The organism is Bradyrhizobium sp. IC3195 (assembly GCF_020193585.1).
GTDB lineage: Bacteria > Pseudomonadota > Alphaproteobacteria > Rhizobiales > Xanthobacteraceae > Bradyrhizobium > Bradyrhizobium yuanmingense.
On sequence record NZ_JADYVG010000021.1, the window covers coordinates 1 to 115343 of the forward strand.

The following is a 115343-nucleotide window of genomic DNA, read 5'->3' on the forward strand; positions in this document are numbered from 1 at the left end:
GATATCTCGCAACGCCGAAGCCCACAGCGTCAGCGTATCTTCAACTGACGCGCCACCAATCATCAGATCCCGAATCATGGTCGCCCATGGATTCAGAACCTTCAGGAAGATGCAACTGTAATGCTAGGTCGTCATTCCGGGGCGCGCGAAGCACGAGCTATGGTGCGCAATTGCGCACCTGAGAATCCATAACCACCATCGGGAGTATGGATTCCGGGCTCACGCTTCGCGTGCCCCGGAATGACAGGTGGAAAAGTCCCTACCGCTTCGACGGATTCACCATCGGCTTGCGCTGCGCCAGCGCGGCCACCGTCGCGGTGCCGATCGGACCCTGTTCGTCATAGAGCCAGCATTCGCCGATCGCGACGCCGTCGGTGGCTTGGTGGTTCACCACCTCGAAGCCGATCCACTCTGTCACGGGCAGGCGGTGCAGATAGATCGTGACATCGCTGTTGATGTAGCCGAGCCCCTGGTCGCCGGCGTTCGCAAACGGGCTGGCAAAATCGGCGCCGGTGGCGACGCGGACGAACGGCGTCATCGGGGTGCCCGCGACGAGCTCGCGCACCTCGCTCATCCACAATCTGCGCGGGCCGAGCGAGCCCATATGGCCGACGATCGGGCGCGTCGCCCATTTGCCGTTCATGCCGAGCCTGGGATCGGTCGGCTTGGGGATCTCGGCCGGCTTCGGCGCGTCCCAGTTCGGCGGCGACCAGACATTGCCATCGGCATTTTGCGTCTTGCGCAGCAGCTGGCACGAGGCGCGCGCCATGCTGACCCCGCCGGAAAAGAACTCCGCTTCCACCACGCGGATGCGCATGCCGTCGCGCACCAGCCGCGTCGTCACTTCGATCGGCTTGTCGATAGTCGGCAGCCGGAACATGTCGACCGTGAGCCGCGCCGGCACGAATACGGGCCCGGAATGGCGCTCCTCGATGACGAAGCCGAGCAGGCCGACGATGACGCGTCCGTGCAGCGATTTCGGATCCCATGGACCGTTGGCGACTTCCGTCGGATGGAATGTATCGCCGTCGCGGGTGAAGAATGGCATGCTTGTCATGACGCGCGAGATTGCGGGAATGGGCGGGGAAATCAAGGGTGGTGAGAGCATGTGCCAGCCACAACACGAGTGTCATCGCCCGGCTTGACCGGGCGATCCAGTACTCCGCGGCAGGTGTGATTGAATCGATAGGCCGCGGCGTACTGGATTCCCCGCCTTCGCGGGGAATGACTACGGTGAGCTAGGAAGCGGCGCGCCACTCCTTGCGCACACTCTCGTCGTGCTCGTTACTGATCGCAGCACCCTTCATCGCCTCAAACTCTTCGCGCGCCAGCAACTGGCCCAGCGCCCACACCGCCGCGCCGCGCACCAGCGGACTTGCGTCATCCAATAATCGCCGCGCCGCCTCAGCCAGCGCCACCTCGCCTGAGTTGCCGATCGCAATCAGCACATTGCGCACGAACCGGTCGCGGCCGATGCGCTTGACCGGCGATTTCGTGAACAGCGCACGGAATGCCGCGTCGTCCAGCCGTGCCAGCTCAGCGAGCGAGGGCGCGCGCAACTCGTCGCGCGCGGCGAGTTTTGCCTCACGCCCCTCTTGCGCAAACTTGTTCCAGGGGCAGGCGGCAAGGCAATCATCGCAGCCATAGATGCGGTTGCCGATGCTCTTGCGAAACTCGTGCGGGATCGGGCCCTTGTTCTCGATGGTGAGATAGGAGATGCAGCGCCGCGCATCGAGCTTGTAGGGCGCTGGAAACGCCGCGGTCGGGCAGATGTCGAGGCAGGCTCGGCACGAGCCGCAATGATCGATCTCGGGTTCGTCGCGCGGCAGCTCCAGCGTGGTGTAGATCGCGCCGAGAAACAGCCACGAGCCGAACTCGCGCGAGACGAGATTGGTGTGCTTGCCCTGCCAGCCCAGATGCGCGGCCTGCGCCAGCGGTTTCTCCATCACTGCCGCGGTGTCGACGAACACCTTCACCTCGCTCGGCGCGGTCGCGACCAGCCAGCGCGCCAGCGCCTTCAGCCGCTTCTTGATGAGGTCGTGATAGTCGTCGCCTTGCGCATAGACCGAGATCGCCGCGCGCGCGCGCTGCTTCAGGATCGCGAGCGGATCGGAGTCGGGACCGTAATTGACGCCGAGCATGATCACGCTGCGCACGTCGGCCCACAGCCCGCGCGGGTCGACGCGGCGCTCCGGCTGGTTCGCGAGCCAATCCATGTCGCCATGGCCGCCCGAGGCGATGAATTCGAGGAAGTGTTGTCCGGCTGCATCGATCGAGCCCGGCGCGGTGACGCCGATGCAGTCGAAGCCGAGCGCGTGCGCTTCGCGCGCCAGCGCCGCCTTCAGTTCAGTCGGGTCGCAGCTCAGAAATCCAGGTCCACATAGGTGCGCGACGCCGGCACGCCGGCCAGCCATTCGCTGAGGAGCGGACGGAACGACGGGCGGGATTTCACCCGCGCGTACCACGCCTTTGCTGCGTCGTCCTCGCTCCATGGCACGTCGCCCAGATAGTCGATCGCCGAAAGGTGCGCCGCGGCGGCGAGATCCGCGTAGGTGAGCCGGTCGCCGGCGAGGAAGTTGCGGGTCTGCGCCAGCCAGCCGATATAGGCCAGATGATAGCGCACATTGGCCTTCGCTGCGCGCATCACGTCGGCCGAAGGCGGCCCGCCGCCGTTCTCCTCGCTCATGAAGCGCTTGTAGATGCGCTCGGTGACGAGTGGATGCGAGACTTCCTCGAAGAACTTTTCGTTGAACCAGGCCATCAGCCGGCGCACCTCGACACGCTCGGCAAGCGTCTCCGGCATCAGGCGCTTGGGGCCCATCCCGGCCCCATAGGCCTCATCGACATATTCGGCGATGATGGCCGCGCCCGGAATCGGCGGCTGCTCGTCGTCCACCAGCACGGGCGTGGTGCCGGCCGCATTGAGCAGCAGAAACGCCTCGCGCCGCTCCCAGCTGCGCTCCTCGATCAGCTTCAGGTCGAGCCCGTATTCACCCGCGATCAGGCGAATGAAGCGCGAATGCGGACAGAACGGATGATGAAACAGCGTAAACATGAAGCCTTTGACTATTTGATGGTGCTTAAGAATCCATCAATGTTTGTGCGGCGCCACACTAGCCCTTCAAAACCACGAAGCAAGGGCGTGATGTCGCATTTTGCGATTGCGGCATGGGGTCGAATAGGCGAGAAGGGCCCCGCTTTTCCAGCCGAAATGGACCGTAAATATGTCAGATGCAATACGGGCAGTGATCCTCGGCATCATCGAGGGCGTGACCGAGTTCCTTCCCGTATCCTCGACCGGCCACCTCCTGATCGCCGAGCGCTTCTTTCATCTCGGCGAAGGCGCGTTCTGGGATTCGTTTACGGTTCTGATCCAGCTGGGCGCGATTCTCGCGATCGTGGGGCTGTACTTCCGCAAGCTGTGGGACGTCGTGATCGGCCTGTTCAAGGGCGATGCCTATGCTCGCCGCTTCGTGATCGGCGTGCTGGTCGCATTCCTGCCCGCTGTCATCGTCGGCCTCGTCGCCGGTAAGTACATCAAGCTCCTGCTGTTCAATCCGTGGGTCATCTGCTTCACACTGATCGTCGGCGGCGCCGTCCTGCTCTGGGTCGACAAGCTCGAGCTCAAGCCGCGCGAGTATGATGCCACCAGATTTCCGCTCTTGATGTATCTCTATATCGGCATCGCGCAGTGCGTGGCCATGATCCCGGGCGTGTCGCGCTCCGGCGCCAGCATCGTCGCCGCGATGTTGCTCGGAGCCGACAAGCGCGCGGCGGCGGAATTCTCGTTCTTTCTGGCGATCCCCACCATGATCGGCGCGTTCGCCTACGACTTCTACAAGAGCCGCGCCGAGATGACGATGGACCACATCAACATCGTCGCGATCGGCTTCGTGGTGTCGTTCATCACCGCGATCATCGTGGTGAAGACGTTTTTGACCTATGTCACCCGGCACGGTTTCCTGCTGTTCGCCTGGTGGCGCGTCATCGTCGGCACCCTCGGCCTGATCGCGCTGGCGCTGGGACGGTAGGCCCTGTGTCCGTAGCCCGGATGGAGCGCAGCGCATCCCGGTCCGTCATCACTTGGGGCACGATCCCGGAATACGCTGCGCTCCATCCGGGCTACGCTTTCAACGCAATATAAGCTTTTGATCGGTACTCAGTTTCGCAATGCCGGGCGGCGCGCCCGGCGCAGGAGCTGAGCCATGACCCTCGTCAGCGGCTGGGGGCGCTTCCCGGTCGTCGATACCGAGATGCTGCGTCCGCGCGCGTTCGCGTCGGTTGCCGACGCCATCGTGTCCGGCACCGTGGCGCGCGGCAATGGCCGTGCCTATGGCGATGCCGCGATCGGGACCGTCAGGACCGTGACGATGACGGGCTTCGACCGCATCAGGTGGTTCGATCCGGCGACCGGCCGAATCCGCCTCGAGGCCGGCGTGCTGCTCTCGGACCTGATCGAGACCTTCGGCCCGCGCGGCTTCCTGCCCTTCGTGCTGCCCGGCACGCGTTTCGTGTCGATCGGCGGCGCCATCGCCGCCGACGTGCACGGCAAGAATCACCATTGTGAAGGCGGCTTCGGCCGCTATGTCGACAGCATCCTGCTGCGCACGGGCGAGGGCGAATTGATCGAAGCCTCGCGCGAGCAGAACTCCGACGCATTCCTTGCGACAATCGGCGGCATGGGCCTGACCGGGGTCATCCTCGAAGCGACCTTGCGGCTGCGCAAGGTCGAAACGGGATGGATCCGCGAGCGCGTGATCTCGGCATCCGATCTCGATGCCGCGATGCGCGCGCTCGATGCAGGCGATGCCGCAACTTATTCGGTGGCCTGGATCGATTGCGCCGCCCGCGGCAAGGATCTCGGCCGCTCGCTGATCTATCTCGGCGAGCACGCCGGCAAGGACGAGCTTCCTGCCGGCGCCGCGGCGTTTCCCGCCGGCAAGCATCCCGGTCTTGGCGTGCCCATCGATTTGCCCTCGATGACGCTGAACCGCTTCAGCATCCGCGTTTTCAACGAGCTGTATTATCGCATGGGCGCGCGCCGCGCCGGCGGCAGCCATGTGGTCTCGCTCTATCCCTATTTCTTTCCGCTCGACAGCATTGCCGACTGGAATCGCATCTACGGCAAGCGCGGCTTTCTGCAGCATCAATGCGTGATCCCGGAGAACGGCGCGCGGGACGTGGTCGGCGAGATTCTGGGTCGCGTCGCGCGGCGCGGCGATGCCTCCTTCCTCGCGGTGCTGAAGAAGCTCGGCGAGGGCGAGGGCATCCTGTCGTTTCCGCTGCCCGGCTACACGCTGGCGCTGGATTTCCCTGTGCGCGGCGACATCCTGAATTTTCTCGACGAGATCGACCGTCTCGTTGTCGCGGCCGGTGGCCGGCTCTATCTTGCCAAGGATGCGCGCCAGTCGCGCGAGACGCTCGAAGCCGGCTATCCCGCCTTGCCGCGCTTCAACGCGATCCGCAAAGCGCTCGACCCCGCCGGCAACATCCGCTCCAAGCTTTCACAACGTCTGTTCGATGAGGTCTAGGCCGTGACGTCGCGCAAGTCTGTACTGGTGCTGGGCGGCTCATCCGACATCGGCCGCGCCACGGCGCGCGCCTTTGCCAAAGCGGGATACGATGTGGGGCTCGCCGGCCGCGACGTCGGCGCGCTGGAGCCTGACGCCGCCGATCTTCGCGCGCGCTACAATGTCGTGGTCGGTGTTCACACATTCGACGTGCTCGACACCGCCTCGTTCGAGGGCTTCGTCGCCGGCCTGGCCGCGCTGCCCGATGTCGTCATCTCGATCGTCGGCCTGCTTGGTGTGCAAGAGAGCGCGCAGAGCGATCTCGCCCAGGCCACCGCGATCATGCGCTCCAACTACGAAGGTCCGGCGCTGATCCTCGGCCTGTTCGCGGAGAAGTTCTTGGGCCGCGGCAGCGGCACGCTGGTCGGCGTGTCCTCGGTCGCCGGCGATCGCGGCCGCGCCTCCAACTATGTCTATGGCTCGGCCAAGGCCGGCTTCTCCGCCTTCCTGTCCGGCCTGCGCGCCCGCGCCAGCCGTGGCGGCGTGCACGTCGTCACGGTCAAGCCCGGCTTCGTCCGCACCAGGATGACCGAAGGCATGAAGCTGATCGGCCCGCTCACCGTCGAAGCCCCCGTCGTCGGCGCTGCGATCCTTCGCGCCGTCGAGAGCAAGACCGACATCGTCTATGTCAGCGGCAGATGGCGTCTCGTGATGCTGATCATCAAGACGCTGCCGGAAGCGGTGTTCAAGAAGCTGAGGTTTTGAAAGTCGTGTAACAGGCCAGTCTTCGCTCCAGCGACAGTGCGCCCCCTCGCCCCGTTCTTACGGGGAGAGGGTTGGGGTGAGGGGTCTCTCTCCGCACGAGCGGTCTTCGAGAGACCTGTACCCCCTCACCCGGATTGCTGCGCAATCCGACCTCTCCCCGCAAAGCGGGGCGAGGTAAAGAAGATCCCTCACACGCTCATGCGCTGGAACTGGCCCTGCGGGCGGAAGCGCCAGAGATATTGCGGGGCGATCGCTTCCAGCGAGTCGGCCTGGATGCCGAGGCCTTCCAGCGTCAGCCCGGCCGCCTTCGCCGCGTCCGACACGATATTGTCGCGCTCGAGCAGCGTGACCTGGTCCGGCGTCAGCTTGAACGCGCCCGGCGCGAATTGCAGGAAGTTGGCCTGGAAGCGGGCGAGGCCGAATGTCAGCGGCACCAGCATGCGCTTGCGGTCGGTGATTTCGAGGATCGCCTCGATGATCTCGCGCATGGTCAGCACTTCCGGCCCGCCGAGCTCGTAAGTGGCGCCCGCCTTGGCCTTGCCGTCGGCCGCATCCGCGATCGCGCTGGCGACGTCGCCGACATAGACCGGCTGCATCTTGGTCTCGCCGCCGATCAGGGGCAGCACCGGCGACATCCGTGCCAGCGCGGCAAAGCGGTTGGTGAACTGGTCCTCGGGGCCGAACATCACGGACGGGCGGAAGATCGTGGCGGAGGGAACCGCGGCGAGGACCGCGGCTTCGCCGGCCGCCTTGGCCCTGGCATAGCGTGAGGGCGACTGCGCATCGGCCCCGATCGCGGAGACATGCACCAGCGCGCTACCTGCGGCGGCCGCCGCCTTGGCGACGGTCTCGGCACCCTTGGCCTGGACGGCGTCAAACGTCTGCCCGCCGCTCTCGGTGAGCACGCCGACCAGATTGATCACGACATGCGAATCACGCAGCGCCGCCTCGACCGAGGCCGGATAGCGCAGATTCGCCTGCACGGTGTGAACCTGCCCGACCCGGCCGAGCGGCTGCAGGTATCCGGCGAGTTCCGGCCGCCGCACCGCAACCCGAACCCGGTAATCCCGCTTGCACAGGGCGCGGACGACGCTGCGGCCCAAAAACCCAGATCCGCCGAAAACCGTGACGAGCGTGTCCAGATTCGATGCCATGGGAGCCGTTCCTGCGGAAAAGAGTGTGTCGTGTCAGGCTTGTATCGGGCCGGTTTGCGATGCGCAATCGGCATCCCGACCCCGGCCTCACGCATGAATTGACAACGGCGTCACCGAACCGTAGTAACCGCCTCCGTGCCCCAAACGGCATGCCCAGGTGGTGGAATTGGTAGACGCGCTGGCTTCAGGTGCCAGTGGCTTAACGGCCGTGAAGGTTCGAGTCCTTTCCTGGGCACCATACGATTCTGGATATCAAACAAATCCAGATAGATAAGCCCAATCAGAGTGTTGCGCTGGCCCCGACTGTGTAACAATGGGGTGTAACATTGCTGTTCAGGGTTGTTCGGCCGATGAGCCGGAACGGGTCTCGCTCTCCTTTTTTTGTGCAGCGCATTCCAGCCGACGTTCGTGACGAGGCGGTAGGCAATACGCTCGCGATTCCTCTTGGTGATAGCTTCGTGTTTGTGACGCCCAGCGAGAGCGCACAGGCGATTAGATTCTCGCTCCGCACCACAGACCCCAGCGAAATAAAGACTCGTCAGGCGGCTGCGGCGGCCTTTCTAGAGTCGGTTTGGAAGTCGCTCCGGAGTGACGCTCCCGCGCATCTGACCCACCGGCAGGCCACGGCCTTGGCAGGCGAACTCTATCGCGTTTGGGCGGACAGCGAGAACCGCGCCCGGAGTGTCGCCATGGTCCACACGCCCGGTGTCGGCTGGGCGCCGGACACTGAGAGCCACGAGGAACAGGAAGCTCACTGGGCGGCCATCGTCGCAATGTGGGAGAAGGTCGGCAGGGATGGCGACCCCAAGCACTTGGAGAAGCCCCTTGGCCCTATCGTGGACCGCCTCTTGCTGACGAAGGGCATTCGCCGCGCGGACAGCGAATCACGCGCCATGTTGCTCGTTGCTTTTTGGATGGCGCTGCGAGATGCCTTCATGAGCCGCCAGCGCAATGCAGGAGGGGACTATGCGCCTGACCCCAAGGCCGCCCGCTTCCCAGACTGGCAGGCGCCTGAAGGTGCGTCAAAAGAGAAACTGAAGCGCGGAGCCTCAAAGCATTCCCTCACCGGCTTGGTCGAGGATTGGTGGAAGGAAGCCAAGCGGGCCGGCCGCAAGCAGAGCACCTATGAGAGTTACCGCAACTCGATGGCGCGTCTCGTGGCATTCTTGCAGCACGACACCGCGAGCCGGGTGACGCCGGAGAATATCGTTCGCTTCAAAGACTATCGCGTGCAGAGTGGCGTGAGCCCGAAGACCATAAAGGATAGCGACCTTGCGGGGATGAAGACGGTGTTCGGTTGGGCGGTGGTCAACCGTCGGCTGCCCAGCAATCCCGCCGAAGGGATCACCATCAAGGTAGGCAAGTCGCGCAAGCTCCGGTCCAAAGGGTTCTATGATTCGGAGGCCATCGCCATCCTGAAGCACGCCCGCGAGTTCGTGCCAGGGAGGGAAGCCCCGAAGCTGGCGGCGGCTAAGCGGTGGGTCCCGTGGCTGTGTGCTTTCACGGGCGCCCGCGTGGGTGAGATGATCCAAATTCGCAAAGAGGACTTGCGGCGCGAAGGCAAGCTCTGGGTGCTGCATGTGACGCCCGAGGCGGGGCCCGTGAAGTCGGACGAGGCACGTGATGTCGTGCTCCATAGGCAAGTCATCGAGGAAGGCTTCTTGGAGTTCTTTGAGAAGTCGAAGGGCGGCTATCTGTTCATTGATCCCAAGGCCGGCGAGTTAGGCGTGCGTAACGCGGTGAAGACAGCGCGTAACAAGGTCAATGAGTTCGTGCGCGAGGTGGTGAAGGATAAGAACGTTGATCCAAGCCACGGCTGGCGCCATCGCTTCAAGACTGTCGGCATTGATCAGGGCGTTGAGATGCGCGTGCTGGATGCCATTCAGGGACATGCACCGCGCAATGTCTCGGAGGGCTACGGAGACGTGACCATTAAGGCAAAGGCAAACGCTATCGCGAGGTTTCCCAGCATTGAGATCGCATAAGGCCGCCGCTGGTCCATAGAACCCCTCGGTCCCAAGCGGACTGCTACGGCTACACGTGTGGGGCCTATGGCGTCCGATAGCGGCGCTTACCGGACGAGCGGCATTTATCTTAGTCAGCCCTTTGACGGCCAGGCTGTATAGTGCACCTCGACAGAGCCTTCGGCGCCGTCATCGACATCGCTATACGTGATGGTAACGGCCTCAAGTTGATCGTCGACGAACCGAGGCTGGATGTCTTTTACCTCGATGCGAGGCTCATACTGCGCAAGCGCCTCGGCGCACTGGTCGCGGACAATCTCCGGGGTTAGGCCAGGCTCAGCAGTTCCCTTGGGGGATTGGAAAGAAACGCCAATTTGCGGTCTAAACAGCCTTTCGCCTTTACGGGTTCGAAGAAGTGCTTCGATCGATTGCTTGATTGAATCCGCCCGTCCAATCAGTTTCCCAGTATGTCGGTCAATATCCGTCATGAGTTCCTCAAAGGTTTTCATCAACCATTTAGAGATAGGCACGGCCTTCTCATCGAGCAAGGCACCGAGATAATCGCTCGTGCCCGAACCTTGGGAGATAAAGACCGAGCGTTGAGGGCTCGCTTAGGCCGCACCTTCCCCAGTCAGGTCGATGGTAGCACCCGGAATGGCACCATCATCGCTCTGGTCCGCTTTGCCCGTGCTCCTGCACGACGGCCCCGTGCACTCCCAGTCCTCCATGTGAAGACCCGGGGTAGTCTCAAGCTTTGCCCGGAGTGAGTGCTGGGTCACATTGAGCACTGAGCGCTGGCCCTTTGATCTGCATTGCCTCTTCACGAGGAGCGCTTCAGGGGGCGACCGTCGAGGAGAGCGAATGCCTGGGCTATTCGACAGCGCAGCTCCTCGGGTGTCACCTTGAAGTCAGGCTTGTCGGCATTCTGGCAGAGCAGCCGGCATGCGAGGTCCATGGCGTCATCACGGTCCAAGTGGGGCGACTTCGTTGGCTTTCCTTCCCGTGTGAGGTTGGAGCTGGATCGATGCGCCTCCCGGTCGGGTATGTCCTCCCTCCGCAGATAATAGTGGTTGTCTCCGCTTGGGGTCTGATGGCCAGCTTGGGTGTCCGCGATGAGCCGTAGCAAGGGCACCTTGTAGTCCTGCCCAGCGATGCACCAGCGGAGGTGCGGGTAATCCTTCCGCCCGGGTTGATCCATCTCCTTGCGGTTCAGACCTATAGATCCGCCAGCAAGCAGTAGCAGACGGATTATGATGACCGCCTCAGGGTCTACATACCGGGGGCTCCGAAGGGTACCTTCAGGGCCGGTGTCTTTGACCTGAATTCCCAGCTCGGGTGTAAGTGCTAAGATAGATCCCTGCGGTATCCCAACCCAAAGCAATGAAGGATCAGGCTTGTGCTTCGAGGGGTCCGCTCGATGAGCGAGCGCTTGGTCGAGATAGGTGCACAGAGCCTCATATCCCTCCTTTGATAAGGGCAGATAGGCAGGCATGCGGGTTCGGCCCGGCGGAGGCTTCGCCATTGTGGTTCTCCTTTGGCTGATGTTGGGTGGCTTGGTGGCCCGCTGAGGGGCCGTAGAGGGTGTTTTCGAGAAGTGCACGACAGAGGTGGTGCCGCACGGGACCCCAGAGGCTTCTAAATGCTCCGGGTTCTATAGCGGCCATCTCGCAGGTCTTTGCGATTGCTTAGGATTTAGCCTCGCAATTTCGCCCCAAGACTGCTTGGCGCTCCTATACACTCGGGTCAATAGGGGGAATATCGCAACGTATTCTAGGCGCTGAGGAATTTCTCCCCGAGCTTCCGGTCTTTGCCTGGGGCGCGGTGTTCAGGCCTAGAGGTTGTAAGATGCTCTGGGTCAATAGGGAGCGACCCGCAGGCCTTTGCGACTGCTTAGGAATTTACCCGCTTACTTCGGTTTTATGTACCGCCTCGGCTAAGAGTCCTCGGGTCAATAGCGCAGCCAATTTAACCGATTGAAACTGCAGCAAGAATCGCCAGGGCGCGGGACGCTTTGCTGCTCAGCGCTCTTGGTCTATGACCACGGACCCCCTGGGCCGCACCCAAAATGACAATCTCGCGCCCACGCTACCAGTGGCTCGGGGGCCTCTTCCATAGCGACTGCAATTCAAGCCGCTGAAACCAAAGTGCTTTTCCATCTCGATTGCCGGCCTTTTCGCAGCCATAAGTTGAGCTGCTTAGGAGACCACAATCAAATAGATACGCCTCCGGTTAGCTTTGCCAGCGCATCAGGGCACCCTCCGCCGCCGTTCGGTCATCTCGAATGCGGTAGATGGCTTGCCGGCTAAGGCCGGTGGCGCTGGCGATTTCTCCGATGCCCGCCGAAAGGTCCAACATATCGCAGACCGTTGAGAACTGCTCCTTGCTAAAGCTCGGCTTTCGGCCGCGGTACTTGATTTCGCCATCTGTGGACCGAGCCAGAGCAATTCCGCTGCGCTGCGCCTCTTTTAAGGCTTCAGCATTCGCCTGCGCTGTGGCCGCCATAAAGGCAATAAGGGCGTCTCTAACGGCCTGCTGCATTGGGTCCTTTGTCGCCCCATCGAAGGCAAGGCCGTTAATGACCGTGCGGATGATGACGCCTTGCCGCATGAATTGCCGGATGGTGTCGCATACGTCACCGTAGTTGCGGCCAAGTCGATCAACCCACCGCACCACCAGCGTGTCACCACTGCGGAGAATGTCGAATAGGCGCTTCCCCTCTGGCCTATCGGCAAGGCGCGTGCTGATGCCCGATACGCCATGATCGGCAACGACCCGGTCAATCTTGAAGCCCGCAGCCTCCGCATGCTGGCGCTGATGCTCGATCGTTTGGTCAGCGGATGAAACACGTGCGTAGAAGATGACGGCCATCAGGTCCTCCCCACTGTCCGATAGGATGGTGTCCGCTGAGTAACATATCCGTTAGCTCAAAACAACCCTAACGGACGGACTTCGAGGGAACATTTGAGAGACCGATAGGGTATACCCTAACGGTCAATCTTGTGCCGAACACCCTGGTAGAACCATTTTAACACCCCAAGTTAATGCAGTCTGGAGCAAGAGTTTGCAATTTTTTTGCAAATAGTGCTCTAAGAGTGATTCGAAGATACAGGATGATGACCCATGTTGCTGTTCATCGCAGTCGAAAACTACAGGTCTTTGCACGAACGGCAGGAGCTCTCCCTAGTCCCGTCTAGCTTCTACAAGGAGCTGCGAGAGACCCTCATCACATGCGAGGGGCTTCCTGACCGACAGCTACTACCATCGGCAGTGATCTATGGGCCGAATGCGTCGGGAAAGAGCAATCTAATCGCCGCCATGCGCTGGTTTCAGACGGTGGTGATGCAATCCCACTCCAAAGGTAAACCCGATGGGGGTGTGCCGCGTCACCCCTTTGCACTAAGCCCATCTGCCAAGGAAGAACCGACGAGAATCGAAATCGAGTTCGTTTTGGATGGCAGTAGGCTTCGCTATGGTTTTGAAGCGTCGGACACGGAATTCACAAGCGAATGGTTAGTTGCTTTCCCAAATGGCCGCTCGCAGGTTCTGTTTGAACGGACCTCCGCAAAGAAAATAAAGTTTGGGCGCACGTTGAAGGGGCAGAACAAAGTCATTTCGGAGCTGATGCGCCCCAACAGCCTCTTTCTTTCGGCGGCAGTGCAGAATGGGCACGAACAACTTCTTCCGGTCCACAGCTACATCGCCGCGCTAGCATTCGACTCGTCAGTCTCTAACGTCGGACCAATCGCGGTGCGGGGCGAACAACTGGACGCTCGCATTATCGAATTTCTTGAAAGCATCGGCACGGGGGTAGTCGGCTTCCGCAGACGACAGGTCACGCGATCACCTGAAACCGATAAATTTTTGAAGGAGCTGACTGCTCTCATCTCGAATCACACGAAGGCGCCCCCCGAAGATATCGCGACGCCCGGAGACTTCGTTCTGGAGCTAGAACACAGTTCTGATGGAGCGGAGCCGGTTTACTTCGGTTTGGAGGATGAAAGCGAGGGGACAAAGCGCCTTTTGCTCATCCTATCTTCGGTTTTCGATGCACTCGACAAGGGCTATCCGCTTTTCATTGATGAGCTAGATGCAAGCCTGCATACGCAGGTCGGTGATGCAATACTAAGCCTGTTTGCCAGTAGAAGCTCGAATCCGCGCGGTGCACAGCTTATTGCGACTACGCACGATACGAACCTCATGGGTTCGCCATGCCTCCGCAGGGATCAAATCTGGTTCACCGAGAAGGACGGCCGGGGTGCAACCCACCTTTTTCCGCTTTCCGATATCAGAACCCGGAACACCGACAATATCGAGAAGGGTTACCTCCAGGGGCGATATGGTGCGATCCCCTTCTCAGGAAATTTCAAAAGCCTAGTATCTGCGAAGCACTAATGGTCAAATGGCGGGATACAAATACGAAGCGTCGGCGTGCGAGCCGCGATCCGAAGCGTCGATTCTTGGTTGTGTCGGAAGACGCGAATTCCGCGCCCGCCTATCTTAGGGCTCTAGCAGGCGTCTCGAACTCGATCATTGATGTCATCGGAGGCGCAGGAACGCCGGAAGTCATTGCCCAAACCGCAATCGACCATGCGTTAGACAGGGGCGTTATCGGAAAGAAGCGCAAGGGCTTGGCTTGGTATGAGCGAACCGATCAAGTCTGGGCAGTCTTTGACCGCGACGTACATGAGCACTTCGACAAGGGTGTTCGCCTTTGCGAAGAGAACGGCATTCACGTTGCCCGATCGAACCCATGCTTTGAGGTCTGGCTGATTCTTCACATGGACGATTTCCATAAGCCCCATGACAGGCACGAAGTCCTTGATCATCTGTGCGGCATGCTCCCGGACTACAAGCACGGCAAAGGAAAGAACGTCGACTACGGAAAATTATTGACCGCGCTGGAGGATGCGGAAAAACGCGCAGAGAAACAGCTAGAGGCCCGCAAGAGGGAAGGCGCCGAATATGGCCCTCCTTCCACAACGGTCTTCAGGTTGACTCGGAGCATCTGGAAGAAGCGCCCTTAGCGGCTCCATGAGCGGCGGCCGTGGTCCTTTGCATGTGATGGTGCCCTGCGCCAGCGTCGCAGTCATACCTATGAGGGCTGTACGCCAAGAAAACGCGCTCGATTTGCTGCCTCCAGAAACCAGGGCCTACCGGGGGGAAAGCCGCTGAGTGCCGCGCAGGGGTCACCTCTCGCGTGCGCTACCCTGGGGCAAATGCCGGCCGGGCTCGATGGCTCCAACATTCTGACCTCCAGCGCTTTAGCCCGATGGGTAACCGAACTGTGTAACATCCTTGATGGCCGCGCCGAAAAATCGCATTATTACAAGGACAAGGGGCGAGGGGCAGCCGGTCCCTTCCTGGGCACCACCCCCTGCTCAAGCGATTGAAATGGCTCATCCGCAGGACACCGAGCCGCTGACCGGTCCACGACACCGAAGCAAAGCGCTCATGGCGCGCCGAATAGCCGTCGTCGCCACGGCGGAAGCTGCCGGCAAGGCTGGTGACCCCGAGCCCCTCTAGGAGGCCTCAGTGCTCGTTGACCGCAGCGCCCAGCTTGATCAGGCTCAGCGAGCGGTTCGCGGTCTCGCGCAGGCGGCAGTAGCTCGCGCCGCCCCGGTACATGCCGGGGTCGACGTTGTCGAAGACCGCGCAGAGGCGATCACGCGAGGCGGCGAAAACTTTCTGCGAGTCATTGACGGCCTTGATCGCGTCGGCGAACCCGCCGGCCTGAACCTTCTTCAGCGCCTCACTGGTTTTCTGCGTCCAGACGGCGAGTTCGCGCGCCGCGCAGGCCTTCCATCTGGCGACATCGTCATTCGCGCCCTCTGCCGCCTTGATGCAGGGGTCGGCGACGAGCCCGACGCAGGCGCTGCCGAAACCGCCGGTTTTCTCCACCTTCTTCAGGCAGGCATCGATCACGGCAAGGTCGGCTGGCGCGGTGCTCTGGGCGGTGTCTTGGGCGAAAGCCATCGATGCCAGCGGGAGGCCTGCGGCGAGAATCGCGGCGGCAAGCTTGAATTTCACGGGAGATCTCCGTTCGGCGCATCGATGCAACCTTGGTCACCGGAGGCCCGGCGTGGGTTCACCCGAATGTGGAGCAGGAGCCGTTCCTCACACCACCTTCTTCCCGGTCCGCTCCGCCACCGCCTTCTGCACGTCATATCTGGAAACCATCTGGGCGGCTCCGCAACGACGACCGTGCATTTGACACGCCGGCAGACGCCCGGAGTGTCGCCATGATCCGCTCGATGTCGGCTGGGCGCCGAATACGGAGAGCCACGACGAGCAAAGCGGGCTGGGCTGCTAGGCCGCGACGCGGCTAATCCGACGGCTTGACGCCGAGATCGCCCAGGATGCGGAGCATCACGTCGCTGTCGCGCTTGAAGATCCGATTCGTCGTTTCGAAATCGGCCGGCGATGACAGGATGAAGTTGTTCAGCATCTGCTGAACTTTCGGATCGGTTCCGGCTTGGATCAGCAGCGGCGAGAGGCGATCGACGATATCCCGCGGCGTGCCGGACGGCACCGCAAACGTGGTGAAGGGACGCAGATTGTAGAAGTCGCCGACGGCGCCTTGCTCGGTCATGGTCGGCGTGTCCGGATGGGGCGGCAGACGGGTGCCGACCACGCCGATCAGGTTGCCGGTGCCGGCCTGGATGACGGGCGCGGCTGCGGCATAGCTCCCGGCGGCGCCATCAAGCGTCTGTCCGGCGACGTCATTCCACATCGGCGCCTCGCCGCGATACTGGATGACCTGAACCTTTATGCCGTATTGCTTGGCGATCGTCTCGATCAGGACGTGCGGCGTCGAGCCCACGCCGTAGGATCCCCAGTTCACGCTGCCGACTTTCTTGCAGTATTCGATGAACTCGCGCAGGTTGGTCGCACCGGTCTTCTTCGCCGCCACGACCGGACCGCCAGCGCCGATGACCATCGTCAGATAGGTAAAATCATTTTCGGGATCGTAGGGCAGGTCTCTTACCGTGACGCGGTTCTGGATCAGCGACGACGAGATCGTGCACAGGATGGTGGTGCCGTCCGGATCGGCGCGTTTCGCTTCTGCCACGCCGATGACGCCGCCGGCGCCGCCCTTGTTCTCGACGATGACCGGCTTGCCCACCTGCCGCGCCAGGAAGTCGCCGAACGCGCGCGCGATGCCGTCGGTCTGGCCGCCCGGTGGATAGGGCACGATGATCCTGATCGATTTGGACGGCCACGCGGATTGCGCATCGGTCCTTACAGCCGGCGCGCACAACGCGACGGCCGAACCCATCACGAATGTTCGTCGTGTCAGCTTTCTCATTTCCCGCCCTTGGACTTGTTGTTTCTTGTCGAGTCGCGAGGACCGATCGGATGAAACTAGCGAAGAACGTGGCTGCGTGACGTGCGGCACTGTGTCCGCAACAAAGCAGGTGACTTCCACCACGCGGAAAACGCATTCGGACGGCGGCTCCTCTCCCCCTCACACCACCCGCTTTCCCGTCCGCTCCGCCACCGCCTTCTGCACGAAATACATCATCACCAGCGTGACGATCGTCGTGGTGACGACGACGTAGCCGATCCGGTCGAAATGGAGTAGCGCGCCGTCCGCGCCTTGCGCGATGATCGCGCTGGCGAGCACCGAGCCGAGCCCGCCGGACAGTTGCTGGAGCGAGGCGCTGACCGCGCTGAACGAGCCGCGCTGGCCGGGCTCCGGGATCGCCGACATCAGCGCCTGCGAGGGGATCATGCGCGAGAAGATGCCGACGAACATCAGCACGTTGACGATGATTGCGGTCGCGAGCGAGACGTGGCCGAGATGGGTGTAGATCAGCACCATGAGGACGGTCATGGCGCAGCCGAACACGAAGGTCGGATATTTGCCGAACGCGTCGCTGGCGCGGCCGACCAGCGGTCCCGTGACGATGCTGAACAGGCCGGAGACGAGATAGATCGTCGGCAGATGCGTGATGTCGATGCCGAGATTGTGCACGGTGTAGGCGCTGGAGAACGGCATCAGCATGTAGCCGCCGGTCGCCAGCAGCGTCGTGACGGCGAAGGCGAGCGTGTAGCGCGGCTCACCGACCGTCGCGACCAGATGGCGGAACGGGTTTCTGTCCTGCTTCAGCTTCAGATGCGCGTCGACCGGCTCCATGGCAAAGGCGATGATGGCGATCGTCACGATCGACAGCACCACGATGGCGATGAAGCAGACATGCCAGCTCCAGTGATTGGCGAGAAACAGGCCGGCGGGAATGCCGAGCACCTGGCTGGCGGCGAACGCCGTCTGGATGATTCCCATCACGCGGCCGCGCATCTGCAACGAGAACAGGTCGGTGATGATGGCGAGCACGACCGCGCCGATCACGCCGCCGAACAATCCGGTCACGATCCGGCCGATCAGCAGCACATGGTAGTTCGGCGCCACCGCGCACAGCAACGTCCCCAGCGTGAAGCCGACATAGAAGAACAGCAGGAGGCGCTTGCGATCGAAACGATCGGCAAAGCCGGCGGCGAGGATGCCCGATAGTCCCGCACTGAACGCGTAGGCCGATACGGCAACGCCGAACTGCCCCGCCGTGATGCCGAGCGCGGGCATCAGGATAGCGCCGAGCGGCGACATGATGATGAAATCGAGGATGATCGTGAACTGCGTCAGCGCCAGCAGCGCGATGAGGAGCGCCTGGTAGCGCGAAAATCCGCGCGGACGCTGGTCGTCGATCGGCGCAGCGAGCGTTGGTTCGGTCATGGCACCTGATCCAGGGTGGGACCCCCGGGGAGGGAAATTGGCAGATAGGGTGGGCCGGGACGATATCCACGGCGCGCGAAGCAAAAGTTCTGACGGTACAGGAAGCTCGCGCCGGATTGTGGGATCCGGGCAACAGCGCCTCGGGCGGAAGCCGCCCCATCTCTCCAGGTGAATTAAGCCGCCTTTAGTGAATGTTCCCATAGGGTTGGCCGTCCAATTTCCTGCTCCCCCGGCCGAATGCCGGTCATGTCACGGCAAGTCAGAGCGTTTTCGGATGGAGCAGCGTGCCTCCCAGTATGATCCTGGCCTGTCCGAGCCGTCGGCGGCCCGGACCCTCGTCATCGACCTCGAAGGCGCGCTGCTGCGTTCCGAGCTGCTGATGGAGGCGCTGTTCTCCAGCCCCGGCCGCATGCTGGCGCGCTTCGGTGCGGGCGGACGGGCGGGGATGGCGGCGCTCACGGCGATCCTGGCGCGAGCCGAGATCGACTACGCCCATCTGCCCTATGATTCCGATGTGATGAACCGGGCGCTGGCGGCACGGGCGCGCGGTGAGAAGATCTATCTCGTCGCGGATCGGCTCGCCGCTCATGCCGCGGCGATCTCAGCGCATCTCGGCTTCGATGGCGTCGTCACGCACGCCGATCTCGCGGCGGGGCGCGTGCCGTTCGATTGTGCCTCCATCACGCGCATCGAAAATCGCGAGGTCCGTAGAGCCGGCCTCGCCACCTGGGTGAAGGCGCTGCGGGTCCATCAATACGCCAAGAACACGCTGGTGTTCGTGCCTGCGCTCACGGCGCATCAGCTGAACCTTTCGACGCTCGGCTACGCGCTGCTCGCATTCCTGGCGTTCTCGGCCTGCGCCTCGGGCGCCTATCTGATGAACGATCTGCTCGATCTCGCCGCCGACCGGCAGCATCCGAGCAAGCGCCACCGCGCGCTCGCAGCCGGCGATTTGCCGATCTCGTCGGCGCTGTCGGCCATTCCTGCATTGTGGTTGTTCGCGCTTGCCGCCAGCCTCTGTATCTCGCCGCTGTTTCTCGGCGTGCTCGGCCTCTATCTCGCCACCACGATCGCCTATTCGCTCGTGCTCAAGCGCAAGATGCTGGTCGACATCGTCACGCTCGCCGGCCTCTACACGCTTCGCATCGTCGCCGGCGCGGTCGGCGTCGGCGTGGTGCTGTCGGAATGGCTGTTGATCTTCTCGCTGTTCGTGTTCACCTCGCTCGCCCTGATCAAGCGCTTCAGCGAGCTCAGCATGCGCGAGAGCGTGGGCCTCGCCGATCCCTCCAACCGCGACTATCGCGTCACCGACCTTAACGTCATCGCCGCGATGGCGGCGGCAAGCGCCATGAACGCGGTGACCGTGTTCTCGCTCTACGTCTCGTCCTCGGCGGTGACGCCGCTCTACAGCCGCCCCTGGATGCTGTGGCTGCTCACGCCGCTGCTGCTCTACTGGTTCGGCCGTGCCCTGATGATGGCGCATCGCCGCGAGATGCCGGACGATCCGATCCTGTACGCGTTCCGGGACGGCCCCAGCCGCACCGCAGTCGCGGCGATGGTCTGCATCATGCTCGCTGCGATCTGACCGGCCGTAAGGTCACGGCCGCTTGCGTGACCTGTTGCGACTGGCTACATCGCGATCCATTCGACTAAAGCGCGATGCGATTAAGATGAATCGCCATCGCGCTTTAGGTTATTGATTGAGCATGATCTTTTTGGAAAACCGCTGCACACTTTTCCGGATCATGCTCTAGCCTATGATATCGACGCACCGATTCGACCCGAGGTTTTCATGACCGTACGCCTGCACCGGGGCGACCTGCCCGACCTGTCCCGCTACACCGGAGCGGTCGCGATCGACACCGAGACTATGGGGCTGAACCCGCACCGCGACCGGCTCTGCGTGGTGCAGCTCTCGCCGGGCGACGGCAGCGCCGACGTGGTGCAGATCCCCAAGGGCCACACCGACGCGCCGAACCTGAAGGCGCTGCTCGCCGATCCTGGGGTCACGAAGATATTCCACTTCGCGCGGTTCGACGTCGCGGTGCTGTACCAAACCTTCGGCATCATGACCGGGCCGATTTATTGCACCAAGATTGCGTCCCGCCTGACCCGCACCTACACCGACCGCCACGGCCTCAAGGACCTCGTCCGCGAGGTGCTCAACATCGACCTCTCCAAGCAGCAGCAGTCCAGCGACTGGGGTTCCGACAGCCTGAGCGAGCCGCAGCTCGCCTACGCCGCCTCCGACGTGCTGCATCTGCATGCCTTGCGCGAGCGGCTGGACGCCATACTGGTGCGGGAAGGCCGCAGCCAGCTGGCGCAGGCCTGTTTCGACTTCCTGCCGACCCGCGCCCTGCTGGACCTCCAGGGCTGGGCGGAAGAGGACATTTTCGCGCACTCCTGAAGGCCCCCCGTGGCGGTTGGCCCGGGATTGCCGCCCCGTTTCGGACACTTTCGTAACGGCCTGTCGCCGGCTGCATATTTGGGCGGCGCCGGATAGAATGGGGTGCGCCCCCTCGACCGGACAAGGCGAGCGATACGTCAGGAGACAGGTAAGCAGGAACCCCGGTGAATTCGGCCCAGAACCCCACCTACGACGCCGCGCTTGCGGCGAAGTTTGCCAGCGCGGCCCGCCACAGCCGCCTGGTGCGGATTCTGCGCATCGCGGTCCCGGGTGCTGTGGTGCTGTCCATGGCTGTCATCGTCGGCGTCTCGATCTTCAATCCGTTCCGCATGCTGATGCCGAAGCTGCCGCTCGACTCCGGTAATCTGGTGGTGTCGGGCACCAAGATCACGATGGAATCGCCGCACCTCGCCGGCTACACGCCGGACCAGCGGCCCTACGAGCTCTGGGCCAAGACCGCGACGCAGGACATCACCGATCCCGATCATGTCGATCTCAATGACCTGCGTGCGAAAGTGCTGATGGAGGACAAGTCGACCCTGTTCCTCGATGCCCGCACCGGCCGCTTCGACAACAAGCAGCAGCAGCTCGATCTGCGCAAGGACATCTTGCTGCGCACCTCGACCGGCTACGAGGCGCGGCTCAATTCCGCCTTCGTCGACATGGGCAAGGGCACGGTCTCCTCGGACGAGCGCGTCGACGTCAAGCTGACCAACGGCACGCTGAGTGCGGATCGCCTGCGAATTACCGAAGGCGGCGACGTCATCCGCTTCGAGGGCAATGTGGTGATGCATCTGGACAAGCTGGATGAACCCGCCGCTGCTCAGCCTGGACCAACCGAGCCTGCGCCGACGAAGACGCGCACGCCTCAGAACAAGTCTGCCAATTCGAAGTGATTTTCATGATGAAGTTCTTCTCGCGCAACGACAACAGGCGCAGCGCGATCGTCAGCGCAGCCGCGCTTGCCTTTGGTGTCTTGATCGCATCCGGTGAAGGCCGCACGCAGAGTTCGGCGACTGCGCCCAACAACGCGCTGCAGGGCTTTACGCAAAACCGCGATCAGCCAATTCAGATCGAAGCGGCCTCGCTCGAGATGCGCGACAAGAAGAAGGAGGCGACCTTCTCCGGTAATGTGAAGGTCGTGCAGGGCGACACCACCATGACCTCGAAGACGCTGGTGGTGTTTTACGATTCGGGCGGCGGCGACAAGCCGGCCGCGCCGCAGCCTGCGGCGAAAGCGACCAAGAGCGCGCCGATGCAGTCGGCGCAGCCGGGTCCGGGCGGCAGCTCCTCGATCAAGCGGCTCGAGGCGCGCGGCAATGTCGTGGTCACCCAGAAGGACCAGGTGGTGACGGGGGAGACCGCCGTGTTCGACACCAAGACCAACCTGATCACCATGTTCGGCGGGGGCTCGGGCCAAGTCGTCATGACCCAGTGCAAGAACGTCATGCGGGGCGATCGGCTGACTGTGGATATGACGACCGGCGTGTCACGTGTGGAATCCGACAGCGGCCGGGTTCAGGTCCTGCTGCCGCAGGGCTCCAGCAACGATTGCGGTTCGGGCAAGCCCGGCGGCGCGCCGCCTTTGCAGTTACCCGGTGCAAGTAAACCAAAATGAATTCAACGGCTTGGTTCGGATGCGGCCGAAGCGAGGGTTGAAGCCTGCCCGGCGAGCCTGTATCTAGCGCGCAGGGCTTTCGAAGCGGGGTCCGCCGCTTTTCGGGCGTGTTTCACTGGGCATGAGACATTCCTTCACCCATGCTGCGTCGGCCAATCGCTCAGGCTGGCGCGACAGATCGCGCGGATTTCGCGCAAGACGACGCCAAAGGCTAGAAGGCGGGGATGGTCGATCTCTTCAGCATGTTCCGTCGGCGCCCCGCCAAGCGCGGCCGGCCAGGATTTGCGCGTCAGGACATCACTGCGCTCGGGGACAGCGTCGGCGGCCTCGTGCCCAGTCCCGTCAGGGACACGCCGATTGCCCGCGACCAGCCCCGCGGGCCCGACCAGTTCCAAGGTGACTACACGGGCGACTACGAGGCCGACTATCAGGCCGAGCCGCGTCCGCAGGCGGTTCATCCCGTCCGAACGGCCGCCAGGTCCAACGGTGCCGGCGCGCCGCAGCTGTTGAAGCGGCCCGGATTCCTGGCTGTGCATAGCGTGGAAAAGGCCTTTGGCAGCCGCCAGGTGGTGCGCGGCGTCAGCATCTATGTGCGCCGCGGCGAGGCCGTCGGCCTGCTCGGCCCGAACGGCGCCGGCAAGACCACCGTGTTCTACATGATCACCGGCCTGATCAAGGCCGATCGCGGCGCGATCGAGCTCGACGGCCACGACGTCACCAAGCTGCCGATGTATCAGCGCGCGCGGCTCGGCATCGGCTATCTGCCGCAGGAAGCCTCGATCTTCCGCGGCCTCACCGTCGAGCAGAACATCCGCGCCGTGCTCGAAGTGGTCGAGCCCTCGCGCAAGAAGCGCGAGCAGCAGCTCGACTCGCTGCTCGACGAGTTCAACATCACGCGCTTACGGAAATCACCGTCGATCGCGCTGTCCGGCGGCGAGCGTCGCCGCGTCGAAATCGCGCGCGCGCTGGCGACGCGGCCGAACTACATGCTGCTCGACGAGCCCTTCGCCGGCATCGACCCGATCGCGGTCGGCGACATCCAGGACCTCGTCCGCCATCTCACCAATCGCGGCATCGGCGTGCTGATTACCGACCACAATGTCCGCGAGACGCTCGGCCTCACCGACCGTGCCTATATCGTCTATGCCGGGGAAATCTTGACCGAGGGAACCCCGGATGAGATCGTTGCCGATCCGGACGTGCGCCGCCTTTACCTTGGCGAGGAATTCCGCCTCTAGCCCTTTTTTCCAATTCGTCAAGCCGTGTACATCGGGCTGAGACTAGGATAAGCAAAAATCGGACCAACTTTTGGGATCGGTTCTTGCTTCATGGCGCTTACGCAGAGATTAGAGTTCCGGCAATCGCAGTCGCTGGTCATGACGCCGCAGCTGATGCAGGCGATCAAGCTGCTGCAATTGTCCAATCTCGATCTCACGACCTTCGTGGAAGAGGAGCTCGAGCGAAACCCGCTGCTGGAACGGGCCAGTGACGAGGCCCCCGCGGGCGAAGCTTCGGCCGAGGCCGGCAGTTACGGCGATTCCGGGGGCGGCCAAGGTGACGGTCATGGCGATGGCCAGGGCGAGGACGGCTTCGGCGGCAGCGCGGAAGGCTTCGAGCCGGGCCAGGAAGAATGGATGAGCAAGGATCTCGGCACCCGCGCCGAGATCGAGCAAACCCTGGACACCGGCCTCGACAACGTCTTCTCCGAGGAGCCGGCCGAGGCGGCCGCGCGCAACGCGCAGGATGCCGCGCCAACCACCTATACCGAATGGGGCGGCGGCGCCTCCGGTGACGAAGACTACAATCTCGAAGCTTTTGTCGCGGCCGAGACGACGTTGTCGGGCCATCTCGCCGAGCAGCTCTCGGTTGCCTTCACCGCGCCCGCGCAACGCATGATCGGCCAGTACCTGATCGACCTCGTCGACGAGGCCGGCTATCTGCCGCCCGATCTCGGCCAAGCCGCCGAGCGTCTCGGCGCGTCGCAGGCCGAGGTCGAAAGCGTCCTCGCCGTGCTGCAAAAATTCGATCCGCCCGGGGTCTGCGCGCGTTCCTTAAGCGAATGCCTGGCGATCCAACTGCGCGAGCTCGACCGCTACGACCCCGCGATGCAGGCGCTGGTCGAGCATCTCGATCTGCTCGCCAAGCGCGACATCGCGGCTCTTCGCAAGATCTGCGGCGTCGACGACGAGGACATCGCCGACATGATCGGCGAGATCCGCCGCCTCAATCCCAAGCCCGGCATGAAGTTCGGCTCGGCGCGCCTGCAGACCATGGTGCCCGACGTCTATGTCCGCCCGGGTCCCGACGGCGGTTGGCATGTCGAGCTCAACAGCGACACCTTGCCGCGCGTGCTGGTCAACCAGACCTATTATTCCGAGCTGTCGAAGAAGATCGGCAAGGACGGCGACAAGTCCTATTTCACGGATGCGTTGCAGAACGCGACCTGGCTCGTGCGCGCGCTCGACCAGCGCGCCCGCACCATCCTGAAAGTGGCGACCGAGATCGTGCGCCAGCAGGACGGGTTCTTCACCCACGGTGTCGCCCATTTGCGCCCGCTCAATCTGAAGGCCGTCGCCGACGCCATCCAGATGCACGAATCCACGGTGTCGCGTGTCACCGCCAACAAATACATGGCGACCAACCGCGGCACGTTCGAGCTGAAATATTTCTTCACGGCCTCGATCGCCTCGGCCGACGGGGGCGAAGCGCATTCGGCGGAAGCGGTGCGTCACCACATCAAGCAGCTGATCGATTCGGAGGAGCCCTCCGCGATCCTGTCGGACGACACCATCGTGGAACGCTTGCGCGCCTCGGGCATTGATATTGCCCGCCGCACGGTCGCGAAGTACCGCGAAGCCATGCGCATACCTTCCTCGGTGCAACGCCGCCGCGACAAGCAGAGCGCTCTTGGTAACGTCCTCTCTACCGCCTTGTCCGATCGCTCCCGCAATCCCGAACCGGCCTGATTGCGCTGGCGCCAAATCGCGCTACTCTCGATGCCCCATCGAGACCGATCCAAGCTGGGCACCAACCAAGCGAGGCATCACATGACTCTCAGAATCTCGGGAAAGAGCATCAGCGTCGGCGAGGCGCTGCGCGGCCGCGTTGCCGACCGCACCGACGAGGTGCTGCGCAAATATTTCGACGGCAATTATTCCGGCCACATCACGCTGAGCAAGGACGGCTTCGGCTTTCGCACCGATTGCGCCCTGCATCTCGATTCGGGAATCACGCTGGAAGCCGATTCGAACGCACCGGATGCCTATGCCAGTGCCGACCAGGCGCTGGTGATGATCGAGAAGCGGCTGCGGCGCTACAAGAACCGGCTCAAGGACCGCTCCGCGCGCAAGGCCCATGCCGCCTCCGAGGCGATGGCTGCGCTCGACGCCACCAGCTATGTGCTGGAAGCGCCCGGAGAGGGCGAAGAGGAAGTCGCCGGCTACAGCCCCGTCATCATCGCCGAGCAAACCACGTCGCTGAAGCGGCTCTCGGTCAGCGAAGCCGTCATGGAACTCGACCTCAGCGGGGCACCCTGCCTGGTATTCCAGCATGGCTCGTCCGGCCGGGTGAACATCATTTACCGCAGGGCGGACGGCAATGTGGGTTGGATCGACCCGCCGGGAGCCAAGGTGGACGGCCAGGGCGGTGGCTAGGCCCGCCAGCCGGCGCCCGTACCATCCCGGCCCTTAACAATGACGGGGGCAAAGCCGCACGCGGGAGTTGGCACCGGGATTGCGTTGGAGTAGAAGCCCCCCACATCTGGATCGGGGCTAAGTCCGCCTCCTGCTTCATGTTATTGACGCCGGCCGAGCTTGGTCTATCAAGCTGGCCAAATCGGAACCTGACGGTTTAATTCACCTCGGAAAGCTTCCATGCCGATTACCGATCTGGTCGCACCCGAGGCGATTCTCCCGGCATTGAAAGTCAACAGCAAGAAGCAGGCCTTGCAGGAGCTGGCGGCCAAGGCCGCTGAGCTGACCGGGCAGAACGAGCGCTCGGTGTTCGAGGTGCTGCTGCAGCGGGAGAAGCTCGGCACCACCGCGGTCGGCTATGGCGTCGCCATTCCGCACGGCAAGCTGCCCAAGCTGGAGAAGATCTTCGGCCTGTTCGCGCGGCTCGATCGTCCGATCGACTTCGAGGCGATGGACGGCCAGCCGGTCGATCTCGTCTTCCTGCTGCTGGCCCCCGAAGGCGCCGGCGCCGATCACCTCAAGGCGCTCGCCCGCATCGCCCGCCTGCTGCGCGACCAGGACATCGCCAAGAAGCTCCGCGCCTCGCGCGATGCGCAGGCGATCTATTCGGTGCTCGCGCTGCCGCCGGCAACGGCGGCGTAACCTTCCGTCTTTCCCGCCCGGCAAGGACCCGATCGTCCCTCGCACCTGATTGTGAGGGCAGCGTCCCGTCATGCCACCTTGATCTCAAAGGTAGAAGGTAGGACAATCTTCCCGCTTGAGACGCACGGCACATTGGGCGGCGCCAACATCCGCTGAGAGCCGTTCGAAGCCGTGGACTGAGCGGACGTGACTGGGAATGGAATGACGCCGTTGCGCCTCGCCGCCGCGGCGGGAGAGCGGCTCTGGGAATCAGGCCTCGACCGGCCGATGCCCGCGGTAGGCGCGCGTGCGAAGGCGCTCGTAGTGCACGGTGTGGGAAGATCCGCCGCGCTTCAGGCGGTCCGCTCATGACCAGCCTGCACGATTCCGAGGAGGACGACAGCGCGATCTGGCAAGCGCCCGGCGTCGGCGTGGAAAAGCTCGCCAGAATCGTGATGCGTGGCTCGATCACCGTCAATGTGATCGCGTCGATGGGTGTCTTCAACCCCGCGCTGCTTCCCGCAGAATGGAGCTTCGTGCAACAGGCCGTTGCGCTGTTGATGTGGGTCATCCTGATCTATGCCAGTGCCTTCGTGCGTCCCTGCCTGCGCGTGCAGCCCAATCCCGATTTCATCGCGCTGGTCGCATTCTATGCTCTCGCCGCTGTTTCCGTGCTCTGGACCGGCCTCGCCACCGCGGCGATCATGAAGAGCGCGGCCCTCGTGATGACGACCTTCGGTGCGTACTGCCTGATCACGCGGATCGACATCGACGAGATCGTCGGAGCGACGGCGCTGGGACTCTTCATCTTGGTCGCCGCCTCGGCCCTGTGTGCGGTTTTCGTGCCCGAGATCGGCGTCGATCAGAGCTGGATGCACAACGGTCAGTGGCAGGGAATCTACGAATCGAAGCAGACTCTCGGCTTCATCAGCGCCTATCTGATGTTCTTTGCCTGCTATCAGAAGATGACGGGCCAGGGCTGGACAGTTTTTCTGCTGATGTTTCTCCTGGCATCGACATGCGTCATCGCCTCGGAATCCCGTGGTGCCGGTGCCGTTGCAATTGCCGCCGGTGCACTACTCATGACCTCCCTATGGTCGATCCGCTGCATGAGGATTTACGCGGTGCTGCCGGTCGTCATGTGCATCCTGGCTGCGCTCCTGATCCTGTATTTCTATGTCACGGGCTACGATTCCATCCATCTCGGCGAATCGACCATCAATTTGACCGAGCGAACCTTCATCTGGCAGTACGCCATCGGCCATTTCGACGATGCGCCGCTGCTGGGCTTCGGCATCAACGGGTTCTGGACGCGCCCTGCCATTTACGACTACTTCAACCAGAACCACGGCTGGGTGCTGGACAATTATCATAGCGGCTACATCGCGGTGGCGATGGAAACCGGATTCCTGGGATACGTGCTGTTCGTGGCGAGCGTCTATCTGTTCTCGGAAAAGGTCCTGTACCTGATCGCCACGCGGTCGATCGACCGTCGCCACTGCGCTCTCATCATCGGATTCGTCGTCCTCAGCTTTCAATCGAATTTCACGGAGACGATGTTCCTTCGCTCGACGATGTTCACCTCGGTGCTGCTCGTCGCATTCTTCTTCGCGGTGTGCAGGCCGGTGCCACAGCAAGGCCTGCAGCAATGATGGGGCAGGCAGGATGAATGCCATCTGCGTCCGCTGGGCTGTGATTTTCGGTCTCGCCTTCGCGCTCTCCGTGCTTGCTATCTGCTCCCCGGCAGAGGCCGCCGGACAGGCCGCGTCCGCTACCCCAAAATTGGGGCGCGGCATCAACATCCTCGGCTATGACGGCATTTGGGAGGGAGGCCGGAACGCGCCATTTCGTCTGGACAACCTCACCGCGATCAGGCGCGCCGGGTTCTCGCACGTCCGGATCAATTTCTTCGGCTTCAAGTTCATGGACCCGGAGAATGCGCTGGATGAGATCGTCTTGAGGCGGCTCGATGCCGTGATCGAGGAGGTGCTCGCCCGAAATCTCATCCCCATCCTGGACGAGCACGATACCCATATCTGTCAGCGCGACGTCTCCGCGTGCGCCGGGAAGCTGAAAGCGTTCTGGACGCAAATCGCCGCGCGCTATGCCGGAAAATATCCGAGGCTCGTCTTCGAGGTGCTCAATGAGCCGGGCGGGCAGATGACGTCCGCCGCCTGGAACGCCCTTCTGAACGAATGTCTCGGCATCATCCGCGCCACCAACCCCCGGCGGCCGGTGATCGCCGCGGTTCTCAACGTCGACGAGATGCCCGTCGAGGACTTGGTCCTGCCGCCGGATGACCGAAATATCATCGTCACGTTTCACTATTACGCGCCGATCCGCTTCACCCATCAGGGCGCACCGTGGTCGCCGACGTTCTCGCAAATAGGCCCGCTCGATTGGGGCACGCCGGAGGACGAGCAGAAGGCGCGCGCCGATTTCGACAAGATCCGGTCCTGGTCCGAACGGGAGAAGCGTCCGATCTATCTCGGTGAGTTCGGCGTATACGAGGCCGCGCCAGCCGAAGCACGGACGAGATATCTGTCGTTCGTGGCGCGAAGCGCGGAGCGGCTCGGCTGGGCCTGGGCCTATTGGCAATTCGATCATGATTTCGCAGCCTTCGACAGCGCGCGTCAAAGCTGGAAGCCGGAGATCATGCGGGCGCTGATGCCGGCGGGGCGGTGAGGCAGGGGCGTGACCTGAACTCGGCCGCGCCGGTGCGAAGCCATCCGACGATCGGATAGTTCAGCCTGGAGCGCCGTCATCAGGCTTAAGGCGCCGTGTTGCGGCGCGTTGTGATCAAACAGTATCGAAGTACCAAATGTATCGGAGTGTTGCTCCTCGAATACAGCGCGCGGAGGCCGGCCGATGTACCTTACCGGAGATTTCTATCGCTGATTGCTTCGGGGGTGACGAATGAAACGACTGCTGCTGGCGACGTCGGCTCTGATTGTCGCAGGCTCCGCTCAAGGTGCCGATCTGGGAGCTCGTCCCTACACGAAAGCGCCGGTTGCGGCGGCCGTGCCTTTCAGTTGGACCGGCTGCTATGTCGGGGGTCATGTCGGCGGCGGTGCGAGCCGAACGGGCTTCACGGATCCCGGCATCGGAACGGGGGCGGTCATCTCGCCTGCAATGACTATAGGCAGTGTGCCTGGTGATCGCATTGGGGTGAACGGAGACGTCGGAATTGTAGGAGGCGTTCAGGTAGGTTGCGACTACCAATTTGCCAGCAATTGGGTGCTCGGGATTGCCGGCGATTTCACGGCCACCGATCTTCACGGCACCGCCAACGATCCCTTCTTCGCCGGAAAGACCGGCGCGCCCGCCACTCTATCGAGCCGCACCGACTGGGTCGCCAGCGTCACGGGTCGGGTCGGCTACACATGGGATCGCTTGCTCGTTTATGGCAAGGGCGGCGTCGGGTTTGCGCATGACCGATACAATCTGAACAATTTCTCGTCGATTGGCGGCTTCTTTTGTCCCGGTGTGGGATTCCTCGTTTTTGAGCCCTGCAATTCAAGCGCCAGCACCGATCGTGTCGGCTGGGTGGCAGGTGCCGGTGTCGAGTGGGCCTTCGCCCCGAACTGGTCGGCCTTGGTCGAGTACACTCACTACGGCTTCGACAGCAAGCGCGTGGGATTCGCCAATCCAGCCGCCGCCACCACCGCGTTGATCGATATTCGTCAGGACATCGATATCGTGAAGGTAGGTATCAACTATCGGTTCGGCGGGTCACCCGTCGTCGCGAAGTACTGATTGATCGCTTAAGCAGACAAAGGGAGCGGCCGGGGCTCAACCTCGCGCCGCTTCCATGCGATTCACGATCCGCTGCCCGATCGGGCTCTTCAACCAGGCCTGGAAACCGGGCCGGTCCCAGATCATCCGACGCAATACCAGAAGCGATCCATCCGTATGCGATCGCACCGGTTTTTCGGGTTCGGGCTCGAGCGTCCATCCGAGCTTGGACAGATATTGAATGGTCGTCTGATTGCGCTCCAGCACGAACGCGCGGATGCGGCTCAGCTTGAGATCGTCGAACACGAACCTGAGCAGCGGAATGAAGGTGTTCACCGTCGCTCCGGCATTGCGGTGCTCCTTTTCTCCGATCACGGCGCTGACGAGCGCCTCGCTCGCCGCCGCGTTGATGTCGAGGCGGATGAAGCCGACATGGATGCGGCTGCCGCGCTCGAATATCCCGAGCAGGAGCCGTTCGCGCTGATCGAAGGATTTGATGTAGTCGGCGATCTCCGCCTTGGTCATCGCGCGCGGTGACGTGTTGAGGACATGCACGGTCCAGGGATCGGACAACCAGTCCGCCCAGCGCTGCGAGGCGTCATCGCGCTTGATGGTGCGCAGAAAATAGCGCCCGGCCGGAAACCACAATTGCTGCTTGGGCAGACGTTCAACTTTCGGCGGCATGCCGCATCTAAGCAGTTTCGAGTCGGACGATCAATTTGGATGGCGCAACGTGCAGGCCTCGAGCGGCGACGCCTTCGTGGGCGCCGCTCGTGCGCGTCAGCAGACCGTCGGCAGCAGGCGCCGGACTTCGTCGAGCAGTTCGGGGACCGCCCTCTTGTCACCCGCGAGGTGCTTGAGCAGCGCACTCTGGAACAGACCGTCGAACAGCGCGTAGAGCGCGCCTGGCGACGACGCCGGCCGCTTGCCGCCGAGCTCGGCATAGCGCGAGGCAATGCGCCAGATCATCGCTTCCAGGCTCTTGTCGATCTCGAGGACATCCTTGCGAAACGCCGCCTCGAACATCGCCTGCGAGCGCAAATCGTACCAAAGCCGGTGCATGCGGGCTTCGTTCTGCAGCGTTGCTGCGAGCTTGGCGATGAAGCCCTCCGTCAATTCGTCGCGGCTCGTCGCTGTCGCGACGACCTCGTCATAGCGCGTCACGCACTTGGCCTTGTAGTGGCGAACGCAGCAGCAGATCAGGTCGAGCTTGTCGCTGAAATAATAGTGGAACACGCCGTGCGTGAACGCCGAGTTCTGCGCGATCTCCCGCAGGCTGGTCCGGGCGAAGCCGAGCTCTCCAAGCGTTTCGAGCGCGGCCTCGGCAAGCTCGATGCGTCGCGCGTTGAACTTGTCGTCCCGCACGATCTCCGCCGCGGCCTCTCGCTTCGCCGCTCCTGTCGCTTGCCGCGCCATCGTCGCGCTGTCTCCCGTCTCTTGGTCACCACGATCACGTCGTCGGTCATCGTCTACAGACCATCCTCTTTGACAACTGTCAAATTTTTTCCTTGACAACTGTCAAGTTCCGGGAGGAGTGTGCGCGCCAAGAAATTTGGACAGTCGTCAAGACGTCAGCAAATGGAGGAAATGCACCCGCCGGCGCCGCGCCGCCGGAACGGACTCGCATGCCGTTGCGCAACCGCGCCGGCACCGTGCTGCCAATCGCAGCGCGCACCGATCATCAGCGAACAGATCAGTCCAAAAGATCAGTCCAAGCAAAGGGAGGACGTGCGATGAGTGAGAAGAGTCTTGATGGCCGCAAAGCTCTGGTCACCGGCGGAGCCCGCGGGATAGGAGCGGCTATTGCAGAAGCACTGGCGCGCTCCGGTGCGGGGGTCATGATCGGCGACATTCTCGATGACGCCGGCAAGGATAGCGCCGGCAAGATCGCCAGGCTCGGAGTGAAGACCGGCTTCGTGCATCTCGATGTCGCCGACGATGCGCAGTGGGAGAAAGCGACTGCTGCGACGGTCGCCACCCTCGGCGGCTACGACATCCTCATCAACAATGCCGGCATTGAGATCACGTCGCTGGTCAGCGAGATCAGGGCCGAGGATGCGCGGCGGATGTGCGACGTCAACATCGTCGGCACCGTGCTCGGCATGAAGCACGCCTTCCGCGCGATGCGGCCGGGTGGACCGGCGGGCAAAGGCGGCGCGGTCGTCAACATCGCGTCTGTCGCGGCGACGATCGCCTTCCCGAGCATCGCGGTCTATTCCGGCACGAAATCCGCGGTCGATCGCATGACACGGGTCGCTGCGATGGAGGCCGGCAAGCTCGGTTATGGCGTCCGCGTCAACTGCATCTATCCTGGCTTGATCCCGACCGACATGGGCCTGCAGCTGGCCAACGACATCGTCAAGATCGGTCTCGCGCCCGACGTCAACGCCGCGGTCGGCTCGGTGGTGGAGCAGACGCCTCTCGGCAAGCTCGCGGAGGTCGGCGACATCGCCAATGCTGCGGTGTTCCTGTGCTCGAACGAAGCCCGCTTCATCACCGGCATCGGACTGCCGGTCGATGGCGGCATGGGAATGTGAGCTGCAAACCCGACAACGAACATTTCGGAGGAACGACAATGAGCGCGAAGAAGCCCGTCATCGTCTATGGCGCGTCCGGCTACACCGGCCGCCTGGTCTGCGAATACTTACGCGAGTACAACATCCCCTTCATCGCCGCGGGGCGCAGCGCGGAGAAGCTCAACGCCGCAATGAAAGCGAACGTGGCCGGTATCGAGACCGCCGACTACGAGGTGGTGGAAGTGCCGCACACCGTGAGCGCACTGACGGAGTTGTTCAACGGTGCCTCGGTGGTGCTCAACACCGTGGGTCCGTTCGCCAGGTTCGGCGCCGAGGTGGTGCAGGCCTGCTGGGCGTCCCGATGCCACTACACCGACACCACCGGCGAGCAGGACTGGCTGATCACGCTCGAGCAGGAATGGGGCACGAAGTTCGCCAATGCCGGCCTGCTGCTCGCGCCGGGCATCGCGCAGATGTACACCACCGGCGAGATCGCCGCGCAGCTGTGCCTGGAGACGCCCGGCCTCGATACGCTAGATATCGCCGTGTTCTGGGGCGGCAGCCCGACCATCGCCTCGACGCAGACCATCCTGGTCAACGCCGCGATGGCAAAGGCCTACTATCTGGAGCAGAACAAGTATGTCGAGCATCAGGCGGATGCCGGCCTCTACAACCTCGCCATCCCCGGCCAGCATGAGCTCGCACTGGCGCTGCCCTGGGGCGGCACCTCGCACCCGGTGTGGTTCAAGCGCGATCCGCGCGTGGCCAACGTGAAGGTGCTGGGCGGCGTGTTCAACCGCGCGCTGATGCTGGGCGTGCCGCAGATCGTCGCCGCCGCGCTGGACGCGACCAAGAACATGAACCCCGACGACCGCTACACTGCTCTGGCGCAGACCGCCGCCGGCGTGATGAACACCATGCCGCCGCGCGAGAACCCGCGCGTCAACAAGTCGCTGGATTCGGTGCATGCCTCTGGCCCGCTCGGGCGCGCGCACTGCGTCATCAACGGCAACAGCAATTACAAGCAGACCGGCTTGTTGCAGGCCTATGCCGCGGCGCATCTGCTGCAGCAGCCGCCCAAGCGCGTGGGTTTCGCCTCCGGTTGCCAGGCGTTCGGTCATCACGAGCTGCTCGGCCAGCTGCGCAGCTTCGGGCTGGTCAGCAGACCGATCCTCACCGTGCACGACTGAGCAAGATCGCGGGTGGCGCGGTCGCGCGCCACCCGCCAGCAGTTTCGGGGATTGGCCATGCGCTTTATCGATTACCTCGACAAAGGTGCTTCGCTCGGCGCTGATGCGCCGTGCCTGACCATGGACGGTCGCGATCTCAGCTATCGCGAGGTGCAGCAGCTGAGCTATCGCGTCGCGCGCGGGCTCGCGCGATCGGGTATTGCTGCCGGCGAGAAGGTCGCAATCCTTTCCGGCAACGATCCGGTCGCGTTTGCATGCGTGTTCGGGATTTCCCGCGCGGGCTCGGTTTGGTGCCCGATCAATCCGCGCAACGAGGCGGCCGAGAACCGGCTCATCCTCGACCAATTCGACTGCAGCCTGCTGCTGTTTCACTCGAGCTTCGCGCCGATGGTCGAGGCGGTGCGTGCAGAGCTGCCGAAGCTGCGTGTCCTCGTCTGCCTCGATGCCGAGTTGCCCTTCGCGCCCTCGTTCGACGGCTGGCTCGCGGGCCTGTCCGCCGACCGATATCAACGCGAGACGGTCGACGATCTCGCGATGCTTCCCGGCACCGGCGGCACCACCGGAAAGCCGAAGGGAGTCATGCTGTCGGGTCGCAACATCGAGGCCATGACGGCACTGACGCTGATGGGCTATCCCTTCAAGGGTCGTCCGGTCTATCTCGCGCTCGCGCCGTTGACCCATGCGGCCGGTGTGCTGTGTTTCCCGATCATGGCGCTCGGCGGCCGCATCGTGATCATGCATCACCCCGACATCGCCGAATTCCTCGAATTGATCGAGCGCTACCATGTCACGCACACCTTCCTGCCGCCGACATTGATCTACATGCTGCTCGATCATCCCAAGCTCGACTCGGCGAAGCTCGGGTCTCTGCAATGCTTCTGGTACGGCGCGGCACCGATCTCGGCCGCACGGCTTGCGGAGGCGCTCCGGCGCATCGGGCCCATGGCGCAGTTGTTCGGTCAGACTGAAGCGCCGATGATGATCTCGATGATGGCACCGGATGAGCATTACAATGCCGATGGCACGATCGCGATGGAGCGCCTCGCCTCGGCGGGGCGGATCAGCCCGTTGGTGCAGGCCGGCATCATGGATGGCGACGGCAATTTGCTGCCGACCGGCTCACGCGGCGAGATCGTGGTTCGCGGCTCGCTGGTGATGGAAGGCTACTACAAAAATCCCGAAGCCACGGCGGAGGCCTCCGCGCATGGCTGGCACCACACCGGCGACATCGGCTACATCGACGACGATGGCTACCTCTACATCGTCGATCGCGCCAAGGACATGATCATCACCGGCGGGTTCAACGTCTATTCGATCGAGGTCGAGAACGCGCTGCGGGCGCATGAGGCGGTACAGGATTGCGCCGTGATCGGCCTCGCGGACGAGAAATGGGGTGAGCGTATCGTCGCCGTGGTGCAGCCCCGTGCCGGCCAGAGCGTCGATGCGACGGCGCTGGCGGCCTTCGTCAAGCAGCGGATCGGCAGCGTCAAGACACCGAAGCAGATCGAAGTCTGGGACGATCTGCCGCGCTCCAAGGTCGGCAAGGTGCTGAAGCCGGATATCCGTGGGCGGCTGGCAGGTCGCTCAGGCGGCTAGCTAAAGCATGATCCTGAAAAGTGCGAAGCGCTTTTCCGGAGAGATCATGCGTGAACAACAACCTAAAGCGCGATGATGATTCATCCCATTCTCATCGCGCTTCAGCCCGAAAGCCGCTCCAGCACGTCGCGCACCAGCCCTTGCAGGAGATCGAGCTTGTAGGCCGTCATCGGCAATGGCTTGGCACCCGAGCTCGCCGCTTTCGCCGCTTCTGCGATCGATGCCGCATTGGCAATCTTGTCACTGAGCGCGACTTCCACGGCGGTGAGGCGGAGCGGCACGGGCGCGACGCCGCCTGCAGCGAGACGCACGAGCTGGAACTTGCCGCCGGCGATGACGACGCGGGCGCAGAGTTCCACCAGCGGCCATTCCGCATAGGTCCGGCTGATCGCCCGCTTGTAGGAAGCGCGCTCGCCCTCGAGCGGAGCAGGAAGCGCAATGCTCTTGATCATCTCGCCTGCTGCGAGTGTATGATCGGCGTGCGCGACCGAGCCGTCGCCGAGCAGATCGCCAATCGTCAATCCGCTGCGCCGGTCCGTGGTGATGGTCGCATCATAGGCGAGCAGAGCCGCCGCCATGGTCGAGGGATGCGGCGCGATGCACGGTCCGAGATCGAAGGCAACGCCATAGAGATGATTGCCGGAACGGGCAGGGCAGGTGCTGCCGCCTTTCTTCAGGCAATCGATGTCGGCCCGGCGGAAATACCAGCAGCGTGAACGCTGCGCGAGATTGCCGCCGAGCGTGGCAACGTTGCGCACCTGTGGCGTGGCGAGTCCCTGCGCGCTCGCCGCAATGCCGGGATAAGCGGCGAGGATGCGAGCGTCGGTCGCGATCGTGGCGATGGTGGCGAGCGCGCCGATCCGGGCCGCTCCATCGGCTCCCCAGCTGATCGTCTTGTCGCCGCTGGTCGAGATATCGATCAGCATTCCTTGGGACACGCCGCTGCGGCGGCGTTCGCTGAAGTCGGTGCCTCCGGCGCGGAATTCAGGCGTGGGATTGGCGGTGATGACGGCGACACTCATGCTGCATCCCTCCCTTTCAGCGCGGCCACAAGACGATCGGGCCGGAACGGAATTTCGGTCAGTCTCACGCCGATCGCATCGCGAATGGCGTTGGCGATCGCGGGCGAGGTCGGCACGGTGGCGACTTCGCCGATGCCGACGCTGCCGCCCGGCACATGCTCGAAACCGGCCTCGTCGAAATGCACGTCCAGTTTCGGCATGTCGGCAATGCCCGGAATGCGGTAATCCTCCATGCTGCCGCTCAGGATGTGGCCGCTCGAAGGATCGGCCTCCCGCGACTCATAGAGTGCGTAGCCGATGCCCTGGATCACCGCGCCCGCGGCTTGGCTTCGTGCCAATGCCGGCGCGGCGAGCTTGCCGACCGCGAGGCCCGTATAGGCGTTGAGCACGCGCACATGGCCGAGCCAGGTATCGACCTCGACTTCCATCACCTGCACCGAGCTCGGCACGCCGGCGCCGACCACCATGTGGTTCATCAGACGCAGCACCCAACCGAACACCCGGCCCATGATGCCCGCCTCGTGCAGCGCGGGCCTGACGCCGGGCGGCGGCTTGCCGTCCTCCTGGCGTTTGGCCGACACGGCGATATCAGGGGAGGCCGCGATCATCTCGCGCCACGGCGCGTTCGAGCCCGGAGCAGGTGTGCGAGAGGCGGTGCGCCTGATTTCCGCTTTCAGCTTGTCGATGGCGAGCAAGGTCGGCGGCACCACCGAGGCGGTGACGCGGCTGCCGCCGGAGCCCGGTCCGCGCGGCAGGCTGGAGCGGCCGATGCGAACGTCCACATCATGCGGCTCGAGATCGAACGCCTTCGCGACGGTGTTGGCGATCACGCTGCGTGTGCCCGTGCCGATATCCTGGACCGCGCAGCTTGCGACGATGCGGCCGCCCTTGATCGCGAGTTCGACCGAGGAGCCGGTCTGCCAGAGATAGAGCCAGTAACCGGTGGCGACGCCGACGCCGCGCCGGTAGCGGCCGGTCTGCGATGCGGCTGGCTTGCGGCTCTTCCAGACGTCGAGGCCGGCAGCCCAGTCGTACAGTCGCTGGCGGTTGGGATCGGGGTCCCAGAGCTTGCGCAGGTGAATCGGATCGACCTTCATGCGCAGTGCGGCTTCGTCGACCGCCTGCTCCAGCGCAAACGACATCGGCGGACCGCCGGGGCCGCGGAACGGCGCGCCGGGCGGCAAATTGCTGAGCACGTCGAAGTCGACGAGCTCCTTTGCTTCGGCCGGATAGATCAGCCGCGCCAGGCCCGCGATCAGCGAGTTCACGGCGGCGCCGGTGTCTGCATGGGCAGTGAGCGACAGCGCCTTGAGGCGGCCTTCCGCAGAAGGCAGCAAGGACAGCTTCAGCTCGGCGGCCGGACGATAGCCGGTGACGGAAAGCTCCTCTTCACGATCGAAGGCGACGCGCACCGGCGCTTTCGCGGCGCGCGCAAGCTCGATCGCGGCGATGGTCTCCAGCCCAACGCTGCCCTTGGAGCCGAATCCGCCGCCGACATGATCGGCGATCACACGCACCTTGTCGTGCGGAAGGCCATAACGCTTGGCGATCTTCTCCATGCTCTCGTGGATGGCCTGGGTCGAGATGTGCACAATGAGCTGATCGCCATCGAACCTGGCCACGGCGGCATGTGGTTCGAGGCTTGCGTGCTGTTGCGTCGAGACGCGAAAGGTCTCCTCGACCAGCAGCGGATTGCGTTGCTGGCGCGCCTCGTCAAGCCAGCTCTTGGCGCGCTTGGCTTTCTGCGAGAACGGCGCCGAGGGCCCGCGCACATTGCCCTTCCACGACACCGGAGCGCCGCCTGCGCCCTCGGACACGTTGCCGGCACGCTTGCGGTCCTTCTTTTCGAACACGACCGGCGCATCGTCGCGTCGCGCTGCATCGAGCCCGATCACGGCGGGCAAAGGCTCGGGCTTGAAGGTGATCGCGGCGATGGCCTGCAGTGCGGTGCGGCGATCCCCGGCCGCGACGGCTGCAATCGGCGCGCCGACGAAGCGGACCATGTTGTCGTCGTCGAGCAGCGGAACGACCGCGGCAACACCGGCAATGGCGCGGGCCGGCGCCAGATCAAGCCCGGTGATCCTCGCATGCGCGACGTGCGCGCGCAGGATGACGCCTTCGAGCTGTCCGTCATGGTGGACGTCGACGGTGTAGCGGGCCAGTCCCGTCACCTTGTCGCGGGCTTCCAGCCGCGGCGCGATGGGCTCGTTACCGTCGAAGCGGCCCGAGCATGCTTCGGCGACGGCGCGATAGATGCCTTCATAGGCGCCGCAGCGGCAGAGATGTCCCGATAGCGCGGCGGCGATCTCCTCGCGCGAGGGTGTCGCCGCGCCCTTGGTCGCGCGCCAGCCGTCATGGAAGGCGGCGGCTTCGACGACGAAGCCGGGTGTGCAGAAGCCGCATTGCAGGGCGTCGTGCGCCATGAACGCCTTCTGCACCGGATGCAATCCGGCGGCTCCGACGCCCTCGACGGTCGTCAGCGATTTGTCGGCGGCCGCCTGCGCCGGCAACAGGCAGCTCACGACCGGCGTGCCGTCGAGCAGCACGGTGCAGGCGCCGCAGACGCCGGAGCCGCAGACGAGTTTGGTGCCGGTGAGGCCGCCATCGCGGATCACGTCGATCAAGAGCGCATCCGGATCGTCGGGCAGCGCCAGAGGCCGTCCATTGATGGTCGTGCTGGTCATTTTCGAACTCCCGTTTTGCGTTGGGACTTCTTTGCGGACGGCGCCATCGCGCCGGCGATCAGCATGCGCAGCATGGTCTCGAGCTGTTTCAGGAACGCGTCAACCGGCTGCATGGCAGGGAAAGCGGATTTGGTGCCGTGGATCGCCATCTCGACGCAGCGCGCGAGCTCGCGCACGCTGACGCCGCTTTCGAGGTTAAGCTTTCGCTTGCGGCACACCCGCGCGATCGTGGTTGCGATCTCTTCTGCGAAACGGTTGGAATAGCTCTGGTAGAGGTCGCGCGCCTGCGCGAGGTGCTCGGAAAACAGCTCCTCGGTATGGGGCGAGTCCTTGAGCGAAGCGAGCAGCGACTGCATTCGCGCGCCGATCTCGGCGACCAGGATGTCGGCAAGCTCGAGGCCCGCTTCTTCCGCCGCCTTCGCGGCCGCGATTTCCGCAGCGAGCCCCTGCGCGTAGATCCGCTCGAGCACGGCGCGAAACAGCGCCTCCTTGGAGGCGAAGTGATGATAAAGCGCCTGCCGCGTCAGTCCGGCTTCCTCCGCCGCCAGCTCGATCGAGGAGCGGCGGAAGCCGTGGCGCCGGAACACGCGCAAGGCAGCGTCGAGGATCCGGTCCTGGGGAGGGGCCTTGGCCTGCATTTTGTCAGATTTGACAAACACGAACGAAATGTCAAATCACGGATTGATGACGGTCTCGTGTGCGGCAAGAGGCAAGGCCGCACCCGCAGGGATATCGCATTTGAGAGTTTTTCCTGCGGCCATCCTTCGAGACGCCCGCTTGAGGCGGGCTCCTCAGGATGAGGTCGGAGTGCGCGGCAGCAACGGGACCTGACGCTGATTAGCCTCATCCTGAGGAGGCGCGTCAGCGCCGTCTCGAAGGACGAGGCGTGCGCGCAGACCGCCGCCACAAGTCACATGCGATTGCCCCGCCGCACGCGGGCGGGGACGTCACCGAATTCCCGTCGGCTGGCGATGGCGACGCGAATACCTCGCCGCTCAAATGAAAACGGGCACGCCTTCTTGCGAAGGCATGCCCGTTTGAAACCCTATTCGTGCGACGCGCGCGTGCTTAGTGCACGCTCACCGCTTGCAGCTCGTTGCTCCAGGCGTTGGCGATCGCAGCTTCCCGGCTGTCGGTCAGCATGATCGGCGTGCCGTCGGCGGCGTGGAGCGCGAAAAGCTTGAGGCCCGGCGCGATCTTGGGCGCCTCGGGGAACAGGCCCGGCACGTCCTCGGAGCGGATCTGCTTCACATAGGCGATATGGCCTTCGCCCAGGGTTGCCAGCGTCTCCGGAGAGACGTTCTTGGCTTCGTATTCGAACGCAACGTGACCTTCACTCATGGTCTCGACTCCTCTGGAACACTAAGCGGTCGAGTCCGCTACTCGTTCCATTATTCGTGCTCATTGATAGCGATTGTCTTAACGATCCGCTCCGGTTCAGGCCGGGCCAGATCGATCGACAACAACCCGTTCTTCAGATCCGCACCCAGCACCAGCATCCCCTCGGCCAGCACGAAGGTGCGCTGGAAGTGGCGCGCGGCGATGCCGCGATGGATGTATTGCCGGGTCTTGTCGTCCTGCTGCCGCCCGCGGATCACGAGCTGGTTTTCCTCAATGGTTACATCGAGTTGATCGCGCGTAAATCCGGCGACCGCCAGCGTGATGCGCAAACGCTCGGGCTGGCCGTCCGTGCGGTCGCACCTCTCGATATTGTAGGGAGGATAACCGTCGGCGCCCTTGACGACCCGATCGAGCACGCGCTCGATCTCGTCGAAGCCCAGCAGGAAGGGACTGGAGAGCGTTGGAACACGAGACATAGTTTACAAAGTCCTCTCGAAGCGACTTTGGTGCATCAGGGCCCGCGAGCGGCGCCCCTTGATCAGCAATATGGGCATGTTCCCCTGTGGGTTCAAGGACGTAGCGGGGGAGGCTGTGGATGGGCCACTTTCCGCCTTCGCCCGAATGCCTGGTTCGTCATGGTTGGCATGACGCTTCGTGCGAGGCGATTTATCCCAACAAAAACAAACCCCCTTCTACTGTGCATGGGGTTGTTTTCGCACTTTAGTCGTCGGGCTCCGGAGCCGCTCAGCTCTTGAGCCGCGTCCGCCCGTCGTCACTGAACAGATGCAGCTTGGCCCGCACCGCCGCGACACGGATTCTCGCGCCGATGGCGGGCGCTTGGGTTCCGGGAATACGGACGATGACCTCACCCGGCGGCAGCTCGCCGGGCGTAGCGGCGACGCGCTGGTCCTCCTGCTCGCGGGAGCCGTAGACGAAGGTCTCGGCGCCGACGCGCTCGATGGCTTCGACGGTGAGCGGCAGGACGAGGCCGCCGGCCGGCGTCTCGTCGGTGATGACGAAATCCTCCGGGCGGATTCCGACGATGCCGGCATCGGCCGCGGCGCTGCCGGCGAGCTGCGACCGGATCTCCTCGGGCCGCGTCGACATCAAGTTCATCGGCGGCGCGCCGATGAAGGAGGCGACGAAGGTCGTGGCCGGCTTCTCGTAGATATCAAGCGGATTGCCGACCTGCTCGACCTGGCCGCCGTTCATCACCACGAGGATGTCGGCCAGCGTCATCGCCTCGAGCTGGTCATGGGTGACGTAGATCGACGTCGTGTTGAGCCGGCGCTGCAATTTGCGGATCTCGACCCGCATCGCGATGCGCAGCTTGGCGTCGAGGTTGGACAGCGGCTCGTCGAACAAAAACACCTTCGGCTGGCGCACGATGGCGCGGCCCATGGCGACGCGCTGGCGCTGGCCGCCGGAGAGCTGGCGCGGCTTGCGCTCTAGCATGGCGGAGAGCTCGAGCACGCGCGCGGCTTCCTCGACGCGGGTCTTGATCTCGGCCTCGGCCATGCCGCGGTTGCGCAGGCCATAGGCCATGTTGTTGTAGACGCTCATATGCGGATAGAGCGCGTAGTTCTGGAACACCATCGCGATGTCGCGATCGGCGGGCTCTACTCCGTTGACGACGCGGCCGCCGATGTCGATCTCGCCGCCGGTGACCGTCTCCAGCCCCGCGACCATGCGCAGCAGCGTGGACTTGCCGCAGCCGGAGGGGCCGACCAGCACGCAGAACTGTCCGTCGCCGACATCGACGTCGACGCCCTTGATGGCCTCGAAGCCGCCGGGATAGGTCTTGCGGACGCTGCGCAGGGTGACGTTAGCCATGGGTTGCACCGGCGAGTAGCGAGTAGGGAATGGCGAATGGGGACTTGTTAGCACGCAAGGCGGACGCAGCGACCCCATTCGCCACTCGCCATTCACTATTCGCCATCTTCACTTTTCCGTCTCGACCAGGCCGCGCACGAACAATTTCTGCATGGCGACGACGACGAACACCGGCGGCAGCATGGCCAGCACGGCGGTTGCCATCACGATCGGCCATTCGGTCAGCGCGTCGGTGGTGGTGATCATCTTGCGGATGCCGATCTGGATGGTCTGCATGTCGTCGCGCGTGGTGATCAAGAGCGGCCAGAGATATTGATTCCAACCGAGGATGAACAGGATCACGAACAGCGCCGCCATGTTGGTGCGCGACAGCGGCAAGAGCGTATCCCAGAAGAAGCGGAAGGGGCCGGCGCCGTCAATGCGCGAGGCCTCCAGCAGCTCGTCCGGCACGGTCATGAAGAACTGGCGGAACAGCAGCGTCGCGGTGGCCGATGCGATCAGCGGCAGCGACAGGCCGGCATAGCTGTCGAGCATGTGCAGGTCGGCGACGATCTTGTAGGTCGGATAGATGCGGACTTCGACCGGCAGCATCAGCGTGATGAAGATCAGCCAGAACAGCGCCATCCGGAACGGGAAGCGGAAATACACGATCGCATAGGCCGAGATGATCGAGACCGCGATCTTGCCCAGCGCGATCAGGAGCGCCATCACCAGCGAGTTCAGCATCATGTTGCCGACCGGCTCGCGGGTCGAGCCGCTCGTGCCGACGAAGATGGTCTGGTAATAGGTCTCGAAGAAATGACCCCCGGGCAGCAACGACATCTGCCCGTTGGCGATCACCGCGTTGTCCTGGGTCGACGCCACGAAGGCGAGATAGACCGGGAAGGCGACGATCGCGATCCCGATCCAGAGGATGACATGGGCAATGTAGCGCCGAAAGCCTTCTTCCTCGACCATCAGTAGGTCACCTTGCGTTCGACGAAGCGGAACTGGATGCCCGTCAGCACGATCACCATGATCATCAGGATCACCGATTGCGCCGCGGAGCTGCCGAGGTTTCCGCCGAGCAGGCCGTCGGTATAGACCTTGTAGACCAGCGTCTCCGTCGACTTGCCCGGACCGCCGCGGGTCATGGTGTCGATGATGCCGAACGTGTCGAAGAAGGCGTAGACGATGTTGACGACCAGGAGGAAGAAGATGGTCGGCGACAGCAGCGGGAAGATCACGGTCCAGAACCTGCGCATCGGGCGCGCACCGTCGATCGCGGCCGCCTCGATCACGCTTCTGGGGATGCTCTGCAGGCCGGCGAGGAAGAACAGGAAGTTGTAGGAGATCTGCTTCCAGGCGGCGGCCAGGATGATCAGCGCTGCGGCCTGGTCGCCGTCGAGCAGCGGATTCCAGTCGATGCCCAGCGCCCGCAGGTAGCGCGAGAGCACGCCGAGCGAGGGATGCAGCATGAAAATCCAGAGCACGCCGACGACCGGCGGCGCGACCGCGTAGGGCCAGATCAGCAGCGTGCGGTAGAGCATCGAGCCGCGCAGCGGCTTGTCCGCCATCACGGCGAGCAGCAGCGCGAACGACAGCGACGACACCGCGATCGCGAACGAGAAGAAGAAGGTGCGCAGGATCGCCTCGAAATAGGCGCGCTCCCTGAACAGCTCGATGTAATTCTCGAACCAGACGAAGCTGGTTGACAGGCCGAAGGCGTCCTGGAGCAGGAAGGACTGGATCATCGCCTGCAAGGCGGGCCAGTAGAAGAAAATCAGAACGATCGCGAGCTGCGGCGCAACCAGCGCATAGGGCAATAGCTTCGATTGGAAAATGGCTTGCTTTTGCATGATGCCCGCGGGGGCGGCAGGCCGGCTGACCGGCCTGCCGCTTGTCGCCTTACTTCACGGCGGTCTTTTCGAACTGGCGCAGCATGGTGTTGCCGCGCTCGACGGCCGCGTCCAGCGCCTGCTTGGCGGTCTTCTTGCCGGCCAGGGCCTGCTCGATCTCTTCCGCCCAGACGTCACGGAGCTGCACCATGTTGCCGAGGCGCAGGCCGCGCGAATTCTGGGTCGGCTCCTTGTTGGTCAGCTCGAGCAGCGGCGTCTCCAGATAGGGCTGGTCCTTGTAGAAGCCATCCGCCTTGGCCTTCTCATAGGCCGCCTTGGTGATCGGCAGATAGCCTGACGCCTTGTGGATGTAGACTTGGCGATCGGTGTCCGAGAGGAAGCCGAAGAATTTGGCGACGCCCTTGTACTCGTCGGCCGACTTGCCGCCCATCACCCAGAGCGAGGCACCGCCGATGATCGAGTTCTGCGGCGCGCCTTTGGCGTCCGGATAATAGGGCATCGGCACCGCGGTGAAGGCGAACTTGGCCTGCGCCTTGACGTTGCCGAAGAACGCCGACGAGGTCAGGTACAGCGGGCATTCGCCCGACGTGAAGCGGCCTTCGCCGGTGTTGGTGCGGCCGGCATAATCGTAGGTCTTGTCCTTCTGGAGCTCGACCAGGTTTTCGAGGTGCTTGACCTGGAGCGGCCCGTTGAATTCCAGCACGGTGTCGAAACCGTCGAGGCCGTTGGCCTTGCTGGCGAGCGGCACGTTGTGCCAGGCGGAGAGCTGCTCGAGATTGACCCAGGTGACCCAGGAGTTGGAGAAGCCGCAGGTGGCGTGCCCGGCCGCCTTCAGCTTCTTGGCGGCGTCGAACACTTCGGGCCAGGTCTTCGGGATCTCGACATTCGCTTTCTTCAGCGCGTCGAGATTGACCCACATCACGGTCGAGGACGAGTTGAAGGGGAAGGACAGCATCTCGCCCTTCGAGGTCGAGTAGTAGCCGGTGATCGCGGGCAGATAGGCCTTCGGATCGAACTTCTCGCCGGTCTCGGCCATCAGCTTGTAGACCGGCTTCACGGCGCCGGTCGCCGCCATCATGGTGGCCGTGCCGACCTCGAACACCTGCATGATGTGCGGCGCGTTGCCGGCGCGGAACGCGGCGATGCCGGCGTTCATCGTGTCGGCGTAGTTGCCCTTGTAGGTCGGGATCACCTTGTAGTCGCTCTGCGTGGTGTTGAAATCGTTGGCGAGCCTGACGATGACGTCGTTGTTGGCGCCGGTCATCGCGTGCCACCACTGGATTTCGGTCACGGCAAGCGCCGGCGACGCGCCGAGACCAATTGTGAGTGCGACGGCCGCCGCCGTGCCAAAATGTCGAAGAGCCATCAAGAACCTCCCTTGCCCGTCACTAAAGAAGCGCTTGCGCTAGCAGCGCCATATGACGTTCACATGACTGTGTAAGCGGGAGAAACGAAAGCAGCAAGCGCGGCCAAATGGGAAGTTGTCAAATAGGCCAAGACGGAGCCGTCAGCCAACTCGTTCGCGCTGCACATGCGTGCGCGCGCCGCAGTGCGGCATTGAGATGAGGCACTATCGCGCCGCGGGCTCCGAACCTCTCCCACTTGCAAGCGGGAGAGGGAGCGCACCACCGTTGACGCTCGCCTTAGCTCAGCGTTTCCGCTCGGGACCGCAGACCGTGCCTTTTTCGACCATCGCGTCGATCTCGGCCTTGGAGTAGCCGAACTCGCCCAGCACCTCGGCCGCATGCTGGCTGAATTTCGGCGGCACGCGGCGCAGGCTCGGCTTGCTGCGGTCGAGCCGGATCGGCGAGGCAACGCCCTTGTACCAGTCCTTCTCGATAATATCGCCACGCGCGATCGTGTGCGGATTGGTCAACGCCTGGTCGATCTTCTGCACGGGACCTGCAGGCAGGCCGGCCGCGAGCAGGCGGTTGCACAGCGGCTCGGCCTCGTGCTGGCTGAACACGGCCGCAAGCTCGGCGCGCAGTGCCTCGCGATTGGCGATGCGGTCCTTGTTGCGGGCAAAGCGCGGATCGGTGCCGAGCTCGGGTTTGCCGATCTCCTTCGCCAGCTTGCGGAAGGTGCCGTCATTGCCGACGCCGATGAAGATGTTGTCGGTCTTGGTCGGGAAGATCGCGTAAGGCACGAGGTTCGGATGCTCGTTGCCGGTGAGACCAGGCGGCTTGCCATGCATGAAATAATTCGCGGTGTGCGGATGCATGATGGCAAGGCCGGTCTCGTACAGCGTCGTCTCCAGGAACTGCCCCTTGCCCGACCGCTGCCGCTCCGACAGCGCCATCAGGATGCCGATCGCCGCATAAAGTCCGGTGGTGATGTCGACCAGCGGCACGCCGATCCGCATCGGCCCGCTCTCGGGCGAGCCGGTGGCTGCGATCATGCCGGTCATGGCCTGGATGATGGCATCATAGCCGGGGTTGCCGCCGCGCGGGCCGTCGGCGCCGAAGCCGCAGATCCGGCAATGCACGAGGCGGGGATATTTCTTGCTGAGGACGTCGTTGCCGATGCCCCATTTCTCCAGCGTGCCCGGCTTGAAATTCTCGATCAGGACGTCGGCGGTCTCCAACATCTTGAGCAGCACGATTCGGCCGCCTTCGGAGGCGAGGTCGAGGCCGATCGAGCGCTTGTTGCGGTTGATGCCGACGAAATAGGCCGCATCCTCCTCGTGGAACGGAGGGCCCCATTCGCGCACCTCGTCGCCCGCGGGCGGCTCGACCTTGATCACGTCGGCGCCGTGGTCGGCGAGGATCTGGGTGCAGTAGGGGCCGCCGAGCACGCGCGTGAGATCGATGACGCGCAATCCGCTCATGGCGCCCGTTGCTGCTTCAGTCATGCCTTCGCTTCCCTGTGTCGATCATTGGATCACAGGCCTAGCGAGGTTTGTTTGCGCCAGCAATGGCGCCGAGCGTGGAGCCGTATGCGCCGCCGAGCAGCCATGCCGCAGCATGGCAAATTCAGTCGGATGCGGCCGGCCCGAGGGGGGATTCCCGGGCCAGCCAATCCGCGCTGCCGATCAGACCACCGTCAGGCGAACGTCGACATTGCCGCGCGTGGCATTGGAGTACGGGCACACCTGGTGCGCCTTCGCCACCAGCGCCTCGGCGTCTGCGCGGGCAAGGCCCGGCAGCGAGACCGCGAGGTCGATATCGAGGCCGAAGCCGCCCTCGGAGCGCGGGCCGATGCCGACGGTCGAGGTGACCGAGGCGTCGGCAGGCACCTTCGGGCCGCCCTGCGAGGCCACGAACTTCATCGCGCCGATGAAGCAGGCGGCATAGCCGGCCGCAAACAGCTGCTCGGGATTGTTGCCAGCGCCGCCGCCACCGCCGAGCTCCTTCGGCGTGGTGAGCTTGACGTCGAGCGCGCCGTCGAGGGTCGCAGCATGGCCGTCGCGGCCGCCGGTGGCCTTGGCGCTGGTCTTGTAGAGGACGTTCACGGACATTGTCGTCTCCTCGGGTCTTTCCGGGTTGGGGTGTAAGCTTTATCGCAGACAATTAGATTGCGCGCAATCTAATTCGTCGCGCCTCACATTTAATTGTTCGCAATTGAATGTGGCGCCGGCCGGGCCCAGAATGGGAGAAACGCGCAGGATTCTTCATGGCCCGGAAATCAACGGCGGTAGACCCGCTTCGTCTCGACAACCAGATCTGCTTCGCGGTCTATTCCGCTACGCACGCCTTTAACCGCGTCTACAAGCCGCTGCTCGATCGGCTCGGCCTGACCTATCCGCAATATCTGGTCATGCTGGTGCTGTGGGAGCGCGACGACGTGCCGGTCAAGGAGATCGGCGAGAAGCTGTTCCTGGATTCGGGCACGCTGACGCCGCTGCTGAAGCGGCTCGAGGCCGCCCATCTCGTCAGGCGCACCCGCTCGCGTGAGGACGAGCGTCAGGTTCTGATCGCCCTGACGCCGCAGGGCCATGCACTGAAGGAGAAGGCCCGCAGCGTGCCGCAATCGATCCTGGCGGCATCGGACTGCTCGGTGTCGGAGCTGGTCGCGATGAAAGACGAGATCGTCGCGCTGAGGGATCGGCTGAATGCGGTGATCGGGGAGTAGGGGCTAAAGCCGCTTCTTGGCGAAGGAGCCGCCTGATGCTGACTTCAAGTACTTTTCGAATGCGACGGCCTGCTTCTCGTCGCTGAATGCGACGTAAGTCTTGAGCCGCCAAGGTCCGTATTTCGAAGTGTGGGGCACCTCGCCAGCATTGTGCTTTGCCAGTCGGGCGCGGAGGTCGTCAGTGATCCCGACATAGAAGAGGAGAGAATCAAGGCTCTCAAGGATGTAGACGTACTTCACGGGCACACTCCTCGGTAGGCGAGGAGAGCTTACACCCGCTCCTTGTTTTGCTGAAGCCCGGCTTCGCCCTTCGGGCTTCGCCGCGGCAGCCTTCGCTAGCTTCGCCACGAGGGAGCGGAGCTGGCTTGCCGAGCCGTAGCTGGCGAAGCCAGCGAAGGCTGGTGGAGCCAGGCGGGATCGAACCGCCGACCTCTTGCATGCCATGCAAGCGCTCTCCCAGCTGAGCTATGGCCCCTTAGTCCAAATGGGAGGATCCTGGGGGACCCGTCCCGGCCGGCGAGCGCTCTAGGCGACTCGCGCGGTGCACCCTTTTTCACAGATCAGGGCTGATCTCAAGTCTCTTCATCACCGCCGACATCACCAATGATGTCGGTCACGTCCTCATCGCCCTCTTCCTCGTCGGCAATGAAGGTCGAATCGTCGTCATCATCGTCGTCGAGGGTCTCGTCGACCTCGATATCGTCCTCCGATTCGGGCACGACCGCCTTGACCTTGCCGGTGTTCTCCTCGGCATCGGCCTCCTCGAGCGAGACCAACTCCTCGGTCTCCGCCGGCTCCGGCGCGTTGTCCTGGGCCATGTTGCGGGCCTCGGCCGCACGGGGGCCGCGGACAGGAGCGACCGGGGCGATCGGCACCACTTCGCCGGTATAGGGCGAGATCACCGGATTCTTGTTGAGGTCATAGAACTTCTTGCCCGTGGTCGGGCAAATACGTTTGGTTCCGAGTTCGGACTTGGCCACGGCAGGAATCCTGGGAATGTCTGAAAAGCGGTGCTTCACTTGGCTAGTTGGCGGCCCGCTGTCAATAGCGCATTACGGGAGAACGACATGCCCGTGACGGGGCGCGGACCATGTGGTACCTGCGCGCCAGCCCACCGGGCCTATTCAAGGACACAATCTTGACCCATTCCGACCAACCGAGGCCGCTCCAGTCTCGCGCCAGCGGTCCCCTGACCGGGAAAGTACGGGTGCCCGGCGACAAGTCGATCTCCCACCGCGCCCTCATCCTGGGCGCGCTCGCGGTCGGCGAAACCAGGATTTCGGGCCTGCTCGAGGGCGAGGACGTCCTCAACACCGCCAAATCGATGCAGGCGCTGGGCGCCAGCGTCGAGCGCACCGGCGATTTCGCCTGGACCGTCAACGGCGTCGGGGTCGGAGGCTTCGCCCAGCCCAAGGCAGCACTGGATTTCGGCAATTCCGGCACCGGCTGCCGGCTGGTCATGGGCGCCGTCGCCGGCTGCCCGATTTCGGCGGTGTTCGACGGCGACGCCTCGCTGCGCAGCCGTCCGATGCGCCGGATCCTCGATCCCCTGGAAAAGATGGGTGCCAGAGTCACCGCCGGCGGCGAGGGCGGGCGCCTGCCGCTGACCCTCCAGGGCGCGCGCGACCCCCTGCCGATCGTCTACAAGACCCCGGTCGCCTCGGCCCAGATCAAATCGGCCGTGCTGCTGGCGGGCCTCGCCGCTCCCGGCACCACCACGGTCATCGAGACCGAGGCCAGCCGCGACCACACCGAGCTGATGCTGAAGCATTTCGGCGCCGACATCACCTCGGTCCAGGAAGGCCGGCACGGCCGCCGCATCACGCTGGTGGGCCAGCCCGAGCTGCATGGCGCCAATGTCGTGGTGCCCGCCGATCCCTCTTCGGCTGCCTTCCCGATCGTCGCGGCGCTGATCGTGGAGGGCTCCGATGTCGTGCTGTCCGACGTCATGACCAATCCGCTGCGCACTGGGCTGTTCACCACGCTGCGCGAAATGGGCGCCTCCATCGAGGAGAGCGAAGTGCGCGGCGATGCCGGCGAGCCGATGGCGCGCTTGCGCGTGCGGGCGTCGAAGCTGCGCGGCGTCGAGGTGCCGCCCGAGCGCGCGCCGTCGATGATCGACGAATATCTGGTGCTGGCGGTGGCGGCGTCGTTCGCCGAAGGCACCACGATCATGCGCGGCCTGCAGGAGCTGCGCGTCAAGGAATCCGACCGGCTTGAAGCCACCGCCGCCATGCTGCGCGTCAACGGCGTCAAGGTCGAGGTCTCCGGCGACGATCTGATCGTAAGGGGTCGCGGCCACGTCCCGGGCGGCGGCACTGTCGCCACCCATATGGACCATCGCATCGCGATGTCCGCGCTGGTGATGGGCTGCGCCTCCGATCAGCCTGTTACGGTCGACGACACCGCCTTCATCGCCACCAGCTTTCCGGATTTCATTCCGATGATGCGTTCGCTAGGGGCCGAGTTTTCATGATCATCGCCATCGACGGGCCCGCGGCTTCGGGCAAGGGGACGCTCGGCAAGCGTCTCGCCCACCATTACGGCTATCGTCATCTCGATACCGGCGTGATCTATCGCGCGGTCGCCTACGCCTTGATGCAGTCGGGGCACGATCTCAACGATGAGGCGGCCGCGGTGCAGGCCGCGTTGGAGCTCGATCCCGAAAAGTTCGGTAATCCTGCGCTGAAGACCCAGAAGGCCGGCGAGGGGGCCTCGATCGTCTCGGCAATCCCTCGGGTTCGCGAGGTCCTGGTCAATTTCCAGCGCCAGTTCGCCGCCGATCCGCCCGGCGCCGTGCTCGACGGCCGCGATATTGGAACCGTGATCTGCCCCCATGCCGACGTGAAGATCTTCGTGGTCGCCGACCCCAAGGTCCGCGCCCGGCGCCGCACCATGGAGGCCAAAGCGCGGGGCGAGGAGGCGGACGAGGCGGCCGTACTCGCCGACATCCTCCAGCGTGACGAACGTGACAAGAATCGGCCGATTGCGCCTCTGAAACCGGCCCCGGATGCTTACTTGCTAGATAACTCCCAACTGGATATAGAAGGCGGCGTCCGGGCCGCCATCGACATTATCGAGGCTGTCCGAGCGGGCCGGTCGCGGGGTTAAGCCGCCGCCGTCATTGGAGGAAGTGCCCGCTCCCGCTCTTTGAGGTCGATACGCTTCGTCCCGGTTTTGGGACCGGCGCGATCCAGGTTCCGGACAAAGCTTTCAACGTATCGAACGCGCGGGCCTCAGCCGGCCCGCTTCCGCTGTTCTGGTCGCTAGATCGGGGCAACGAGCGGTCGCTCGAAGGTCTTGCGGACCTTCCGACACTGCGCGCGCGATGCGCCCATGAACCCAACGGCCGGCAGACATCCGCAACTGGAGAACAAATGGCTTCGACTTCTGCTGATACCTATAGCCCGTCGCGCGACGATTTCGCCGCGATGCTCGACGAGTCCTTCGCAGGTGGCAACCTGCAGGAAAGCTCCGTCGTCAAGGGCAAGGTGGTTGCAATTGAAAAGGACATGGCCGTCATCGACGTCGGCCTGAAGACCGAGGGCCGCGTCGCGCTGCGCGAATTTTCCGGCCCCGGCCGTGAGAGCGACCTCAAGGTCGGCGACGAGGTGGAAGTGTTCCTCGATCGCATTGAAAACGCCCTCGGCGAAGCCGTGCTGTCGCGCGACAAGGCGCGCCGCGAAGAGAGCTGGGGCAAGCTGGAGAAGGCGTTTCAGAACAACGAGAAGGTCAACGGCGTCATCTTCAACCAGGTCAAGGGCGGCTTCACCGTCGACCTCGACGGTGCCGTGGCCTTCCTGCCGCGCTCGCAGGTCGACATCCGTCCGATCCGCGACGTTGCGCCGCTGATGAACAACTCGCAGCCGTTCCAGATCCTGAAGATGGACCGCCGCCGCGGCAACATCGTCGTGTCCCGCCGCACGGTGTTGGAAGAGACCCGCGCCGAGCAGCGCCAGGAGCTGGTGCAGAACCTCGAAGAGGGTCAGGTCATCGACGGCGTGGTCAAGAACATCACCGATTACGGTGCGTTCGTCGACCTCGGCGGCATCGACGGCCTCCTGCACGTCACCGACATCGCGTGGCGCCGCGTCAACCACCCGACCGAGGTGCTCTCGATCGGCCAGACCGTGAAGGTCAAGATCATCAAGATCAACCACGAGACGCATCGCATCTCGCTGGGCATGAAGCAGCTGCTGGACGATCCGTGGCAGGGCATCGAAGCCAAGTACCCGCTGGGTGCCCGCTTCACCGGCCGCGTCACCAACATCACCGACTACGGTGCGTTCGTCGAGCTCGAGCCGGGCATCGAAGGCCTGATCCATGTCTCCGAGATGTCGTGGACCAAGAAGAATATGCACCCTGGCAAGATCGTGTCGACCTCGCAGGAAGTCGACGTGCAGGTGCTGGAAGTGGATTCCGTCAAGCGCCGCATCTCGCTCGGCCTCAAGCAGACCATGCGCAACCCCTGGGAGGTCTTCGTCGAGAAGCACCCGACCGGTTCGGTGGTCGAGGGCGAGGTCAAGAACAAGACCGAGTTCGGTCTGTTCCTGGGCCTCGAGGGCGACGTCGACGGCATGGTCCACCTCTCCGATCTCGACTGGAAGCTTCCGGGCGAGCAGGTGATCGACAACTACAAGAAGGGCGACATGGTGAAGGCCGTGGTGCTCGATGTGGACGTCGAGAAGGAGCGCATCTCGCTCGGCATCAAGCAGCTCGAAGGCGATCCCTTCGCCGAGCCGGGCGATGTCAAGAAGGGTGCGGTCGTGACCTGCGAAGTGCTCGAAGTGAAGGAAAGCGGTATCGAGGTTAAGATCGCCGGTACCGACTTCACCACCTTCATCAAGCGCTCCGAGCTCGCCCGTGACCGCAACGACCAGCGCGCCGAACGCTTCGCCGTCGGCGAGAAGGTCGATGCCCGCGTCATCCAGTTCGACAAGAAGGCCCGCAAGGTCCAGGTGTCGATCAAGGCGCTCGAAGTCGCCGAAGAGAAGGAAGCCATCGCGCAGTACGGCTCCTCGGATTCGGGTGCGACGCTGGGCGACATCCTCGGCACCGCGCTGAAGAACCGCGACAGCAAGTAAGCGAAACGTCCGTTTTGCGACATCAAGGCCTCGGCGCAAGCCGGGGCTTTTTTGTTACGCTTGTCTTTCTGTAGCCCGGATGGAGCGCAGCGAAATCCGGGGCGGCTCCAGTGTGGCAGGAATCCCGGATTACGCTGCGCTCTATCCGGGCTACGTCGCCGCAGGCCTTGTTTTCTTCAAATTGCGCCGCAATTGATGTATCGAGATAGGCCAATGGTCACGCCGTGACGGCACAACGCGCCTGATCTTTCATTTGGAGATATTCCGATGTCGCTCGATTCGGACATCATCGTCGATCGCCGCAGGATCCGCCGCAAGCTGACGTTCTGGCGGGTGATGGCGGCGCTGATCGCGATCGCGGCGATTGCAAGCTTCGCGCTGATTGCGACGCCCGGTGCACGCGGCACCCTCGCATCCGCCGGCTCGATCGCGCGCGTCCAGATCGAGGGATTGATCCGCAGCGATTCCGACCGCACGCAGGCGCTGGAGCGGCTCGAGAATTCGCAGGCCGCCGCCGTCATCGTTCACATCAACTCGCCCGGCGGCACCACCGCAGGCTCCGAGCAGCTCTATGACTCGCTGGTCCGTCTCAAGGCGAAAAAGCCGCTGGTGGTGGTGGTGGAGGGGCTGGCCGCCTCCGGGGGCTACATCACCGCGATTGCGAGCGACCACATCGTCGCCCAGCAAAGCTCCCTGGTCGGCTCCATCGGCGTGCTGTTCCAGTACCCCAACCTCTCCGAGCTCATGAAGACGATCGGCGTCAAGGTCGAGGAGGTGAAGTCCTCGCCGCTGAAGGCGGCGCCCAACGGTTTTGAGCCGACCAGTCCCGAGGCGCGCGCCGCGCTCGATGCGCTGGTGAAGGATTCCTATGCCTGGTTCAAGGGGATGGTGAAGGAGCGGCGTGGCATGGATGACACGCAGCTCGAAAAAGTCGCCGACGGCCGCGTCTTCACCGGGCGCCAGGCGATCGATCTCAAGCTGATCGACCAGATCGGCGACGAGAAGACGGCCGTGACCTGGCTGGTCGAGCAGAAGGGCGTCAAGAAGGGGCTACCGGTGCGCGACTACAAGCTCCAGCCGCGCTTCGGCGACCTGCCGTTCCTGAAGACGGCGGCCGCATTGACGCTGGAAGCGCTCGGTTTGGGCTCGATCGCGCACCAGATCGGGCAAACCGGCGTCGCGCAGGCGGTGGATCGGCTCGGAATGGATGGAATGCTGGCCTTGTGGCAGCCGGCTGCGTCCAACTGACCGTCGGCAGGCGAGTTTCAGAGCTTTTTCGCGTCTGACGCGTGCTGGCGCAGCCTGCTTTTTCGGCATTTGTCACGCATTTTCACGACGCCCATCCTTGATTTAGCGTCTTGACAGATCACGGTATTTTCACGGAAATGGTCATCCGCACGCTCCCGGGTCCTATCTCTCGATGATCAAATCCGAACTTGTTCAGCGTATCGCCGAGCACAACCCGCATCTGTACCAGCGGGATGTCGAGAACATTGTGAATGCGATTCTCGAAGAGATCGTAGCGGCGCTTGCACGCGGTGACCGCGTCGAGCTGCGCGGCTTCGGTGCCTTCTCGGTCAAGCATCGCCCTGCGCGCGCAGGGCGCAATCCACGCACCGGCGCCCATGTGCCCGTCGATCAGAAGAGCGTTCCGTTCTTCAAGACCGGCAAGGAAATGCGCGAGCGGCTGAACCGCGACCATCCGGATCCCGGCGGCGTAGACTAGAGCGCGATGTGAGCGCGCTTTGGGTTTTTCGCGGTCGCACAGGATGCGGACGCAAGCTTGATTTAAGGCGAGCGAAGCCAGATGCGAAAGTTCCTGACCGCGCTGATCGTACTTCCGCTGGGCCTGATCCTGGTGGCGTTCGCCGTCGCCAACAGGCATTTCGTCACGGTCTCCTTCGACCCCTTCATTGCCGACGACCCCTCGCTGTCGATCACCCTGCCGCTGTTCCTGTTGCTGATCCTGGCGGCGGCCCTGGGCGTTGTCGCGGGCGGCTCCGCCGTCTGGCTCGGCCAGCGGCGCTGGCGGCGCGCGGCGCGCCGGAATGACGCGGAGGCCCGGGCCGTCAGGGCCGAACTGGCCGATCTGCGGGCCCAGGCGACGGCAGCGAAGGCGGAGTCCCAGCGCCTTCCCGTTCCCTCCGGGATGGGCCTGTACGGGCCCGTCGGGCGAGACAAGCAGCGCGCGACGTTGTAGAAGCGGCCCCGACCGAAAAGCCCCGTTTTCCGGCCGCGGACCCGCGGCCTCTACCCGCTTTGAGACCATGTCCCTGCTCGTCAAGATCTGCGGCCTGTCCACGCCCGAGACGCTCGAAACGGCGCTCGAGGCGGGCGCCGACATGGTCGGGTTCGTGTTCTTTCCGCCGTCGCCCCGGCACCTGTCCCTGGAACTCGGCCGTGACCTCGGCCGTCAGGTCAAGCGGCGCGCGCTCAAGGTGGCGCTCACGGTCGATGCCGATGACGCAACGCTCGACAACATCATGGACGCGCTGTCGCCGGACATCTTCCAGCTCCACGGCGGGGAGAGCGTGGCGCGGCTGCGCGACCTCAAGCAACGCTTCGGCCGCCCGGTGATGAAGGCGGTCCCGGTCGCGACAGCGGCCGATCTCGCGGTGCTGCCCGGCTACGCCGCGGTCGCCGATCGCATCCTGTTCGATGCGCGCGCGCCGAAGGACGCGACGCGGCCCGGCGGCCTCGGGGAGCCCTTCGACTGGCACCTGCTCGAAAAGCTCGATCTGAAACTGCCCTATATGGTTTCGGGGGGGCTGCACGCCGAGAATCTCGCCGAGGCCCTTCGTGTCACCCGCGCCAGCGGCGTCGACGTGTCCTCCGGTGTCGAGAGCGCTCCCGGCGTGAAAGACCCAGAGATGATCAAGGCCTTCATCCGCGCCGCGCGCGCCACCCAAGAGTTAAGCGTCCGATGAACATTGCCAAGCCAAACTCCTACCGCAGCGGCCCCGACGATCGCGGCCATTTCGGCATTTTCGGCGGACGCTTCGTCGCCGAAACCTTGATGCCGCTGATCCTCGACCTGGAGAAGGCCTACACGGCAGCCAAGGCCGATCCGGCGTTTCAGGCCGAGATGAACGGCTATCTCAAGAACTATGTCGGCCGGCCCTCGCCGCTCTATTTCGCCGAGCGCCTGACCGAGCATCTCCGCGGCGCCAAGATCTACCTCAAGCGTGAAGAGCTCAACCACACCGGCTCGCACAAGGTGAACAACGTGCTCGGCCAGATCATGCTGGCACGGCGCATGGGCAAGAAGCGCATCATCGCCGAGACCGGCGCGGGCCAGCACGGCGTTGCCACCGCGACGCTGTGCGCGCGCTTTGGCCTCGAATGCGTGGTCTATATGGGCGCCGTCGACGTCGAGCGGCAGCAGCCCAACGTCATCCGCATGGAGATGCTGGGCGCCAAGGTGATGCCGGTGCAGTCGGGCACGCGCACGCTGAAGGACGCCATGAACGAGGCGCTACGCGACTGGGTCACCAACGTGCATAACACCTTCTATTGCATCGGCACGGTGGCCGGTCCGCATCCCTATCCGACCTTGGTGCGCGATTTCCAGTCGGTCATCGGCGACGAGACCAAGGCGCAGATGCAGGAGATCGAGGGGCGCCTGCCGGATTCGCTGGTGGCCTGCATCGGCGGCGGCTCCAACGCGATGGGCCTGTTCCATCCGTTCCTCGATGATTCCTCCGTGGAGATCTTCGGCGTCGAAGCCGCCGGCCATGGCCTGACGCAGCTGCATGCGGCCTCGATCGCGGGCGGCCGCCCCGGCGTGCTTCACGGCAACCGCACCTATCTCTTGATGGATGCCGACGGCCAGATCCAGGACGCGCATTCGATCTCGGCCGGTCTCGATTATCCCGGCATCGGCCCCGAGCATTCCTGGCTGCACGAGGTCGGCCGCGTCAATTATCTCTCCGCAACCGATGACGAGGCGCTCGCCGCGTTCCAGCTGCTGTCAAAGCTCGAAGGCATCATCCCCGCGCTCGAGCCCGCGCATGCCATCGCCAAGGTGATGGAGCTCGCGCCGAAGCGGCCGAGGGACCACCTGATGGTCGTCAACCTCTCCGGCCGCGGCGACAAGGACGTCCCGCAGGTCGGCGACATCCTGAGGGGCAAGAAGTGACCACGCGTATCGATACCCGTTTTGCCGAGCTCAAAAGCCAAGGCCGCGCGGCCTTTGTCACCTATGTGATGGCCGGCGATCCCGATCCCGCGACCTCGCTCGAGATCGTCAAGGCGCTGCCGAAGTCCGGCGCCGACGTCATCGAACTCGGCATTCCCTTCACCGATCCGATGGCGGATGGTCCTTCGATCCAGGCTGCAGGCCTGCGTGCGCTCAAGATAGGCATGACCTTGAAGAAGACGCTGGAGCTGGTGCGCGACTTCCGCAAGGACGACAATGTCACGCCGCTGGTGCTGATGGGCTATTACAATCCGATCTACATCTACGGCGTCGACAAGTTCTTGGCTGATGCCAAGACGGCCGGCGTCGACGGCCTGATCATCGTCGATTTGCCGCCGGAGGAAGACGACGAGCTCTGCATTCCTGCGCTGAAGGCGGGGCTCAACTTCATTCGCCTGGCGACGCCGACCACTGACGACAAGCGCCTGCCTGCGGTGCTCGCGAACACATCAGGCTTTGTCTATTACGTCTCGATCGCCGGCATCACCGGTGCAGCGGCGGCGGACGCCAATGCCGTCGGCGAAGCTGTCGCGTGCATCAAGCGGCATACCAGGCTGCCGATCTGTGTCGGTTTCGGCATCCGCACGCCGGAGGCGGCGCGCGCCATTGCCGAGAAGGCCGATGGGTCGGTGGTCGGCACCGCGCTGGTGGACGCCCTCAAGAACAGCCTCGATGCCGAGGGACGGGCGACCGCCAAGACCGTTAACGCCGTCGCCGAATTGACGGCCGCTCTGGCCCAGGGCGTCAAGGGCGCGCAGCAGGCGGCGGAATAGGCCATAATTCCGCTGTAGCTCTTTAGTTTGGGCATGATCTGGTCGGAAAACCGCTTCACACTTTTCCGGATCATGCTCTAACGCGGGCGACACGGCGGCTTGCCGGGCAGATGTCCGGCCGCCATATATCCTTCAGGCGATTCCCGGCGGGATCGCACATCGGAGCAAACCATGAACTGGCTTACCAACGTGGTCCGGCCGAAGATCCGCAACATGCTGCGGCGGGAGACGCCGGAGAACCTGTGGATCAAGTGCCCGGATTCCGGACAGCTCGTGTTCTACAAGGACGTCGAGGCCAACCAGTTCGTCATTCCCGGCTCGAACTATCACATGCGCATGGGCGCGGTCGCGCGGCTCAAGTCGATCTTCGACAACGAGACCTGGTTCGACGTGGCGCTGCCCGAGGTCACCCCTGACCCGCTCAAGTTCCGCGACGAGAAGAAATATGTCGACCGCGTCAAGGATGCGCGGGCGCGGACCAATCTGAACGATGCGGTCAAGGTCGGCTACGGCAAGCTCGAAGGCTCCGCGGTCGTCGTCGCCGTGCAGGATTTCGACTTCATGGGCGGCTCGCTCGGCATGGCCGCGGGCGAGGCCATCGTGCGCGGGATGGAGCTCGCGGTCGAGAAGAAGTCGCCGTTCATCGTGTTCGCCGCGAGCGGCGGCGCACGCATGCAGGAAGGCATTTTGTCCCTGATGCAGATGCCGCGCACCACCGTTGCGGTGCAGATGCTGCGCGAGGCAAAGCTGCCCTACATCGTCGTGCTGACCAATCCGACCACCGGCGGCGTCACCGCGTCGTATGCGATGCTCGGCGACGTGCAGATCGCCGAGCCCGGCGCGCTGATCGGCTTCGCCGGCGCGCGCGTGATCGAGCAAACCATCCGCGAGAAGCTGCCTGAAGGCTTTCAGCGCGCCGAGTACCTCAAGGAGCACGGCATGGTCGACATGGTCGTGCATCGCCACGAACTGCGGCCGACGCTGGCGCGGCTCTGCCGCCTCTTGACCAAGGCGCCGGCGCAGGAGGGTGCATCGAAGTCCGTGCAGCCGGTCGCCAGCCCGGCGCAGATCGTATCGGCCGCCGAAACGGCGCCGGCTGCGCCGCACGCGTGAACGCCTCCCCTGACAGTGCAAAGACACCGCTCGATGAAGTGATCGGGCGGCTGTCGGCCCTGCATCAGAAGCGCATCGATCTCGGGCTGGAGCGGATGCACCGCCTGCTCGAGCGGCTCGGCCACCCCGAGCGCAAGCTGCCGCCGGTGATCCACATTGCCGGTACCAACGGCAAGGGCTCGACGCTTGCTTACCTGCGCGCGACGCTGGAGGCTTCAGGTCTGCGCGTCCACGCCTATACGTCCCCTTATCTCGTCCGCATCAACGAATGTTTCCGGCTCGGCCGCCTCAGTGGCGGTGTGCTCGTCGGCGACGACGAGCTGCGCGCGGCGTTGGAAGAGGTCGAGCGCGTCAATGCCGGCGAGGCCGCGACATTGTTCGAGCTGAAGACGGCGGCCGCTTTCCTGCTGTTCGCGCAGAACCCGGCCGACATCGTGCTGCTCGAAGTCGGCCTCGGCGGCCGGCTGGATTCGACCAATGTGGTCGATCAGCCGGCGGCCTCTGTGATCACGCCCGTCAGCATGGATCACATGGATTTCCTCGGCGATACGTTGGCGTCGATTGCCGGCGAGAAGGCCGCGATCATCAAGCGCGGCGTGCCCGTGATTTGCGCCGAGCAGATGCCGGAGGCGATGGCCGTGATCGAAGCGCAGGCGAGGCGCATGCGTGCGCCGCTGTTCGCCGCAAACGAGAGCTGGCACCTCAATGTCGAGCGCGGGCGTCTGGTCTATTCCGACGACCGCGGCTTGATGGATCTGCCGGCGCCGCGTCTGTTCGGGCGCCACCAGTTCGCCAATGCCGGGCTCGCGATCGCGACGTTGCGCGCGCTGCCGACCATCAAGGTCAATCACGCCGCGTTCGAGGCCGGCATCGTCGGTGCCGACTGGCCGGCGCGGATGCAGCGCCTCACCTCGGGCGAGTTGCTGTCCTGGGGTCCGCAGGGCTCGGAGATCTGGCTCGACGGCGGCCACAATGCCGAGGGCGGGCGCGTTGCGGCGGCCGCGCTCGGCGACCTCGAGGAGCGGGTGTCGCGGCCGCTGGTGATCATCGCCGGCATGATGGCCAACAAGGATGCGCACGCCTTCCTCGCCAATTTCGCCGGCCTCACCCGCCACATCATCGCAGTGCCGATTCCCGACACGGAGAATGCGATGCCGGTCGACCGTCTCGCCGATGCCGCGCGCAGCCTCGGCATGCGCGTCGAGCCTGCCCCCGGCGTCGAGGCCGCCCTGCGCGCGCTGGCGCAGCTCGCCTACGAGCTGCCGCCGCGGATCCTGATCACCGGCTCGCTGTATCTCGCCGGCCACGTGCTGGCGATCAACGGCACGCCGCCTGCATAGAGGTTGCCGTAGCCCGGATGGAGCGAAGCGCAATCCGGGATCGTGCCACAAGCAAGGAAGGTCCCGGATTACGCTGCGCTCCATCCGGGCTACAGGAAATGCCAATGCGCTTCGCCGCGATTGCCGATGTCCACGGAAACTATCTCGCGCTGGAGGCCGTGCTCGCCGACATCCGCGCGCTCGGTATTGCCGACATCGTCAATCTCGGCGACATGCTGAGTGGCCCGCTCGATGCGCGCCGCACCATTGAGATCCTGATGCCGCTCGACGCCGTGCACGTCCTCGGCAATCACGACCGCTATTTGCTCGACCGTCCGCCGGAGAAGATGGGGTCGTGGGATCGTCCCGCCTATGCAGCCCTCGATGCCGGGCAACTCGACTGGCTGCGCGCACAGCCGATGACCCGGGTGTTCCGTGACCAGGTGTTTCTCTGCCACGCGACGCCAGACAATGACGAGGTGTACTGGCTCGACAGCGTGCATCCCGACGGCACGGTGGCGCTGTCCGCGCTCGACCACATCGAGCCACTCGCCCAAGGCATCACGCAATCGCTGATCCTGTGCGCCCACACCCATCTCGCCCGCGCGGTGCGCCTGCGTGATGGCCGGCTGATCGTCAATCCCGGCAGCGTCGGCAGCCCTGGCTTTCGCGACAAGCATCCGTACCCGCATGTCGTCGAGGCCGGCACGCCGCACGCGCGCTATGCGATCCTCGAACGCGTCGATGCTGCCTGGCAGGTGACGTTCCGCCACGTCGCCTACGATCACGAGGCCATGGCCGCGCTGGCGCGCCGCAATGGTCAGCCGGAGCTTGCGAACGCGCTGGCGACGGGGTGGATCAAGTAGGTGTTGCTGCGTAGCCCGGAGGGAGCGGAGCGCAATCCGGGGCCATCGTTGCTTGGGGCATGATTCCCGGATTACGCTCCGCTCCATCCGGGCTACGGGCTACTTCAACAGCTTCATCGGATCGGCCGCCTTCTGTTTCAGCTGCTCGAATGTGCATTGCCGCGGCGCCTTGTCCGGGCGCCAACGCAGGATCGAGGTGCCGTGGCGAAAACGCTCGCCGCTGAAATGGTCGTAGCAGACCTCGATCACCAGCTTCGGCTTGAGCGGACACCACTTTGCGGAGCGCTCGGTCGACCAGCGGCTCGGCCCGCCTGGCGCGTTGCCGGTGAAGCCGGGCTCGCCGATCAGTGCTTCGAGCCGATCGGTCAGATCAGGCTTCGCCTCCGCCTTGATCGCCGAGGTGAAGCCGACGTGATGCAGCAGGCCATCATCGTCGTAGAGCCCGAGCAGCAGCGAGCCGACGACGTTTCGGCCGGCGATCTTGTTGGTGGCGTAGCGGAAGCCGCCGACCACGCAATCGGCGCTGCGGAATTTCTTGATCTTCTGCATACCGTCGCGATTGCCCGCCTGGTAGGGCAGATCGATCCGCTTGGCGATGACGCCGTCCGAGCCGCCGCCGGATTGCGCGAGCCACTTTTTGGCTGTGGCGTAGCTCGTCGTCGTCGGCGAAAGACGGAAGAGGCTGCCCTTGAGGTTGGCTTTCGCGAAGGCTTCCAGCGCCGGCCGCCGTTCGCGCAGCGTCTTCTCAGCCAGGCCCTTCTGTCCGGATGTCGCGAGCAGATCGAAGACGAGGTAGAGCGCCGGTGTCTCCACCGAGAGCTTCTTCACGCGGCTTGCCGCCGGATGAATGCGTTGCAGCAGCGCGTCGAAGGAAAAGCTCTTGCCGTGCGGCACGACGATTTCGCCGTCGAGCGTGAAACGGTCGGCCTTCAGCTCCAAGGCAGCAGTGACGACTTCCGGGAAGTAGCGCGCGAGGTCTTCGCCGGATTTGGAGCGCAGGTCGACGTTGCTGCCGTTGCGCGCCAACAGGCAGCGGAAGCCGTCCCACTTGGGTTCATATTGCCATTCACCGCCGCGCGGGATCGCGTCGACCGAGCGCGCCTCCATTGCGGCGAGAGCGGTGGGCTTGCGGTCGCGCTTTCGGGGAGGAGCAGGCAAGGGCGGGACTCGTCATACGCTGAACACGTCCCATCAACGCCAAACGGCCGGCTTTCGCCGGCCGTTGTCGAAAATAATCTTGCGCCAATAATCCTGGCCAGTTGATCAGACCGCGGAGGTGATCCACTGCTGCAGCTTCGCCTTCGGCGCGGCGCCGACCTGGCGCGAGGCCATCTCGCCGCCCTTGAAGATCATCAGGGTCGGGATCGACATCACGCCGTACTTCGAGGCGGTCTTCGGGCTCTCGTCGACATTGAGCTTCACGATCTTGACCTTGTCGCCCATCGCGCCGGCGATCTCGTCGAGCGCGGGTGCGATCATGCGGCAGGGGCCGCACCATTCGGCCCAGAAATCGACGACCACGGGGCCGTTCGCCTTGAGCACTTCGGCTTCGAAATCGGCGTCGGAAACCTTGCTAACGGCCATTGGGAGTACCTCACTCGGTTGAAAGAGAATCGGCGCGACCTGGAATCGCACCCGGGATCATGGGGTGAACCTATGAACGGCCCCTTGCCGGGTCAAGGACGCTCACACCGAGATGAAGGGATGCCAGCGCCGCGTCCAGCGCGGGGGCCGAAATCTCCATATATTCAAGGGCCTCGGTCCAGAGCAGGACGGCCCTGACGGGCCTTTGGGGATAAAGCCGCGACAGCACCGCCCGGTACAGCGCAAGCTGGCGGACATAGGTCGCCGGCGCCTCGGCCGCGCTTTTGGGCGCTGCCTGGTTGGTCTTGAAGTCGACGATCAGGACTTCCTCTGGGCGCACGACCAGCCGGTCGATCTGTCCCGATACCAGGGCCGGCGTGCGGCCCGGCCGCTCCAGCCGCCCGGCGATGGCGACCTCCGCCCGGCTGCCGGCGGCAAAGACGGGGGCGAAACGCGGGTCCGCGATCAGGGCGAGCACCTTGTCGGCCAGCGCGATGCGGTCGGTTTCCGGCCAGTCCGAAGCGTTGCGCGCCATGAAGCCGAGCGCGGCCTCGCGGCGGCGCTCGCCCGCGATGTCGGGCAGCGATTGCAACAGCCGATGCACCAGCGTGCCGCGTTGCAGCGCGAGCGCGCGCGACTGCACCGATTCGCCCGATCGGACGCTGCGTCCTTCCCCGGCAGACTGGCCCGAGGGGCGCACCGGATCCTCGTCGATGGCCTCGCGCGGTGCCGGTGTTCGCAGCCACTCCGGCAGCGCGATGGTCTGGTGCACGGAGGCCGCCGCCGCGCCCAGCGCCGCGACATCCTCCGGACGGGCGAACCGCGTCACCTTGCCGAGCGGCGTCTCGATCACCTGCTTGTCGAGGCCCGAGCCTTTGAGCCCGGTGTCGACGAGGTCGTACCAGCTCAGCTTGCGCACCGTCTTCATGTTGCCGGGCATGCAGCCGCCGACGATCAGCCGATCGGCCGCGCGCGTCATCGCGACGTAGAGCAGGCGGCGATATTCGTCCTCGGTCTCCTCCAGCATCGCCTTGCGCGCCTCGGCGACAGGCCTTGGATCGTCGGCCTTGCGGCCGGCCCAGACCACGACCTCGCCGCCATTGCCGCGCGGTACCTGGATCAGCCGCAGCCGCTGCGAGTCCGCGGGCGAAGACGTGGTGTCGACCATGAACACGACCGAGGCCTCCAGGCCCTTGGCGCCGTGTACGGTCATGACCCGCACCTCGTCGCGCGAGATCTCCATGTCGCGCTTCACTTCGGTGTCGGCCGAGCGGAGCCAGGCCATGAAGCCCTGCAGCGAAGCCGGCGCCTTGCGCTCGTAGTTCAGCGCGAGCTCCAGGAATTCGTCGAGCGCGTCATTGGCCTCGTGGCCGAGCCGGCGCAGGATGCGCGCCCGCCCGCCATCGCCGCCCAGCAGCCAGGCGTAGAACGCGAACGGCGTCTCCTCGCGGGCGCGGATCTCGCAGGCTTCTAGGCGTCGCAACGCCGTGGTGAATTTCTCGCTTGTGGCCGCATGGTCGCCCAGCGCGCGGCGCAGCGATCCCTTGCGGTCCCACGCAAGCTGGAACAAATCGTCGTCATCGAGCCCGAATAGCGGGCACTTCAGCGCCACCGCGAGCGCGAGATCGTCCTGCGGCAGCAGCAGCGCGTCGGCCAGGTTCATCAGGTCGATCATGGCGATGTGCTCGGTCAGCTTGAGGCGGTCGGCGCCGGCGACCGGGATACCAGCGTGCTTCAGCGCCTGGATCACGGCGTCGAATGCGTTGCCGCGCCGGCGCACCAGGATCAGCATGTCGCCATAGCGAAGAGGACGACGCTCGCCCTCGTGCCCGGTCAGCGTGCCGCTCTCGACCAGCCGCTTGATCTCGGCCTGGATGCGTCGGGAAAGCTTGACCTCGGGGCTGGTGACGGCGACGCCGTCGAATGGCGCACGCCAGCCCTCGATGTCCTGCCGATCGTCGGCCTCGGCGAGATCCCACAGCTCGATCACGCTCGGGCCGGCATCGCTCAGCGAATTGTGCAGGGGATGGCCGATCTCGACCGAATGGATGCTCTTGTAGATCGCGGGATCGCGGAAGACGTGGTCGACCGAATGCAGGATCGTCGCGCCCGAGCGGAACGAATAGGTGAAGGCGACCGGATCGAATTTCAGGCCGGCGGCGGTGAACTTGCGATGCAGCTCGCGCCTGCGCGCGTCGAACTCGTGGGGAGCTGCGCCCTGGAACGAGAAGATCGACTGCTTCTCGTCGCCGACAGCGAAGATGGTGCGGTTCAGCCCCTCGCGCGCACCTTCGCCGGCGGTGAACTCGGAGATGATGTGCGCGATGATGTCCCATTGCCGCGGGCTGGTATCCTGCGCCTCGTCGATCAACACGTGATCGACGCCGCGGTCGAGCTTGTAATGCACCCAGCCCGAGGCGATGCGGTCCAGCATCGCCAGCGTCTTGTCGATGAGGTCGTCGTAGTCGAGCAGGCCGCGCTCCTGCTTCTCGCGGCGGTAATTCGCGGCGGCCGCTGTCGCGATATGCAGCAGGGCCGCGGTGCGGTCCCGAACCGTCACGGCGCGGCGCTTCTCGATCAGAACCGCAAGGCGTTGCGCCTCGGCCTCGAACAGGCGCGCCACGGACGGATTGTGATCGCAGAACTTCTTGGTCAGCACCGCCTTGCGCGGCAGCTTGTCGTCGGTGAGGAACACGGACAGATAGGCGTCGACCTGATCGCTGCCGGAAAACACCTTTGCCGCGCGCAGCCGCCCGGCCTGGTCATTATCGGATTTGCTGCCGTCCTCCAGCGCCATCGCAATGTCGTCCCAGCGCACGCGCGGCAGGAACGGGCCGTCGAGAATTTCCGTCTCGACGGCTTCGATACGGTCGCCGATGTCAACGCCCAGCACCGCAGCCATCTGCGCCGCTGCGGCTTCCGCATTGCCGGCCTGGTCGGTCCAGGCCATGAAATGATCGCGGCTGAGGCACGCCTCGCGCACGACCTCCTTGAAGGTGACATCCGCGGCGCTCGCCATCGCCGTCAGCAGCGCGCGGCCGGTGACGCTCTCCGGATCGCGTGCGGCTTCCAGCAGCACCTTCAAATTGGCGCGTTCCATCATGTCGGTCTGGTCGCGCTCGTCGATCACGGCGAAGCGTGCGGGAACGTTGGCCTCGAACGGAAATTGCTGGAGCAGGCGGGTACACAGTGCGTGGATGGTCTGCACCTTCAGCCCGCCCGGCGTCTCCAGCGCGCAGGCGAACAGTTTTCTCGCGTCGCGGCGCAGCTTTGCGCCGGGATGCGGGATGCCGACCGCGCGGATCGCCGCGTCGAGCGCGTCATCGTCCAGCGTCACCCAATGACCGAGCGTGGTGAACACGCGCTCGGCCATGTTGGCGGCGGCAGCTTTTGTGAAGGTGATGCAGAGGATCTTCTCCGGTGGCACGCCCGAGAGCAGCAGGCGGATCACGCGCTGCACCAGCACATGCGTCTTGCCCGAGCCGGCATTGGCCGAGACGAAGGCCGACGCGGTCGGATCGGAGGCGCGCGCCTGCCGCGCTCGCACCTCGTCAGGGATGGGACGCGGCGCCTTCACCATTCCTCGATCCCCAACCCGCCGGCCGCGGACCATTCCTTGATCCGGGCAAGGTCGTCATAGGTGCCGTAGCGATTCGCCCACATCGGCAGGTTCAGCGATGTATAGGCCTGGTTCTCGTCCTCGAAGGCGCGGATCAGCGCTTCCAGCTTTGCCCTCGCCTCGGCGGCCGCGGTGTCCGGCGGCTGCGGCTCGTCGCCGGGCTTGTACTTGAGCTCGAGGATGCGCTCCTCGCCGGGTGGATTGTTGCCGCTGAGGCGGACATAGACGAGCTGGCTCACGGAGGCGCCGGCGTCGATGTCGGGAAAACCGCCCTCGCGCAGGATCGCGGCTTCCAACGTCAGCTGCGGCGACAGGCCCATGCGGACCTGCTTGCCGGTCGGCGGCTGGCCGGTCTTGTAGTCGAGGATGGCGTAGCCGCCGCCCTGGCGGCGTTCGATGCGGTCGGCGCGCGCGGAAAGGCGGAAGCTGCGCTTGTTATCGAGCATGAACGAGATCTCGCCACGGGTCTCCGCGACGATCGCCGCGATCGCCTCGCGCCGCGCCGTCTCCCATTCGCCGAACCAGCGCGCGATGCGCTGGAAGCGCGGCCACCACAGCGCCCGTGCTTCGGGCCGCTCCATCAGCGGTGCAAAGTGCTTCTCGCCGATCGCGCGCAGCACCCGCGCGGGATCGTCGGGCAGACGCGCCGCATAGCTTTCCGTGAATTCGCCGATGGCATCGTGAATCGCCGATCCGCGGTCGGCGGCCGAGAGCGGCATGTCGACGGGATCGAGCGCATCGAGCCGCAAGATGCGTTTGGCGTAGATCGTGTAGGGGTCGCGCAGCCAGTCTTCGATCTCGGTGACGGACATTTTGAGCGGGCGTGTCGCGCGCGGCGGCCGTGGTTCCGGCTGCTTGATCGGCTTGACCTCGTCGGGCTGGTCGAGCGCCGAAGCGAACTGCACATATGTCTCGCCGGCGCGAACGGCCGCCTGCCAGAGCTCATCGCCGGCCACCGCCTCCAGCCGATGCAGGAAGCGCGAGGCCACCGCCGGCGCGCCGCCGGCCTTGGCCGAGTGAGTGAGAATGACCTCGTCGCCGCCGAGCAATTGCGCGAAGTCATGGGCGGACAGGCCGATACGGCGCTCCGGCAGATCGAGCCCGAGCTCGTGCCGCATCGGCCGGCTGAGCCAGGGATCGATGCGCGGCGCCGGCGGCCAGACGCCTTCGATCAGGCCGCCAATGATGATGCGGTCGGCCTGCATCAGGCGCGATTCCAGCGGGCCGTAGATTTGCAGCCGCGCGCCCGGCCTGTCGCGCCGCCGCACCGCGCGGTCGCCGAAGGCGGTCTGGAAGACGTCCGCATAGTCCGCTAGCTGCACCATCAATCCGCTGGTCGTGCCGCCGCGCAAGAGATCGTCGAAGGCGCCGGCGAGCGCGAGACCATCGCGATCCTCGAAAGCGAGCGGAATGCCCTGCTCGTCGCGCGACAGCTCGATCATGATCTCGCGATGGCGATGCGCAAGCTCGGCGAAATCATACGGCTTCGACGGCGGCAGGCTCTCGATCGGCGCCAATGCTTTTTGCAGGGCGTCGATCAGAGCCTGGATGCGATCGAGATCCTCGGCCTTGAGACGCGCCCGCGGCTCGGCGCGATGCAGTGCGGAGACCTCGCTGCGCCACAGCTTTGCCAGCTCATCCCGGAAGCCGTTGAACTCGCGCAGGAGGCCCGCGGTACCTGCCGGCGGACGCGTGCCGCGCAGCACCGCAAGCTCCAGGCTCTCGATTGCCATCTTCCACGCGCCCGGCGCGCGGCCGAGCCGGCACAGCGGATGCTTCAGCATCGCCAGCAGCGTCGGCGGCTCCAGGCCCTTGGTCGCCGCCTCTGCCGCAAGGCGCGCAAACGTGCCGGCGGAGGTTTCCATCAAGACGTCGCCGCCGGAATCGTCGAAGGCGAGATCCCATCGGGTCAGCGCCGCCATCACCCGCCGCGCCAGGGCGCGGTCGGGCGTGACCAGCGCCGCGGATTTGTCCAGGTGTCTGGCCTCGCGCATGGCGATGGCGATGGCGAGCGCTTCCATTTCAGGATTGGGCGCTTCGACCACCGCGAGGTTCTTCATGCCGCCCGCGATCTTCGCGGCAACATCGGGCTGCTTCAGCCGGTCGTGCCAGACCTCGGTCTTGGCGGACGGCCGCATCGATTCCGACGCGAGCAGGTCGCGGCCGTCTTCCGCCGGCGGCTGCAAAATCTCGACATCGCTGCGCTTGATGCCGAAGCGATCGAGCAGCGCATGCATCGCATATTGCGGATGGTTCGACGCCGGATTCTCGGTGATGCCCAAGAGGTCCCTGCTGCCGCCGATGCTGCGCCAGGCATCCTCGTCGAGATCGGTGTCCAGACCGGGCAGCACCACGGCGCCATGCGGCAGCGAGGCGACCGCATGCAGGAACTTTGCGGTGGCCGGCATCGAGCCGGTCGAGCCCGCCGCGACCACGGGTCCACTTGGATGCGCGGTCAAGCGCCTCGCTTCCGCTGCGATCAGAAGATCGCGCCGCGCGGCCGGCTCGATCCGGTTGATCTCGGCGAGGTGATTGGGCCAGGCGATGCGGGCAATGCGCAGGAATTCGAGCGAGTGCTGCCAGTAGCGGTCGAGGTTGTCAGGCACGAGGCCGTCAAGGGCGCTCCAGTCGACGCCGCGCGTCACCATGTCGTCGATCAGGCGCGCGAGATCGGACGCCAGCGCCAGCGTCGAGGCGGGGCCGCCCACCACCAGCGGCGCCAGCACCGGGCCCTTGGCCCAGGCAGCGACGAGCTGCGCCAGCGTCAGGCGCCGTTCGAGCTCGCCCAGGCGCGGCGGAATGTCGAGCGGCGCGGTCCCGGAAAACTGCTCGCTCTCGCCCGCGAAAGCGAGCTCGTCCTCGTCGATATCGCCGAGCGCGACGATGCGCGGCAGCACGACGGCATCCGCCTTCATCTCGTCGAGGAAGATCTCGCGCACGATCCGCATGGCGCGACGCGTCGGCAGATACAGCGTCGCGTCCGCCAGCCGCGCCGGTTCCTTGCGCGCCTCGAATCCCTCCACCAGCCGCCCATCGAGCAGGGCGGTGACGACCGTGCGCAGGAACGGAACTGAGATGGGAACGCTGAAGACGCGCATGGGCTGCCTGATTCGAAGGATCAGGCAATATAGGGAGGCGGGGTCAAATGGTCATGGGTGGAGGAGGAGTCGTCCCCGCTGTTCGCCGAGGTTCGTAGCCCGGATGGAGCGCAGCGCAATCCGGGATGCTGCTCCGCGGCGAGAGGCCCCGGATTACGCTACGCTCCATCCGGGCTACGGCCTCTTCGAGGCAGCCCCTAAGCCACGCTCTCCAAAAAAGCCTCTTCCGCGGCGTGCACGGCGTCGGGCGTGCCGACATGCATCCAGACGCCGTCGAGGCGCAGGCCGAACAGCCGTTCCTGCTCGCCCGCGCGATCGAACATCTTCGTCAGCGAGAATTCGCCCTTGGGTGCGTCCACGAAGATCGCGGGCGACATGATCGCCGCGCCGGCATAGACGAACGGAACGACCTCCTTCTCCTTGCGCTTGCGCAAGGCGCCGTCGGGCAGCATGCCGTAATCGCCGCGGCCGCCATAGCCGATGCTGGTCGCGGTCGGCGCCATCAGGAGCAGGATGTCCATGCGATCAGGGTCGAAATTTTCCGCGAGCCGCGTCAGGTTCGAGCGCACACCGTCGATCCACAGCGTGTCGGAATTGACATGGAAGAACGGCGCATCGCCGAGCAGCGGCAGCGCCTTGACGACGCCGCCACCAGTGCCGAGCACCTGGTCGCGCTCGTCGGAGATCGTCACGCGCGGAAGCTGGCGTGATGCGACGTGGTCGATGATCTGGTCCGGCAAATAGTGCACGTTGACCACCGCCTCGGTCACGCCGGCCTGGCCGAGCTTGTCGAGCACGTGGTCGAGCAACGGCTGGCCTGCGACCGGCACCATCGGCTTCGGCATCTTGTCCGTCAGGGGGCGCATGCGCAGGCCAAACCCTGCGGCGAGCACCATGGCTTTGGTCGGCTTGACGGACATCCTTCCCCTTCTCAGGACCTTTCGCGTTCGCAGCAATCCTAACACGAGGCTCGATCTGCCGCACCGCATCTCAACCGCCTTAACCACCCGCCGTGACGGTTGTACGACGGGTGTTGCCGTCACGCCCCAACGGCTGTGGAACGTACCTTCTTCTTCTTGTCGCCCACTTTCAGGAAATTGACGCCGATCTGGTCGCCATTGACCCAGGCCAGCTCGCAACGCCGGTAGGCGAGCCCCGTGGACGACAGCAGGAGAAAGAATTCCTTCAGATGCAGGCCTTCGACCGAGCCGTCGATCGTCAGCTTGGCGCCGGTCTCGGAGACGTCCTCCATGGTGCAGTCGCGCCGCCAGGTGCCGTCGATTCCCATCATCTGGGCCGAAAACCCGCGCTCGAAAATAACCCGGCTATTTCCGCGCTGATCCGCTTTCGCTGCCATCTGCCCCCGCTCCAGCCCCGCAATGTTCCGGCTCCCTCGGCGCCAGAATAGCGACATCTTGGCTAACGGCCGGTAAATCGGTCCTGAATCAGCCCGGCGGCGGGACGTTGGCGAGATACCAGTCGCGCAGATGGGCGAGCGCGGGATGCGCCAGCGAGCGCTGGAGATAGGTCCAGATCCGCGGCTGATGGCGCAGGTAATGCGGCTTGCCATCGCGGCGGTTGAGCCGGGCGAAGGTGCCGAGCAGGCGCGTGTTCCGCTGGGCTGACATGATCGCGTAGAGCTCGGCGAAGCCGGCGGCGTCGAAGCTCGAATCCTGCGCCCGCCGCGCCTTGATGTAGCGCGATAGCAGCGTCAGCTCGATCGTCTCGGGGACGTCGATGCGGGCGTCCTGGAGCAGCGACACAACGTCGTAGGATTGCGGCCCCAGCACGGTGTCCTGGAAATCGATCACGCCGACGCGTTCGATACCGCTGCGGTTGCCGAGCCAGATCAGATTGGGCGAGTGATAGTCGCGGATGATCCACGTCTTCGGCGCTGCCAGCGGCCGCTTCAGCAGTTCGCGCCACATCGCAAAAAATTCCGCGCGCGCCTCATCGCTCAGCGGCGCGTTGCGATCGGGCAAATACCATTCCGGCATCAACCCGATCTCGATCAGCAGCGCCTCGACGTCGAAGACGGGGATCGCGTAGGTCTGCCCGTCCAGCGGCAGCGTCTCCGGTAGCGTCTTGCCGTGCAGCATCGCCAGCACGTCGGTGGCGGCTTCGTAGCGCCCGAGTATCGGCCGCGGCGGATCGCCCTCAATCACGCCCTCGCTGCCGAAATCCTCGGAGATCAGAAAGCCCTGGTCGAGATCGAAATGATGGATCGCAGGCGCGGAGATCCCCTGCGCCCGGAGGCCTTCGTCGATGGCGACGAAGGGTTTTACGTTCTCGGCCAGATGCACCGCGGCGCTGTAGGATTTTCCGTTGTAGAGCGCTGCGCCGTCGGGCCGCTGCGGGAAGTTCATGAGGATGACGATCTCCTCATCGCGCACGAGCCGCGCGTAGGAGCGTGTCGAGGCGTCGCCCGGCATGCGCCTGCGCGTCGCATCGATGTAACCGGATGCGTCGAGGAAGTCGCGCAGCGCCTTCAGCCGCGCAACTGTAGCTGCGCTCTTGCCATGGCCTGTGATGTCGGCGGCACGTGCGCTCGCGCCCAGCGCCGGCCGGTGCGTCAGCGCGATGTCGATGCGGTCCTCGGGCATCGCCGACGGAGCGCGCTCCGGCCATTCGATCAGCACCAGCGTGGCATCGGGCAGCGGCGACAGCCCGATCTCCTCGAGCTCGCTCTCGTCCTCGACGCGGTAGAGATCGGCATGCAGCACCGGGAAGGGTGGCAGCTCGTAGCCCTGCACCAGCGTGAAGGTCGGGCTCGGCACTTCCAGCGCATCGTCGGCGGCGAGATAGCGGATCAGGCTGCGCGCCGCCGCGGTCTTGCCGGCGCCGAGATCGCCGGTCAGCGTAATGACGTCACCGGGGCCAACCAGCAGCGCGAGGTCGGCCATGAGCTGCGCCGTGGCCGTCTCGTTGTGAAGCGCGACGGAGAATGTGGTTGTTTCCGTCATTCGGCGGCGTCGCGATGCGCCGCCTGGTCGGTCGGGAAATCGCAGATCACGACCGTGCCGCGGCCGACGATCGAATCCACCCGCACCTTGCCGCCATGCAGCTCGACGAAGGAGCGCACCAGCGACAGGCCGAGCCCGGCGCCGCGGTGACGCGAGCCCTGCGAGCGGCTTTCGAACCAGTTGAACACCTTGTCTTTCATGTCGGCAGGTATTCCAGGGCCCGAATCTGTCACGGTGAAGACCACGCTGCGTTCGGTGCGCCGCGCGCTGATGCCGACGGTGGAATCCTGTGGAGAAAACCCGACGGCGTTGGCGAGGAGGTTATAGAGCACCTGCACCACGCGCTTCTCGTCGCCGACGAAGCTGCCGACGTCGGGCGCGATCTCGACCTTGAGGCGGATGCGGTCGGTGGCGAGCCGGTCCTGGATGCCCTCGGCGGCAAGCTCGATGGCCTTGCTGACGTCGACCTGCCCGAGTTCCAGCTTCATCGCGCCGGCGTCGATGGTGGCGAGATCCAGGATGTTGTTGGTGAGCGCGAGCAGAGCGTTGGTCGATTTGGTGACGTAGTCGAGATATTCGGCCTGCTTCGGCGTCAGCGGTCCGGTCGAGGGATCGCTGAGGAAATGCGCGAAGCCGATGATGGTGGTGAGCGGCGAGCGCAGCTCGTAGGAGACGTGGTGGACGAAATCCACCTTCATCTGGTCGGCCGCCTCCAGCGCCTCGTTGCGCTCGCGCAGCGCGCGCTCGACATTCTCGGTGTCGGTGATGTCCTGGAAGGTCAGCATGGTGGCGCCGTCCGGCAGCGGCCGGATCATGCCGTCGAGCACGCTGCCGTCCTTGCGCTCCAGCTTCAGCGGCAGGTCGGCGCGGTTCTCGATCGCGGTGATGGCCTCGCGGATCTGGCGCCAGACTTGCGGATCGTCGAACAGCTGATGGCACCAGCCTTCGACGGTCTGGATATGCGGCTCGTCGCGCATGGCATCGCTCGACAGCTTCCACATCCGCACGAAGGCCGGATTGAACAGCTGCGCCTTGCCGTTGCTGCCGAACACCGCGACCCCCTCGGCGAGGCTGTCCAGCGTCTCGCGCTGGACGCGGATCAGGCCGTCGAAGCGGCGGGCGAGGTCGAGGCTTTCAGTGACATCGTCGAACAGATAGGTGACGCCTCCTTCCGGGTTCGGCGTGGTGACGACCGAGAGCGCGCGTCCGTCAGGCAGGAACCAGGTGTCCTTGGCCGTCTCGACCGCGCGATAGGCCTCGTGCAGCTTGGCCTTCCAGGCGCGGAAATCCGGCTGCTCCGGTAATTTGCGCGCGGCGCGGAGCTGGTCGAGCACGCTGGAATCGTCCGGATGGGCGTCGAGGAAGTTGCGATCGAGATCCCACAGCCGGCGATAGGAATCGTTGTAGAAGGCAAGGCGCCGCTGGCCGTCGAACACGGCAACGCCGGAGGAGAGCTGGTCGAGCGTGCGGCGGTGCGCCTCCGCCATGCGCACAAGCGCCGAGCTCAGCGCATCCGCCTCGCTGGCATCGATGGCGACGCCGACGCTGCCGCTGCCGACATTGACGGCGCGCACGTCGTAGATGCGCCGTTCGCCGCCGACCACGATCGGCAGCCGCGAGGTGAAATTGGCGGCGTCCTTCAGCCCCCGCTCCATCGCATTGCGGTCGTCGCTGTCGAGCAGCTCGAGCTTGCGTTCCTGGGCATCGATGGCGCTGGTCGCCTCAGTGGCGCGCACATAGGCCGGGTTGGCGTAGGTCAGCGCGCCGTTCTCGCCCTTTGCCCAGATCGGCCACGGTGCGGCCGCGGCAAAGCCGCGAAGCATCTCGGTCTCGTCGGAGAGCGCCTTGTAGCGCAGATTGGTTTCGGCCAGATCACGGCGCAGGCCCGAGAGCTCGCGAATGCGGACGATGGCCTGGCCGCCGATGGCGCGCCCGATCGCTTCCAGCATATGGCCGTGCGCGGTGGTCAGCGTCAGCTGGAACCCGTCGCCGCGCTCGCGCAGCGCATCGACCGCATGGTCCATCAGCAGCGCCGGTTCCGGCGGCAGCCAGGTTCCGAACGCCAGCACGCGCTGCGGCGAGGAATCGCGCGGCAGCACCAGCGCGATATCGCCGGAAATCTGCGCGCGGTTGTCGCCCGCCGGCCATGAGATCAGGATCTGCGGCTCGGCGAACAACAGTGCGCCGAAGCGGTCGGCCTGGAGCTGAAGTTCCCCGATCCGCGCGCGCAGCCGCGCCTCGTTCTTCGCCGTGCGCACCCGCGTCCGCATCAACAGGATCGCGGCCATCACCGAAAAGCCGAGCAGGGCCAGCGCGGTGGCGAGCACCGCGAGTTCCTGCCGGTTGAGATCCATCACGAGGGCGAGGGTGTCGATGAGGTCGGCGGCCTTGGCCGGCGCAGCCGGCAGCAGCGCTGCGAGAGCGCCTCCCACCAAGCCGTTGCGCGCCAGCGATGTGCACGACAACAGCGTCCGACGCATCGACACGATCACGCCTGACATAGTTGCCCCAAGACGCGGAAATTCAAGACCGCACGAATCTGCGCGCGGCGACCCCCGTCGCGCGCGAATCAAAAGACAATACCCTCACCGCGACTCCGCCGGTAAGAGTCCAGATCGTGAACGCAAAGGCGGCCCCAAAAAAATGCGGGCCGCGCGGTTCCAAGGCGCGTGATTCTGAAGATGATTCGGCTGGAGTTGTCTTGGGTTAGCGCCCGGTAGAACCAAAACCGCCGGCGCCGCGGTCGGTCGACGACAATGTGGCGACGGGAACCAGCGCGGCCTGCAGCACCGGCGCGATCACCATCTGGGCGATGCGCTCGCCGCGCTTGATCACGAACGGCGCGGTGCCGTGATTGATCAGGATCACCTTGATCTCGCCGCGGTAGTCCGCATCGATCGTGCCTGGCGAATTCAGCACGGTGACGCCGTGCTTGGCCGCCAGCCCCGAACGCGGCCGCACCTGCGCCTCGTGTCCCAGCGGCAAGGCGATGGCAAGGCCCGTCGGCACCAGCGCGTATTGGCCTGGTGCGAGCGTCATGGGCTCGTTGTCCGGCACCGCGGCCATCAGATCGAGGCCGGCGGCCTCGCTGGTCTGATAGGCCGGCAGCGGCAGGCCCTCAGCGTGGGCGAGGCGTTGCAGCTCGACGGTAACCTCGGTGCTCAAGATGCGGACTCCAGGGATTTGCCGGTCACGCTCTTCGCGATCTGCGCGACCAGTTCGATCGCGACCTGTTCCTTGGTCATCGCCGGCCAGGAATCAACTGCAATCTCGCCGTCCGGCGCACCGGTCTTGCGGCTGAGCAGGTGGACCGTGTTGCGGTCGCCGCCCATCACGCCGGTGGCGGGCGAGACGTCGTTGGCGACGATCCAGTCGCAGCCCTTGCGCGCGAATTTTGCTTTGGCGTTGTCGATGAGGTGCTCGGTCTCGGCGGCAAAGCCGATCACGAGCCTCGGGCGCTTGTCGGCGAGCTTGGAGATGGTGGCGAGAATGTCGGGGTTCTCGACCAATTGCAGCGGCGGCATGCCGGCCGCGGTTTTCTTCAGCTTCTGCTCGCCTTCATTGGCGACGCGCCAGTCGGCGACTGCGGCGGCGAAGATCGCGACGTCGCTGGGAAGCGCGGCCTTGACCTGCTCCAGCATCTGCCGCGCCGATTCGACATGCTTCACCGTCACGCCCGGGGGATCGTCGAGGTCGACCGGACCGCTCACCAGAGTAACCTCGGCGCCCGCGGCCTGTGCAGCGGCGGCAATGGCAAAGCCCTGCTTGCCGGAGGAACGGTTAGCGATATAGCGCACCGGGTCGATCGCCTCATGGGTGGGACCGGCGGTGATCAGCACGCGCGTGCCCGCGAGCGGCTTCGGCGTCGGCGGCCGCAGCAGGCGCTCGGCGGCATTGGCGATCTCGATGGCTTCCGACATGCGGCCCGTTCCGGCTTCGCCGGCCTCGGCCATCTCGCCCGCATTCGGGCCAATCAGCACAACGCCGTCGCGCTGGAGCTGGGCGACGTTGCGGCGCGTCGCCGCGTTGCTCCACATCAGCGGATTCATCGCCGGCGCCAGCAGCACCTTGCGGTTGGTCGCGAGCAGGATGGCGCTGGCGAGGTCGTCGGCATGGCCGTTCGCCATCTTCGCCATCAGGTCGGCCGTGGCCGGCGCCACCACGATCAGGTCGCAGTCGCGCGCGAGGCGTATATGGCCGGCATCGAACTCGCTCTGCGGGTCGAACAGGTCGGTATAGACGCGCTCATGCGACAGGGCGCTCGCGGCCAGCGGCGTCACGAACTGCTGCGCCGCCTTGGTCAGCACGCAGCGGACCTCGATGCGGCGCTCCTTCAGCCTGCGGATCAGGTCGAGCGACTTGTAGGCCGCAATCCCGCCGCCGATGATCAGGGTGACGCTGACCTCGGGAACGGCGCCGCTGCGCTGCGGCGTCGGGGCGGCGGAGGGCACCGCAAACGGCGTCAGCGGCTCCTCGCGGCCCTCGATCAGCTCCCGCAGGATGACCCGGACCTCCTCTTCGACCGACCTGTGGTTCTTGGCCGAGCGCAGCCGCAAATAGGTTTTGACGGCGTCGTCGAGCTTGCGGATGGTCAGGCTTGCCATGACGCCCTCCGGCACGGAATGATAGCGATGCTATCACTCCAGTGATTGCAGTGCAATCACAGATTCCGGACGGCGATCAGAATCCCGATGAAGGTCGCGGCGATGATCCAGAGCGCGACGGTGCGCCAGCGGTTCTTGCGGCCCTCGCTGCGTCCCATCGCCGCGATGCTCTCCGGCGAAAGCCTGATGCCCTCCCGCGTCATGGTCTCGAGCTGCTCGAGCACCTTCACCGACCGCTCGGCGATCTCAGGCAGGCGCATCAAGACCCGCGCGATGTCCCCGGTCCCTGTGAGCGCGCCCTCGATGCGGCCGATGGGTCCGAGGTTGCGCTCGATCCATTCGCGCACCACGGGATCGGCGATCCGCCAGATGTCGAGCTTGGGATCGAAGCCGCGCGCCACGCCCTCGACCACCACCATGGTCTTCTGCAGCAGGATCAGCTCGGGCCGCGTCGTCATGTCGAACAGGCCGGTGACCTCGAGCAGCAGCGTGAGCAGCCGCGCCATCGAGATCTCTTCCGCCGTGCGGTTGTGGATCGGCTCGCCGATGGCGCGGATGGCTTGCGCGAAATTCTCGACCGAATGATGCGCGGGCACATAGCCGGCCTCGAAATGCACCTCGGCCACGCGGCGATAATCGCGGGTGATGAAGCCAAGCAGGATCTCGGCGAGGAAGCGCCGCTCCTTCATGCCGAGCCGGCCCATGATGCCGAAATCGACCGCGACGAGGCGGCCGGCGTCATCCAGGAACAGATTGCCCGGATGCATGTCGGCATGGAAGAAGCCATCGCGCAGCGCGTGGCGCAGGAAGCTCTGGATCACCTTGCGGCCGAGATCGGGCAGGTCGACCCGCGCCTCGGCGAGGCGCTTGTGATCGTTCAGCGCGATGCCGTCGATCCATTCCATCGTCAGCACGTTGTGCGTGGTGCGGTCCCAGTCGACGGCGGGCACGCGGAAATCGGGATCGTCGCGCGTGTTCTCCGCCATCTCCGACAGCGCGGCAGCCTCTAACCGTAGGTCCATCTCCATCGCGACCGAGCGCGACATGGTGTTGATGACCTCGATCAGGCGCAGGCGCCGCGCCTCGGCCGAATAGGCCTCAGCCTTGTGCGCGACGTAGAAGAAATCGGAGAGATCGCGGCGGAAGCGCGCGGCGACGTTGGGTCTCAGCACCTTGATCGCGACGGACTTGCGGATGCCGTCGCGCACCACCTCGCCGCGATGCACTTGCGCGATCGAGGCCGCCGCGACCGGCGGGCCGAAGCTCACAAAGATGTCCGTCAGCGGCCGTTCCAGCGAGGTCGCGATCGTGGCCTCGGCTTCCTGCTGCGGAAACGGCGGCAGGCGGTCCTGCAGGCTTTCGAGGTCGCGCGCCATGATGACGCCGACCACGTCGGGGCGCGTGGCCAGGAACTGGCCGAGCTTGAGATAGGCCGGGCCCATCCGCGTCAGCGCGCGCGAGATCCGCGGTCCCTGCTTGGCGCCACGGCGCTCGATGATGCGCGCCAGCTTCAGCGCGAGCTGTCCCGGCGGCGGCACCAGGCTCGGATCGACCGCGCCGAACACGCCTTCGTGCGCAAACACGAACGCGGCGCGGATCAGGCGCGCAATGTGGGTGACGGCAGAGATCACAAACGCCAGCCCGAATGCAATGCGACGATGCCGCCGGAGAGTGTCTGCCAGCTGACGCGGGCAAAGCCGGCCTCGCGGATCATGTCGGCGAAGGCGGCGGGCTTCGGAAATTTGCGGATGGACTCGACGAGATACTGGTACGATTCGGCGTCGCCCGTGACCATGCGCCCGAGCGGGGGGATCACCTTGAACGAGAACAGATCATAGAGCTTGTCGAGGCCGGGCATCTCGACAGTGGAGAATTCCAGGCACAGGAAGCGGCTGCCGGGTCTCAGCACGCGATAGGCCTCGCGCAGCGCAAGGTCGATCCGGGGCACGTTGCGGATGCCGAAAGCGATCGTATAGGCATCGAAGCTGCGGTCGGCGAAGCCGAGCGATTCGGCATTGCCTTCGACGAAATCGACCTGGGTGTCCAGATGACGCTTGGCGGCGCGTTCGCGCCCCACGGCCAGCATGTCCGCATTGATGTCGCACACCGTGGCGTGGAAGCCGGGGCCGGCGGACTTGGCGGCACGGAACGAGATGTCGCCGGTGCCGCCGGCGACGTCAAGCAGCGCGAACGGCCGGTCGCCCCTCGGCGGATCCAGCGCGGTGATCATGATGTCCTTCCAGACCCGGTGCAGGCCACCGGACATCAAATCGTTCATCAGGTCATAGCGCGACGCCACGCTGCGAAACACATCGTTCACCAGCGTCTGCTTGTCCCCGAGGGGAACGTCCCTGAAGCCAAAATGCGTGGTTTCGCCCGGCCGATCCATTACTCTACTCCACTCGGCGGACCATAGCCCGCCCGCCGCAATGGCGCTATCACACCGCCTTCATAAGGTGAATGCCCGACCATGCCTGAATTGCCCGAAGTCGAGACCGTCCGCCGCGGCCTTCAGCCCGTGATGGAGGGCGCGAAAATCCTCGATGCGGAGGCCCGCCGGCCAGATTTGCGCTTTCCGTTCCAGCCCGACTTCGTGGCCCGGCTCAGGGGGCAAGTCGTCACGGGCCTCGGGCGCCGTGCAAAATATCTCATGGCCGATCTCGCCTCGGGCGACGTGCTCTTGATGCATCTGGGCATGTCGGGCTCGTTCCGCGTCATCAAGCCGGACAACGAGGCTCAGCCAGGCGAGTTTCATTATCCGAAGGCCAAGGATTCCGCCCACGACCACGTGCTGTTTCGGATGTCCTCGGGCGCCGACATCGTCTTCAACGATCCGCGCCGCTTCGGATACATGAAAGTGATTGCGCGTGGCGCGCTCGAAGACGAGCCGCTGCTGCGCGGGCTCGGCCCCGAGCCGCTCGGCAACGAATTCGACGCCGCGATGCTGGCGCGCTCCTGCCAAGGCAAGACCACCAGCCTGAAGGCCGCGCTGCTCGACCAGCGCGTGGTGGCCGGGCTCGGCAACATCTATGTCTGCGAGGCGCTGCACCGCTCGCATCTGTCGCCGCGGCGCATTGCTGCGACGCTATCCACCAGGAAGGGCGAGCCGACGGATCATGCGCAGCGCTTGGTCGGCGCGATCCACACCGTGCTGAACGATGCCATCAAGGCCGGCGGCTCCAGCTTGCGCGACCATCGCCAGACCTCGGGCGAGCTCGGCTATTTCCAGCATTCGTTCAGGGTCTATGACCGCGAAGGCGAAAAATGCACGACGCCGCGCTGCGGCGGCACGATCAAGCGGTTCGTGCAGAACGGTCGTTCGACGTTCTGGTGCGCGAAATGTCAAAAGTGACCGTCGGGATTGCCGCAGCGTCGTAGCCCGGATGGAGCGCAGCGTAATCCGGGGCCGGCCTCTCCGCGGAGAGACCTTCCTGGATTGCGCTTCGCTTCATCCAGGCTACGGGAGCCCTCGCTACAACGCGCGAGGCGAAGCAATCCGGCCGGGCTGGTGGCCGAACTGCTTCGTCGCTTGGGCCCGTTCACCGGATGGCGAAGAGCCCGACTGTCGTCCGAGCGATCGCCCCGCTCAGGACGCCAGTGCCGTGGTCTCGTCCGCCGCCTGTTCCGCAGCGATCTGCAGCATGCCGTGCGCAGCCGAGATGACCTGGTCGATCAGGACATTGGTGGTGGCTTCGAGCTCGAGCCGGGTCTCGATCCAGCGCCAGAGGCCGCGGATCTCGTCCGCCGATTTGCCGTTCGGCGCGAATTCACTCACGGCAAGGCCGCTCGCAAGCGCGTCCTGGTGATCGTTGCGCATCACGATCAGCGGACGCGCGAGCACCTCGGCAAGATCGAGCGCGGCTTCCTCGGCGAGCGCGGTCGCGGCGTTGTCGATGCGCTGTCCGCGGATCGGCGTCTGGTTGAGCACGAAGCTGTAAGGCCGCTTCCAGGCGCGGGCGACGCTGAGCGTCGAGACGGTCGCCTCGATGTCGGCGACGCTGGGACGGGCCGGGATCAGGCAGAGGTCGGAATGGCGGATCGCGGCGGTGGTGGCGGCGCTGAGGCCGGCGGCGGTGTCGACGATCGCGAGCTGGAGGCCGCTGTCGGCGAGCATCTTGAGACGCGGCGCGATATCGGCGGCGTGATAGATCGGCTCGACGACGAGATCGTCGGTAGAGCGGCGGCGCTGCCAGTTGGAGAGGGTGCCCTGCGGGTCGGTCTCGATCAGGCGGACGGTGAAGCCGGCCTGCTTGGCGGCCAAGGCGAGGCCGATGGCGAGCGTGCTCTTGCCGCTGCCGCCCTTTTGGGTGGCCAGTACGATCGTGTGCATTGAAGGTCAATCCTTTGGAGTGCTGGGTCAGGGATACGCCACGCGAACGTGCATCGCTTCTGGATGCTGAGCGCTTCTCGCTCAGGACGTGCCGGCCCGATCCAAAGGGGATCGCGGAGGTCCGAATCAACGGCAACGATGATGGCGGAATCGCGAATGCCAGCGAATCCGTACCATTACCGGCTCCGTAATCGTACGTAAGGTGGCCCGCACCGCCGTGCCCCGGCTCTGCGCGGCAGCGCAAGCGCTGCAACGCGTCCAGGGGCACGAGACCTACTTGCGCACGCAGATCACGCGCACGACGGCGGCTTTGGCGTCGGTCGACGTGCCATTCGGGCTGACGCCCTTCGCCTTGAGAAACCCGCGCACCGCCTCGGCAGAGACCATCATCGCCTGTGATGCCGGCACCGACGTCGCGGGTCCCGCGACCACCGCCGGCTTCAGCAGCGCGATGCCGGCGAACTTGCCGTCGCCGTCGACGGCCGGGCTGCCGGAGAAGCCGACCGCTGGCGGCGGCGAGAGCGCGGAATTGCTGCTCATCGCCGGCGTCAACGCGGCCTTGAGGTTCGACACGGCGGCGGCGCCGCCCTGGCTTTGCGGATCGGCGATGCCGACGACATCGACATTGGTCTTCGCGGCCCCTCCGGCGAGGCTGAGCGGCCTCAGGTCGCGCGCGCCGTAGATGCGCAGCAGCGCGAGATCGTGCTCCTTGTCCTCGGCGAGACGGTCGGCGCTGCCATGGCCGGCGATCGTGATCGCGAGGCAGCCGTCGGTGACGAGGCGGTCGGTGACGATCGCGCCGTCCTCGCTGACGACGATGCCGGTGCCGTACTCAACGGTCTTGCGCGGCGGCGGCCCGGCCAGCGGTCCCGACGGAAACGCGTTGAACGCGCTCGACATCGCGATCACGACCGGCTCGACCGTATTCTCTGTCGCCTGGTCGTAGAGGATCGTCATGGTGCGGACCTCGTCACCCTTGAAGGTGCCGCGGACGTAGAACTTCTTCTGGCCCTGCAAGCCCGACAGCACGAAGAAATCCGGCTTCACCACGGTGTAATCGACCTTGCGGCCGGACGGCTCCTTCTCGAGATCGGCGAGCTTGGCCGAGGTCGGGCTCACTTCCTTGCGGCGGCTGAGAACCACCTGCACCGTCCCTGTCGGCGAGGTCCATTTCGAGCCGTTGGCGTCGCTTGCCTGCTGCGGCACCAGCTTGCCGGGAATGCCGAGCCGGGCGCCGCTGGTCGGCTCCGTCACGATCTTCCAGCCGACGCTCTCCTGCTTCTTGCGTGCCGCCTCAGTGAGCGCGGTGCGCTCCTGCGGATTGAGCACACCGGTCGGCTTGCCGCCCTTGGCCTTCTGGTACTCCTTGATGGCGTTGACCATGCGCTCGCTGACGTCGCCGGTGATGGCGCCGTTATATTGTCCGACCCAGGCGAGGTCGGACTGCAGGGCCAGCCGCTCGGCTTTGGCCATGGCATCGGCCGTCGCGGACGGCGTCTGCATCGCAGGGGGCTTGACCGGAACGGTCTGGACCGTCTTCGGGGTGGCGCCTGGCACTTGGGGCGTCGTCATCTGGGCGTGCGCGCCCGTGGCAGCCGCCAACATCAGTGTTGCCGCAAGCATCGATCTCATGACAAATCCAACCAGCCCGTTGAACGCCAGAACATTGAAAAGCGTGCGATTGAAGCACATCTCGTTGGTCGCGAACAATGATGGGGCGGTTCAGGAGTAAGAGAAGGTGCTGAGCCCGGACGAACTCGAACGCTATGCCCGCCACATCGTGTTGCGCGACGTCGGCGGCCCCGGCCAGGCGGCGCTGAAGCGGGCCTCGGTGCTGGTGATCGGCGCCGGCGGGCTCGGCGCGCCCGCGCTGATGTATCTGGCCGCCGCCGGCGTTGGCACGCTCGGCGTGGTCGACGACGACGTGGTGTCGCTGTCCAACCTGCAGCGCCAGGTGATCCATACGACGCCCGACATCGGCCGGCACAAGGTCGAGAGTGCCGCCGAGCGGATCGCGGCGCTCAACCCACATGTCCGCTTCATCGGTCACGCCACCTGGCTCAACGCGGATAACGCGCTCGGCCTGATCGGCGATTACGACCTGGTGCTCGACGGCTCCGACAATTTCTCGACGCGCTATCTCGTTTCCGATGCCTGCTTCTTCGCCAAGCGGCCGCTGATATCAGCGGCGCTCGGCACCTTCGACGGCTCGCTGACCACCATCCGCGCGCATGAGACGAACGAGCAGGGCGAGTTCAATCCGACCTACCGCTGCCTGTTTCCGGAAGCGCCGCCGCCCGGCACGGTGCCGGCCTGTGCAGAGGCCGGCGTCATGGGCGCGCTCGCGGGCGTGCTCGGCTCGATGATGGCGCTGGAGGCCATCCGCGAGATCGTCGGCTTCGGCGACGGCCTCGTCGGCCGCCTCCTGATGATCGATGCGCGCGCGATGCGCTTCGAGACGCTGCGCTATTCACGCGATCCCGCCAATCCGCTCAACGGCGACGGGCCCGTGTTCGAGGATCTCAGCGTCCATCGCAGCTGATCGCCGCGGTTACGCCGTCGCCGGCTTCTCGCTGTCGAGATGCGCCATATGCTCGGCCGGGTAGCGCGTGCCGGCCGCGATATTGGGTGGAAACGCCTTGGCCAGCGCCGCGACATGCACCGGCGTCAGCGTCACCTTCGTTGCGCCAAGCGCTTCCCTGAGGCGGTTGCGGGTGCGGGCGCCAACCAGCGGCACGATCGCGTTGTCCTGTGCAGCGACCCAGGCGATCGCAACCTGTGCCGGCGTTGCGCCGATCTCGTTCGCGATTGCGCGCAGCTGCTCCACCAGCGCGAGATTGGTATCGAGGTTCGCACCCTGGAAGCGCGGCGTCATCAGCCGGTAGTCACGGCCGGCCCTGCCTGAGTCCTTCGACCAGTGACCGCTGATCAGGCCGCGCGCGAGCACGCCGTAAGCGGTGATGCCAATGCCGAGCTCGCGGCAGGTCTTCAGGATATCGCGTTCGATGCCGCGCTCGATCAGCGAATATTCGATCTGGAGATCGGCGATCGGATGCACCGCATGCGCGCGGCGGATGGTGTCGGAGCCGACCTCGGACAGGCCGATATGCCTGACATAACCGGCCTTCACGAGATCGGCGAGACCGCCGATGGTCTCCTCGATCGGCACATTGGGATCGAGACGCGCGGGACGGTAGATGTCGACATAGTCGGTGCCGAGGCGCTGCAGCGAATAGGCGAGGAAGTTCTTTGTCGCCGCCGGCCTCGTGTCCATTCCCGCGAATTCACCGGCGGGGCCGCGCAGCGCGCCGTACTTGACGCTGAGCTGCACCTTTTCGCGCGACACCTCCTTCAGGGCTTCCCGCAACAGCATCTCGTTGTGCCCCATGGCGTAGAAATCGCCGGTGTCGAGCAGGGTGATGCCGCCGTCGAGCGCCGCGTGCACCGTGGCGATGGCCTCGCCGCGATCGGCGGCGCCGTAGACCTCCGACATGCCCATGCAGCCGAGGCCGAATGTGGAGACGGTCGGGCCGGTTGAACCGAGTTTGCGCTGTTCCATGATGATCATCCTCGAAAAGGCGGCTGCGCCGCGTCACGAGGCCAGATATGAGCCAGAGCGATTGCGCCGATAAGCTGGACAATCCAGAACGCCTTGTTCACATTGACGAACAATGGCCGAGCCCGATTTGCGCGATCTCGATGTCTTCGTGGCGGTTGCCCGCACCCGCAATTTCCGGCGGGCGGCGGTCGAAATTCGCGTGTCCGTATCGAGCCTTAGCCAACGGTTGCGGGACCTGGAGGAACGTCTCGGCGTGCGCCTGATGAACCGCACGACCCGCAGCGTCGCGCTGACCGAGGCGGGCGAGCTGCTGTTGTCGCGCGTCGCACCGGCGCTACGCGATGTCGGCGATGCCCTGGAGCAGGTCCGGGGCCTGCGCGGGGTCGCCTCGGGCCGCCTGCGCATCAATGCGCCGCCGCCCGCGGTCGATCTGGTGCTGGCGCCGTTGGCCGGGCCGTTCCTGAGCGCCCATCCGCAGGTCGATCTCGACATCGTCAGCGAAAGCGGCTTCGTCGACATCGTGAGCGGGGGCTATGACGCCGGCGTGCGCTATGGCGAGCATCTCGCGCAGGACATGGTGGCGATCCCGCTGAGCGGCCCACAGAGCTACGTCGTGGTCGCTTCGCCCGGTTACATCGCGCGGCGCGGCAGACCGAAGCATCCAAAGGACCTGCTCGACCATGATTGCATCCGCGCACGCTATTCGAGCGGCGTCATGCACGATCTGGAATTCGAGAGAGCCGGGCAGGTGGTGAAGGTCGATCCGCCGGCGAAGCTGATCTCGACCAATATGAATCTTGCGATGCGCGCCGCGCTCGACGGCGTCGGCATCTGGGCCACGCTCGACGGCTATGTTGGCGATGCCGTGAAGTCGGGCGATCTGATCAGCCTGATGGAAGAATGGTGCGAGCCGTTTCCAGGCCCGTTCCTGTATTATCCGAGCCGGCGCCAGACGCCGCCAGCGCTGCGCGCGTTCATCGATTTCGTTGCGGATTGGCGCAAGCGCGAAGGGCGCGGGAAGTAAACCTCAAAGCATGCTCGGGAGCACGCGGTCCGGCGGCTTGTGGGCATCGAGGAAGGTGCGGATGTTGATGATCACCTTCTCGCCCATCTCGACGCGGCCTTCGATCGTGGCCGAGCCCATATGCGGCAGCAGCGTCACCTTGCCGGCCCTGGCGAGCCGCACCAGCTTCGGATTGACCGCGGGCTCGTGCTCGTAGACGTCGAGGCCGGCGCCGCCGATCTCGCCGCCTTCGATCAGCTTGATCAGCGTGTCCTCGTCGGTGACCTCGCCGCGCGCGGTGTTGACGATATAGGCGTCTTTTCGGATCAGCTTCAGCCGCCGCGCCGAGAGCAGGTGATAGGTCGCCGGCGTGTGCGGACAGTTCACCGAGATGATGTCCATCCGCGCCAGCATCTGGTCGAGGCTTTCCCAATAGGTCGCCCCCAGCTCCTCGGCGATCACGGGGGCGACGGGACGGCGGTTGTGATAATGGATCTGCAGGCCGAAGGCGCGGGCGCGGCGTGCCACCGCCTGGCCGATGCGGCCCATGCCGATGATGCCGAGGCGTTTGCCCCCGATGCGGTGGCCGAGCATCCAGGTCGGCGACCAGCCGGCCCAGGGCTTGCCTTCGGTCAGGATCGAGGCGCCTTCGATCATTCGCCTGGGCACCGCGAGGATCAGCGCCATGGTCATGTCGGCGGTGTCTTCGGTCAGCACCTTCGGCGTGTTGGTGACGGTGATGCCGCGGGCATGGGCGGCTGCGACGTCGATATTGTCGACGCCATTGCCGAAATTGGCGATCAGGCGGAGCTTGCAGTCGGGCTGGTTCACGACCTCGGCGCTGATGTGATCGGTCACGGTCGGAACCAGCACGTCGGCGGTGCGGGCGGCTTCCGCGATCTGCTCGGGCGACATCGGCGTGTCGTCGAGATTGATCCGCGCGTCGAACAGCTCGCGCATCCGCGTCTCGATCGAATCCGGCAGCTTGCGCGTCACCACGACGAGGGGCTTTTTCTTCACCGACATGTCCTGCTCTCATGAGACATCGCAGGCCGCCTCTGTCGCCAAAGGCCGGTCGTTGAGGCCTCATTAACCCGGTTGTTCGACACTGCCCTTGCCGTGTCCGTCCCCGGCGTTTCCTCCAAGCTCACCCGACATTTCCGGCCGGAAAATCGGGGCCAATTGGTTGCTCAAGTGCCCGTTCTCTCTAGCAGAAGGCCGGGCCAAGACAAGAACCACGGCTCAAGGCTTGGAACCCGCGTGGGGCGGGGAGAAGGGGCAGGCGCGGCAGGGTTTTGGAATTTGGGGTGAGGGCCCGGTGTGCCGGGTCTTCGAAGGAGACGGGTTGATGGCGTTGGGGCGTTTTTGTTGGGTGATGGCGCTCGTTTGCACTTGGTTGAGCGCCTCGGTCGGGCCCTCGCATGCGGCGAAGGACAATACCCCGCAGACCACCAGCGGCTTGCCGGTGCCGCGCTATGTCAGCCTCAAATCGGATCACGTGAACGTCCGCGCCGGCCCGACCAAGGACAATGACGTCGCCTGGGTCTACACCCGTGCCGGTCTGCCGGTCGAAATTACCGCCGAGTTCGAGAACTGGCGCCGGGTGCGCGATTCCGAAGGCGCCGAGGGCTGGGTCTATCATTCGCTGCTGTCGGGCCGCCGCACCGCGGTCGTCACCATGAAGCACAAGGACGATCTGGCTCCGATCTATGACCGGCCCGATCCCGACAGCGCGGTTGCGGCCAAGCTCCAGGCCGGCGTCGTCACCCAGGTCAAGAAATGCGCCGCAGGCTGGTGCCGCGTCATCGGTAATGGATTCGACGGCTGGATCCAGCAGGAGCGCCTCTGGGGCGTCTATTCGGACGAGCAGGTCAACTGACGCCGTCGGGCGGCGGAGCAATCTGCCGCCCCAACGTCATGCCCGGGCTTGTCCCGGGCATCCACGCTCTTCTGACTAGTCCCAAAACGTGCATGGCCGGGACATAGGCGAGCGCAAGCGACGCCGTCCCTTTGGACGGCTATGCCCGGCCATGACGACCAAATCAGTGATGCAGGATTAGCTCAGCGCTTCTTGCGCAGGCGCACGACCATGTCGATGCGGGAGATCTCGTAGCCCTCGGGCACCTCCGGCATCTTGGACAGCGCCAGATGCGGATCCTCGATGTCGACCAGCTCGTGGCTGTTCTCGAGATAATAGTGGTGGTGGGTGGTGACGTTGGTGTCGAAATAGGTCTTCGTGCCGTCGACGCTGACCTGGCGCAGCAGGCCGGCATCGGTGAGCTGGTTCAGCGTGTTGTAGACGGTCGCCAGCGACACCGGGACCTTGGCGAGGGTGGCTTCCTCGTAGAGCATTTCAGCCGTGAGGTGGCGTGCGCCCTTGCCGAACAGCAGCCAGCCCAGCGCCATGCGCTGGCGCGTCGGCCGCAACCCCGCGGACTGCAGCATTTCGTTGACGTCGTGCCAGGGACACCCGGTCAGGGCCGGCTGGCGGCCGGACAGGAGGGCCGCGGCATGGTCGTCGTCGTGTTGGGACGCGGTATTCTCGTTCATTTCCAAGATTTCGGGCACGCGTGAACAATATCTCCCTGTAACATAAGAAGAGAAAGATGCAGATGCAAGTTTCTCGCAACTAGAGACGTTCTAATTAGGCTCGGAACCGGTTGGGGGAGCCCGTCATTTTACCTTCATCTCTGCGCTTTGCTACCCGAAATGGCCTGTGTTAGAGAGCGCGCGGTTCCGCTTAGCCGATTTTGGCGCAGCCGGGCATGGAGGCCCGGTTGGCAATCCATGCGAAGCTTGCGCAAGTCGCGGCCGGCGGTGGCGATTGGCGGTCCGATCGAGACGGGCCCATTTTCGCCAGGAACGCCGCTCAATCGGGATTTGAACAGAGGCTCGTGAATGCTGAACAGGCGCAACGGTTACGACTATGAAGATCTGCTGGCCTGTGCCCGCGGCGAGATGTTCGGCCCAGGCAACGCCCAGCTGCCGCTGCCGCCGATGCTGATGTTCGACCGCATCACCGACATCAACGACAATGGCGGTGAGTTCGGCAAGGGTCTGGTGCGCGCCGAGCTCGACGTGAAGCCCGACCTCTGGTTCTTCGGCTGCCATTTCAAGAACGATCCGGTCATGCCCGGCTGCCTCGGACTCGATGCGCTGTGGCAGATGGTCGGCTTCTACCTCGGCTGGAGCGGGGGGGAAGGCCGCGGCCGGGCGCTTGGCCTGAGCGAGCTGAAGTTCGGCGGCCAGGTGCTGACCGACGCCCGCAAGGTTGTGTACAACGTCGATATCAAGCGCGTGATGCGTTCGAAGCTCGTGCTCGGCATCGCCGACGGGTGGCTTTCGGTCGATGACCAGATTATCTATCGCGCCAAGGATCTGAAGGTCGGCCTGTTCAAGCAGGGCACGAGCCTGGGCTGAGCGCATCACTAAGAAGACAACGATTGAGGCGAGGCTGTCATGAGGCGGGTTGTGGTCACCGGGATGGGCATCGTCTCGTCGATCGGAAACAACACCCAGGAAGTGCTTGCGAGCCTTCACGAGGCGAAGTCGGGCATTTCGCGGGCTGAGAAATATGCCGAGCTCGGCTTCCGTTCGCAGGTGCAAGGCGAGCCGTCGCTCGATCCGTCGACGGTGGTCGACCGCCGCGCGATGCGCTTCCTCGGCCAGGGCGCGGCGTGGAATCACATCGCGATGGAGCAGGCGATCCAGGATTCCGGCCTGTCGCCCGACGAAGTCTCCAACATCCGCACCGGCATCATCATGGGCTCCGGCGGCCCCTCGGCGCGCACCATCGTCGAAGCCGCCGACATCACCCGCTCCAAGGGACCGAAGCGCGTCGGCCCGTTTGCGGTGCCGAAGGCGATGTCCTCCACGGCATCCGCGACGCTCGCGACCTGGTTCAAGATCAAGGGCGTGAACTATTCGATCTCCTCGGCCTGCGCGACTTCGAACCATTGCGTCGGCAATGCCTATGAGACCATCCAGATCGGCAAGCAGGACGTCATCTTCGCCGGCGGTTGCGAGGAGCTGGACTGGTCGCTGTCGGTGCTGTTCGACGCCATGGGCGCGATGTCCTCGAAGTACAACGACACGCCGGCCACGGCCTCGCGTCCCTACGATCTCAATCGCGACGGCTTCGTCATCGCCGGCGGCGCCGGCGTGTTGGTGCTGGAGGAGCTCGAGCATGCCAAGGCGCGCGGCGCGCGCATCTATGGCGAGGTGGTCGGCTATGGCGCGACGTCTGATGGCCACGACATGGTGGCGCCGTCGGGCGAAGGCGCCGAGCGCTGCATGCGCATGGCGATGTCGACGGTGAAAACCAAGGTCGACTACATCAACCCGCACGCGACCTCGACGCCGGCCGGCGATCCGCCGGAGATAGAGGCGATCCGCAAAGTATTCGGCGTCGGCGAGAAGTGCCCGCCGATCTCGGCGACCAAGGCGCTGACCGGCCATTCGCTCGGCGCCACCGGCGTGCAGGAAGCGATCTATTCGCTGCTGATGATGAACAACGGCTTCATCTGCGAGAGCGCGCACATCCAGGAGCTCGACCCCGTGTTCGCCGACATGCCGATCGTGCGCAAGCGCATCGACAACGCCAAGATCGGCACCGTGCTGTCGAACTCCTTCGGCTTCGGCGGCACCAACGCCACGCTGGTGTTCAGCCGGCTGGATGCGTGATCTCTGACTTTGTCATGCCCCGCGAAGGCGGGGCATCCAGTACGCCGCGGCTTCTCTATTTATCACGACGGTCTCTGGAATACTGGATCGCCCGCCTGCGCGGGCGATGACGTCGAAAATAGGAGCGATGGCGGCAATGGAAGGTTTGATGAAAGGCAAGCGCGGTCTGATCATGGGCATCGCCAATGATCATTCCATCGCCTGGGGCATGGCGCGGACGCTTCATGCCCATGGCGCCGAGCTTGCCTTCACCTTCCAGGGCGAGGCGCTCGGCAAGCGCGTCAAGCCGCTGGCGGAGCAGCTCGGCGTCGATCTGGTGCTGCCTTGCGACGTCGAGGACATCGCAAGCGTCGATGCCACCTTCGCGGTGCTCCGCGAAAAGTGGGGCAAGCTCGACTTCGTGATCCACGCGATCGGCTTTGCCGACAAGAACGAGCTGAAGGGCCGCTATGCCGACACCAGCCGCGAGAATTTCTCGCGCACCATGGTGATCTCCTGCTTCTCGTTCACGGAGGTCGCAAAGCGCGCCGCCGAGCTGATGACGGAGGGGGGCAGCATGATCACGCTGACCTTCGGCGCCTCAGAGCGCGCGATGCCGAACTACAACGTGATGGGCGTGGCCAAGGCGGCGCTGGAGGCCTCCGTGCGCTATCTCGCCGCCGATTTCGGACCGCGCGGCATCCGCGTCAACGCGATCTCCGCCGGCCCCATCCGCACGCTCGCCGGCTCCGGCATCGGCGAGGCGCGGGCGATGTTCGCCTTCATGCAGAAGCATTCGCCGCTGCGCCGCGGCGTCACGCTCGACGACCTCGGCGGCTCGGCGCTATATCTGTTGTCGGATCTCTCCGGCGGGGTGACCGGCGAAGTCCATTATGTGGATTCCGGCTACAACGTCATCCTGATGCCGCGGCCGGATGATCTGAAGTCATCGGAATAGCTTCGTAGCCTGGATGGAGCGCAGCGAAATCCGGGACAGGCTCATCCGCGGATGCGATTGCCCCGGATTGCGCTGCGCTCCATCCGGGCTACTGCAGCTACTTCGCTTTGCCTACCCTACGAGAGCTTGCTTAACCCGCCGCGATCTTCTCCGCGCGCTGGAAGGCCGGCCGCGCCGTGCAGCGCGCGAGATAGGCGTCGAACGCCGGGCGCGACGGCACCATCTTGAACAGGCGCACCGCGAAATTCAGGCCGGAGCCGATGACGACGTCGGCTGCGGAAAATTCCTCGCCGAGAATCCACGGGCCCTTCTCGAGCGCGGCCTCCAGCACGTCGAACACCTGCGTCGCGCTGCCCCAGGCCGCGGTCGAGGTCGGGATCTCGATCTTGGTGAAGATCTGGATAATGGCGGGCTCGATGCAGCCCGGCGAGAAGAACAGCCATTGCAGGTAGCGCGCCCGGCGCGGATCGGTCACGGCTGGCGCGAGCCTGGTTTCGGGATAGCGGTCGGCGATGTAGGCGCAGATCGCGGCGGCTTCGGCGAGCGCGGCATCGCCGTCGGTCAGCGCCGGCACCTTGCCCATCGGATTGATCTTCAGATAGTCCGGCGCCTTCTGCGCGCCGGTCGAGATGTCGGTCAGCACGCGCTCATAGGGCAGGCCGCTCTCCTCCATCAGCCAGAGCGTCGTGAACGAGCGCGAGCGGGGCGACCAATAAAGCTTGATCATGGCGGGAACCTTCCATCGGCGAGAAGCGAACAGCGCGATTCATGACGCGTTTGTAGCGCATTCGCAACGCACTACGTCTGGGCAAGGAGCCGGCTGCGCGAACGACATGTTGGTCAACGCGGCAGGTTGACAGCGGGGCTCCCAAGCAAGCTGCGTACGGCGCCTACTATCGCTTCCACCGATAACACTTCATCACGAACCCGTTCGACGGCTCGATCTCTTCCCTCTCGAGCACAAAGCCTTCGCGCTCGTACCAGCGCCAGGCCTTTTCGTTCTCGCGGACGCAGCGCAGATACATCTCGTCGGGCATTTGCGTGCGCGTGAAGGCGAGCAGCTTCCGGCCGAGCGATCGGCCCTGATAGGCGGGCGCGACGAACAGCATGTCGAGATAGAGCTTCGGCAAATGCAGCGCCAGCATCGCGGCGATCGTGCCGCGATCGTCGGCGACGAACAGGCTCCAGCCGTTCTCGATCTCGCGCCGGATGCGCGCCCGCAGGTTCGCCAGCAGGAAGTCGCTGGCTTCGGCGAGCCCGGTCGAGACCCAGCTCTCCATCCAGACGCGCCCGATCTCGTCGTACTCGGCCGCGCGGGCGGGGCGGATGACCGGATGCGACATCCGCCGGTCAAGCCTTCTGGCTGCGCAGGGATTGCCGCGCGCGCACCTTGCCGGCCGACAGGCACACCACCTCGGAAATCTGCAGCAGCTGCCGCGCCAGCGGGCTGGTCTTGCGCCAGACCATGCCGATGGTGCGCGACGGCTCGGGGTCGCGGAAGCGCGCCAGCGAGACCGAGGCGGAGCGCGTCTCCACCGGCACCGCCATCTCCGGGATCAGGGTGACGCCGATGCCGGCGCTGACCATCTGCACCAGCGTCGACAGGGAGTTCGCATCCAGCATCTCGCGCGGCGGCGCCGATTGCATGTTGCAGAACGACAGCGCTTGGTCGCGGAAGCAGTGCCCCTCCTCGAGCAGCAGAAGCCGCATCTCGCGCATCATCTCGCGTGACGGCACCGGTGTGCCTTCATCGGCGCCCGGCCGCACCAGCAGGAATTTCTCCTCGAACAGCGCGACCTCGGTGAGCGATGGCTCCGACACCGGCAGCGCCACGATGGCGGTGTCGAGCCGTCCCTCCACCAGTTCCTGGATCAGCCGCGGCGTCATGGTCTCGCGCACGCGGATGTCGAGCTCCGGATGCATGCGCGTGAGATTCTTGGTGATCTTGGGCAGCAAATAGGGCGCGATGGTCGGGATCATGCCGATGCGCAGACGGCCGGCGAAGCGGTCTTGCGAAGCGCGCGCAAAATCGCCGAGCTCGTCGACCGAGCGCAGGATGTCGCGGACCCGTTGCGCCAGCTCCTCGCCGAACCGGGTCAGCGCGACCTGCCGGGCGCTGCGCTCCAGCAGCAGGCCGCCCAGCGCCTCCTCCAGCTCCTTGATCTGCATCGACAGGGCCGGCTGCGAGATCGAGCAGGACTCGGCCGCGCGGCCGAAATGTCCGTGACGGGCCAGCGCGTCGAAATACCGGAGCTGGCGCAGCGTCAGATTGATCATCAGAAAATCCTATCGCAGCGATCATTAAAGTCAACTTCCCCTGATAGGAGGCGGCGCTTAGAGTGGTTCTACCTGGTCAAGGGCGCGAGTTCGACGCCGCCAGAGGAGGTATTCATGGACGACACTTCGAAGTGCCCGTTTTCGGGCGGAAAACCCACGCGCACAAACCGCGATTGGTGGCCGACGCAGCTCAACATCGAGGTGCTGCACAAGAATTCGGACAAGTCCGATCCGATGGACAAGGACTTCGATTACGCCAAGGAGTTCAAGTCGCTCGACCTGAACGCGGTCATCAAGGACCTGACCGCCCTGATGACGGATTCGCAGGAATGGTGGCCGGCCGACTTCGGTCACTACGGCGGCCTGATGATCCGCATGGCCTGGCACAGCGCGGGCACCTACCGCATCACCGACGGCCGCGGTGGCGCCGGCGCCGGTCAGCAGCGTTTCGCCCCGCTCAACTCCTGGCCTGACAACGCCAATCTCGACAAAGCCCGCCGTCTGCTGTGGCCGATCAAGCAGAAATATGGCCGCAAGATTTCCTGGGCCGATCTGATGGTGCTCGCCGGCAACGTCGCGCTGGAATCGATGGGCTTCAAGACCTTCGGTTTTGCGGGCGGCCGCGCCGACGTCTGGGAGCCGGAAGAGCTCTATTGGGGCCCGGAAGGCACCTGGCTCGGCGATGAGCGCTACAGCGGCGAACGCCAGCTCGCCGAGCCGCTCGGCGCGGTGCAGATGGGCCTCATCTACGTCAATCCGGAAGGTCCGAACGGCAAGCCGGATCCGGTCGCCGCGGCCAAGGACATCCGCGAGACCTTCTTCCGCATGGCGATGAACGACGAGGAAACCGTCGCGCTGATCGCCGGCGGCCACACTTTCGGCAAGACCCATGGCGCGGGCGATCCGTCGCTGGTCGGCCCGGAGCCGGAAGCCGGCGCGCTGGAAGATCAGGGCCTTGGCTGGAAGAGCAAGCACGCTTCGGGCCTTGCGGGTGATTCCATCACCAGCGGCCTCGAGGTGACCTGGACGACGACGCCGACGAAGTGGAGCAACAACTTCTTCGAGAACCTGTTCAAGTACGAATGGGAGCTGACCAAGAGCCCGGGCGGCGCGAACCAGTGGACGGCGAAGGGTGCCGACGCCGTCATTCCCGACGCCTTCGACAAGTCGAAGAAGCATCGGCCGACCATGCTGACCACCGACCTGTCGCTGCGCTTCGATCCCGCCTACGAGAAGATCTCGCGACGTTTCCTGGAGAACCCGGATCAGTTCGCGGACGCCTTTGCCCGCGCCTGGTTCAAGCTCACCCATCGCGACATGGGTCCGATCCAGCGCTATCTCGGCCCGCTGGTGCCGAAGGAGACGCTGATCTGGCAGGACCCGATTCCGGCCGTGAACCACGAGCTGGTCGGCGAGCAGGACATCGCGGCGCTCAAGTCGAAGATCCTGGCCTCGGGCCTGACGGTGCCGGAGTTGGTCTCGACGGCCTGGGCGTCGGCCTCGACGTTCCGCGGCTCGGACAAGCGCGGCGGCGCCAACGGCGCGCGCATCCGCCTTGCTCCGCAGAAGGACTGGGAGGTGAACGACCCGGCCCAGCTCGCCAAGGTGCTCGGCAAGCTCGAAGCGATCCAGAAGGACTTCAACGCCTCATCCGGCGCGAAGAAGGTCTCGCTCGCGGACCTGATCGTGCTCGGCGGCACCGCCGCGGTCGAGAAGGCTGCCAAGGACGCCGGCGTCGAGGTCAAGGTCGGCTTCACGCCGGGCCGCATGGACGCCTCGCAGGAGGAGACGGACACCGCCTCGTTCGCACCGCTGGAGCCGCGGGCCGATGGTTTCCGCAACTACATCGGCAAGCGGCATCAGTTCATGCAGCAGGAGGAAGCGCTGGTCGATCGTGCGCAGCTGCTCAGGCTCACTGGCCCCGAGATGACGGTGCTGGTCGGCGGCCTGCGTGTACTCGGTGCCAATTCGAACGGTTCGAAGCACGGCGTGCTCACCACCAAGGTGGGAACGCTGAGCAACGACTTCTTCGTCAACCTGCTCGACATGAGCGCGCAGTGGACGGCCGCTGCCGACGGCACCTACGAGGCACGCGATCGCAAGACCAATGCGGTGAAGTGGACCGGCACCCGCGTCGATCTCATCTTCGGCGCACACTCGCAGCTTCGCGCCTTCGCCGAGGTCTATGCCACCTCGGACTCCAAGGAGAAGTTCGTCAAGGACTTCGCCAAGGCCTGGACCAAGGTGATGAATCTCGACCGCTACGACCTCGCGGCATGAGGGTGACACCTCTCCCGCTTGCGAGAGAGAGGGCGCAGTAGTCACAAGAAAGGGCGGCCGAGAGGCCGCCCTTTTTATCGTTTCCGATTGTGCTCACACGTCGAGTGTGCCTGCCTTCGCGGCAGCGTAGCGCTCGCCCACGACCTTCCAATTCAACGTGTTCCACCATGCCTTGAGATAATCGGCGCGGCGGTTCTGGTAGTTCAAGTAATAGGCGTGCTCCCAGACGTCGTTGCCGAGCAGCGCCCGCTTGCCGTCCATCATCGGATTGTCCTGATTGGGCCTTGTCTCGATTGCGAGCTTGCCGTCCTTGCTGACGGTCACGAACACCCAGCCCGAGCCGAACACGCGCCCGCCGGCAGCGTTGAAGTCCGTTTGCAATTTCTCCATGCCACCGAGATCGCTGTCGATCGCAGCGAGCAGGGCACCTTCCGGCTTGCCGCCGTTCGGTCCCATGATCTGCCAGAACATCGTGTGGTTGGCGTGGCCGCCCATGTTGTTGCGGACGCCAGTGCGGATCGCGTCGGGAACGGCGCCGAGATTGCCGAGCACCTCGCCGACCGGCTTTCCCGCGATCTGCGGATTGTCCTTGGCGAAATTGTTCAGGTTGGTGACGAACGCCTGATGATGGCGGTCGTGGTGGATCTCCATCGTCTTGGCATCGATATGCGGTTCCAGCGCATTCGCACGATAGGCCAAAGGATCGAGCTTGAACGGCCCTGCGGACGCCGCGGCGGCTTGCGCAAACGCCATACGCGGGGCAGCGGCAGCCGCGACGAGGCCGGTTGCAGTGAACATGAGGCGGCGCCGGGATATGGACGTCATTTGGTTCTCCTGTCTTGGGACGATCCGCTGATGAAGCGTACGGCGGTACGATAGTTACGCAACACCAACCAGTCCGGGTTTCGAACGCGGTCACTCCGACGCTGCGGCGGAAGCGCGCATGGCCTGCGATGATGCAGGCGGCACGGCAAAGAAAAAGGGCGGCCTCTCGGCCGCCCTTCGCGTTTCCGGACTGTCGCGAGGCCTTACTCGCCGGCGGCTTCGCGCGGGGCCTTCTCGCCCTCGCCGCCCTTGTCCTTGCCTTCGAGGTCTTCGCCCGTGGTCTGGTCGACCACCTTCATCGACAGGCGGGTCTTGCCGCGGTCGTCGAAGCCGAGCAGCTTGACCTTGACCTTGTCGCCTTCCTTGACGACGTCCGAGGTCTTCTGCACGCGATTGGCCGCGAGCTGGCTGATGTGGACGAGACCATCCTTGGAACCGAAGAAGTTCACGAAGGCGCCGAACTCCATCACCTTGACGACAGTGCCGTCATAGATCTGGCCGACTTCCGGATCGGACGCGATCGACTTGATCCACTTGATCGCCGCCTTCATCGCCTCGCCGTCGCTGGAGGCGACCTTCACGGTGCCGTCATCCTCGATGTTGACCTTGGCGCCGGTCTTCTCGACGATCTCGCGGATCACCTTGCCGCCGGTACCGATCACTTCGCGGATCTTGTCGGTGGCGATCTTGAAGGTCTCGATGCGCGGCGCGTATTCGCCGAGCTCGGCGCGGGCCGCGGTGAGGGCCTTGGCCATCTCGCCGAGGATATGGATGCGGCCGTCCTTGGCCTGAGCCAGCGCGACCTTCATGATCTCTTCGGTGATGCCCTCGATCTTGATGTCCATCTGGAGCGAGGTGATGCCCGCTTCCGTGCCGGCGACCTTGAAGTCCATGTCGCCGAGATGGTCCTCGTCGCCGAGGATGTCCGAGAGAACCGCAAAGCGCTTGTCTTCGAGGATCAGGCCCATCGCGATGCCCGCGGTCGGCCGCTTCAGCGGCACGCCCGCATCCATTAGCGCCAGCGAGGCGCCGCAGACCGAAGCCATCGAGGACGAGCCGTTGGACTCGGTGATCTCCGAGACCACGCGCGTGGTATAGGGGAATTCATGGTGCGGCGGCAGCACCGGACGAATCGCGCGCCAGGCCAGCTTGCCGTGGCCGATCTCGCGGCGCTTGGTGCCGCCGAGGCGGCCGGTCTCGCCGACCGAATAGGGCGGGAAGTTGTAGTGCAGCAGGAACGTTTCCTTGTAGGTTCCGGACAGCGCGTCGATGTACTGCTCGTCCTCGCCGGTGCCGAGCGTGGTCACGACCATCGCCTGGGTCTCGCCGCGGGTGAACAGCGCCGAGCCGTGGGCGCGGGGCAGCACGCCGACTTCGGCGACGATGTTGCGCACCGTCTTGCTGTCGCGGCCGTCGATGCGCTTGCCGGTATCGAGGATATTCCAGCGAACGATCTTGGCCTCGAGCTCCTTGAACACGCCGGCGACACGGAGCTTGTCGTATTTCGGCTCCTGGCCCTCCGGGAAGTAGTGGGCCATCACCTTTTCCTTGACGACGCCGACGGCGGCATAACGCTGCTGCTTGATCGGAATCGCGTAGGCGGCGCGCAGCTCCTGCTCGACCAGGCCGAGCATCTCCTTCTCGAGCGCGGCGTTGTCGATGACGGTGACTTCGCGCGGCTCCTTGGCGGCCTTCTCGGCGAGCTCGATGATCGCGTTGATGACAGGCTGGAAGTGGCGGTGACCAAACATCACCGCGCCGAGCATGATGTCTTCGTTCAGTTCCTTGGCTTCCGATTCCACCATCAGCACGGCGTCGGCAGTGCCGGCGACGACGAGGTCGAGCTGGGTGTCGACCATCTCGTCGAGCGTCGGATTGAGGATGAACTCGTCATTGGCGAAGCCGACGCGGGCCGCGCCGATCGGGCCCTTGAACGGCACGCCGGACAGCGTCAGCGCCGCGGAGGCCGCGACCATCGCCACGACGTCGGGATCGTTCTCCATATCGTGCGACAGCACGGTGACGATCACCTGGGTCTCGTTGCGCCAGCCGTCGACGAACAGCGGGCGGATCGGTCGGTCGATCAGGCGGGAGACCAGCGTCTCCTTCTCGGTCGGACGGCCCTCGCGCTTGAAATAGCCACCGGGAATGCGGCCCGCAGCGTAGGCCTTTTCCTGGTAATCGACGGTCAGCGGCAGGAAGTCGACGCCTTCGCGCGGCGCCTTCGCCGCGACGACGGTGGCGAGCACCACGGTCTCGCCATAGGTGGCGACGACGGCGCCGTCGGCCTGGCGGGCGATCTTGCCGGTTTCGAGCTTGAGTGGGCGTCCGCCCCAGTCGATCTCGACTGAATGCTTATTGAACATAGAGGTCTTCTTTCATGGGTTCTCGAAAGAAGGGACGGCTCTCGAAAAACAAAAACCATGCGCAAGATTGCGGGACGCTGATCGGAGCGGATGATCAGCGTCCTGCGATCCTGCCATGGTTTTTGGATGTCGGATGGCGTCCATCCTTTCGGGTCATACGGGCGCCTTGCCCGTTGTGCCCAGCCGCCGGATTGCCGCTGGACTGTCAGTCGGCACGACTGCGAACACCGAACCGCGGTCTTCGCCGTTCATGCCCGGATGCCGGCCGCCAACGACCTGCATCCGACGTGCGCGCAACCTCGATCAAAAAGCTTAAAACAAGCGCTTTCGTTCGAAACCACGCGCGAAAACGCGCGCCGGTGGCGCGCGCAGGAACTCTTAACGACGAATATTGTGCTTCTCGAGCAGCGCCTTGTACCGCGCCTCGTCCTTCTTCTTGAGGTAGTCGAGGAGCGAGCGGCGGGTCGAGACCAGCTTCAAGAGGCCACGACGCGAATGGTTGTCCTTCACGTGGGTCTTGAAATGGTTGGTGAGGTTGTTGATGCGTTCCGACAGGATCGCGACCTGAACCTCGGGCGAGCCGGTGTCGCCGGCCTTGGTGGCATTCGTCTTGATGACTTCCGCTTTGCGTTCTGCGGCAATCGACATCGTCAATTTCTCTCGTTGCGACCGGGGCTGGCAGTCAGGCCGGTCAGGTTGAACACACGCTTGGGGATGATTTCGCCATTGCCAACTTCGGCAAGCGCCAAAAGACGGCCTGCCACCGTGACATAGACTGTGCCGCTACAAGTGGGCGCATCCCGTCCGCGCAACAAAACGGCCTGGCCCCGATGGAGCCTTGCCGCATCAGCCCGAGTGACGGCCAGTGCCGGGATGTCGTCCAGCGCGGTCTCAACGGGCAAAAGCGCGTCGGCGAGGCTGCCCTCGCCGGACGCGGCTCTATCGCACAAAGCCTCCAACTGATCCAGCGGAATCATGTCGTTTTCGCCAAATGGGCCGACCAGGGTCCGCCTCAGCGCGCAGATATGGCCGTAAGTGCCGAGAATCCGGCCCATATCGCGGGCGAGCGCCCGCACATAGGTGCCCTTGCCGCATTCGGCCTCGAACACGGCCCGGTCGTTATCTGGTTGATCGACAAGGGTTAAATGGTGAATCTCGACCGGGCGGGGCGCCAGTTCCACAACCTCGCCGTCGCGGGCGAGGTCATAGGCGCGCTCGCCCTGGACCTTGATCGCCGAATAGCGCGGCGGGATCTGCTCGATCACCCCGGTGAAGCGGGGCAGCAGGGCCAGGATGGCCTCCCGGCTCGGTCGCTGGTCCGAGGTCGCGGTCACCCGGCCCTCGATGTCGTCGGTATCGCGCTCCTGGCCCCAGCAGACCGTGAAGCGGTAGCGCTTGCGGCCGTCCATCACGAAGGGGACGGTCTTGGTGGCTTCCCCGAGCGCGATCGGCAAGCCCCCCGAGGCGAGCGGATCGAGCGTGCCGGCGTGTCCGGCGCGCTTGGCGTTGAACAGGCGCTTGAGCACGGCGACGGCCTGCGTCGAGGTCATGCCGATCGGCTTGTCGAGCACGACCCAGCCATGGACGTCGCGGCGGTCGCGGCGGACCTGGTTGCCCTTCTGCTGCTTGGCGCGCGGATCGTTGTTGACGCGGCGCGGCTCCTGATGCGGCTGCGAATTGCCGCCCATCTCCGCGAAATCGTTGGTCTGCGCGTCGCGCTGATCGGTGTCGTTGCCGCCGATCGTGCCGTGAGCGGGGTCCATGGTCATTGCTCTTCTTCCCGATCCGAATGCGGATCCTGTTCCAGGTCCTTCTGCACCGCAGGCGTTCGCAAAAGCTTCTCGATCCGTTCCGCTTCGTCGAATCGTTCGTCGACGCGGAAGCGAATGTCAGGTGCAAATTTCAGGTTAACGCGCCGCGCGACCTCGCCGCGCAAGAACTTCTTGTTGCGCTCGAGCGCAGCGATGACGATCTCGGTGTCGCGGCCACCGAGCGGCATCACGTAGACCGTTGCGAGCTTCAGGTCGGGCGACATCCGCACCTCCGGCACGGTGATGATGTGACCTTCGAGGTCGGCATCATGCACATTGCCTTGCGCCAGAATATCGGCCATCGCGTGGCGAACCTGCTCGCCGACGCGCAGCTGACGCTGCGAGCCGCCGGGCGCGGAACTCTTCTTCTGATGATGCCGTGGCATTTTTCGAAAATCACCTCGTCATGCCCGCATCTGGGACACGGGCATTGTCATTTGTCCTGTTGAAACGAAGAGGGGGTGGATGGCCGGAAACATCCGGCCATCGCACTCCCGCAATCTCAGTTCAAAAAGATCCGAACGCTTCGGTAAGATTTGGACTTACAGGGAGCGCTGGATCGTCTCCACGCGATAACACTCGATCACGTCACCGGCACGCATGTCGTGGTAGTTCTCGAAGGCCATGCCGCATTCCTGGCCGGACTGGACTTCCTTCACTTCGTCCTTGAAGCGCTTCAGCGTCGACAGCTTGCCTTCGTGCACGACGACGTTGTCGCGGATCAGGCGCACATTGGCGCCGCGTTCCACGGTGCCGTCGGTGACGCGGCAGCCGGCGACCTTGCCGACCTTGGAGATGTTGAAGATCTCCAGGATCTCGGCATTGCCCAGCATGGTTTCGCGCAAGGTCGGCGCGAGCAGACCGCTCATCGCCTTCTTCACGTCGTCCACGAGGTCGTAGATGATGTTGTAGTAGCGGATCTCGATGCCGTTGCGCTTGGCGGCCGCAGCGGCCTCCTTGTTGGCGCGAACCGAGAAGCCGATGATCGCGGCGTTGAAGCCTTCGGCCAGCGTCACGTCGGATTCCGAGATGCCGCCGACGCCGGCATGCAGGATGCGGGCGGCGACCTCGTCAGTGCCGAGCTTCTCCAGCGAGCCGAGGATGGCTTCCAGCGAGCCCTGCACGTCGGCCTTGACGATCAGCGGGAATTCCTTGCGGCCCGCCGTCTTCAATTGCGACATCATCTGCTCGAGCGAGCCGCGCATGCCGGAGATCGAGGCTGCCGCGTTCTCGCGCTTCTGGTGCGCGCGGTAGCTGGTGACCTGGCGGGCGCGGGCTTCGTTCTCGACCACCGCGAGACGATCGCCGGCCTCGGGCGGGCCGTTGAAGCCGAGCACCTCGACCGGCACCGAGGGGCCGGCCTCCTGCACGGTCTCGCCCTGATCGGAGATCAGCGCGCGGACGCGGCCCATTTCGGCACCGGCGACGATGATGTCGCCGACGCGAAGCGTGCCGCGCTGCACCAGCACGGTCGCGACCGGACCGCGGCCGCGATCGAGCTTGGCCTCGATCACGGTGCCTTCGGCCGGACGCTCCGAATTGGTCTTGAGGTCGAGGATTTCGGCCTGCAGCGCGATCATCTCGAGCAGCTTGTCGAGGTTGGTCTTGTTCTTGGCGGACACCTCGACGTCGACGACTTCGCCGCCGAAAGATTCCACCTGCACCTCGTGCTGGAGCAGCTCGGTGCGCACGCGCTCGGGCTTGGCATCGGGCTTGTCGATCTTGTTGATGGCAACGATGATCGGCACGCCGGCCGCCTTAGCGTGATTGATGGCTTCGACCGTCTGCGGCATCACGCCGTCATCGGCCGCGACCACCAGCACGACGATGTCGGTCACCTTGGCGCCGCGGGCACGCATCGCGGTGAACGCGGCGTGGCCGGGCGTATCGATGAAGGTGATCTTCTTGCCGGTTTCAGGCGATGTCACCTGATAGGCGCCGATGTGCTGGGTGATGCCGCCGGCTTCGCCGGAGACCACGTTGGCGTGACGGAGCGCGTCGAGCAGCGAGGTCTTGCCGTGGTCGACGTGACCCATGACGGTCACCACGGGCGAACGGGTTTCGGTGTCGGTCGAATCGTCGGTCGCGTCGAACAGACCTTCTTCAACGTCGGAGGCGGCAACGCGCTTGACGGTGTGGCCAAGCTCTTCGGCAATCAGCTGCGCGGTGTCGGCGTCGATCACGTCGGTGATCTTGTGCATCGCGCCCTGCTTCATCAGCATGCGGATGACGTCGACCGCGCGTTCGGACATGCGGTTGGCGAGTTCCTGGATGGTGATCGCTTCCGGAATGACCACTTCGCGGATGAGCTTTTCCTTGGGCTCGTTCGAAGCGTGGCCCTTAAGGCGCTGGGTGCGGCGGCGGAACGAGGCGATCGAGCGCTCGCGCACCTCATCGGCATTGAGCGCGGTGACGACGGTCAGGCGGCCGCGCTCCTTCTGCGGGCCGGGCTTGTGGGTGGGCTTGGGGGCTACCACGGGACGCGCGGCGCCGCCGGGACCGCGGCGGATCTGGCGCGGCGCCTCGTCGTCGTCAGCTTCGGCCGCAACGGCGGGGCCGCGGCCAGCCGGTCCACCCGGACGCTGCGCGGTCGTGGTTGCAGGGCGCGCCGTCGTGGTTCCCGGACGTGCTGTGGTGGTGGTCCCAGGTCGGGACGCAGGCGCACCGGGGCGCGGTGCGGAAGCGGCGGGTGTTGCGGTCGCGGGGCGCGCGGCGGATGTCGGCTGCTCACCCTCGCCGAAACGCTTCTTGGCCTCGGTCTCGGCCTTGCGCTTGGCTTCGTCCTCGTGACGGTGGCGCTCTTCCTCGGCCTTGCGGCGGGATTCGGCGGCTTCGCGCTCGGCGCGCTCGGCAGCCTCACGGGCGGCGCGGCGCTGGGCCTCTTCCTCGGCCTGGCGGCGTTCCTCGACCTCGCGCAGCTTGGCGTCGGCGAGCGCGCTGGCACGCGCCGAACGCTCGTCCTCGGTGAGGGTGCGAAGCACCACGCCGGAACCGGCGTTGCGCGGTGGGGGCGGAGCCGGACGCGGCGGCGCGGCGGGTGCGGCCGGTGCCGGCTTTGCCGTCACCTCGGGCGCGTGCGGCTCGGGTCCGTCGCCAATGCGGCGCTTGCCGCGCTTCTCGACCACGACCTGCTTGCTGCGGCCATGGCTGAAGCTCTGGCGCACGGTGCCCGTTTCGACGCGCGGCTTGAGCGATAGCGTCTTGCTCGGAACGCTCAGCTTCTTGTCGCCAGGGGTCTTGGTATCAACCATTCAGCAGTCCTAATCCTGATTTATCAGTGTTGTGCGTTGCCGCACCATCCAATCGGGTCGTCGTTGTCTCTCAGAAATCCTGGCCGGGTTTTTCGGCAGTCTTGTCGTCGTCCGCCATCCGGTATCGGACCAGGATCTGGCTACGTGACAGGAATGGCTTGCTCGCCGGGCCCGCGAGCAGGGCAGCATGTATCACATTTGACCGGGTCAGTGCCAAATCCAATTCTACCGATTTCAGAGCGGTGACGACGGGAATCTGCGCCTTAGCACCGCGATTCCCGGCATTCTGACGCGCCAGCATGTCCAATTTGCGGATTCCGTCCGCGGCCCCGTCGCTGGCATGGATCAGGACCTCGACCGTTCCTTCCCGCAGGGCGCTCTCGACCTTGCCGAAGCCGGCCACGACCTGACCCGCCTTGGCGGCGATCCCAAGGGCTTCGGTCACGCTCCGGACCAGGAGCGCCTCGATGTCGGTGGGAAGCGTCTGAGGGATGCGCAGCTCGCGCTTGAAGGCCTTGCTAAATTGGTGACGCCGCACCGCTTCCGCAACCGTCTTGCGGGAGGCGGTGAGCCACATCCCGCGTCCGGGCAGCTTGCGCTTGAGATCGGGAACTATTTGTCCGTCAGGCGATGCAACGAAGCGGATCAGCTCGTCGATCGGCCGGACCTCGCGGCTGACCGCGCACATGCGCATGGTCGCGGACCTTTCGGTCCGCGGCCCATGGTCAAGTTCGAGGTCGGAATCTGCAAGCATCCGGGCGACATTCTCCTTTGCCCTTAAGCCGGTTGATCTTCGGTCGCCTCGGCCTCCTCGGTGGGCTTGGCGAGATCGGCTTCGGTGATCCAGCCGGCCTTGACGCGGGCCTGCATGATCATCGCTTCGGCGTCGTCACGGGAGATGTCGATGCCGTCGAGCGCACCGGCGTGCTTGGTCGGCTCGCTGCCTTCCTTGCGCTCGGTCCAGCCGACCAGATCGTCGGTGGCGCAGCCGGCGAGGTCCTCGACGCTCTTGATGTCGTTCTCGCCGAGCTTCACCAGCATCTTCGAGGTCACGCCGGGCACGTCCTTGAGCGCGTCCTCGACGCCGAGCTCCTTGCGCCTCGCCTCGAGCTCGGCTTCCTGCTGCTCCAGATATTCGCGGGCGCGGTTCTGCAGCTCCTGCGCGGTCTCCTCGTCGAAGCCCTCGATGCCGGCGAGCTCCTTGACGTCCACCATCGCGAGCTCCTCGACCGAGGTGAAGCCCTCGGACGCCAGCAGCTGGCCGACCACTTCGTCGACGTTGAGCGATTCCATGAAGACCCGGGTCGAGTTCTCGAAGTCGGCCTGGCGGCGCTCCGATTCCTCCTGCTCGGTCAGGATGTCGATATCCCAGCCGGTGAGCTGCGAGGCCAGGCGCACGTTCTGGCCGCGGCGGCCGATCGCGAGCGAGAGCTGGTTGTTGGTGTCGGGCACCACGACCTCGATGCGCTCGCGGTCCTCGTCGATCACGACCTTGGAGACTTCCGCCGGCGCCAGCGCGTTGACCACGAAGGTCGCGATGTCGGGCGACCATGGAATGATGTCGATCTTCTCGCCCTGCAGCTCGTTGACCACGGCCTGCACGCGCGAGCCGCGCATGCCGACGCAGGCGCCGACCGGATCGACCGAGGAATCGCGGGAAATCACGCCGATTTTCGCGCGCGAGCCCGGATCGCGGGCCACCGCCTTGATCTCGACGATGCCGTCATAGATCTCCGGCACTTCCTGCGCGAACAGCTTCGCCATGAACTGGGGATGGGTGCGGGAGAGGAAGATCTGCGGGCCTCTCGTCTCGCGGCGGACGTCGAAGATGTAGGCGCGAACGCGGTCGCCGTTGCGGAATACTTCGCGCGGCAGCATCTCGTCGCGGCGGATGATGGCTTCGCCGCGGCCGAGATCGACGATCACGCTGCCATATTCGACGCGCTTGACGACGCCATTGACGATGTCGCCGATGCGGTCCTTGAACTCCTGGAACTGCCGGTCGCGCTCGGCCTCGCGCACCTTCTGCACGATGACCTGCTTGGCCGATTGCGCGGCGATGCGGCCATATTCCAGCGGCGGCAGGGTGTCGGCGATGGTGTCGCCGACCTGGGCGCCGGGATTGGCGCGCTGCGCGTCCACCAGCGAGATCTGGTTGGAGTGATTCTCGACCTTGTCGACCACCAGCATGTGGCGCGACAGCCGCAGCTCGCCCTTCTTCGGGTCGATCTCGGCATGAACGTCAGTCTCGCTGCCGTAACGGGCGCGCGCCGCCTTGGCGATGGCGTCCTCCATGGCCGCGATGACGATGCCGCGGTCGATCGACTTTTCGCGTGCGACGGCGTCGGCGATCTGAAGCAATTCGAGTCGGTTGGCGCTGACTGCCATGGCTAGTCTCCTTGGTCAGGCTCGATCTCGCCGCGCCGCGCGCGTTCGGCGGCAAGGCGATGTTTCTTCGTGTTGGTCGGGGCCGGCTTCTTCTTCGGCTTGGTGTTCTTGGTGATCTTCGCACTGATCTCCGCGTGCGGTGCAGCCGGCGGCTCCAGTCCGAGATCCCTGCGCATCTTGCGCTCCTCGGCCTTGCCACGGCGCATGGATTCCGCGATCAGCTCATCGGTCAGCACCAGGCGTGCCTCGCCGATATCCTCCATGGTCAGGAGAACGTCGGCATCGTCGCCGGCCTTGGCATCGTCGCGATGCAGATGCACGCGGTCGCCCTCGACCGCGCCGAGCGTGCCGCGGAAGCGCTTGCGCCCATCATGCGCGACCGCCATCTCGATCTTCACCAGGTGCCCGGAATAGCGCTCGAAATCGGAGCGGCGCACCAGGGGGCGATCGATTCCCGGCGAAGAGATCTCGAGGCGATAGGCTCGGTCGATGGGATCGGCGACGTCGAGCACGGGCGACAGGGCCCGCGAGATCGCCTCGCAATCCTCGATCTGCATCGAGCCGTCCGGCCGCTCGGCCATGATCTGCACGGTGCAGCCGGCCTCGCCGGAAATGCGGATCCGGACCAGGCGGTAGCCCATGCCCTGGAGCACGGGACCTGCCACCGCGGACACCCGTGCCGCGACGCCGGGCTCGACCACGAGCCGCGGCTCGGCCAGCAATTCGGCATCCGTGGAACCAGGGTTCGGTTCGGTCATGTCCAGGGTCAGAGCGCTCGTTGGTTAAGGCTTGGGTTAAGGCTTGGTTACGATTTCAAAGCCCGCTTCGGAACTTTCCCGACGACACGTCGGGCGCATCTCCCGCCGAGCCGCGTTCAGGTAATAAAAAAGAGCGGGTCCTTGCGGGCCCACTCTCACTACGCGGATCGTATGAGAAGATGAATTGGCGCTGATATAGCCCTTTCCGCTTCTCCGGACAAGGCCCATTGCAGCGGGAACGGGGCCTTTTTGCGCCCGTCTGCGGGCCCTGCAACGCTTCCTTCATCAAGCAGGCCTAGATTTCCCGATTGTGGGGCGGCTTGGACCTAGGGCGCACCCGCGGCGTGCCCCGTTCGAGTTGCGTTTTCATGACCGTTGCCACGTCGCTCATTCCTGGACTGGACGATATCGTCAAGCGCGGCGACCCGAGGCGTCGTGGCGAGATCGCGCGCGCCATTTCCCAGCTGTTCTTCCAGGACGCGGAAAAGCTCCGCCCTGAACTGATCGATCTCTTCGACAATCTCCTGATCGATCTCGTCCCGCATGCCGAGCTGGCCTCGCGCGCCGATCTGGCCGAGCGTTTCTCGCGCCTGAACAACGCGCCGCCGCACCTCGTCAATCAGCTCGCGCGCGAAAACGAGATCGCGGTCGCCGGCCCCGTGCTGCGCCGCTCGCCAGTGCTCGACGACGCGGCTCTGGTCGAGATCGCGCGCTTGAAGGGCCAGGGTCATCTGTTGGCGATGACTGAGCGTCCAGCTTTGTCTCCCGCCGTCACCGACGTGCTGGTCGAGCGCGGCGATCGCGACGTGGTGCGCCGTGCCGCCGCCAATGCCGGTGCGGTGTTCTCGCCGGGCAGCTATTCCGAGATGATCAAGCGCGCGGCGCAGGACGGCGTGCTGACGCTGAAGATCGGCCAGCGCAACGACCTTTCCGGCGAGCACCTGAAGCAGCTGCTCGATGGCACGCTCGACGTCATCCGCCGCCGCCTCTCCACCGTGGTCAATCCCGCGCGCCAGGTCGAGATCAAGCGCGCGATGGCGGCGATCGAGGAGGCCGCGCTGCCGCCGGGTCCGCGCCGCGATTTCTCCGCGGCACAGCGCACGGTGCTGACCTTGAATCGCGAAGGCCATCTCGGCGAGAGCGCGCTGCTCGGTTTCGCCAAGGCGCACAAATACGAGGAATCGGTCGCCGCGCTGTCGGCGATGTCGGGCGTTCGCCTCCAGGTCCTCGACCGCCTGATCGCAGGCGACCGCTACGATCCGCTGCTGATCCTCGGTCGGGTGCTGAACCTCGGCTGGCCCACGGTACGCGCGCTTATCCTGCTCTGGTACGGCTCGAACCGCACGCCGGCCGACGCCGACATCGAGGCCGCCCGCATCAACTTCACGCGCCTGATGCCGACGACCGCCGAACGCGTCGTGAATTTCTGGCGCAACCGGCAGACGATTTGAAGAACAGGCTTTGTCGTCATGGCCGGGCATAGCCGTCCGAAGGACGGCGTCGCTCGCGCTCGCCTATGTCCCGGCCATCTACGTTCTTCGTCACACGGAGAGGAAGTGCGTGGATGCCCGGGGCAAGCCCGGGCATGACGACTGCGGATGGAGTGCACGCGAAATCTACACCCGCCTGAACCGCAGATAAGCCGCCTTGCGTCCCTCGCGCGCGGCCTTTCGGCCGTAGCGCGTCATGGTGTAGCCCGGCCATGGAAGCCGGAAATCGTCGGCGCGTTCGGCCAGCCAGACGAAGTCCTGCGAGCGCGCAAGATGCGCCAGTGTCCAGGCGCAGTAATCGTCGATGTCGCAGACGAAGCGGAATTCGCCGCCTCGCTTGAGCACGCGCGCCATCGCGGCAATGGTGCGGTCCTGGACGAAGCGCCGCTTCCAGTGTCGCCGCTTCGGCCAGGGATCGGGATGGATCAGGTCGATCCGCGACAGCGACTCCTTGGGAAGCCAAGCCAAGAGCTCGGCGGCATCGCCCGCGAACAGGCGGATGTTGCCGATGTTGGCCGCCTCGATCTGCGCGAGGATCTTGGCCATGCCGTTGACATAGGGCTCACAGCCGATGAAGCCGGTGGTGGGGAAGTTCTGTGCCTCGGCCGCGAGATGCTCGCCGCCGCCGAAGCCGATCTCGAGCCTGACGTCGTCGGCTGCGGGATCGAAGATGTCGCGGGCGTCCGCCGGCGCCTCACCGTCGATATCGAGGGCAAGATGCGGCAGCAGCTGCTCGATCAAGCCGGCCTGGTGCTGCCTCAGCTTGTGGCCCTTGCGGCGCCCGAAGAAGGCACGCTCGCTGTCGTCGCGGTCGGGGCTTGATTTACGCTCGCTCATCGCAGCGTCTGATACAGGCGATGGAGCAGCCGCGCGCGCGGTGCGAGCGAGGAGATATAGAGCTGCTCATAATGAGTGTGTGCACCCTTGCCGTCGACGCCGAGCCCGTCGAGGGTTGCGGTGAAGGGAGCGGTGAAATTGCCGTCCGAGCCGCCGCCGGTGTGGGTGTCGATCAGCTCGAAGCCGATCTCGCCGGCGAGCGTCCTGGCATGCTCGTACAGCGAGGCGCCTGCATTGCTCTTCTCGTAAGGCGGCCGGTTGAGCTCGCCGGTGACCGTGACGGTGACGCCCTCGGTCTTCGAGGTCAAAGAGAGAATCTTGCCGACGAACTCGTCCGCGTCCTTGAGGCTCACGACGCGCAGATCGACTTCCGCATAGGCCTCCTCGGGCGTGACGTTGGGGCGCGTGCCGCCGCGCACCACGCCGACATTGACGGTCACGCCGCGCGCAACATCGTTCATTCCTTCCAGCGCCAGGATGACGTTGCCGAGTTCGCGGACGGCGCTGCGGCCGTCTTCGGGCCGCGAGCCGGCATGCGCGGGCACGCCCTTGATGAATACCCGGAAGCGTCCGACGCCCTTGCGCCCGGTGACGATCTTGCCGCCGTCGCGCGCCGGCTCGGTCACCAGCACGTATTTGGCGTTGCGCCCTTCCTGCTCGATCAGCGCGCGCGAGGTCGGGCTGCCGATCTCCTCGTCGGAGGTGAACAGATGCGTGATGCCGAGCGGCGAGCGATCGCCCGTCGCGCAAAGCGCGCGGAAGGCGTGGTGGGCGATGTAGGCGCCGCCTTTCATGTCGTAGATGCCCGGACCGAACGCGACGTCGCCTTCGACCTTGAACGGCAGGCGCTCGATGAAGCCGATGGGATGGACGGTATCGAGATGGCTCAGCACCAGGATGCCCGGCTGATCCTGCCCCCAATTCGTGCGCGCCACGAGATGATCGCCGCAGCCGTCCGTGCCGGCGATGCGCTCGAGCGTGACGGGCAGGTCGCCGTATTGCTCCGCGACCACGGAGACCAGCTTGTTGACCTGTTCAGGTGCTTCCGTCGGCGTCTCGATCTCCACCCAGCGGCGGATGCCATCGAGAATAGTTTGTGAATCGAACCAATTGGAGCCGGTCATGGACGCATCTGTGCCTTTGAATCGCATCATCGAAGCGGACGCGCATCAAAGCGCGGTCGTAAATGACGACATAGGCCAGATTTGATGCAGTCTCAAATCGCGGGGGACATGAGCTTCAACGCTTGTCCGGACCTTCGCGGGCCGCAATCTGCTCGACGAGATCGACGATCGAGCGGCGCATCTTCGAATCAGTGATTCGCGTGAACGCCTTGGTCAAAGCGAGCCCTTCGGAGGTGGCGAGAAAGTCCGAGACGTAAGAGGGCGAGGCGCCTTCGCTGAAGCCATCCGGACCCGGCACGCCGCTCGGGCCGCCCTCGAACAGGAAGGACACCGGCACCTGCAGAATCTCCGCGATCTGCTGGATGCGGCTTGCGCCGACCCGGTTGGTGCCCTTCTCGTACTTCTGAATCTGCTGGAAAGTCAGGCCCAAAGCTTCACCGAGCTTCTCCTGGCTCATGCCCAACATGATGCGGCGCATGCGCACGCGACTGCCGACATATTTGTCAACAGGGTTGGGCGCTTTCGACATTTCCTCAGCCCTCCAAACACCACCTTCGGCGCAATGATCAAGCATGCCTCGGGTGCAGCACCGTCAAAATCAAACCCTGTTATTGGGAAACATTGCGGAGAAATTTAGCAATGCACCGCCATCTTTCGCAGCCGGTGCAGAATGGGGAGCCCGCGTGCAGTCTGTCAACCGTGGGACTACGGTTGTCAAAGGATTCCGGCCGCTGCGGCGGCGGTGCGATCAGGGCTGGCGTTTGCCTATTCGTCGGCGGACCGCCAGCAGCACGGCCACCGCGACGAGCATGATTGCGGGCACATCACCCACCCGTGCATAAACGGTCGATGGGATCGCGGCCGGCAGGTTTGCGTCCAAAATGCCTTCGAGGCCGAGACCGAGGCTCGCGACGGTGCGGCCGACCGGATCGATCACTGCGGAGATGCCGGTATTGGCCGAGCGGACCAGCGGCAATCCGAGCTCGATCGCGCGCATCCGCGACTGCTCCAGGTGCTGGTAGGGACCGGTCGAGATGCCGAACCAGCCGTCATTGGTCAGGTTCACGATCCAGCCCGGACGTTCGTTGCGTACAGCCACTTCGTCGGGAAAGATCGCCTCGTAGCAGATCAGCGGCAACGCGGGCGGCGCGCCGGCAACGGGGAGCGCATGCCGCACGGTGCCTGGAATGAAGCCGCCGCGCACACGCGTCAGTTGCTCGAAACCGAGCTTCTCCATCAACGACTGGTACGGAAGAAATTCTCCGAACGGTACCAGATGCAGCTTGTCGTAGACGGCGAGCACGCTGCCGTCGTGATCGATCACGTAGATCGAGTTGTAGGCGCGCGTGATCGGCGTGCCCCGCGGCACATCGGGCGCGCGGACCGATCCCGTGATCAGCACCGTGCCCTTCGGCAACAGATCGGCGATTTGCGCCATCGCGTCGGCTTCGCGGGTCAGGAAGAACGGGAAGGCGGATTCCGGCCAGATCAGGATGGTGGCATCGCGCACGCCGGTCGATTGCGGGCCGGAGGCGCGGTCCGACAGCGCAAGGTACTTCTTCATCACCTCCGGCTTGGCGGCATAGTTGAATTTCTCGTCCTGCTGCAGGTTGGGCTGCATCAGGCGCAGCTTGGCGCCGGATACGATCGTGGTCGGATGCAGCGACAGGCGGATTGCGCCAAAGATGCTCATGACGAGCAGGAGCGCGACGGCCGCGGCCGGCACCCGCCATTGCAGGCGCCGATCCGACGTGCGGTCGATCAGCGTCGCCGGGCTCGCGAAGATCGCAATCGTCAGGAACGTCATGCCCCACAGGCCGATCAGCGAGGCCGTCTGCGCCAGCGGCAATGGCTCGGACAACGCATAGCCGAACGTGTTCCAGGGGAAGCCGGTCAGCGCATGGCCGCGCAGCCATTCGCTGATGGTGAGGCTCGCTGCGAGCGCCAGCACGCGCGTGGCGTTCTTGCTCCAGAGCAGGCGCGCCAGCGCAAAGCCGATCGCCGTGAAGATCGAAAGATAGGCCGGCAGGCCCAGCACCGCGAACGGCGTCAGCCAGGCGAATGTGTCGGCTTCGACGAAGAAGGCGTAGCCGATCCAGTAGAGGCCGGGCACGAAATAGCCGAGCCCGAACCAATAGCCGGTCAAGGCGGCGGCGGGCACGCCGCCATAGCGGCCGGCCCCGGCGCCGTCGATCAGCCAGACCAGCACCGGGAAGGTGACGAACAGCACCGGAAAGAGGTTGAACGGTGCCAGCGCCAGCACCGACAGCGCTCCGGCCGCCATGGCGACGACTGCGCGCTGCCATCCCCAGGTAAGGATGATGGCGAGCGCAATTTGCCGAAGGCGCTGCGATGGGCTCACTGCGAGGCGGCCCCGTCGCGCGGCGGCGATGTCGGCGTGTCGCTGGCCGGCGCTTGTCCGCTCTCCGGCGTGGCTTCACGCCGCCGGCTCTCGCGCTGGGTGCGGGGCGCCGGGCGTTCCTTCCGCGTCGCGATGCGCAGCCGCTTGACGCGGCGCGGATCGGCATCGAGCACCTCGACCTCGTAATTGCCGGGGCCCGAGATCACCTCGCCGCGCACCGGCAGGCGCCCGACGAAGCTGACGAGATAGCCGCCCAGCGTCTCCACCTCCTCGCCTGCCTCGCCGGTGACGAAATCCTCGCCGATCACCGAGCGGACGTCGTCGAGGCTGGCGCGGGCGTCGGCGATGAAGGCGTTGTCGGGCAGGCGCACGATCGAGGGCGGCTCGTCGCTATCGTGCTCGTCGTCGATCTCACCGACGATCTGCTCGACGATGTCCTCGATCGAGACCAGCCCGTCGCTGCCGCCATATTCGTCGACCACCAGCGCCAGATGGATGCGCGAGGCCTGCATCTGCGCGAGCAGGTCGATCGCCCGCATCGACGGCGGTACGTAGAGCAGCTTGCGGATGATGTGCGCCTCGTGAAGCGGCAGCGCGAGATCGACCGCGCGCAAATCGAGCCCGGCCGGCAGCGGCTTCTTGCGCTTGGTCTTGGTGGCTTCCGACACGCGGGCGCGCGCGGTCATGAAGGCGAGCAAATCGCGGATGTGGACGATGCCGACGGGATCGTCGAGCGTCTCGTTGAAGACGACGAGGCGCGAATGGCCGGCGCTCTCGAAGCGGTCCATCAGTTCCCCGAGCGGGATGTCGCGCTTGACCGCGACGATGTCGGCGCGATGCACCATGACGTCGGCGATCCGGCGCTCGTGCAGGCTGAGGATGTTGCGCAGCATGGTGCGCTCGACCGCGGAGAAGCCGGTGTCGTCGGGCGTCGAGGCGTCGAGCACGACCTGGAGATCGTCGCGCACCGACCCCGCCTTCCAGCCGAACAGCGTGCGGATGGCGCGCAGCAGCCAGCTTTCGGCACTCGGGCGCAGCACCTCGCCCGGCGTCACCACGGCCGGCAAATTGGCCGTGGTGCGGGGATTGTCGTGGGTAGGCTCGGAATCCGGCATCTCAGTGCGTCCCCGGGCGGTCGGCATAGGGATCGGGGATGCCGAGATGGGCAAGGATCTCGGTTTCGAGCGCTTCCATCTCCTCGGCGTCTTCGTCGTTCTCGTGGTCGTAGCCGATCAGGTGCAGGAAGCCGTGCACGGCGAGGTGGCTCAGATGATGGTCGAACGGCTTGTGCTCCTCGTCCGCCTCGCGCCGCATGGTCTCATAGGCGATCGCGATATCGCCGAGCATGCGCGGGGCATCGCCCGGCTTCCACGCGCCCTCCGGCTGCAGCGCCGGGAACGACAGCACGTTGGTCGGCTTGTCGATGCCGCGCCAGTTGCTGTTGAGCGTGCGGATGCCGGCATCATCGGTCAGCATCACGGCCACTTCGGCGTCGGCAACATCTTCGTCGACGCTCTCGGCGGCCGCCGCCAGTGCGCGCTGGACCACGGCTT

At 64.9% G+C, this 115343-nt stretch carries 102 protein-coding genes and 2 tRNA genes (1 of these 104 running past the window's edge); 43 read left to right on the forward strand and 61 right to left on the reverse strand.

All coding sequences use genetic code 11. The annotated features are described in order from the left end of the window. Nucleotides 1-259: 259 nt before the first annotated feature. The 3 genes from I6F09_RS29325 to I6F09_RS29335 form a co-directional block, all read right to left on the reverse strand. Nucleotides 260-1057, reverse strand: a complete 798-nt coding sequence (locus tag I6F09_RS29325) for an acyl-CoA thioesterase domain-containing protein (RefSeq protein WP_225189629.1) — start codon at nt 1055-1057, stop codon at nt 260-262. Nucleotides 1058-1238: 181 nt separating this feature from the next. Then, on the reverse strand, nt 1239-2414 hold the full coding sequence (queG, locus tag I6F09_RS29330) for a tRNA epoxyqueuosine(34) reductase QueG (protein WP_225189630.1): 1176 nt from the start codon (nt 2412-2414) through the stop codon (nt 1239-1241). Further along, a complete protein-coding gene (locus I6F09_RS29335) occupies nt 2363-3055 on the reverse strand; it encodes a glutathione S-transferase family protein (protein ID WP_036024387.1) in 693 nt (230 codons plus the stop codon). Before I6F09_RS29335 ends, queG begins: the two co-directional genes overlap by 52 nt. Nucleotides 3056-3224: 169 nt before the next feature. Here I6F09_RS29335 and I6F09_RS29340 point away from each other — a divergent pair, with 169 nt between their 5' ends. The 3 genes from I6F09_RS29340 to I6F09_RS29350 all read left to right on the forward strand — a co-directional run bounded on the left by I6F09_RS29340 (nt 3225) and on the right by I6F09_RS29350 (nt 6275). Next, complete coding sequence (locus tag I6F09_RS29340; RefSeq protein ID WP_225153087.1) at nt 3225-4031, forward strand: undecaprenyl-diphosphate phosphatase; 807 nt, start codon at nt 3225-3227, stop codon at nt 4029-4031. 174 nt (nt 4032-4205) lie between these two features. Then, complete coding sequence (locus I6F09_RS29345) at nt 4206-5531, forward strand: FAD-binding oxidoreductase (protein WP_225189631.1); 1326 nt, start codon at nt 4206-4208, stop codon at nt 5529-5531. Nucleotides 5532-5534: 3 nt separating this feature from the next. Beyond that, nucleotides 5535-6275 (forward strand): SDR family oxidoreductase, encoded by a 741-nt coding sequence (locus I6F09_RS29350; RefSeq protein WP_225189632.1) that lies wholly within the window; start codon nt 5535-5537, stop codon nt 6273-6275. Nucleotides 6276-6463: 188 nt separating this feature from the next. Here I6F09_RS29350 and I6F09_RS29355 read toward each other — a convergent pair whose 3' ends face one another. Continuing rightward, nucleotides 6464-7429 carry a complex I NDUFA9 subunit family protein gene (locus I6F09_RS29355; protein WP_225189633.1) on the reverse strand — a complete coding sequence of 322 codons (966 nt, stop codon included), beginning with the start codon at nt 7427-7429 and terminating at the stop codon, nt 6464-6466. Nucleotides 7430-7580: 151 nt separating this feature from the next. On the opposite strand from I6F09_RS29355, the gene I6F09_RS29360 reads away from it, so the two are divergent. Both I6F09_RS29360 and I6F09_RS29365 read left to right on the forward strand, forming a co-directional pair. Further along, a tRNA-Leu gene (locus I6F09_RS29360) sits at nt 7581-7667 on the forward strand. 88 nt (nt 7668-7755) lie between these two features. Beyond that, nucleotides 7756-9414, forward strand: coding sequence for a tyrosine-type recombinase/integrase (locus I6F09_RS29365; RefSeq protein ID WP_225189634.1), 1659 nt, complete (start codon nt 7756-7758; stop codon nt 9412-9414). Between the two features lie 113 nt (nt 9415-9527). Here the strand turns inward: I6F09_RS29365 and I6F09_RS29370 are convergent, their stop codons facing one another. The 3 genes from I6F09_RS29370 to I6F09_RS29380 all read right to left on the reverse strand — a co-directional run bounded on the left by I6F09_RS29370 (nt 9528) and on the right by I6F09_RS29380 (nt 12261). Continuing rightward, nucleotides 9528-9941: a GPW/gp25 family protein gene (locus I6F09_RS29370; protein ID WP_225189635.1), complete on the reverse strand. Its 414-nt coding sequence runs from the start codon at nt 9939-9941 to the stop codon at nt 9528-9530. Between the two features lie 272 nt (nt 9942-10213). After that, complete coding sequence (locus I6F09_RS29375; RefSeq protein WP_225189636.1) at nt 10214-10885, reverse strand: hypothetical protein; 672 nt, start codon at nt 10883-10885, stop codon at nt 10214-10216. A gap of 737 nt (nt 10886-11622) precedes the next feature. Next, nucleotides 11623-12261: a recombinase family protein gene (locus I6F09_RS29380; RefSeq protein WP_225189637.1), complete on the reverse strand. Its 639-nt coding sequence runs from the start codon at nt 12259-12261 to the stop codon at nt 11623-11625. A gap of 252 nt (nt 12262-12513) precedes the next feature. On the opposite strand from I6F09_RS29380, the gene I6F09_RS29385 reads away from it, so the two are divergent. Next, nucleotides 12514-13785 (forward strand): ATP-binding protein, encoded by a 1272-nt coding sequence (locus I6F09_RS29385; RefSeq protein WP_225189638.1) that lies wholly within the window; start codon nt 12514-12516, stop codon nt 13783-13785. Then, complete coding sequence (locus I6F09_RS29390; RefSeq protein WP_225189639.1) at nt 13785-14417, forward strand: RloB family protein; 633 nt, start codon at nt 13785-13787, stop codon at nt 14415-14417. Before I6F09_RS29385 ends, I6F09_RS29390 begins: the two co-directional genes overlap by 1 nt. A gap of 505 nt (nt 14418-14922) precedes the next feature. Here the strand turns inward: I6F09_RS29390 and I6F09_RS29395 are convergent. From I6F09_RS29395 to I6F09_RS29405, 3 genes are all read right to left on the reverse strand, one after another. Beyond that, on the reverse strand, nt 14923-15420 hold the full coding sequence (locus tag I6F09_RS29395) for a lysozyme inhibitor LprI family protein (protein WP_057030568.1): 498 nt from the start codon (nt 15418-15420) through the stop codon (nt 14923-14925). Between the two features lie 295 nt (nt 15421-15715). Further along, entirely contained in the window at nt 15716-16669 is a 954-nt protein-coding gene (locus I6F09_RS29400) for a tripartite tricarboxylate transporter substrate binding protein (protein ID WP_225189640.1), read from the reverse strand. 189 nt (nt 16670-16858) lie between these two features. Next, the gene (locus I6F09_RS29405; protein WP_225153079.1) at nt 16859-18124 is read right to left on the reverse strand and encodes an MFS transporter; all 1266 of its coding nucleotides are present in this window, start codon (nt 18122-18124) and stop codon (nt 16859-16861) included. Between the two features lie 274 nt (nt 18125-18398). Between I6F09_RS29405 and I6F09_RS29410 the strand changes: the two genes are divergently transcribed. The 11 genes from I6F09_RS29410 (at nt 18399) to I6F09_RS29460 (ending at nt 30218) form a co-directional block, all read left to right on the forward strand. Continuing rightward, on the forward strand, nt 18399-19709 hold the full coding sequence (locus I6F09_RS29410; RefSeq protein WP_225189641.1) for a UbiA family prenyltransferase: 1311 nt from the start codon (nt 18399-18401) through the stop codon (nt 19707-19709). 207 nt (nt 19710-19916) lie between these two features. Further along, on the forward strand, nt 19917-20531 hold the full coding sequence (locus I6F09_RS29415) for a ribonuclease D (RefSeq protein WP_225189642.1): 615 nt from the start codon (nt 19917-19919) through the stop codon (nt 20529-20531). Between the two features lie 164 nt (nt 20532-20695). Continuing rightward, nucleotides 20696-21427 carry an LPS export ABC transporter periplasmic protein LptC gene (gene lptC / locus I6F09_RS29420; RefSeq protein ID WP_036003378.1) on the forward strand — a complete coding sequence of 244 codons (732 nt, stop codon included), beginning with the start codon at nt 20696-20698 and terminating at the stop codon, nt 21425-21427. 5 nt (nt 21428-21432) lie between these two features. Further along, nucleotides 21433-22149, forward strand: a complete 717-nt coding sequence (locus I6F09_RS29425) for an LptA/OstA family protein (protein WP_036024401.1) — start codon at nt 21433-21435, stop codon at nt 22147-22149. 224 nt (nt 22150-22373) lie between these two features. Further along, nucleotides 22374-23387 carry an LPS export ABC transporter ATP-binding protein gene (gene lptB / locus I6F09_RS29430; RefSeq protein ID WP_036024403.1) on the forward strand — a complete coding sequence of 338 codons (1014 nt, stop codon included), beginning with the start codon at nt 22374-22376 and terminating at the stop codon, nt 23385-23387. A gap of 90 nt (nt 23388-23477) precedes the next feature. Continuing rightward, a complete protein-coding gene (gene rpoN, locus I6F09_RS29435; RefSeq protein ID WP_225128030.1) occupies nt 23478-25115 on the forward strand; it encodes an RNA polymerase factor sigma-54 in 1638 nt (545 codons plus the stop codon). Between the two features lie 81 nt (nt 25116-25196). Beyond that, a complete protein-coding gene (raiA, locus tag I6F09_RS29440) occupies nt 25197-25802 on the forward strand; it encodes a ribosome-associated translation inhibitor RaiA (RefSeq protein WP_036009184.1) in 606 nt (201 codons plus the stop codon). Between the two features lie 219 nt (nt 25803-26021). Then, complete coding sequence (ptsN, locus tag I6F09_RS29445; RefSeq protein ID WP_008141251.1) at nt 26022-26483, forward strand: PTS IIA-like nitrogen regulatory protein PtsN; 462 nt, start codon at nt 26022-26024, stop codon at nt 26481-26483. A 347-nt stretch (nt 26484-26830) separates the two neighbouring features. Then, complete coding sequence (locus tag I6F09_RS29450; RefSeq protein ID WP_036024406.1) at nt 26831-28114, forward strand: O-antigen ligase family protein; 1284 nt, start codon at nt 26831-26833, stop codon at nt 28112-28114. 13 nt (nt 28115-28127) lie between these two features. Then, nucleotides 28128-29147 carry a cellulase family glycosylhydrolase gene (locus tag I6F09_RS29455; protein WP_225189643.1) on the forward strand — a complete coding sequence of 340 codons (1020 nt, stop codon included), beginning with the start codon at nt 28128-28130 and terminating at the stop codon, nt 29145-29147. A 231-nt stretch (nt 29148-29378) separates the two neighbouring features. Further along, entirely contained in the window at nt 29379-30218 is an 840-nt protein-coding gene (locus tag I6F09_RS29460) for an outer membrane beta-barrel protein (protein WP_036009176.1), read from the forward strand. 36 nt (nt 30219-30254) lie between these two features. Here I6F09_RS29460 and I6F09_RS29465 read toward each other — a convergent pair whose 3' ends face one another. Both I6F09_RS29465 and I6F09_RS29470 read right to left on the reverse strand, forming a co-directional pair. Next, nucleotides 30255-30881 (reverse strand): GNAT family N-acetyltransferase, encoded by a 627-nt coding sequence (locus I6F09_RS29465; RefSeq protein ID WP_036009173.1) that lies wholly within the window; start codon nt 30879-30881, stop codon nt 30255-30257. Nucleotides 30882-30977: 96 nt separating this feature from the next. Beyond that, entirely contained in the window at nt 30978-31613 is a 636-nt protein-coding gene (locus tag I6F09_RS29470) for a TetR/AcrR family transcriptional regulator (protein ID WP_225189644.1), read from the reverse strand. A gap of 317 nt (nt 31614-31930) precedes the next feature. On the opposite strand from I6F09_RS29470, the gene I6F09_RS29475 reads away from it, so the two are divergent. The 3 genes from I6F09_RS29475 to I6F09_RS29485 are packed head-to-tail and all read left to right on the forward strand — an operon-like array spanning nt 31931 to nt 35499. Next, nucleotides 31931-32734, forward strand: coding sequence for an SDR family oxidoreductase (locus tag I6F09_RS29475; protein WP_225189645.1), 804 nt, complete (start codon nt 31931-31933; stop codon nt 32732-32734). A gap of 38 nt (nt 32735-32772) precedes the next feature. Beyond that, the gene (locus I6F09_RS29480; protein ID WP_036024411.1) at nt 32773-33903 is read left to right on the forward strand and encodes a DUF5938 domain-containing protein; all 1131 of its coding nucleotides are present in this window, start codon (nt 32773-32775) and stop codon (nt 33901-33903) included. A 57-nt stretch (nt 33904-33960) separates the two neighbouring features. Beyond that, nucleotides 33961-35499, forward strand: a complete 1539-nt coding sequence (locus I6F09_RS29485) for an AMP-binding protein (protein WP_225189646.1) — start codon at nt 33961-33963, stop codon at nt 35497-35499. 101 nt (nt 35500-35600) lie between these two features. Here the strand turns inward: I6F09_RS29485 and I6F09_RS29490 are convergent, their stop codons facing one another. The 11 genes from I6F09_RS29490 to I6F09_RS29540 form a co-directional block, all read right to left on the reverse strand. Next, nucleotides 35601-36521 (reverse strand): FAD binding domain-containing protein, encoded by a 921-nt coding sequence (locus I6F09_RS29490; protein ID WP_225189647.1) that lies wholly within the window; start codon nt 36519-36521, stop codon nt 35601-35603. Next, on the reverse strand, nt 36518-39205 hold the full coding sequence (locus I6F09_RS29495; protein ID WP_225189648.1) for a molybdopterin-dependent oxidoreductase: 2688 nt from the start codon (nt 39203-39205) through the stop codon (nt 36518-36520). Before I6F09_RS29495 ends, I6F09_RS29490 begins: the two co-directional genes overlap by 4 nt. Continuing rightward, nucleotides 39202-39864: a TetR/AcrR family transcriptional regulator gene (locus I6F09_RS29500; RefSeq protein ID WP_225189649.1), complete on the reverse strand. Its 663-nt coding sequence runs from the start codon at nt 39862-39864 to the stop codon at nt 39202-39204. Before I6F09_RS29500 ends, I6F09_RS29495 begins: the two co-directional genes overlap by 4 nt. Nucleotides 39865-40273: 409 nt before the next feature. Then, on the reverse strand, nt 40274-40546 hold the full coding sequence (locus I6F09_RS29505; RefSeq protein WP_007598581.1) for a DUF1150 domain-containing protein: 273 nt from the start codon (nt 40544-40546) through the stop codon (nt 40274-40276). Between the two features lie 50 nt (nt 40547-40596). Then, entirely contained in the window at nt 40597-41022 is a 426-nt protein-coding gene (locus tag I6F09_RS29510; RefSeq protein WP_024338612.1) for an Hsp20 family protein, read from the reverse strand. A gap of 268 nt (nt 41023-41290) precedes the next feature. Next, on the reverse strand, nt 41291-42379 hold the full coding sequence (locus I6F09_RS29515) for a sn-glycerol-3-phosphate import ATP-binding protein UgpC (protein ID WP_225189650.1): 1089 nt from the start codon (nt 42377-42379) through the stop codon (nt 41291-41293). Nucleotides 42380-42487: 108 nt separating this feature from the next. Further along, entirely contained in the window at nt 42488-43336 is an 849-nt protein-coding gene (gene ugpE, locus I6F09_RS29520) for a sn-glycerol-3-phosphate ABC transporter permease UgpE (protein ID WP_225189651.1), read from the reverse strand. Further along, nucleotides 43336-44217 (reverse strand): sn-glycerol-3-phosphate ABC transporter permease UgpA, encoded by an 882-nt coding sequence (ugpA, locus tag I6F09_RS29525; protein WP_225189652.1) that lies wholly within the window; start codon nt 44215-44217, stop codon nt 43336-43338. The genes ugpE and ugpA overlap by 1 nt, the downstream gene beginning before the upstream one ends. Nucleotides 44218-44266: 49 nt before the next feature. Beyond that, complete coding sequence (ugpB, locus tag I6F09_RS29530; RefSeq protein ID WP_225189653.1) at nt 44267-45583, reverse strand: sn-glycerol-3-phosphate ABC transporter substrate-binding protein UgpB; 1317 nt, start codon at nt 45581-45583, stop codon at nt 44267-44269. Between the two features lie 282 nt (nt 45584-45865). Further along, nucleotides 45866-47068 carry a CaiB/BaiF CoA-transferase family protein gene (locus tag I6F09_RS29535; RefSeq protein ID WP_036009143.1) on the reverse strand — a complete coding sequence of 401 codons (1203 nt, stop codon included), beginning with the start codon at nt 47066-47068 and terminating at the stop codon, nt 45866-45868. A gap of 180 nt (nt 47069-47248) precedes the next feature. Further along, the gene (locus I6F09_RS29540) at nt 47249-47674 is read right to left on the reverse strand and encodes an organic hydroperoxide resistance protein (protein WP_036009140.1); all 426 of its coding nucleotides are present in this window, start codon (nt 47672-47674) and stop codon (nt 47249-47251) included. 155 nt (nt 47675-47829) lie between these two features. On the opposite strand from I6F09_RS29540, the gene I6F09_RS29545 reads away from it, so the two are divergent. Beyond that, nucleotides 47830-48288 (forward strand): MarR family transcriptional regulator, encoded by a 459-nt coding sequence (locus I6F09_RS29545; RefSeq protein ID WP_074447577.1) that lies wholly within the window; start codon nt 47830-47832, stop codon nt 48286-48288. A 3-nt stretch (nt 48289-48291) separates the two neighbouring features. Here I6F09_RS29545 and I6F09_RS29550 read toward each other — a convergent pair whose 3' ends face one another. The 3 genes from I6F09_RS29550 to I6F09_RS29560 all read right to left on the reverse strand — a co-directional run bounded on the left by I6F09_RS29550 (nt 48292) and on the right by I6F09_RS29560 (nt 49268). Next, the gene (locus tag I6F09_RS29550; protein ID WP_225189654.1) at nt 48292-48528 is read right to left on the reverse strand and encodes a GIY-YIG nuclease family protein; all 237 of its coding nucleotides are present in this window, start codon (nt 48526-48528) and stop codon (nt 48292-48294) included. A 159-nt stretch (nt 48529-48687) separates the two neighbouring features. Then, nucleotides 48688-48763 (reverse strand) — tRNA-Ala (locus I6F09_RS29555). A 97-nt stretch (nt 48764-48860) separates the two neighbouring features. After that, a complete protein-coding gene (locus tag I6F09_RS29560) occupies nt 48861-49268 on the reverse strand; it encodes a TIGR02300 family protein (protein WP_225189655.1) in 408 nt (135 codons plus the stop codon). A 158-nt stretch (nt 49269-49426) separates the two neighbouring features. On the opposite strand from I6F09_RS29560, the gene aroA reads away from it, so the two are divergent. From aroA to I6F09_RS29620, 12 genes are all read left to right on the forward strand, one after another. After that, nucleotides 49427-50764, forward strand: a complete 1338-nt coding sequence (gene aroA, locus I6F09_RS29565; RefSeq protein ID WP_225113811.1) for a 3-phosphoshikimate 1-carboxyvinyltransferase — start codon at nt 49427-49429, stop codon at nt 50762-50764. Continuing rightward, on the forward strand, nt 50761-51399 hold the full coding sequence (gene cmk, locus I6F09_RS29570) for a (d)CMP kinase (protein ID WP_036024437.1): 639 nt from the start codon (nt 50761-50763) through the stop codon (nt 51397-51399). The genes aroA and cmk overlap by 4 nt, the downstream gene beginning before the upstream one ends. A gap of 266 nt (nt 51400-51665) precedes the next feature. Beyond that, nucleotides 51666-53372 carry a 30S ribosomal protein S1 gene (rpsA, locus tag I6F09_RS29575; protein WP_036009120.1) on the forward strand — a complete coding sequence of 569 codons (1707 nt, stop codon included), beginning with the start codon at nt 51666-51668 and terminating at the stop codon, nt 53370-53372. Nucleotides 53373-53639: 267 nt separating this feature from the next. Further along, entirely contained in the window at nt 53640-54620 is a 981-nt protein-coding gene (sppA, locus tag I6F09_RS29580) for a signal peptide peptidase SppA (protein WP_036024439.1), read from the forward strand. A 172-nt stretch (nt 54621-54792) separates the two neighbouring features. Next, nucleotides 54793-55098, forward strand: a complete 306-nt coding sequence (locus tag I6F09_RS29585; protein ID WP_025032949.1) for an integration host factor subunit beta — start codon at nt 54793-54795, stop codon at nt 55096-55098. Nucleotides 55099-55179: 81 nt separating this feature from the next. Continuing rightward, on the forward strand, nt 55180-55572 hold the full coding sequence (locus tag I6F09_RS29590) for a lipopolysaccharide assembly protein LapA domain-containing protein (RefSeq protein WP_036009133.1): 393 nt from the start codon (nt 55180-55182) through the stop codon (nt 55570-55572). A 67-nt stretch (nt 55573-55639) separates the two neighbouring features. Continuing rightward, nucleotides 55640-56299: a phosphoribosylanthranilate isomerase gene (locus tag I6F09_RS29595; protein WP_225189656.1), complete on the forward strand. Its 660-nt coding sequence runs from the start codon at nt 55640-55642 to the stop codon at nt 56297-56299. Next, nucleotides 56296-57510 (forward strand): tryptophan synthase subunit beta, encoded by a 1215-nt coding sequence (trpB, locus tag I6F09_RS29600; protein WP_057027852.1) that lies wholly within the window; start codon nt 56296-56298, stop codon nt 57508-57510. Before I6F09_RS29595 ends, trpB begins: the two co-directional genes overlap by 4 nt. Next, entirely contained in the window at nt 57507-58343 is an 837-nt protein-coding gene (trpA, locus tag I6F09_RS29605) for a tryptophan synthase subunit alpha (RefSeq protein ID WP_225189657.1), read from the forward strand. The genes trpB and trpA overlap by 4 nt, the downstream gene beginning before the upstream one ends. A 171-nt stretch (nt 58344-58514) precedes the next feature. Beyond that, nucleotides 58515-59456 carry an acetyl-CoA carboxylase, carboxyltransferase subunit beta gene (gene accD / locus I6F09_RS29610; RefSeq protein WP_036009106.1) on the forward strand — a complete coding sequence of 314 codons (942 nt, stop codon included), beginning with the start codon at nt 58515-58517 and terminating at the stop codon, nt 59454-59456. After that, complete coding sequence (locus I6F09_RS29615; RefSeq protein WP_225189658.1) at nt 59453-60796, forward strand: folylpolyglutamate synthase/dihydrofolate synthase family protein; 1344 nt, start codon at nt 59453-59455, stop codon at nt 60794-60796. The genes accD and I6F09_RS29615 overlap by 4 nt, the downstream gene beginning before the upstream one ends. Before the next feature lie 104 nt (nt 60797-60900). After that, on the forward strand, nt 60901-61641 hold the full coding sequence (locus tag I6F09_RS29620) for a metallophosphoesterase family protein (RefSeq protein ID WP_225189659.1): 741 nt from the start codon (nt 60901-60903) through the stop codon (nt 61639-61641). A gap of 99 nt (nt 61642-61740) precedes the next feature. On the opposite strand, the gene I6F09_RS29625 is transcribed toward I6F09_RS29620, so the two are convergent. The 12 genes from I6F09_RS29625 to ubiE form a co-directional block, all read right to left on the reverse strand. Beyond that, a complete protein-coding gene (locus tag I6F09_RS29625) occupies nt 61741-62748 on the reverse strand; it encodes an ATP-dependent DNA ligase (protein WP_225189692.1) in 1008 nt (335 codons plus the stop codon). A 156-nt stretch (nt 62749-62904) separates the two neighbouring features. Beyond that, nucleotides 62905-63225: a thioredoxin gene (trxA, locus tag I6F09_RS29630; protein ID WP_008540017.1), complete on the reverse strand. Its 321-nt coding sequence runs from the start codon at nt 63223-63225 to the stop codon at nt 62905-62907. A gap of 70 nt (nt 63226-63295) precedes the next feature. After that, nucleotides 63296-66805 (reverse strand): double-strand break repair helicase AddA, encoded by a 3510-nt coding sequence (gene addA, locus I6F09_RS29635; RefSeq protein WP_225189660.1) that lies wholly within the window; start codon nt 66803-66805, stop codon nt 63296-63298. Continuing rightward, nucleotides 66799-69942, reverse strand: a complete 3144-nt coding sequence (gene addB, locus I6F09_RS29640) for a double-strand break repair protein AddB (RefSeq protein ID WP_225189661.1) — start codon at nt 69940-69942, stop codon at nt 66799-66801. Before addB ends, addA begins: the two co-directional genes overlap by 7 nt. Nucleotides 69943-70139: 197 nt before the next feature. Next, nucleotides 70140-70862 carry a nucleotidyltransferase family protein gene (locus I6F09_RS29645; protein WP_036024455.1) on the reverse strand — a complete coding sequence of 241 codons (723 nt, stop codon included), beginning with the start codon at nt 70860-70862 and terminating at the stop codon, nt 70140-70142. Nucleotides 70863-70981: 119 nt separating this feature from the next. Beyond that, nucleotides 70982-71299, reverse strand: coding sequence for a PilZ domain-containing protein (locus I6F09_RS29650; protein WP_036009083.1), 318 nt, complete (start codon nt 71297-71299; stop codon nt 70982-70984). Between the two features lie 88 nt (nt 71300-71387). Further along, nucleotides 71388-72905, reverse strand: a complete 1518-nt coding sequence (gene tsaE / locus I6F09_RS29655; RefSeq protein ID WP_225189662.1) for a tRNA (adenosine(37)-N6)-threonylcarbamoyltransferase complex ATPase subunit type 1 TsaE — start codon at nt 72903-72905, stop codon at nt 71388-71390. Continuing rightward, nucleotides 72902-75406: a PAS domain-containing sensor histidine kinase gene (locus tag I6F09_RS29660; protein ID WP_036024463.1), complete on the reverse strand. Its 2505-nt coding sequence runs from the start codon at nt 75404-75406 to the stop codon at nt 72902-72904. The genes tsaE and I6F09_RS29660 overlap by 4 nt, the downstream gene beginning before the upstream one ends. Nucleotides 75407-75611: 205 nt before the next feature. Further along, nucleotides 75612-76070 carry a dUTP diphosphatase gene (gene dut / locus I6F09_RS29665; RefSeq protein WP_225189663.1) on the reverse strand — a complete coding sequence of 153 codons (459 nt, stop codon included), beginning with the start codon at nt 76068-76070 and terminating at the stop codon, nt 75612-75614. After that, a complete protein-coding gene (gene coaBC / locus I6F09_RS29670) occupies nt 76067-77509 on the reverse strand; it encodes a bifunctional phosphopantothenoylcysteine decarboxylase/phosphopantothenate--cysteine ligase CoaBC (protein ID WP_225189664.1) in 1443 nt (480 codons plus the stop codon). Before coaBC ends, dut begins: the two co-directional genes overlap by 4 nt. Nucleotides 77510-77565: 56 nt before the next feature. Next, nucleotides 77566-79140, reverse strand: a complete 1575-nt coding sequence (gene ubiB, locus I6F09_RS29675) for a 2-polyprenylphenol 6-hydroxylase (protein ID WP_225142412.1) — start codon at nt 79138-79140, stop codon at nt 77566-77568. After that, on the reverse strand, nt 79137-79898 hold the full coding sequence (ubiE, locus tag I6F09_RS29680; protein WP_225113800.1) for a bifunctional demethylmenaquinone methyltransferase/2-methoxy-6-polyprenyl-1,4-benzoquinol methylase UbiE: 762 nt from the start codon (nt 79896-79898) through the stop codon (nt 79137-79139). Before ubiE ends, ubiB begins: the two co-directional genes overlap by 4 nt. 81 nt (nt 79899-79979) lie before the next feature. Here ubiE and mutM point away from each other — a divergent pair, with 81 nt between their 5' ends. Then, entirely contained in the window at nt 79980-80861 is an 882-nt protein-coding gene (gene mutM / locus I6F09_RS29685) for a bifunctional DNA-formamidopyrimidine glycosylase/DNA-(apurinic or apyrimidinic site) lyase (RefSeq protein ID WP_225189665.1), read from the forward strand. A 234-nt stretch (nt 80862-81095) separates the two neighbouring features. Here mutM and I6F09_RS29690 read toward each other — a convergent pair whose 3' ends face one another. Further along, nucleotides 81096-81839, reverse strand: a complete 744-nt coding sequence (locus tag I6F09_RS29690) for a ParA family protein (protein WP_036009049.1) — start codon at nt 81837-81839, stop codon at nt 81096-81098. A gap of 273 nt (nt 81840-82112) precedes the next feature. Continuing rightward, entirely contained in the window at nt 82113-83471 is a 1359-nt protein-coding gene (locus I6F09_RS29695; RefSeq protein WP_225189666.1) for a serine protease, read from the reverse strand. 106 nt (nt 83472-83577) lie between these two features. Between I6F09_RS29695 and moeB the strand changes: the two genes are divergently transcribed. Beyond that, nucleotides 83578-84381: a molybdopterin-synthase adenylyltransferase MoeB gene (moeB, locus tag I6F09_RS29700; RefSeq protein ID WP_225189667.1), complete on the forward strand. Its 804-nt coding sequence runs from the start codon at nt 83578-83580 to the stop codon at nt 84379-84381. 9 nt (nt 84382-84390) lie between these two features. On the opposite strand, the gene I6F09_RS29705 is transcribed toward moeB, so the two are convergent. After that, on the reverse strand, nt 84391-85398 hold the full coding sequence (locus I6F09_RS29705) for an aldo/keto reductase (protein ID WP_225189668.1): 1008 nt from the start codon (nt 85396-85398) through the stop codon (nt 84391-84393). 112 nt (nt 85399-85510) lie between these two features. Between I6F09_RS29705 and I6F09_RS29710 the strand changes: the two genes are divergently transcribed. Further along, nucleotides 85511-86422, forward strand: coding sequence for a LysR family transcriptional regulator (locus tag I6F09_RS29710; protein WP_036040912.1), 912 nt, complete (start codon nt 85511-85513; stop codon nt 86420-86422). A 3-nt stretch (nt 86423-86425) separates the two neighbouring features. Here I6F09_RS29710 and I6F09_RS29715 read toward each other — a convergent pair whose 3' ends face one another. Beyond that, nucleotides 86426-87427 (reverse strand): D-glycerate dehydrogenase, encoded by a 1002-nt coding sequence (locus tag I6F09_RS29715; protein WP_036009043.1) that lies wholly within the window; start codon nt 87425-87427, stop codon nt 86426-86428. Nucleotides 87428-87749: 322 nt separating this feature from the next. Between I6F09_RS29715 and I6F09_RS29720 the strand changes: the two genes are divergently transcribed. Beyond that, entirely contained in the window at nt 87750-88280 is a 531-nt protein-coding gene (locus I6F09_RS29720; protein WP_036009040.1) for an SH3 domain-containing protein, read from the forward strand. Nucleotides 88281-88462: 182 nt separating this feature from the next. Here I6F09_RS29720 and irrA read toward each other — a convergent pair whose 3' ends face one another. Beyond that, nucleotides 88463-88951 (reverse strand): iron response transcriptional regulator IrrA, encoded by a 489-nt coding sequence (irrA, locus tag I6F09_RS29725; RefSeq protein ID WP_036009037.1) that lies wholly within the window; start codon nt 88949-88951, stop codon nt 88463-88465. Between the two features lie 348 nt (nt 88952-89299). On the opposite strand from irrA, the gene fabA reads away from it, so the two are divergent. The 3 genes from fabA to fabI all read left to right on the forward strand — a co-directional run bounded on the left by fabA (nt 89300) and on the right by fabI (nt 92021). Next, nucleotides 89300-89821, forward strand: coding sequence for a bifunctional 3-hydroxydecanoyl-ACP dehydratase/trans-2-decenoyl-ACP isomerase (fabA, locus tag I6F09_RS29730; RefSeq protein WP_036009034.1), 522 nt, complete (start codon nt 89300-89302; stop codon nt 89819-89821). A gap of 39 nt (nt 89822-89860) precedes the next feature. Then, nucleotides 89861-91084, forward strand: a complete 1224-nt coding sequence (gene fabB / locus I6F09_RS29735; RefSeq protein ID WP_036024480.1) for a beta-ketoacyl-ACP synthase I — start codon at nt 89861-89863, stop codon at nt 91082-91084. A 136-nt stretch (nt 91085-91220) separates the two neighbouring features. Further along, a complete protein-coding gene (gene fabI / locus I6F09_RS29740; protein ID WP_036024482.1) occupies nt 91221-92021 on the forward strand; it encodes an enoyl-ACP reductase FabI in 801 nt (266 codons plus the stop codon). A gap of 130 nt (nt 92022-92151) precedes the next feature. Here the strand turns inward: fabI and I6F09_RS29745 are convergent, their stop codons facing one another. The 3 genes from I6F09_RS29745 to I6F09_RS29755 form a co-directional block, all read right to left on the reverse strand. After that, nucleotides 92152-92748, reverse strand: a complete 597-nt coding sequence (locus tag I6F09_RS29745; protein ID WP_036024484.1) for a glutathione S-transferase family protein — start codon at nt 92746-92748, stop codon at nt 92152-92154. A gap of 166 nt (nt 92749-92914) precedes the next feature. After that, nucleotides 92915-93364 (reverse strand): GNAT family N-acetyltransferase, encoded by a 450-nt coding sequence (locus tag I6F09_RS29750; RefSeq protein ID WP_225135256.1) that lies wholly within the window; start codon nt 93362-93364, stop codon nt 92915-92917. Nucleotides 93365-93371: 7 nt separating this feature from the next. After that, the gene (locus I6F09_RS29755) at nt 93372-94298 is read right to left on the reverse strand and encodes a hydrogen peroxide-inducible genes activator (RefSeq protein WP_172788574.1); all 927 of its coding nucleotides are present in this window, start codon (nt 94296-94298) and stop codon (nt 93372-93374) included. 114 nt (nt 94299-94412) lie between these two features. Between I6F09_RS29755 and katG the strand changes: the two genes are divergently transcribed. After that, entirely contained in the window at nt 94413-96578 is a 2166-nt protein-coding gene (gene katG, locus I6F09_RS29760) for a catalase/peroxidase HPI (RefSeq protein WP_225189669.1), read from the forward strand. A gap of 93 nt (nt 96579-96671) precedes the next feature. On the opposite strand, the gene I6F09_RS29765 is transcribed toward katG, so the two are convergent. The 9 genes from I6F09_RS29765 to rimP all read right to left on the reverse strand — a co-directional run bounded on the left by I6F09_RS29765 (nt 96672) and on the right by rimP (nt 107977). After that, nucleotides 96672-97403, reverse strand: a complete 732-nt coding sequence (locus I6F09_RS29765; RefSeq protein ID WP_276573879.1) for a superoxide dismutase — start codon at nt 97401-97403, stop codon at nt 96672-96674. Nucleotides 97404-97606: 203 nt separating this feature from the next. Further along, the gene (gene pnp, locus I6F09_RS29770) at nt 97607-99769 is read right to left on the reverse strand and encodes a polyribonucleotide nucleotidyltransferase (RefSeq protein WP_036009004.1); all 2163 of its coding nucleotides are present in this window, start codon (nt 99767-99769) and stop codon (nt 97607-97609) included. A gap of 378 nt (nt 99770-100147) precedes the next feature. Further along, entirely contained in the window at nt 100148-100417 is a 270-nt protein-coding gene (gene rpsO / locus I6F09_RS29775; RefSeq protein WP_008540131.1) for a 30S ribosomal protein S15, read from the reverse strand. A gap of 2 nt (nt 100418-100419) precedes the next feature. Then, the gene (gene truB, locus I6F09_RS29780) at nt 100420-101538 is read right to left on the reverse strand and encodes a tRNA pseudouridine(55) synthase TruB (RefSeq protein ID WP_225189670.1); all 1119 of its coding nucleotides are present in this window, start codon (nt 101536-101538) and stop codon (nt 100420-100422) included. Then, entirely contained in the window at nt 101535-101966 is a 432-nt protein-coding gene (gene rbfA / locus I6F09_RS29785; RefSeq protein WP_036008998.1) for a 30S ribosome-binding factor RbfA, read from the reverse strand. Before rbfA ends, truB begins: the two co-directional genes overlap by 4 nt. A 156-nt stretch (nt 101967-102122) precedes the next feature. After that, nucleotides 102123-104831: a translation initiation factor IF-2 gene (infB, locus tag I6F09_RS29790; RefSeq protein WP_225144089.1), complete on the reverse strand. Its 2709-nt coding sequence runs from the start codon at nt 104829-104831 to the stop codon at nt 102123-102125. A gap of 70 nt (nt 104832-104901) precedes the next feature. Next, nucleotides 104902-105585: an RNA-binding protein gene (locus I6F09_RS29795; protein WP_225183830.1), complete on the reverse strand. Its 684-nt coding sequence runs from the start codon at nt 105583-105585 to the stop codon at nt 104902-104904. Nucleotides 105586-105608: 23 nt separating this feature from the next. Then, the gene (gene nusA / locus I6F09_RS29800; protein WP_225189671.1) at nt 105609-107219 is read right to left on the reverse strand and encodes a transcription termination factor NusA; all 1611 of its coding nucleotides are present in this window, start codon (nt 107217-107219) and stop codon (nt 105609-105611) included. Nucleotides 107220-107221: 2 nt separating this feature from the next. After that, nucleotides 107222-107977, reverse strand: coding sequence for a ribosome maturation factor RimP (rimP, locus tag I6F09_RS29805; RefSeq protein WP_036040842.1), 756 nt, complete (start codon nt 107975-107977; stop codon nt 107222-107224). Between the two features lie 368 nt (nt 107978-108345). Here rimP and I6F09_RS29810 point away from each other — a divergent pair, with 368 nt between their 5' ends. After that, nucleotides 108346-109428, forward strand: a complete 1083-nt coding sequence (locus I6F09_RS29810) for a DUF2336 domain-containing protein (protein ID WP_225189672.1) — start codon at nt 108346-108348, stop codon at nt 109426-109428. 165 nt (nt 109429-109593) lie between these two features. On the opposite strand, the gene trmB is transcribed toward I6F09_RS29810, so the two are convergent. The 6 genes from trmB to ybeY form a co-directional block, all read right to left on the reverse strand. Next, nucleotides 109594-110304, reverse strand: coding sequence for a tRNA (guanosine(46)-N7)-methyltransferase TrmB (trmB, locus tag I6F09_RS29815; RefSeq protein WP_225189673.1), 711 nt, complete (start codon nt 110302-110304; stop codon nt 109594-109596). Beyond that, a complete protein-coding gene (locus tag I6F09_RS29820) occupies nt 110301-111458 on the reverse strand; it encodes a M20 family metallopeptidase (protein ID WP_225189674.1) in 1158 nt (385 codons plus the stop codon). Before I6F09_RS29820 ends, trmB begins: the two co-directional genes overlap by 4 nt. 85 nt (nt 111459-111543) lie before the next feature. After that, nucleotides 111544-111957 (reverse strand): helix-turn-helix transcriptional regulator, encoded by a 414-nt coding sequence (locus I6F09_RS29825; protein ID WP_018319423.1) that lies wholly within the window; start codon nt 111955-111957, stop codon nt 111544-111546. A 219-nt stretch (nt 111958-112176) separates the two neighbouring features. Then, nucleotides 112177-113790, reverse strand: coding sequence for an apolipoprotein N-acyltransferase (gene lnt / locus I6F09_RS29830; protein WP_225189675.1), 1614 nt, complete (start codon nt 113788-113790; stop codon nt 112177-112179). Beyond that, the gene (locus I6F09_RS29835) at nt 113787-114905 is read right to left on the reverse strand and encodes a hemolysin family protein (RefSeq protein ID WP_225189676.1); all 1119 of its coding nucleotides are present in this window, start codon (nt 114903-114905) and stop codon (nt 113787-113789) included. Before I6F09_RS29835 ends, lnt begins: the two co-directional genes overlap by 4 nt. A gap of 1 nt (nt 114906) precedes the next feature. Next, nucleotides 114907-115343, reverse strand: the 3' portion of a protein-coding gene (gene ybeY / locus I6F09_RS29840; protein WP_225189677.1) for an rRNA maturation RNase YbeY. The gene runs 73 nt beyond the window's last position; the window shows 437 of its 510 coding nt (coding positions 74-510); the start codon falls outside the window, past its right edge; it ends in the stop codon at nt 114907-114909.

Bases quoted from the DNA above. Each gene is read 5' to 3' on its own strand.
- I6F09_RS29325 (WP_225189629.1), bottom strand. From the start codon at position 1,057: ATGACAAGCATGCCATTCTTCACCCGCGACGGCGATACATTCCATCCG.
- queG (WP_225189630.1), bottom strand. From the start codon at position 2,414: ATGGCTGGCCGGCGTGCCGGCGTCGCGCACCTATGTGGACCTGGATTT.
- I6F09_RS29335 (WP_036024387.1), bottom strand. From the start codon at position 3,055: ATGTTTACGCTGTTTCATCATCCGTTCTGTCCGCATTCGCGCTTCATT.
- I6F09_RS29340 (WP_225153087.1), top strand. From the start codon at position 3,225: ATGTCAGATGCAATACGGGCAGTGATCCTCGGCATCATCGAGGGCGTG.
- I6F09_RS29345 (WP_225189631.1), top strand. From the start codon at position 4,206: ATGACCCTCGTCAGCGGCTGGGGGCGCTTCCCGGTCGTCGATACCGAG.
- I6F09_RS29355 (WP_225189633.1), bottom strand. From the start codon at position 7,429: ATGGCATCGAATCTGGACACGCTCGTCACGGTTTTCGGCGGATCTGGG.
- I6F09_RS29375 (WP_225189636.1), bottom strand. From the start codon at position 10,885: ATGCCTGCCTATCTGCCCTTATCAAAGGAGGGATATGAGGCTCTGTGC.
- I6F09_RS29380 (WP_225189637.1), bottom strand. From the start codon at position 12,261: ATGGCCGTCATCTTCTACGCACGTGTTTCATCCGCTGACCAAACGATC.
- I6F09_RS29385 (WP_225189638.1), top strand. From the start codon at position 12,514: ATGTTGCTGTTCATCGCAGTCGAAAACTACAGGTCTTTGCACGAACGG.
- I6F09_RS29390 (WP_225189639.1), top strand. From the start codon at position 13,785: ATGGTCAAATGGCGGGATACAAATACGAAGCGTCGGCGTGCGAGCCGC.
- I6F09_RS29400 (WP_225189640.1), bottom strand. From the start codon at position 16,669: ATGGGTTCGGCCGTCGCGTTGTGCGCGCCGGCTGTAAGGACCGATGCG.
- I6F09_RS29405 (WP_225153079.1), bottom strand. From the start codon at position 18,124: ATGACCGAACCAACGCTCGCTGCGCCGATCGACGACCAGCGTCCGCGC.
- I6F09_RS29410 (WP_225189641.1), top strand. From the start codon at position 18,399: ATGGAGCAGCGTGCCTCCCAGTATGATCCTGGCCTGTCCGAGCCGTCG.
- I6F09_RS29415 (WP_225189642.1), top strand. From the start codon at position 19,917: ATGACCGTACGCCTGCACCGGGGCGACCTGCCCGACCTGTCCCGCTAC.
- I6F09_RS29425 (WP_036024401.1), top strand. From the start codon at position 21,433: ATGATGAAGTTCTTCTCGCGCAACGACAACAGGCGCAGCGCGATCGTC.
- lptB (WP_036024403.1), top strand. From the start codon at position 22,374: ATGGTCGATCTCTTCAGCATGTTCCGTCGGCGCCCCGCCAAGCGCGGC.
- rpoN (WP_225128030.1), top strand. From the start codon at position 23,478: ATGGCGCTTACGCAGAGATTAGAGTTCCGGCAATCGCAGTCGCTGGTC.
- raiA (WP_036009184.1), top strand. From the start codon at position 25,197: ATGACTCTCAGAATCTCGGGAAAGAGCATCAGCGTCGGCGAGGCGCTG.
- ptsN (WP_008141251.1), top strand. From the start codon at position 26,022: ATGCCGATTACCGATCTGGTCGCACCCGAGGCGATTCTCCCGGCATTG.
- I6F09_RS29450 (WP_036024406.1), top strand. From the start codon at position 26,831: ATGACCAGCCTGCACGATTCCGAGGAGGACGACAGCGCGATCTGGCAA.
- I6F09_RS29455 (WP_225189643.1), top strand. From the start codon at position 28,128: ATGAATGCCATCTGCGTCCGCTGGGCTGTGATTTTCGGTCTCGCCTTC.
- I6F09_RS29460 (WP_036009176.1), top strand. From the start codon at position 29,379: ATGAAACGACTGCTGCTGGCGACGTCGGCTCTGATTGTCGCAGGCTCC.
- I6F09_RS29465 (WP_036009173.1), bottom strand. From the start codon at position 30,881: ATGCCGCCGAAAGTTGAACGTCTGCCCAAGCAGCAATTGTGGTTTCCG.
- I6F09_RS29470 (WP_225189644.1), bottom strand. From the start codon at position 31,613: ATGGCGCGGCAAGCGACAGGAGCGGCGAAGCGAGAGGCCGCGGCGGAG.
- I6F09_RS29475 (WP_225189645.1), top strand. From the start codon at position 31,931: ATGAGTGAGAAGAGTCTTGATGGCCGCAAAGCTCTGGTCACCGGCGGA.
- I6F09_RS29480 (WP_036024411.1), top strand. From the start codon at position 32,773: ATGAGCGCGAAGAAGCCCGTCATCGTCTATGGCGCGTCCGGCTACACC.
- I6F09_RS29485 (WP_225189646.1), top strand. From the start codon at position 33,961: ATGCGCTTTATCGATTACCTCGACAAAGGTGCTTCGCTCGGCGCTGAT.
- I6F09_RS29490 (WP_225189647.1), bottom strand. From the start codon at position 36,521: ATGAGTGTCGCCGTCATCACCGCCAATCCCACGCCTGAATTCCGCGCC.
- I6F09_RS29495 (WP_225189648.1), bottom strand. From the start codon at position 39,205: ATGACCAGCACGACCATCAATGGACGGCCTCTGGCGCTGCCCGACGAT.
- I6F09_RS29505 (WP_007598581.1), bottom strand. From the start codon at position 40,546: ATGAGTGAAGGTCACGTTGCGTTCGAATACGAAGCCAAGAACGTCTCT.
- I6F09_RS29510 (WP_024338612.1), bottom strand. From the start codon at position 41,022: ATGTCTCGTGTTCCAACGCTCTCCAGTCCCTTCCTGCTGGGCTTCGAC.
- I6F09_RS29515 (WP_225189650.1), bottom strand. From the start codon at position 42,379: ATGGCTAACGTCACCCTGCGCAGCGTCCGCAAGACCTATCCCGGCGGC.
- ugpE (WP_225189651.1), bottom strand. From the start codon at position 43,336: ATGGTCGAGGAAGAAGGCTTTCGGCGCTACATTGCCCATGTCATCCTC.
- ugpA (WP_225189652.1), bottom strand. From the start codon at position 44,217: ATGCAAAAGCAAGCCATTTTCCAATCGAAGCTATTGCCCTATGCGCTG.
- ugpB (WP_225189653.1), bottom strand. From the start codon at position 45,583: ATGGCTCTTCGACATTTTGGCACGGCGGCGGCCGTCGCACTCACAATT.
- I6F09_RS29535 (WP_036009143.1), bottom strand. From the start codon at position 47,068: ATGACTGAAGCAGCAACGGGCGCCATGAGCGGATTGCGCGTCATCGAT.
- I6F09_RS29540 (WP_036009140.1), bottom strand. From the start codon at position 47,674: ATGTCCGTGAACGTCCTCTACAAGACCAGCGCCAAGGCCACCGGCGGC.
- I6F09_RS29545 (WP_074447577.1), top strand. From the start codon at position 47,830: ATGGCCCGGAAATCAACGGCGGTAGACCCGCTTCGTCTCGACAACCAG.
- cmk (WP_036024437.1), top strand. From the start codon at position 50,761: ATGATCATCGCCATCGACGGGCCCGCGGCTTCGGGCAAGGGGACGCTC.
- rpsA (WP_036009120.1), top strand. From the start codon at position 51,666: ATGGCTTCGACTTCTGCTGATACCTATAGCCCGTCGCGCGACGATTTC.
- sppA (WP_036024439.1), top strand. From the start codon at position 53,640: ATGTCGCTCGATTCGGACATCATCGTCGATCGCCGCAGGATCCGCCGC.
- I6F09_RS29585 (WP_025032949.1), top strand. From the start codon at position 54,793: ATGATCAAATCCGAACTTGTTCAGCGTATCGCCGAGCACAACCCGCAT.
- I6F09_RS29590 (WP_036009133.1), top strand. From the start codon at position 55,180: ATGCGAAAGTTCCTGACCGCGCTGATCGTACTTCCGCTGGGCCTGATC.
- I6F09_RS29595 (WP_225189656.1), top strand. From the start codon at position 55,640: ATGTCCCTGCTCGTCAAGATCTGCGGCCTGTCCACGCCCGAGACGCTC.
- trpB (WP_057027852.1), top strand. From the start codon at position 56,296: ATGAACATTGCCAAGCCAAACTCCTACCGCAGCGGCCCCGACGATCGC.
- accD (WP_036009106.1), top strand. From the start codon at position 58,515: ATGAACTGGCTTACCAACGTGGTCCGGCCGAAGATCCGCAACATGCTG.
- I6F09_RS29620 (WP_225189659.1), top strand. From the start codon at position 60,901: ATGCGCTTCGCCGCGATTGCCGATGTCCACGGAAACTATCTCGCGCTG.
- I6F09_RS29625 (WP_225189692.1), bottom strand. From the start codon at position 62,748: ATGGAGGCGCGCTCGGTCGACGCGATCCCGCGCGGCGGTGAATGGCAA.
- trxA (WP_008540017.1), bottom strand. From the start codon at position 63,225: ATGGCCGTTAGCAAGGTTTCCGACGCCGATTTCGAAGCCGAAGTGCTC.
- addA (WP_225189660.1), bottom strand. From the start codon at position 66,805: ATGGTGAAGGCGCCGCGTCCCATCCCTGACGAGGTGCGAGCGCGGCAG.
- addB (WP_225189661.1), bottom strand. From the start codon at position 69,942: ATGCGCGTCTTCAGCGTTCCCATCTCAGTTCCGTTCCTGCGCACGGTC.
- I6F09_RS29645 (WP_036024455.1), bottom strand. From the start codon at position 70,862: ATGTCCGTCAAGCCGACCAAAGCCATGGTGCTCGCCGCAGGGTTTGGC.
- I6F09_RS29650 (WP_036009083.1), bottom strand. From the start codon at position 71,299: ATGGCAGCGAAAGCGGATCAGCGCGGAAATAGCCGGGTTATTTTCGAG.
- tsaE (WP_225189662.1), bottom strand. From the start codon at position 72,905: ATGACGGAAACAACCACATTCTCCGTCGCGCTTCACAACGAGACGGCC.
- I6F09_RS29660 (WP_036024463.1), bottom strand. From the start codon at position 75,406: ATGTCAGGCGTGATCGTGTCGATGCGTCGGACGCTGTTGTCGTGCACA.
- coaBC (WP_225189664.1), bottom strand. From the start codon at position 77,509: ATGGCAAGCCTGACCATCCGCAAGCTCGACGACGCCGTCAAAACCTAT.
- ubiE (WP_225113800.1), bottom strand. From the start codon at position 79,898: ATGGATCGGCCGGGCGAAACCACGCATTTTGGCTTCAGGGACGTTCCC.
- mutM (WP_225189665.1), top strand. From the start codon at position 79,980: ATGCCTGAATTGCCCGAAGTCGAGACCGTCCGCCGCGGCCTTCAGCCC.
- I6F09_RS29690 (WP_036009049.1), bottom strand. From the start codon at position 81,839: ATGCACACGATCGTACTGGCCACCCAAAAGGGCGGCAGCGGCAAGAGC.
- I6F09_RS29695 (WP_225189666.1), bottom strand. From the start codon at position 83,471: ATGAGATCGATGCTTGCGGCAACACTGATGTTGGCGGCTGCCACGGGC.
- I6F09_RS29705 (WP_225189668.1), bottom strand. From the start codon at position 85,398: ATGGAACAGCGCAAACTCGGTTCAACCGGCCCGACCGTCTCCACATTC.
- I6F09_RS29710 (WP_036040912.1), top strand. From the start codon at position 85,511: ATGGCCGAGCCCGATTTGCGCGATCTCGATGTCTTCGTGGCGGTTGCC.
- I6F09_RS29715 (WP_036009043.1), bottom strand. From the start codon at position 87,427: ATGTCGGTGAAGAAAAAGCCCCTCGTCGTGGTGACGCGCAAGCTGCCG.
- I6F09_RS29720 (WP_036009040.1), top strand. From the start codon at position 87,750: ATGGCGTTGGGGCGTTTTTGTTGGGTGATGGCGCTCGTTTGCACTTGG.
- irrA (WP_036009037.1), bottom strand. From the start codon at position 88,951: ATGAACGAGAATACCGCGTCCCAACACGACGACGACCATGCCGCGGCC.
- fabA (WP_036009034.1), top strand. From the start codon at position 89,300: ATGCTGAACAGGCGCAACGGTTACGACTATGAAGATCTGCTGGCCTGT.
- fabB (WP_036024480.1), top strand. From the start codon at position 89,861: ATGAGGCGGGTTGTGGTCACCGGGATGGGCATCGTCTCGTCGATCGGA.
- fabI (WP_036024482.1), top strand. From the start codon at position 91,221: ATGGAAGGTTTGATGAAAGGCAAGCGCGGTCTGATCATGGGCATCGCC.
- I6F09_RS29745 (WP_036024484.1), bottom strand. From the start codon at position 92,748: ATGATCAAGCTTTATTGGTCGCCCCGCTCGCGCTCGTTCACGACGCTC.
- I6F09_RS29750 (WP_225135256.1), bottom strand. From the start codon at position 93,364: ATGTCGCATCCGGTCATCCGCCCCGCCCGCGCGGCCGAGTACGACGAG.
- I6F09_RS29755 (WP_172788574.1), bottom strand. From the start codon at position 94,298: ATGATCAATCTGACGCTGCGCCAGCTCCGGTATTTCGACGCGCTGGCC.
- katG (WP_225189669.1), top strand. From the start codon at position 94,413: ATGGACGACACTTCGAAGTGCCCGTTTTCGGGCGGAAAACCCACGCGC.
- I6F09_RS29765 (WP_276573879.1), bottom strand. From the start codon at position 97,403: ATGACGTCCATATCCCGGCGCCGCCTCATGTTCACTGCAACCGGCCTC.
- pnp (WP_036009004.1), bottom strand. From the start codon at position 99,769: ATGTTCAATAAGCATTCAGTCGAGATCGACTGGGGCGGACGCCCACTC.
- rpsO (WP_008540131.1), bottom strand. From the start codon at position 100,417: ATGTCGATTGCCGCAGAACGCAAAGCGGAAGTCATCAAGACGAATGCC.
- truB (WP_225189670.1), bottom strand. From the start codon at position 101,538: ATGACCATGGACCCCGCTCACGGCACGATCGGCGGCAACGACACCGAT.
- rbfA (WP_036008998.1), bottom strand. From the start codon at position 101,966: ATGCCACGGCATCATCAGAAGAAGAGTTCCGCGCCCGGCGGCTCGCAG.
- infB (WP_225144089.1), bottom strand. From the start codon at position 104,831: ATGGTTGATACCAAGACCCCTGGCGACAAGAAGCTGAGCGTTCCGAGC.
- I6F09_RS29795 (WP_225183830.1), bottom strand. From the start codon at position 105,585: ATGCTTGCAGATTCCGACCTCGAACTTGACCATGGGCCGCGGACCGAA.
- nusA (WP_225189671.1), bottom strand. From the start codon at position 107,219: ATGGCAGTCAGCGCCAACCGACTCGAATTGCTTCAGATCGCCGACGCC.
- rimP (WP_036040842.1), bottom strand. From the start codon at position 107,977: ATGACCGAACCGAACCCTGGTTCCACGGATGCCGAATTGCTGGCCGAG.
- I6F09_RS29810 (WP_225189672.1), top strand. From the start codon at position 108,346: ATGACCGTTGCCACGTCGCTCATTCCTGGACTGGACGATATCGTCAAG.
- trmB (WP_225189673.1), bottom strand. From the start codon at position 110,304: ATGAGCGAGCGTAAATCAAGCCCCGACCGCGACGACAGCGAGCGTGCC.
- I6F09_RS29820 (WP_225189674.1), bottom strand. From the start codon at position 111,458: ATGATGCGATTCAAAGGCACAGATGCGTCCATGACCGGCTCCAATTGG.
- I6F09_RS29825 (WP_018319423.1), bottom strand. From the start codon at position 111,957: ATGTCGAAAGCGCCCAACCCTGTTGACAAATATGTCGGCAGTCGCGTG.
- I6F09_RS29835 (WP_225189676.1), bottom strand. From the start codon at position 114,905: ATGCCGGATTCCGAGCCTACCCACGACAATCCCCGCACCACGGCCAAT.